At 64.6% G+C, this 111,830-nt stretch carries 112 protein-coding genes, 8 tRNA genes and 1 pseudogene (1 of these 121 running past the window's edge); 41 read left to right on the top strand and 80 right to left on the bottom strand.

Annotated elements, in window-relative coordinates; all coding sequences use genetic code 11:
- The 7 genes from HBF25_RS12295 to HBF25_RS12265 form a co-directional block, all read left to right on the top strand.
- Positions 1-328: the final stretch of an NAD-dependent epimerase/dehydratase family protein gene (locus tag HBF25_RS12295; RefSeq protein WP_166948815.1), read on the top strand. It extends 347 nt beyond the left edge of the window; 328 of the gene's 675 nt are visible here — the last part of the coding sequence; its start codon lies beyond the left edge, outside the window; its stop codon occupies positions 326-328.
- A gap of 107 nt (positions 329-435) precedes the next feature.
- Positions 436-1,929 carry a diguanylate cyclase gene (locus tag HBF25_RS22550; RefSeq protein WP_166948813.1) on the top strand — a complete coding sequence of 498 codons (1,494 nt, stop codon included), beginning with the start codon at positions 436-438 and terminating at the stop codon, positions 1,927-1,929.
- A gap of 167 nt (positions 1,930-2,096) precedes the next feature.
- Positions 2,097-3,821 carry a vWA domain-containing protein gene (locus HBF25_RS12285; RefSeq protein WP_166948811.1) on the top strand — a complete coding sequence of 575 codons (1,725 nt, stop codon included), beginning with the start codon at positions 2,097-2,099 and terminating at the stop codon, positions 3,819-3,821.
- A 140-nt stretch (positions 3,822-3,961) separates the two neighbouring features.
- Positions 3,962-4,516 carry an RNA polymerase sigma factor gene (locus tag HBF25_RS12280; RefSeq protein ID WP_166948809.1) on the top strand — a complete coding sequence of 185 codons (555 nt, stop codon included), beginning with the start codon at positions 3,962-3,964 and terminating at the stop codon, positions 4,514-4,516.
- Position 4,517: 1 nt separating this feature from the next.
- Positions 4,518-5,288, top strand: a complete 771-nt coding sequence (locus HBF25_RS12275) for a hypothetical protein (RefSeq protein WP_166948807.1) — start codon at positions 4,518-4,520, stop codon at positions 5,286-5,288.
- Positions 5,285-5,878 (top strand): IMPACT family protein, encoded by a 594-nt coding sequence (locus tag HBF25_RS12270; protein ID WP_250877529.1) that lies wholly within the window; start codon positions 5,285-5,287, stop codon positions 5,876-5,878. Before HBF25_RS12275 ends, HBF25_RS12270 begins: the two co-directional genes overlap by 4 nt.
- Before the next feature lie 73 nt (positions 5,879-5,951).
- Entirely contained in the window at positions 5,952-7,715 is a 1,764-nt protein-coding gene (locus tag HBF25_RS12265) for an ABC transporter transmembrane domain-containing protein (RefSeq protein ID WP_166948804.1), read from the top strand.
- A gap of 783 nt (positions 7,716-8,498) precedes the next feature.
- Here HBF25_RS12265 and HBF25_RS12260 read toward each other — a convergent pair.
- From HBF25_RS12260 to HBF25_RS12185, 16 genes are all read right to left on the bottom strand, one after another.
- Positions 8,499-8,798, bottom strand: coding sequence for a hypothetical protein (locus tag HBF25_RS12260; protein ID WP_166948802.1), 300 nt, complete (start codon positions 8,796-8,798; stop codon positions 8,499-8,501).
- Complete coding sequence (locus tag HBF25_RS12255) at positions 8,788-9,078, bottom strand: hypothetical protein (protein ID WP_166948800.1); 291 nt, start codon at positions 9,076-9,078, stop codon at positions 8,788-8,790. Before HBF25_RS12255 ends, HBF25_RS12260 begins: the two co-directional genes overlap by 11 nt.
- 1,257 nt (positions 9,079-10,335) lie before the next feature.
- Positions 10,336-10,842 (bottom strand): molybdopterin-dependent oxidoreductase, encoded by a 507-nt coding sequence (locus HBF25_RS12250; protein ID WP_166948798.1) that lies wholly within the window; start codon positions 10,840-10,842, stop codon positions 10,336-10,338.
- Positions 10,843-10,855: 13 nt separating this feature from the next.
- Positions 10,856-11,575: a copper homeostasis protein CutC gene (locus HBF25_RS12245; protein ID WP_166948796.1), complete on the bottom strand. Its 720-nt coding sequence runs from the start codon at positions 11,573-11,575 to the stop codon at positions 10,856-10,858.
- Between the two features lie 2 nt (positions 11,576-11,577).
- Positions 11,578-12,606 (bottom strand): glycosylasparaginase, encoded by a 1,029-nt coding sequence (locus HBF25_RS12240; protein ID WP_166948794.1) that lies wholly within the window; start codon positions 12,604-12,606, stop codon positions 11,578-11,580.
- Positions 12,545-12,829, bottom strand: coding sequence for a hypothetical protein (locus tag HBF25_RS12235; RefSeq protein WP_166948792.1), 285 nt, complete (start codon positions 12,827-12,829; stop codon positions 12,545-12,547). Before HBF25_RS12235 ends, HBF25_RS12240 begins: the two co-directional genes overlap by 62 nt.
- The gene (locus HBF25_RS12230; protein ID WP_166948790.1) at positions 12,826-13,263 is read right to left on the bottom strand and encodes a PulJ/GspJ family protein; all 438 of its coding nucleotides are present in this window, start codon (positions 13,261-13,263) and stop codon (positions 12,826-12,828) included. Before HBF25_RS12230 ends, HBF25_RS12235 begins: the two co-directional genes overlap by 4 nt.
- Positions 13,236-13,658: a PilV family protein gene (locus HBF25_RS12225; protein WP_166948788.1), complete on the bottom strand. Its 423-nt coding sequence runs from the start codon at positions 13,656-13,658 to the stop codon at positions 13,236-13,238. The genes HBF25_RS12230 and HBF25_RS12225 overlap by 28 nt, the downstream gene beginning before the upstream one ends.
- A 224-nt stretch (positions 13,659-13,882) precedes the next feature.
- The gene (locus HBF25_RS12220; protein ID WP_045829421.1) at positions 13,883-14,089 is read right to left on the bottom strand and encodes a cold-shock protein; all 207 of its coding nucleotides are present in this window, start codon (positions 14,087-14,089) and stop codon (positions 13,883-13,885) included.
- A 132-nt stretch (positions 14,090-14,221) separates the two neighbouring features.
- Positions 14,222-14,971, bottom strand: a complete 750-nt coding sequence (locus HBF25_RS12215; RefSeq protein WP_166948786.1) for an S-methyl-5'-thioinosine phosphorylase — start codon at positions 14,969-14,971, stop codon at positions 14,222-14,224.
- A 4-nt stretch (positions 14,972-14,975) separates the two neighbouring features.
- Positions 14,976-15,524: a hypoxanthine-guanine phosphoribosyltransferase gene (locus HBF25_RS12210; protein ID WP_166948784.1), complete on the bottom strand. Its 549-nt coding sequence runs from the start codon at positions 15,522-15,524 to the stop codon at positions 14,976-14,978.
- Between the two features lie 5 nt (positions 15,525-15,529).
- The gene (gene nagZ, locus HBF25_RS12205; RefSeq protein ID WP_166948783.1) at positions 15,530-16,531 is read right to left on the bottom strand and encodes a beta-N-acetylhexosaminidase; all 1,002 of its coding nucleotides are present in this window, start codon (positions 16,529-16,531) and stop codon (positions 15,530-15,532) included.
- Positions 16,525-17,046, bottom strand: a complete 522-nt coding sequence (locus HBF25_RS12200; RefSeq protein ID WP_166948781.1) for a CYTH domain-containing protein — start codon at positions 17,044-17,046, stop codon at positions 16,525-16,527. The genes nagZ and HBF25_RS12200 overlap by 7 nt, the downstream gene beginning before the upstream one ends.
- Positions 17,047-17,057: 11 nt before the next feature.
- Entirely contained in the window at positions 17,058-18,359 is a 1,302-nt protein-coding gene (gene rlmD / locus HBF25_RS12195) for a 23S rRNA (uracil(1939)-C(5))-methyltransferase RlmD (protein ID WP_166948780.1), read from the bottom strand.
- A gap of 90 nt (positions 18,360-18,449) precedes the next feature.
- Positions 18,450-19,046, bottom strand: coding sequence for a YdbL family probable chaperone protein (locus HBF25_RS12190; protein WP_166948778.1), 597 nt, complete (start codon positions 19,044-19,046; stop codon positions 18,450-18,452).
- 127 nt (positions 19,047-19,173) lie between these two features.
- Complete coding sequence (locus HBF25_RS12185) at positions 19,174-21,201, bottom strand: hypothetical protein (RefSeq protein ID WP_166948776.1); 2,028 nt, start codon at positions 21,199-21,201, stop codon at positions 19,174-19,176.
- A gap of 84 nt (positions 21,202-21,285) precedes the next feature.
- Here HBF25_RS12185 and HBF25_RS12180 point away from each other — a divergent pair, with 84 nt between their 5' ends.
- A complete protein-coding gene (locus HBF25_RS12180) occupies positions 21,286-21,996 on the top strand; it encodes a response regulator (RefSeq protein WP_166948774.1) in 711 nt (236 codons plus the stop codon).
- 3 nt (positions 21,997-21,999) lie between these two features.
- On the opposite strand, the gene recO is transcribed toward HBF25_RS12180, so the two are convergent.
- From recO to HBF25_RS12125, 11 genes are all read right to left on the bottom strand, one after another.
- Positions 22,000-22,692, bottom strand: a complete 693-nt coding sequence (gene recO / locus HBF25_RS12175) for a DNA repair protein RecO (RefSeq protein ID WP_166948772.1) — start codon at positions 22,690-22,692, stop codon at positions 22,000-22,002.
- A gap of 16 nt (positions 22,693-22,708) precedes the next feature.
- The gene (gene era / locus HBF25_RS12170) at positions 22,709-23,635 is read right to left on the bottom strand and encodes a GTPase Era (protein WP_166948771.1); all 927 of its coding nucleotides are present in this window, start codon (positions 23,633-23,635) and stop codon (positions 22,709-22,711) included.
- Positions 23,632-24,288 carry a ribonuclease III gene (gene rnc, locus HBF25_RS12165; protein ID WP_166948769.1) on the bottom strand — a complete coding sequence of 219 codons (657 nt, stop codon included), beginning with the start codon at positions 24,286-24,288 and terminating at the stop codon, positions 23,632-23,634. Before rnc ends, era begins: the two co-directional genes overlap by 4 nt.
- A gap of 9 nt (positions 24,289-24,297) precedes the next feature.
- Complete coding sequence (locus tag HBF25_RS12160) at positions 24,298-24,672, bottom strand: DUF4845 domain-containing protein (RefSeq protein WP_166948768.1); 375 nt, start codon at positions 24,670-24,672, stop codon at positions 24,298-24,300.
- A 137-nt stretch (positions 24,673-24,809) separates the two neighbouring features.
- Complete coding sequence (lepB, locus tag HBF25_RS12155; protein ID WP_166948767.1) at positions 24,810-25,712, bottom strand: signal peptidase I; 903 nt, start codon at positions 25,710-25,712, stop codon at positions 24,810-24,812.
- A 97-nt stretch (positions 25,713-25,809) separates the two neighbouring features.
- Positions 25,810-27,600 carry a translation elongation factor 4 gene (gene lepA / locus HBF25_RS12150; protein WP_166948765.1) on the bottom strand — a complete coding sequence of 597 codons (1,791 nt, stop codon included), beginning with the start codon at positions 27,598-27,600 and terminating at the stop codon, positions 25,810-25,812.
- Between the two features lie 129 nt (positions 27,601-27,729).
- Entirely contained in the window at positions 27,730-29,166 is a 1,437-nt protein-coding gene (locus HBF25_RS12145) for a Do family serine endopeptidase (RefSeq protein ID WP_166948764.1), read from the bottom strand.
- A 113-nt stretch (positions 29,167-29,279) separates the two neighbouring features.
- Positions 29,280-29,933: a sigma-E factor negative regulatory protein gene (locus tag HBF25_RS12140; protein ID WP_166948762.1), complete on the bottom strand. Its 654-nt coding sequence runs from the start codon at positions 29,931-29,933 to the stop codon at positions 29,280-29,282.
- Positions 29,930-30,526 (bottom strand): RNA polymerase sigma factor RpoE, encoded by a 597-nt coding sequence (rpoE, locus tag HBF25_RS12135; RefSeq protein WP_166948760.1) that lies wholly within the window; start codon positions 30,524-30,526, stop codon positions 29,930-29,932. Before rpoE ends, HBF25_RS12140 begins: the two co-directional genes overlap by 4 nt.
- Positions 30,527-30,646: 120 nt before the next feature.
- Positions 30,647-33,172 carry a putative bifunctional diguanylate cyclase/phosphodiesterase gene (locus HBF25_RS12130; protein ID WP_166948759.1) on the bottom strand — a complete coding sequence of 842 codons (2,526 nt, stop codon included), beginning with the start codon at positions 33,170-33,172 and terminating at the stop codon, positions 30,647-30,649.
- Between the two features lie 8 nt (positions 33,173-33,180).
- A complete protein-coding gene (locus tag HBF25_RS12125) occupies positions 33,181-33,663 on the bottom strand; it encodes a hypothetical protein (RefSeq protein ID WP_166948758.1) in 483 nt (160 codons plus the stop codon).
- A 161-nt stretch (positions 33,664-33,824) separates the two neighbouring features.
- On the opposite strand from HBF25_RS12125, the gene HBF25_RS12120 reads away from it, so the two are divergent.
- Entirely contained in the window at positions 33,825-35,882 is a 2,058-nt protein-coding gene (locus HBF25_RS12120) for a 3-hydroxyacyl-CoA dehydrogenase NAD-binding domain-containing protein (protein ID WP_166948756.1), read from the top strand.
- Between the two features lie 135 nt (positions 35,883-36,017).
- On the opposite strand, the gene HBF25_RS12115 is transcribed toward HBF25_RS12120, so the two are convergent.
- From HBF25_RS12115 to HBF25_RS12095, 5 genes are all read right to left on the bottom strand, one after another.
- Entirely contained in the window at positions 36,018-36,662 is a 645-nt protein-coding gene (locus HBF25_RS12115; RefSeq protein WP_166948755.1) for a DUF2058 family protein, read from the bottom strand.
- Positions 36,663-36,685: 23 nt separating this feature from the next.
- Complete coding sequence (locus HBF25_RS12110; protein ID WP_166948753.1) at positions 36,686-36,898, bottom strand: SlyX family protein; 213 nt, start codon at positions 36,896-36,898, stop codon at positions 36,686-36,688.
- On the bottom strand, positions 36,891-38,240 hold the full coding sequence (locus tag HBF25_RS12105; protein WP_166948751.1) for a UDP-glucose dehydrogenase family protein: 1,350 nt from the start codon (positions 38,238-38,240) through the stop codon (positions 36,891-36,893). Before HBF25_RS12105 ends, HBF25_RS12110 begins: the two co-directional genes overlap by 8 nt.
- Positions 38,241-38,364: 124 nt before the next feature.
- Positions 38,365-39,144 (bottom strand): FKBP-type peptidyl-prolyl cis-trans isomerase, encoded by a 780-nt coding sequence (locus HBF25_RS12100; RefSeq protein WP_166948749.1) that lies wholly within the window; start codon positions 39,142-39,144, stop codon positions 38,365-38,367.
- Between the two features lie 166 nt (positions 39,145-39,310).
- The gene (locus HBF25_RS12095) at positions 39,311-41,071 is read right to left on the bottom strand and encodes a cation:proton antiporter (protein WP_166948748.1); all 1,761 of its coding nucleotides are present in this window, start codon (positions 41,069-41,071) and stop codon (positions 39,311-39,313) included.
- A gap of 207 nt (positions 41,072-41,278) precedes the next feature.
- Between HBF25_RS12095 and HBF25_RS12090 the strand changes: the two genes are divergently transcribed.
- The 6 genes from HBF25_RS12090 (at position 41,279) to HBF25_RS12065 (ending at position 41,948) form a co-directional block, all read left to right on the top strand.
- Positions 41,279-41,354 (top strand) — tRNA-Ala (locus HBF25_RS12090).
- An 11-nt stretch (positions 41,355-41,365) separates the two neighbouring features.
- A tRNA-Glu gene (locus tag HBF25_RS12085) sits at positions 41,366-41,441 on the top strand.
- Positions 41,442-41,512: 71 nt separating this feature from the next.
- Positions 41,513-41,589, top strand: a tRNA-Asp gene (locus tag HBF25_RS12080).
- Positions 41,590-41,639: 50 nt separating this feature from the next.
- A tRNA-Ala gene (locus tag HBF25_RS12075) sits at positions 41,640-41,715 on the top strand.
- Positions 41,716-41,726: 11 nt separating this feature from the next.
- Positions 41,727-41,802 (top strand) — tRNA-Glu (locus HBF25_RS12070).
- 69 nt (positions 41,803-41,871) lie between these two features.
- A tRNA-Asp gene (locus tag HBF25_RS12065) sits at positions 41,872-41,948 on the top strand.
- 245 nt (positions 41,949-42,193) lie between these two features.
- On the opposite strand, the gene HBF25_RS12060 is transcribed toward HBF25_RS12065, so the two are convergent.
- Positions 42,194-42,670 carry a DUF1249 domain-containing protein gene (locus tag HBF25_RS12060; RefSeq protein ID WP_166948746.1) on the bottom strand — a complete coding sequence of 159 codons (477 nt, stop codon included), beginning with the start codon at positions 42,668-42,670 and terminating at the stop codon, positions 42,194-42,196.
- A 16-nt stretch (positions 42,671-42,686) separates the two neighbouring features.
- A complete protein-coding gene (ppsR, locus tag HBF25_RS12055) occupies positions 42,687-43,502 on the bottom strand; it encodes a posphoenolpyruvate synthetase regulatory kinase/phosphorylase PpsR (RefSeq protein WP_166948744.1) in 816 nt (271 codons plus the stop codon).
- A gap of 184 nt (positions 43,503-43,686) precedes the next feature.
- Between ppsR and ppsA the strand changes: the two genes are divergently transcribed.
- The gene (gene ppsA, locus HBF25_RS12050; RefSeq protein WP_166948742.1) at positions 43,687-46,059 is read left to right on the top strand and encodes a phosphoenolpyruvate synthase; all 2,373 of its coding nucleotides are present in this window, start codon (positions 43,687-43,689) and stop codon (positions 46,057-46,059) included.
- 120 nt (positions 46,060-46,179) lie between these two features.
- On the opposite strand, the gene HBF25_RS12045 is transcribed toward ppsA, so the two are convergent.
- The 3 genes from HBF25_RS12045 to HBF25_RS12035 are packed head-to-tail and all read right to left on the bottom strand — an operon-like array spanning position 46,180 to position 48,701.
- Complete coding sequence (locus tag HBF25_RS12045; RefSeq protein ID WP_166948740.1) at positions 46,180-46,947, bottom strand: DeoR/GlpR family DNA-binding transcription regulator; 768 nt, start codon at positions 46,945-46,947, stop codon at positions 46,180-46,182.
- A complete protein-coding gene (locus HBF25_RS12040; RefSeq protein WP_166948738.1) occupies positions 46,944-47,564 on the bottom strand; it encodes an HAD family hydrolase in 621 nt (206 codons plus the stop codon). Before HBF25_RS12040 ends, HBF25_RS12045 begins: the two co-directional genes overlap by 4 nt.
- Positions 47,565-47,579: 15 nt before the next feature.
- Positions 47,580-48,701, bottom strand: a complete 1,122-nt coding sequence (locus HBF25_RS12035) for an MFS transporter (RefSeq protein ID WP_166948736.1) — start codon at positions 48,699-48,701, stop codon at positions 47,580-47,582.
- A 135-nt stretch (positions 48,702-48,836) separates the two neighbouring features.
- Between HBF25_RS12035 and lexA the strand changes: the two genes are divergently transcribed.
- The 3 genes from lexA (at position 48,837) to HBF25_RS12020 (ending at position 51,427) form a co-directional block, all read left to right on the top strand.
- The gene (lexA, locus tag HBF25_RS12030; protein WP_166948734.1) at positions 48,837-49,457 is read left to right on the top strand and encodes a transcriptional repressor LexA; all 621 of its coding nucleotides are present in this window, start codon (positions 48,837-48,839) and stop codon (positions 49,455-49,457) included.
- A gap of 4 nt (positions 49,458-49,461) precedes the next feature.
- Positions 49,462-50,091, top strand: coding sequence for a translesion DNA synthesis-associated protein ImuA (imuA, locus tag HBF25_RS12025; RefSeq protein WP_166948732.1), 630 nt, complete (start codon positions 49,462-49,464; stop codon positions 50,089-50,091).
- Positions 50,092-50,356: 265 nt separating this feature from the next.
- On the top strand, positions 50,357-51,427 hold the full coding sequence (locus HBF25_RS12020; RefSeq protein ID WP_166948730.1) for an alginate lyase family protein: 1,071 nt from the start codon (positions 50,357-50,359) through the stop codon (positions 51,425-51,427).
- Positions 51,428-51,483: 56 nt separating this feature from the next.
- On the opposite strand, the gene HBF25_RS12015 is transcribed toward HBF25_RS12020, so the two are convergent.
- The 9 genes from HBF25_RS12015 to HBF25_RS11975 form a co-directional block, all read right to left on the bottom strand.
- On the bottom strand, positions 51,484-52,467 hold the full coding sequence (locus tag HBF25_RS12015) for a DUF535 family protein (RefSeq protein WP_166948728.1): 984 nt from the start codon (positions 52,465-52,467) through the stop codon (positions 51,484-51,486).
- 105 nt (positions 52,468-52,572) lie between these two features.
- Positions 52,573-53,322 (bottom strand): ZIP family metal transporter, encoded by a 750-nt coding sequence (locus HBF25_RS12010; protein WP_166948726.1) that lies wholly within the window; start codon positions 53,320-53,322, stop codon positions 52,573-52,575.
- Positions 53,322-54,035, bottom strand: coding sequence for a DUF3299 domain-containing protein (locus HBF25_RS22545; protein WP_166948725.1), 714 nt, complete (start codon positions 54,033-54,035; stop codon positions 53,322-53,324). The genes HBF25_RS12010 and HBF25_RS22545 overlap by 1 nt, the downstream gene beginning before the upstream one ends.
- Entirely contained in the window at positions 54,032-55,288 is a 1,257-nt protein-coding gene (locus HBF25_RS12000) for an ABC transporter permease (RefSeq protein WP_166948723.1), read from the bottom strand. Before HBF25_RS12000 ends, HBF25_RS22545 begins: the two co-directional genes overlap by 4 nt.
- Complete coding sequence (locus tag HBF25_RS11995; protein ID WP_166948721.1) at positions 55,288-55,998, bottom strand: ABC transporter ATP-binding protein; 711 nt, start codon at positions 55,996-55,998, stop codon at positions 55,288-55,290. Before HBF25_RS11995 ends, HBF25_RS12000 begins: the two co-directional genes overlap by 1 nt.
- Positions 55,995-56,519 (bottom strand): ZrgA family zinc uptake protein, encoded by a 525-nt coding sequence (locus HBF25_RS11990; RefSeq protein WP_166948719.1) that lies wholly within the window; start codon positions 56,517-56,519, stop codon positions 55,995-55,997. The genes HBF25_RS11995 and HBF25_RS11990 overlap by 4 nt, the downstream gene beginning before the upstream one ends.
- 487 nt (positions 56,520-57,006) lie before the next feature.
- Complete coding sequence (locus HBF25_RS11985; RefSeq protein ID WP_166948717.1) at positions 57,007-57,333, bottom strand: hypothetical protein; 327 nt, start codon at positions 57,331-57,333, stop codon at positions 57,007-57,009.
- A 175-nt stretch (positions 57,334-57,508) separates the two neighbouring features.
- Positions 57,509-59,101, bottom strand: coding sequence for a Na+/H+ antiporter (locus tag HBF25_RS11980; RefSeq protein WP_166948715.1), 1,593 nt, complete (start codon positions 59,099-59,101; stop codon positions 57,509-57,511).
- A gap of 112 nt (positions 59,102-59,213) precedes the next feature.
- Positions 59,214-59,933 (bottom strand): VOC family protein, encoded by a 720-nt coding sequence (locus HBF25_RS11975; RefSeq protein ID WP_166948713.1) that lies wholly within the window; start codon positions 59,931-59,933, stop codon positions 59,214-59,216.
- A 151-nt stretch (positions 59,934-60,084) separates the two neighbouring features.
- On the opposite strand from HBF25_RS11975, the gene HBF25_RS11970 reads away from it, so the two are divergent.
- Entirely contained in the window at positions 60,085-62,067 is a 1,983-nt protein-coding gene (locus HBF25_RS11970; protein ID WP_166948711.1) for a CocE/NonD family hydrolase, read from the top strand.
- Between the two features lie 129 nt (positions 62,068-62,196).
- A complete protein-coding gene (locus tag HBF25_RS11965) occupies positions 62,197-62,583 on the top strand; it encodes a hypothetical protein (RefSeq protein WP_166948703.1) in 387 nt (128 codons plus the stop codon).
- Between the two features lie 45 nt (positions 62,584-62,628).
- Here HBF25_RS11965 and HBF25_RS11960 read toward each other — a convergent pair whose 3' ends face one another.
- Genes HBF25_RS11960 through HBF25_RS11950 form a run of 3 tightly spaced genes read right to left on the bottom strand, consistent with a single transcriptional unit; the run spans position 62,629 to position 64,977 of the window.
- On the bottom strand, positions 62,629-62,958 hold the full coding sequence (locus HBF25_RS11960; protein WP_166948701.1) for a hypothetical protein: 330 nt from the start codon (positions 62,956-62,958) through the stop codon (positions 62,629-62,631).
- Between the two features lie 14 nt (positions 62,959-62,972).
- Entirely contained in the window at positions 62,973-63,740 is a 768-nt protein-coding gene (locus HBF25_RS11955) for a LytR/AlgR family response regulator transcription factor (RefSeq protein WP_166948699.1), read from the bottom strand.
- Complete coding sequence (locus HBF25_RS11950; protein ID WP_166948697.1) at positions 63,733-64,977, bottom strand: sensor histidine kinase; 1,245 nt, start codon at positions 64,975-64,977, stop codon at positions 63,733-63,735. Before HBF25_RS11950 ends, HBF25_RS11955 begins: the two co-directional genes overlap by 8 nt.
- A 216-nt stretch (positions 64,978-65,193) precedes the next feature.
- Here HBF25_RS11950 and HBF25_RS11945 point away from each other — a divergent pair, with 216 nt between their 5' ends.
- The gene (locus HBF25_RS11945) at positions 65,194-65,535 is read left to right on the top strand and encodes a hypothetical protein (RefSeq protein ID WP_166948695.1); all 342 of its coding nucleotides are present in this window, start codon (positions 65,194-65,196) and stop codon (positions 65,533-65,535) included.
- A 92-nt stretch (positions 65,536-65,627) separates the two neighbouring features.
- Here the strand turns inward: HBF25_RS11945 and HBF25_RS11940 are convergent, their stop codons facing one another.
- Positions 65,628-65,879: an RNA-binding S4 domain-containing protein gene (locus HBF25_RS11940; RefSeq protein WP_341778077.1), complete on the bottom strand. Its 252-nt coding sequence runs from the start codon at positions 65,877-65,879 to the stop codon at positions 65,628-65,630.
- 37 nt (positions 65,880-65,916) lie between these two features.
- The gene (locus HBF25_RS11935; RefSeq protein WP_166948693.1) at positions 65,917-66,858 is read right to left on the bottom strand and encodes an alpha/beta fold hydrolase; all 942 of its coding nucleotides are present in this window, start codon (positions 66,856-66,858) and stop codon (positions 65,917-65,919) included.
- A 119-nt stretch (positions 66,859-66,977) separates the two neighbouring features.
- Between HBF25_RS11935 and HBF25_RS11930 the strand changes: the two genes are divergently transcribed.
- Positions 66,978-67,553 (top strand): CGNR zinc finger domain-containing protein, encoded by a 576-nt coding sequence (locus HBF25_RS11930; RefSeq protein WP_166948691.1) that lies wholly within the window; start codon positions 66,978-66,980, stop codon positions 67,551-67,553.
- 1 nt (position 67,554) lies between these two features.
- On the opposite strand, the gene HBF25_RS11925 is transcribed toward HBF25_RS11930, so the two are convergent.
- The 3 genes from HBF25_RS11925 to HBF25_RS11915 form a co-directional block, all read right to left on the bottom strand.
- Positions 67,555-68,541, bottom strand: a complete 987-nt coding sequence (locus HBF25_RS11925) for an MBL fold metallo-hydrolase (RefSeq protein ID WP_166948689.1) — start codon at positions 68,539-68,541, stop codon at positions 67,555-67,557.
- A 66-nt stretch (positions 68,542-68,607) separates the two neighbouring features.
- A complete protein-coding gene (locus HBF25_RS11920) occupies positions 68,608-69,024 on the bottom strand; it encodes a ketosteroid isomerase-related protein (RefSeq protein WP_166948687.1) in 417 nt (138 codons plus the stop codon).
- 9 nt (positions 69,025-69,033) lie between these two features.
- Positions 69,034-70,146 (bottom strand): S-(hydroxymethyl)glutathione dehydrogenase/class III alcohol dehydrogenase, encoded by a 1,113-nt coding sequence (locus HBF25_RS11915; RefSeq protein WP_166948686.1) that lies wholly within the window; start codon positions 70,144-70,146, stop codon positions 69,034-69,036.
- A 130-nt stretch (positions 70,147-70,276) separates the two neighbouring features.
- Here HBF25_RS11915 and HBF25_RS11910 point away from each other — a divergent pair, with 130 nt between their 5' ends.
- Together HBF25_RS11910 and HBF25_RS11905 are read left to right on the top strand one after the other, a co-directional pair.
- On the top strand, positions 70,277-71,173 hold the full coding sequence (locus HBF25_RS11910) for a LysR family transcriptional regulator (RefSeq protein ID WP_166948684.1): 897 nt from the start codon (positions 70,277-70,279) through the stop codon (positions 71,171-71,173).
- A 389-nt stretch (positions 71,174-71,562) separates the two neighbouring features.
- Entirely contained in the window at positions 71,563-71,724 is a 162-nt protein-coding gene (locus HBF25_RS11905; protein ID WP_166948682.1) for a hypothetical protein, read from the top strand.
- A gap of 61 nt (positions 71,725-71,785) precedes the next feature.
- Here the strand turns inward: HBF25_RS11905 and HBF25_RS11900 are convergent, their stop codons facing one another.
- The 3 genes from HBF25_RS11900 to HBF25_RS11890 all read right to left on the bottom strand — a co-directional run bounded on the left by HBF25_RS11900 (position 71,786) and on the right by HBF25_RS11890 (position 73,951).
- Positions 71,786-72,334: a hypothetical protein gene (locus HBF25_RS11900; RefSeq protein ID WP_166948680.1), complete on the bottom strand. Its 549-nt coding sequence runs from the start codon at positions 72,332-72,334 to the stop codon at positions 71,786-71,788.
- 21 nt (positions 72,335-72,355) lie between these two features.
- Positions 72,356-72,559 carry a hypothetical protein gene (locus HBF25_RS11895; protein WP_166948678.1) on the bottom strand — a complete coding sequence of 68 codons (204 nt, stop codon included), beginning with the start codon at positions 72,557-72,559 and terminating at the stop codon, positions 72,356-72,358.
- 72 nt (positions 72,560-72,631) lie between these two features.
- Complete coding sequence (locus HBF25_RS11890) at positions 72,632-73,951, bottom strand: Nramp family divalent metal transporter (protein ID WP_166948676.1); 1,320 nt, start codon at positions 73,949-73,951, stop codon at positions 72,632-72,634.
- Between the two features lie 123 nt (positions 73,952-74,074).
- On the opposite strand from HBF25_RS11890, the gene HBF25_RS22190 reads away from it, so the two are divergent.
- A complete protein-coding gene (locus HBF25_RS22190) occupies positions 74,075-74,260 on the top strand; it encodes a CsbD family protein (RefSeq protein ID WP_166948674.1) in 186 nt (61 codons plus the stop codon).
- 42 nt (positions 74,261-74,302) lie between these two features.
- Positions 74,303-75,184: a YihY/virulence factor BrkB family protein gene (locus HBF25_RS11880; RefSeq protein WP_166948672.1), complete on the top strand. Its 882-nt coding sequence runs from the start codon at positions 74,303-74,305 to the stop codon at positions 75,182-75,184.
- Positions 75,185-75,191: 7 nt separating this feature from the next.
- Here the strand turns inward: HBF25_RS11880 and HBF25_RS22415 are convergent, their stop codons facing one another.
- Positions 75,192-75,317: a hypothetical protein gene (locus tag HBF25_RS22415; protein ID WP_279588204.1), complete on the bottom strand. Its 126-nt coding sequence runs from the start codon at positions 75,315-75,317 to the stop codon at positions 75,192-75,194.
- A gap of 213 nt (positions 75,318-75,530) precedes the next feature.
- On the opposite strand from HBF25_RS22415, the gene HBF25_RS11875 reads away from it, so the two are divergent.
- Both HBF25_RS11875 and HBF25_RS11870 read left to right on the top strand, forming a co-directional pair.
- Positions 75,531-77,543: a hybrid sensor histidine kinase/response regulator gene (locus HBF25_RS11875; RefSeq protein WP_166948670.1), complete on the top strand. Its 2,013-nt coding sequence runs from the start codon at positions 75,531-75,533 to the stop codon at positions 77,541-77,543.
- Positions 77,544-77,606: 63 nt separating this feature from the next.
- Entirely contained in the window at positions 77,607-77,765 is a 159-nt protein-coding gene (locus HBF25_RS11870; RefSeq protein ID WP_166948662.1) for a hypothetical protein, read from the top strand.
- On the opposite strand, the gene HBF25_RS11865 is transcribed toward HBF25_RS11870, so the two are convergent.
- Positions 77,762-77,929, bottom strand: a complete 168-nt coding sequence (locus tag HBF25_RS11865; RefSeq protein WP_166948660.1) for a hypothetical protein — start codon at positions 77,927-77,929, stop codon at positions 77,762-77,764. The two genes, HBF25_RS11870 and HBF25_RS11865, sit on opposite strands and share 4 nt — an antisense overlap.
- Positions 77,930-78,210: 281 nt before the next feature.
- On the opposite strand from HBF25_RS11865, the gene HBF25_RS11860 reads away from it, so the two are divergent.
- Entirely contained in the window at positions 78,211-78,915 is a 705-nt protein-coding gene (locus HBF25_RS11860; protein WP_166948658.1) for a helix-turn-helix domain-containing protein, read from the top strand.
- 6 nt (positions 78,916-78,921) lie between these two features.
- Here the strand turns inward: HBF25_RS11860 and HBF25_RS11855 are convergent, their stop codons facing one another.
- The 4 genes from HBF25_RS11855 to HBF25_RS11840 form a co-directional block, all read right to left on the bottom strand.
- Positions 78,922-79,155, bottom strand: a complete 234-nt coding sequence (locus tag HBF25_RS11855) for a DUF3820 family protein (protein WP_166948656.1) — start codon at positions 79,153-79,155, stop codon at positions 78,922-78,924.
- 23 nt (positions 79,156-79,178) lie between these two features.
- Positions 79,179-79,415: a hypothetical protein gene (locus tag HBF25_RS11850; RefSeq protein WP_166948655.1), complete on the bottom strand. Its 237-nt coding sequence runs from the start codon at positions 79,413-79,415 to the stop codon at positions 79,179-79,181.
- Positions 79,416-79,478: 63 nt separating this feature from the next.
- Complete coding sequence (locus HBF25_RS11845; RefSeq protein ID WP_166948654.1) at positions 79,479-79,802, bottom strand: DUF2188 domain-containing protein; 324 nt, start codon at positions 79,800-79,802, stop codon at positions 79,479-79,481.
- Between the two features lie 73 nt (positions 79,803-79,875).
- Positions 79,876-80,571, bottom strand: coding sequence for an NADPH-dependent F420 reductase (locus tag HBF25_RS11840; protein WP_166948653.1), 696 nt, complete (start codon positions 80,569-80,571; stop codon positions 79,876-79,878).
- A gap of 114 nt (positions 80,572-80,685) precedes the next feature.
- On the opposite strand from HBF25_RS11840, the gene HBF25_RS11835 reads away from it, so the two are divergent.
- A complete protein-coding gene (locus HBF25_RS11835; RefSeq protein WP_166948652.1) occupies positions 80,686-81,723 on the top strand; it encodes a TraB/GumN family protein in 1,038 nt (345 codons plus the stop codon).
- 91 nt (positions 81,724-81,814) lie between these two features.
- Here the strand turns inward: HBF25_RS11835 and HBF25_RS11830 are convergent, their stop codons facing one another.
- The 5 genes from HBF25_RS11830 to HBF25_RS11810 form a co-directional block, all read right to left on the bottom strand.
- A complete protein-coding gene (locus HBF25_RS11830; RefSeq protein WP_166948651.1) occupies positions 81,815-82,819 on the bottom strand; it encodes an Lnb N-terminal periplasmic domain-containing protein in 1,005 nt (334 codons plus the stop codon).
- 55 nt (positions 82,820-82,874) lie between these two features.
- On the bottom strand, positions 82,875-83,252 hold the full coding sequence (locus HBF25_RS11825; RefSeq protein ID WP_166948650.1) for a response regulator: 378 nt from the start codon (positions 83,250-83,252) through the stop codon (positions 82,875-82,877).
- 173 nt (positions 83,253-83,425) lie between these two features.
- Entirely contained in the window at positions 83,426-85,375 is a 1,950-nt protein-coding gene (locus HBF25_RS11820; RefSeq protein WP_166948649.1) for a tetratricopeptide repeat protein, read from the bottom strand.
- Between the two features lie 73 nt (positions 85,376-85,448).
- Positions 85,449-86,501: a ribosome small subunit-dependent GTPase A gene (gene rsgA / locus HBF25_RS11815; RefSeq protein ID WP_166948648.1), complete on the bottom strand. Its 1,053-nt coding sequence runs from the start codon at positions 86,499-86,501 to the stop codon at positions 85,449-85,451.
- 229 nt (positions 86,502-86,730) lie between these two features.
- On the bottom strand, positions 86,731-88,443 hold the full coding sequence (locus HBF25_RS11810) for a patatin-like phospholipase family protein (protein WP_166948646.1): 1,713 nt from the start codon (positions 88,441-88,443) through the stop codon (positions 86,731-86,733).
- A 55-nt stretch (positions 88,444-88,498) separates the two neighbouring features.
- Here HBF25_RS11810 and HBF25_RS11805 point away from each other — a divergent pair, with 55 nt between their 5' ends.
- Entirely contained in the window at positions 88,499-88,663 is a 165-nt protein-coding gene (locus HBF25_RS11805) for a hypothetical protein (protein WP_166948645.1), read from the top strand.
- A gap of 13 nt (positions 88,664-88,676) precedes the next feature.
- On the opposite strand, the gene HBF25_RS11800 is transcribed toward HBF25_RS11805, so the two are convergent.
- Positions 88,677-89,036, bottom strand: a complete 360-nt coding sequence (locus HBF25_RS11800) for a DUF1304 domain-containing protein (protein ID WP_166948643.1) — start codon at positions 89,034-89,036, stop codon at positions 88,677-88,679.
- A 176-nt stretch (positions 89,037-89,212) separates the two neighbouring features.
- Between HBF25_RS11800 and HBF25_RS11795 the strand changes: the two genes are divergently transcribed.
- The 3 genes from HBF25_RS11795 (at position 89,213) to HBF25_RS11785 (ending at position 90,762) form a co-directional block, all read left to right on the top strand.
- Positions 89,213-89,779 (top strand): DUF924 family protein, encoded by a 567-nt coding sequence (locus HBF25_RS11795; protein ID WP_166948642.1) that lies wholly within the window; start codon positions 89,213-89,215, stop codon positions 89,777-89,779.
- 128 nt (positions 89,780-89,907) lie between these two features.
- Positions 89,908-90,243 carry a tRNA-binding protein gene (locus tag HBF25_RS11790; protein ID WP_166948641.1) on the top strand — a complete coding sequence of 112 codons (336 nt, stop codon included), beginning with the start codon at positions 89,908-89,910 and terminating at the stop codon, positions 90,241-90,243.
- A gap of 171 nt (positions 90,244-90,414) precedes the next feature.
- Complete coding sequence (locus tag HBF25_RS11785) at positions 90,415-90,762, top strand: hypothetical protein (RefSeq protein ID WP_166948639.1); 348 nt, start codon at positions 90,415-90,417, stop codon at positions 90,760-90,762.
- 19 nt (positions 90,763-90,781) lie between these two features.
- Here HBF25_RS11785 and HBF25_RS11780 read toward each other — a convergent pair whose 3' ends face one another.
- A complete protein-coding gene (locus HBF25_RS11780; RefSeq protein ID WP_166948638.1) occupies positions 90,782-92,878 on the bottom strand; it encodes a putative bifunctional diguanylate cyclase/phosphodiesterase in 2,097 nt (698 codons plus the stop codon).
- Positions 92,879-93,119: 241 nt separating this feature from the next.
- Here HBF25_RS11780 and HBF25_RS11775 point away from each other — a divergent pair, with 241 nt between their 5' ends.
- Complete coding sequence (locus HBF25_RS11775) at positions 93,120-93,704, top strand: NADPH-dependent FMN reductase (protein ID WP_166948636.1); 585 nt, start codon at positions 93,120-93,122, stop codon at positions 93,702-93,704.
- Between the two features lie 333 nt (positions 93,705-94,037).
- On the opposite strand, the gene HBF25_RS11770 is transcribed toward HBF25_RS11775, so the two are convergent.
- The 4 genes from HBF25_RS11770 to tpiA form a co-directional block, all read right to left on the bottom strand.
- Positions 94,038-94,122: transfer RNA gene (locus tag HBF25_RS11770), tRNA-Leu, on the bottom strand.
- Positions 94,123-94,240: 118 nt separating this feature from the next.
- A tRNA-Leu gene (locus HBF25_RS11765) sits at positions 94,241-94,325 on the bottom strand.
- 28 nt (positions 94,326-94,353) lie between these two features.
- Positions 94,354-94,809: a preprotein translocase subunit SecG gene (gene secG, locus HBF25_RS11760; protein WP_166948635.1), complete on the bottom strand. Its 456-nt coding sequence runs from the start codon at positions 94,807-94,809 to the stop codon at positions 94,354-94,356.
- 24 nt (positions 94,810-94,833) lie between these two features.
- Complete coding sequence (tpiA, locus tag HBF25_RS11755; protein WP_166948633.1) at positions 94,834-95,586, bottom strand: triose-phosphate isomerase; 753 nt, start codon at positions 95,584-95,586, stop codon at positions 94,834-94,836.
- A gap of 160 nt (positions 95,587-95,746) precedes the next feature.
- Between tpiA and HBF25_RS11750 the strand changes: the two genes are divergently transcribed.
- A complete protein-coding gene (locus HBF25_RS11750) occupies positions 95,747-98,176 on the top strand; it encodes a DUF3772 domain-containing protein (RefSeq protein WP_166948632.1) in 2,430 nt (809 codons plus the stop codon).
- 19 nt (positions 98,177-98,195) lie between these two features.
- A complete protein-coding gene (locus HBF25_RS11745) occupies positions 98,196-98,624 on the top strand; it encodes a hypothetical protein (RefSeq protein WP_166948630.1) in 429 nt (142 codons plus the stop codon).
- Here the strand turns inward: HBF25_RS11745 and HBF25_RS11740 are convergent.
- Positions 98,588-99,943, bottom strand: a complete 1,356-nt coding sequence (locus HBF25_RS11740) for a formimidoylglutamate deiminase (protein ID WP_166948629.1) — start codon at positions 99,941-99,943, stop codon at positions 98,588-98,590. The two genes, HBF25_RS11745 and HBF25_RS11740, sit on opposite strands and share 37 nt — an antisense overlap.
- Positions 99,944-100,096: 153 nt before the next feature.
- Between HBF25_RS11740 and HBF25_RS11735 the strand changes: the two genes are divergently transcribed.
- From HBF25_RS11735 to hutI, 3 genes are read left to right on the top strand one after another with little or no spacing between them, the layout of a single operon-like run.
- Complete coding sequence (locus HBF25_RS11735) at positions 100,097-101,668, top strand: bifunctional GNAT family N-acetyltransferase/carbon-nitrogen hydrolase family protein (protein ID WP_166948627.1); 1,572 nt, start codon at positions 100,097-100,099, stop codon at positions 101,666-101,668.
- Positions 101,665-103,050, top strand: a complete 1,386-nt coding sequence (locus HBF25_RS11730) for a chloride channel protein (protein ID WP_166948626.1) — start codon at positions 101,665-101,667, stop codon at positions 103,048-103,050. Before HBF25_RS11735 ends, HBF25_RS11730 begins: the two co-directional genes overlap by 4 nt.
- Positions 103,047-104,276, top strand: a complete 1,230-nt coding sequence (hutI, locus tag HBF25_RS11725; protein ID WP_166948625.1) for an imidazolonepropionase — start codon at positions 103,047-103,049, stop codon at positions 104,274-104,276. Before HBF25_RS11730 ends, hutI begins: the two co-directional genes overlap by 4 nt.
- A 206-nt stretch (positions 104,277-104,482) precedes the next feature.
- On the opposite strand, the gene HBF25_RS11720 is transcribed toward hutI, so the two are convergent.
- From HBF25_RS11720 to HBF25_RS22680, 5 genes and pseudogenes are all read right to left on the bottom strand, one after another.
- Positions 104,483-105,289 (bottom strand): hypothetical protein, encoded by an 807-nt coding sequence (locus tag HBF25_RS11720; protein ID WP_166948623.1) that lies wholly within the window; start codon positions 105,287-105,289, stop codon positions 104,483-104,485.
- Between the two features lie 125 nt (positions 105,290-105,414).
- Positions 105,415-106,698, bottom strand: coding sequence for a hypothetical protein (locus tag HBF25_RS11715; RefSeq protein ID WP_166948621.1), 1,284 nt, complete (start codon positions 106,696-106,698; stop codon positions 105,415-105,417).
- The gene (locus HBF25_RS11710) at positions 106,695-109,190 is read right to left on the bottom strand and encodes a type IV secretory system conjugative DNA transfer family protein (RefSeq protein WP_166948619.1); all 2,496 of its coding nucleotides are present in this window, start codon (positions 109,188-109,190) and stop codon (positions 106,695-106,697) included. Before HBF25_RS11710 ends, HBF25_RS11715 begins: the two co-directional genes overlap by 4 nt.
- Positions 109,191-109,306: 116 nt before the next feature.
- Entirely contained in the window at positions 109,307-111,193 is a 1,887-nt protein-coding gene (locus HBF25_RS11705) for a M13 family metallopeptidase (RefSeq protein WP_208392551.1), read from the bottom strand.
- 523 nt (positions 111,194-111,716) lie between these two features.
- A pseudogene (locus HBF25_RS22680) lies at positions 111,717-111,830 on the bottom strand (IS30 family transposase); the annotation flags it as partial.

The following is a 111,830-nucleotide window of genomic DNA, read 5'->3' as shown; positions in this document are numbered from 1 at the left end:
GGATTCCACCGAGCACGGCAAGACGATGTGGGCACGCGTACGCGGCCGCACCGAGAATGCCCTGGCGCGGCTTCCTTTCCGGCGCGTGCATGCGATCCGGCCCGGCATCATCCGCCCGATGCATGGCGTCACTTCGCGCACGCGGGCCTATCGGATGCTGTATCCCATCTTCGCCCCCCTGCTGCCGCTATTGCGCGCATGGCTCCCCCACCTCGTGGCGACAACCGAGTCGATCGGCCAGGCCCTACTTGGACTGGCGCGCAACGGCTACGGCAAGACCATCCTTGAGATGGCAGATATCGAAGAAGTCGCACAGCGAAAGGGCTAAACCTCACCATTGGGCGCTTGTGGGCCGTACCATGTCGGCATGACCACCGTAATGACCGTCTCCCGGGCCGTGACTGCCCTCGGGGCGCTGCCAAGGAACATCGCGACGTGAAGCCCATCGTCATCGCGACGATGCTGGCATTCGCGCACGCCGCCCTGCTCATCGCTTTCCCTGTCCAGGGCATGACGGTGTCCTATGTGGCGTTCTTCTCCGTCGCCGCGATCGCCATGATCTCCACGCTTCGCGCGTGGTATCGCTCCGGTACGCCGCGAGACGATCGCTGGTGGCTGCTGCTGGGCAGCCTGTCGCTCTGGGCCGTGGGCATGGGGCTTGCGGCACGCGAAAGCTATGTCTTCGACAACGACAATCCGGCGCCGGGCTACAGCATGTTCCTTTACGTGCTGTACGTGCTTCCGGTGCTGGTCGCCGTGTCGTCGGCCCCCGTGGCAGCGCGTAAACAGTGGGCCATCGCCATCGACCTGTGCCTCGCCGCGCTGCTTGGCGTGCTGTTCTATGTGCGCACCTTTTCCATCGTCAGCGTGCAGGGTGCTCCGGGCATGGCGCAAGCGCTGGACGTCGCCTGGATGCTGGACTTCGAGAACTGCTGCCTTGCCATCGCCGCCCTGCTGCGTTTTCTTGCCACCGACCGACCCAACGATCACTACTTCTTCCGCGCGGTGATGGCCTTCTTCGTCACCTATGCCATTTCGGGATTCTTCTACAACCACTACGTCGCGCTGGGTGGTCATCCCGAATTCGGTACGTCGCCATGGGATGCAGTGCTCGACCTGCCGTTCCTGGTGCTCTTCGTGACGACAGCCTGGCGTAACCCCCAGAGGCATTGGCATCCGCCGGTCTACCTGGTGCGCTTCGTGCAGGGTGCCAGTCCTACCTTTCTCGCCATCAGCGTGCTGGGTTTCGGGTTGATGGTGATTCCCGATTACCCCACGCTTGGCATCATCGGCGCCATCGCCGCAGTGCTCGGTATCGGCCTGCGCGGCACGGTGGCCCAGGTCGATCTGGTCGAAGAGGAATACCGCCTTTCGCGCAGTCGCGATGAACTGGAAGGCCTGGTCTTCATCGACAGCCTGACCAGCCTGGCGAATCGTCGGGCGCTGGACGAGCGGCTCTGGCGCGAATGGCATCGCCCTGCACAACGCGAACCCATTGCCCTGCTCATGATCGACGTCGACTTCTTCAAGGAATACAACGACCGCTATGGTCACCTTGCCGGCGACGACTGCCTGCGCGCCCTCGCCAGCACCCTGCTCGCGCGCGGACTACGCGCAGGCGATTTCATCGCCCGCTTCGGCGGCGAGGAATTCGCCGTGGTGGCGCCAGCCACGCGCCTGCAGGAAGCCGTGGCGCTCGCCGAAGACCTGCGCTCGCACGTCGAAGGACAGGCGCTCGCCCACCCGCTGAGCCCCTTCGGCGTGCTGACCATCACCATCGGCGTGGCGACCCTGCATGCCAGTGCTTCCGGTAGCCCGCTCGACCTGCTGAACGCAGCGGATCGTGCGCTCTACCGTGCCAAGCAGTCGGGCCGCAACCGGGTAGGCACCATGAGCGAAAGCATCCCGGAGGCCCCCCGCCCCGTGTAGGAGCGCGCCTTGCGCGCGACCGGCATGGCGTGCGCCCCCACGATTCCTGTAGCTGGCCGCCATGAACGGTCGCGCGCAAGGCGCGCTCCTACACGAGCCGGGGTTTTAACCCCGTTTGCCCTGCTGCTTCGTTTCACCTTCATGTCCCCCAAGCGAGGCCATGCAAGATGAATACGCTACGCGTCACCCTGCCCCTGCTTTTCGCCGGCCTTGTCGCCACGGCTGGCGCCGCAGCCGGCCAGCCGCCCGCGACGCCCCGGATCGGCGTGCCCGTTGCCACGGACGACGGATCCGCGGATTGCGGCCAGGCACAGATCACGCCCCCCATCATGCGGCGGACCACCGCCCGTTATGGCGGGGTGCAGGTCACCGCGGCAGCCGCACCCGCGCCACCCTCTCCGGCGGCGCCGCCGGCCTACGCTGTCGAAGAAGCGTCCGCAGGGCAAGCATCCGTAGCCAGGCTGGCCGTGATGCCAACGGGCATGATGGATACCAGCAATTACCGGCACCGCGATACGAATCCAGTGCATCTGGCGGCGAGCGAACCGGTATCCACCTTCAGCATCGACGTGGACACGGGCTCATACACCAATGTCAGGCACATGCTCCAGCAAGGCCAGCTCCCTCCCGCCGATGCCGTGCGCAGCGAGGAATTCATCAATTACTTCGACTACGGCTACGCACTGCCCAGCGACCGTTCGCAGCCTTTCAGCGTCACTACCGAACTGGCCCATGCGCCGTGGAACGCCGATCGCGAACTGCTGCTGGTGGGCATCCAGGGATACAAGGTCCCTGCAAACCAGATACCTGCGGCGAATCTCGTTTTCCTCGTCGATGTCTCCGGCTCCATGGACGAACCCGACAAGCTGCCGCTGCTGAAGGCTTCGCTACGCCAGATCGTGCCGAAGCTTCGCGCCCAGGATCGCGTGTCGCTGGTGACTTATGCCGGTGCCACCTGCGTGGCCCTGCGCTCTACCGCCGGCAATGAACACGCGAAGATCCTCGCCGCCATCGATGCCTTGCATGCCGGTGGTTCCACCAACGGGGCGGCCGGCATCGACCTGGCGTACGCGCAGGCGGCGAAAGGCTTCATCAAGGGCGGTGTGAACCGCGTCATCCTTGCCACCGATGGCGATTTCAACGTGGGTACGGTAAGCATCGAAGCCTTGAAGACGCGCATCGAGGACAAGCGCAAAAGTGGTATCGCGCTGACGACGCTTGGCTTCGGCGAAGGCAACTACAACGATGCCATGGCCGTGGAGCTGGCCGATGTCGGCAATGGCAGCCACCATTACATCGACAGCCTGGAAGAAGGTCGCCGGGTGCTGGTGGACGAGATGTCCGCCACGCTGATGACCATCGCGAAGGACGTGAAGATCCAGGTGGAATTCAATCCGGCCGTGGTGACCGAGTACCGCCTCATCGGTTACGAAAAACGCATGCTCGCCCGCGAGGATTTCAACAACGATGCGGTGGATGCGGGTGAGATCGGTGCGGGTGCCCATGTCACGGCCATCTATGAAGTCACCTTGAAGGATTCAAAGGCACGACGCATCGACCCGCTGCGCTATGGCTCGTCGACGCCGGCTACCGGCAAGGGCTCGGAACTGGCTTTCCTGCGCCTGCGCTATAAACCGGCCGATGGCGGTGCCAGCAAGCTGATCGAGCAGCCGCTTTCCGCGCAGGTGGCAACCTCGCCGAGCGAGCGGATGCGCTTCGCCGCGGCGGTGGCCGCCTTCGCCGACAACCTGCGCGGAGGGAAGTACAGCGACGGGTTCGGGTATGACAAGGTCGCCACCCTGGCTCGCGATGCACTGGGCGCTGACCCGGGCGGGTATCGCGCGCAGCTGGCGAAGCTGGCCGATATGGCCGGCGGCATGCAGACGCCGTAACCCTCGTTGCAGGAGCGCGCCTTGCGCGCGACCGGGTTGTCGCGATGACCGGTCGCGCGCAAGGCGCGCTCCTACAGGGTATCGACATTATCCACGTGCGGATTTCTCTATCTCCCGAAGATGCCGTAACCTCCCCGGCCATGGACGCACCCCTGGCCGACGATGCCGCCTTGATGCAGGCCTGGACGGGCGGGGACGCGGCTGCCTTCACCACGCTCTATACGCGCCACAAGGGAGCGCTTTACCGCTTCCTGCTACGCACGCTGAAGGATCGCGCGCTGGCCGACGAGTTGTTCCAGGAGACCTGGAGCCGGGTCATCGCCGCACGCGCGCGTTATCGGCCCGAGGCGCGCTTCAGCACCTGGCTGTTGCAGATCGCCCATAACCTGGCCATCGACAGCTTCCGCAAGCAACGACCGCATGCGGGACAGGAAGAAACCGAAGCGGTATTCGCCAGCCAGGCCGCTCCCGAGCGCGAGCAACCGGAGCATGCGTTATCCGATTTCGAGCTGCGCCGACGCATGCAGCTGGCCATGGAAAGCCTGCCCGACGAACAGCGCACCGCCTTCGTGCTACGTATGGAAAACGAACTGTCCATCGAGGAGATCGCCACCGTCACCGGAGTAGGCCGCGAAACGGCGAAGTCGAGGCTTCGCTACGCCATGGCCCGTATCCGCGAACTCGTTGCCGAATGACATGAACCCGAACACGCCAGCGCCCAGCGACGACGACCTGCCCGACGAGCACGACCTCGCCGGCCTGTACGCGCGCCTGCCCCGGACCGAACCCGATCCGGCGCTCGATGCCGCCGTGCTGGCTGCTGCAAAGGCCGCCACGCCACGGCGCCGGCCGCGCTGGCCGCTGGCCCTGGGCTCGGCGGCGGTACTGGTGCTGGCCGCCGGTCTTGCATGGCAGCTGCGCGAGACGCAGCCTGTCTATGCACCGCCTCCGGTTGTCATGGAAAAATCCCCTTCTCGCGAAGAAGCCCCTGCCACGGTCGCGGCCCCGCCACCGGCGGTGGACGAAGTCACCAACACATCCGCTGCACCTGTGGCCCCCACGCGACGTGCCGCGCGCACGCCGGCGCCGGTGGCCCGGAAGTCGGTCCATACAACGGCGCCGGCCATGGAATCCATGGCGCCCTATTCGATAGCCCCGGCGCCGCCTGTGCCTCCAGCGCCGCCAGCGCCCCCCTCCCCAGCGGAGCCGCCCGCTCCCGGTGAAGTGCGCACGTACGTCGCCGCACCGCGCCTCAAGCTGGACAATGCGCCGGCATTGCAAGCCGCAGACACCGCGCAGGTGGCTTCCCGGCCAGCCACCGTGCCGGACCCCGACACCCAGGTGGCCGACATCCGCCGGATGCTCGACGAAGGCCGTCGCGCCGATGCCCTGCATGCCCTGAAGGTCCTGCGTCGTACGTATCCGCATTACGACCTGCCCCAAGACCTGCGCGACCTGGAGCGGTGAGCGCACTGCAAACCCTCACCTCGCCGTGGCTCCACGAGGAAGAGATCAAGAAGAGCCGCTTCATCGCCCGGGCCGCGCCCGTCGCCAGCCCGGACCAGGCGATGGCATGGATGGCCTCCGTCAGCGAAGCCGGTGCCACCCACAATTGCTGGGCCTATCGCATCGGCGATGCCTATCGCTTCCATGATGACGGCGAGCCCGGCGGCACGGCCGGGCGTCCCATCCTGCAGGCCATCGAGGGCCAGGGCTGCGACCGCGTGGCCGTGGTGGTCACGCGCTGGTACGGCGGTATCAAACTGGGCGCAGGCGGTCTGGCACGGGCCTACGGCGGCAGCGCGGCGGAATGCCTGCGCGTGGCCCCGCGCGTGGATATCGTCGAGACCGGCCGCCTGCACATGCATTGCGACTTTCCCGGCCTGGCTCTCGTGTCGGCACGCATCCGCGAGCTGGGTGGCGAAATCGAGCGCGAGGTGTTCGTGGCGGATGGCGCCGAGCTGACCGTGCTGGCACCGAAAGACCGTCTCGACGCCATCGCCGCCCGGGTCACGGACGCCACGCGAGGCCGTGTCGTGCCGCGGGTGGTGGAGTAAACCCGGCAAAACCGATTGAATAGCGAACCGGATGGCCCCATCCGTCCACAAAGCCCACAGGATCGCGCCGCGCATGACTGAAGAACGCAGGGAGAAATCACGCAAGATCGGCGCACTACGCCACCTCTGGCCCTTCCTGCAGCCACACCGGGGCCTCGCGCTGGGCTGGCTATTCTTCCTGGCGCTGTCTTCCGGTGCCTCGCTGGTGCTGCCGGTGGCGGTGCGCCACATCATCGACCGCGGCTTTCTCGCCTCCAACCTGGCGACGATCAACGGCACATTCCTCGCGCTATTCGGCGTGGCCGTGGTCCTGGCGCTGGCCACCGCTGCCCGTTATTACTGCATTGCCCTGTTGGGCGAGCGTTCGCTGGCATCGATGCGCACGGCGCTTTACCGCCATGTGATGGGTCTGGACGTGGGTTTTTACGAGAGCACGCGCGTGGGTGAGCTGACATCGCGCCTGGGCACCGATACCGAAGTGGTGCAGACCCTGGTCGGCTCGGGCATCTCCGTGGCGCTGCGCAGCGCCGTGATGCTGATCGGTGCGGCTGCCGCCATGGCCTGGACCAGCCCCCGTCTCGCCGGTCTCACCGCCCTGGTGATTCCCGCCGTGATGCTGCCCATCCTGGTCTTCGGCCGGCGCGTGCAGAAGCTCTCGCGGCATAGCCAGGATCGCATTGCCGATGCGGCTGCCGTCGCCAACGAGACCCTCAACGCCGTGCAGGCAGTGAAGGCCTACGGACGCGAGCCAATCGAGAGCCGCCGCTATGGCGATGCGATTGCCCGCGCGCTGGCAACGGCGCGTCGTCGCATTGGCATGCGCTCGGTGCTGACGGCGGCCGTGATCGTACTGATCTTCGGTGCCATCACCCTGGTGCTGTGGGCAGGCGCACGCGATGTGATTTCCGGCGAACTGGCACCGGGCGTGCTCAGTCAGTTCGTGTTGTATGCGATCTTCGCCGCCGGGTCGGTGGCAGGCCTGTCCGAAGTGTGGGGCGATGTGCTGCGTGCCGCCGGCGCCATGGAGCGCATCGGCGAGCTGTTCGCCGAGCGGCCGGTCATCAAGACGCCGGAAGCACCGGAGCCACTGCCGCGACCGGTCACCGGATCGCTGCGCTTCGAACATGTGTCGTTCCGCTATCCCACCCGCCCCGATGTGCTGGCACTGGCCGAGTTCGACCTGGACATTGCACCGGGCGAGACGGTTGCCCTTGTCGGCCCATCCGGCGCGGGCAAGAGCACCGTTTTCAGCCTGCTGCTGCGTTTCCACGATCCGGCCACGGGGTCGATCCGTTTCGACGGCGTGGACCTGCGCACGCTCGCGCTACCCGAACTGCGTGGAGCCATTGCGCTGGTGCCGCAGGAAACGATCATCTTCGGCGGCACGGCAGCGGACAACATCCGCTTCGGTCGCGAAGATGCGACGGATGCGGAAGTGCGCGATGCGGCGTTGCTGGCGGAGGCTGACAGCTTCATTTCCGCACTACCCGAGGGATATGAGGCGGCACTGGGCGAACGCGGCGTACGCCTGTCCGGTGGCCAGAAACAGCGTATCGCCATCGCACGCGCAATTCTGCGCGATGCACCGTTGCTGCTGCTCGACGAGGCCACGTCCGCGCTCGACGCGCAGTCGGAAGCCGCCATCCAGCATGCGCTAGAACACCTGGAAAAAGGCCGCACGACGCTGGTCATCGCGCACCGCCTCGCCACGGTACAGCGTGCCGATCGCATCGTGGTCATGGACGGCGGCCGCATCGTGGCGCAAGGCACCCACGTAGAGCTGCTACAACAGGGCGGCCTCTACGCCGAACTGGCCCGCCTCCAGTTCGTAGCATGACCCCAACCCATTGTAGGAGCGCGCCTCGCGCGCGACCGCCTGAAACGTAATGCTCCGTAGCGAAGCAAAGCCCCCCTACCGAAGGTGTGGGAGCCAATCGCCTCGGCGATGTTGCGCTCCGTAGGAACGCAGCCCTTGTGGTGTCTCGCTCCGTAGGAAGGGCTCGCCTATCAGCCTCGCACTCGGCGCTGGAACGTGGCGGAGCAGAGGCGACGGGGGCGGCCCTTGTCGCTCCGGCCTGCGGTGTCCCTCGGGAAAGGAGGAGCCGCTGCGCGGCTCAGTGTCTTATGGCTTACGCCCCTTCGGGCCCGGGGAGCGTGCGGGGTTTCTCGACTCGGCCTCCGTGCCTCGGCGAGAAAGACGGGTCATCCTGACCCGTCCCCTTCGGGCCTTTTCCGCCCGCTCCCCTCACCTCCATCAAGTCGCGCCAAGGACCGCCCCCGCCGCCTCTCCCCATCGTGATCGCAGGCTGTTGTAGGAGCGCGCCTGCGCGCGACCATTCATGGCGCAACCCATCACCACTCCCGTTCCACCGGTCGCGCGCAAGCACGCTCCTACAGGGACACGGGGTCGTGGTGCGAATACCTTGTAGGAGCGCGTCTGCGCGCGACCGTTCATGGCGCGACCCATCACTGCTCCCGTTCCACCGGTCGCGCGCAAGCACGCTCCTACAGGGACACGGGGTCGTGGTGCGAATACCTTGTAGGAGCGCGCCTGCGCGCGACCGTTCATGGCGCGACCCATCATCGCTCCCGCTCCACCGGTCGCGCGCAAGGCGCGCTCCTACACGTTCCAGCGCGATAGTACCCAGAAGGCTACGGCGCCTGATGTTGCCAATCCCATTCCGGTCATCGCGAGGCGAAACAACACAAACGTCGTTTCGTCTTTCGGATGTATCCATACCTGGATCATCAGCTGATCCATGGCCAACAACGCCACAATGGCGCTGCCGAAGGCCGCCACCGCGAATCCGCGCGCACCGCGTGTAGCAAGGCTCATTCCCTCGCGGCGATCCATGAACACCAGCACATTGATCACCATCAACCCCAGCGCCATCGTGATCTGCACGATTTCAATGCCCATGGCTTACCTCGCTGGTGTCGTACCTCGACGGCGCCTCGAACAACACCTGTGTATGCGCCCGCTGCACGCAGTAATGCCCCACCGCCACCAGCGCCGCCACGCCACCGATCGCCAGCGACAGGTCACGGTGATCGGCATCGTCGGCTTCCTCATGCGCCACCTCGGCCAGCAACCGCGCCGTCCCCTGCGCATACGCCAGCCATTCCGTCGCTTCATTGAGCAAGCGTTCGGTGGAGGCATCGTCGTCCTCCAGAATCCAGTGTTCGTTGATGTCCTTCATGTACGACTCCATGGGTCAGCGCCGCCCTCCCATCCCAGGTGTGGCACGCCATGGATTCCATGAACGTGCCACGGGGTAACGCAACGTCAGGTTGACGTTTTGCTGCGCATCGCTCCGGGACGATGAGGCTCTCCGGCGTGTCCGTGAGCGGACGCCGGGCGGCGTGATTGTCGAAGTGGATGCGGCGTCAGCGGGCCATCACCGGGCAGCCGGCAACGCGCCGGGTGTGTACGGCAAGGCCAAAGCGCTAGAGGCGCGGCTCACGCCGCGGTTCGTCAACCGCGTTCGGGCAGGACCGGAACGGCCCGGGCACCGGAGGGTGGGCCACCGCGGAGAAGCGGCGGGCGGACGAGTGACGTAGAATGGCAGATAGCCATGGACGACTCCTTGCTAGTTCACGCTAGTTGAGGATGACTCGGTGGTTAGTGGGATCGGGGTGACTCGTAATCACCCCGGTTCCACGCCTCCACCGCCTTGGAGCGAAGGCTGCCTGCGAGTACGAGTGAACCGACAGCGCAGGCAGCGGTGACAACGTAGCAAAACAACACAGAATTGTCTGTAGGCGCCGCCCGCGTGTTGCCGTCGTGACGCCACCGCGCGACCGGTTATCGCGAACACCATCAACGCCTCGTATTGACCGGTCGCGCGCGAGGCGCGCTCCTACAGGGGATATGTTGTCGTGAAGTTGGTTGCCCATCCGGTAGCAGTGTTGCGTTGTAGGAGCGTGCTTGCGCGCGACCGGTGGAATGGGGGCGATGATGAGTTGCGCCATGAACGGTCGCGCGCAGGCGCGCTCCTACAACACGCTGCGATCACGTGCGGAGAGGCGGCGGGGGCGGCCCTTGGCGCGACTTGATGGAGGTGAGGGGAGTGGGCGGAAAAGGCCCGAAGGGGGCCGGCCAGGAAGGCCGGCCTTTTTCGCCGAGGCAGGAGCCGAGTCGAAAAACCCCGCACGCTCCCCGGGCCCGAAGGGGCGTAAGCCATAAGACACTGAGCCGCGCAGCGGCTCCTCCTTTCCCGAGGGACACCGCAGGCCGGAGCGCCAAGGGCTGCCCCCGTCGCCTCGTGCGCCGCCACGTCTCACGCGCCGATGCGAGGCTGATAGGCGAGCCCTTCCTACGGAGCGAAACACTACAAGGGCTGCGTTCCTACGGAGCGCAACATCGCCGATGCGATCGGCTCCCACACCTTCGGTAGGGGTAGCTTTGCTTCGCTACGGAGCATTACGTTTCAGACGGTCGCGCGCGAGGCGCGCTCCTACATGGATGTGCGGGAGGAGCCGTCTACTAGTTCGATGGTGGTTACGTTGTGGATCCAGCGCGCGGGGCGGACGTCCACCGGCACGATGATGCGGAACGGGCCATCCATGCTGTCGAGGGGGTGACCGTCGCGGCGATTGACCAACAGGACCTTTTCCGCGCCCAGGTCGGCGTCGAGTTCGCCGAGGGTAAAGATCACCTGGTAACCGTCGCTCGCCGTCACTCGTACGAATTTCGCGAGCGCCGCGCCACGCAACGCCTTGTCCACCGGGGCGCCCTGTTCCCGGAGCAGGTCGATAAGGGCAATGCCGTCCCAGGTACTGGGCGTATCGCCATGGGCACCGACATGCGCACTCGCATGAGGCAGTTTTGCCAGAGCGGCCGCATCCAGCGTGACCGGGGGCTTGCCTGGCACGATGTAGCGAATGCTATCGGCGGCGTAGGCGCGTGGTGCCAGCATGATGGCCGCGACGAGCGCGCAGCCCAGTACGATTCGTTGCTTCATTCTTTGATCCTCGTCAGGCCAGCGCTTTGACCAGCGCACGCACCGTTGCCACGTCCGTGCGAGTTTCGCCACCGCCCATGCCCAGCGTATCCGCCGGTACGCGACGCATCGCGGAGGGCAGCCGGCGCTTTGCCGATGCGTGGAATTCGCGTGCCCGCGTCGTTTCACGCAACGCCACGATGTTTTCCGGATCGATGCCCGCGCCGGGCATGACCACGATACGGTGCGCCGCCTGCGCAACGAGCCGGGCAAGCGGGCCCGCACCGGCAACCGCACTGGACATGCCGCCGGAGGTCAGCACGCGTTCGAAACCCAGGTCGATCACCGTCTCCAGTGCCTCGCTGCGATCCGGCAGCAGATCGAAGGCCCGGTGGAAAGTCACGCCCATCGGGCCCGCGGCTTCGATGAAACGCTCGCAGGTATCGACATCGATTTCGCCTTCGGCGGTCAGCGCGCCCACCACGACGCCGGCACAACCCAGTTTGCGGCAATGCTCGATGTCATCGATCATCGCTTCGACTTCGTCGTTTTCGTAGAGAAAATCGCCCGATCTCGGGCGGATCAACACATAGAGCGGTATGCGCAGGCCTTCGCGCGCAAGGCGGATCGTGCCGTGTGACGGCGTGATCCCGCCTTCGTCCAGGCTGGCACACAGTTCCACGCGATGTGCGCCACCCTCCTGAGCAGCGAACGCGGAGGCCACCGAATTGGCGGCAACTTCAAGCAGACCCATGATCAGTACGTGCTCTTGCCCGGGATGAGTGTGTCCTGCTTTGCCGCATCGCAGACCGCGTAGGAGAAGCCCTTCTGGATGGCCCACGCGCCAACGTTGCCCTTCTTGTCCATGGCAAGGAAGCCAACCTGGATATCCCTGGCACCCGGTTTGCGACGCAGGATACGTTCCACGGCTTCCCGGCAGGCATCCTCCGGCGAGCGACCCTGACGCATCAGCTCGACGACGAGGAAACTGCCGACGTTGCGGATGACTTCCTCGCCCACGCCTGTGGAAGTAGCGGCGCCTACTTCGTTATCGACGTAAAGGCCGGCACCGATGATCGGGCTGTCGCCGACGCGACCGTGGAGTTTCCATGCCATGCCACTCGTGGTGCACGCACCGGACAGGTTGCCGTGCGCGTCGATGGCAAGCATGCCGATGGTGTCGTGGTTGCTGGCATCGCCGGGCGTGCCGCCCGGGCCGGCGTTGTAGGTCTTCACTTCACTGTTGGCCACTGGCTTGTACTTCGCCGTCTTCAGCCATTCGTGCCAGGCCTGCTCGGATTCCGGCGTGAGCAGTTCCTCGCGGGGAAAGCCTTGTTCCACTGCGAACTGCAAGGCGCCATCGCCCACGAGCAGCACGTGGGGCGTGCGCTCCATGACGCGACGAGCGACCGAAATGGGATGGGCAATGTGTTCGATGGCAGCCACGGCACCGCAGTTGCCCTGCTCGTCCATGATGCTGGCGTCGAGCGTGACCTTGCCGTCGCGATCGGGATATCCCGCGCGCCCCACGCTGTGGTTGCGCAGATCTGCCTCGGGTACCCGCACGCCCTGCTCCACCGCATCGAGTGCACGGCCGCCATCGGCCAGCACCTTCCAGGCGGCCTGGTTCGCGGCCACGCCGAAATCCCAGGTGGAGCAGACGCGGGGCTTCATCCCGGCACCTCCGGTGGCCTTCGGTTTCAGGTCCACCCGAGCGAGCGCGTCAGCGCCCAGTGCCACGCCGGACGCGAGGGTCGCGCCCTGGAGGAAACGCCTGCGATCCATGAATCACCCCGTTCGACGACGCGCCTGCCGCGCCGTCGCCGATGGTCGCATGGGTACGTCGTGGCTGACCACCTTCCCTGTCACGCTCCAGGGTTTCCCTGCGATAGGCCTGGGCCATCATGAGGCGTGCCGTGGCGTCGCGGGCCATGAAGGCACCCAGCATGGCCATGAGCGTGAGTATGGCCAGGACATAAAGCAGGATGGCACCTCGGCATTGTTTCATGGGCATGCCAGAGCACGCTCAAAGCGGCGGCCGTCATGCACGGTGAGACGTATCGTCACGGTGGATACGTCTTTGCATGCAGCGGCCAGGGGCGCGCGCGTTACACCATCGGGCGTGGTGATGTCGGCGATGAATCCGAGGGAAGCGATGCCTTCTGCAAAAGGTTGCGGATGGCCGTTCGGGGCATATCGCAATGTGTTCCCACGAACGACCTCCCAGCGACCTGCGCATGGCCCCTCGCGACGACAGTCGGCCACGATGGCCCCGAGCACCAGCCATGCGGTGTCTTCGCTGCGCCGCGATGCAAGTACCTGCCTTTGGAAACGCCCTGCCGACACCAACGCAATCAGCGCAATCGCGGCCACCAGCGACGCCACTACGAGCCCCGCAAGCAGTTCAACGAGGGTCATGCCCCTGGCAAGGTGACGGGCCATGCCAGTTCCTCCCTGCCCTTCCATGTAATCCGGATGATGCAATCCGTTGCCGTGCCGCACTCGACATGTCCTTCGGCTGCACGCCCCATGTGGGCGCCCAGGTCACGTTGAAATGCCGCGAGATCGTCCGCGGCGAGTGAGTGCGGATGGCATGTCGAGAGGCATGCCGGCGAACTTGCCGCTTTTGTATAAATGCCTTGTTCCCACGCCTGCGGATTGCGGCGCATGCGTTCGGCGAGTGTCGCGGCCAGCGTGGTTGCGGCCAACGAACGGGAAGCCCGGGCATGCACCGCGAGGGAGTGGCCGACCCAGGTGGCGTGGCATGCCGAGCCGATGGCGAGTACGGCCAGGGCGACGAGGCATTCGACGAGGGAGGAACCGGCGGGCTGGCGCATCGGGTAACGATGCCGCCGTAGCCGCCGCACGGCTATCGGTGCTGCCCGATGCCAGATGTGATCTGTAGGAGCGCGCCTTGCGCGCGGCCGGTTATCGGCAGCACGGCACCTGATATCGACCGGGTTGTCGCGATAACCGGTCGCGCGCAAGGCGCGCTCCTACAAGGGAACAAAAAAAACCCCGCGCGGTGCGCGGGGTTTTCATGGCATCGATGGAGGCGGGATCAGGCCGCCACTTCGACGCCCGACGCCTGGGCACCCTTGGGGCCCGTCGTCACTTCGAACTTCACGCGCTGGCCTTCCTGAAGGCTACGAAACCCCTTCGAATTGATCGCAGAAAAGTGGACGAACACGTCCTCCCCACCGTCCTCGGGCGCGATGAAACCGAAACCCTTGGCATCGTTGAACCACTTGACCGTACCGAAACGCATTGCGGAAACCTCTGGACATGGACTGGAAGCACCCGGAAAGGCGAGGCTACCCCATGGATTCCCTTGGCCTGCCCCCGCGGCGCAGGCAAGTATCAACATGTTTCAGATAAAAGCGCAACTACGATTCTTTCCCTATCCGGCGTCGGCGAGCATCCGGCCGAGGATCGGGGCGACGTTCGCGGTGGCTGCCTTGAGGTGGGCAAAGATTTCCTCGATGCTGATTTCCGCTTCGTCCCCGGCACCGGCGGCGAAGTTGGCGACCAGTGCGAGACAGGCGAATTCGATATCCAGCTCGCGGGCGAGGACAGCCTCGGGCATGCCGGTCATGCCGACCAGGTCGCAGCCGTCGCGCTTCATGCGGGCGATCTCGGCACGGGTCTCCAGGCGCGGCCCCTGGGTGACGCCATGGACGCCGCCATCGATGATGGCCAGCCCCTCGGCCTTCGCGGCGGCGAGGATCGCCTGGCGCAGGCTTTCGGTGTACGGCTCGCTGAAGTCGATGTGACGCACTTCAGCGCCTTCCACGTCGTTGAAGCTCGTGTAGCGGCCGTGGGTGTAGTCGATGACCTGGTCGGGCACCACGAGCACACGCGGGCCCATGTCGTCGCGGATGCCGCCGACGGCATTCACCGCCACCACCCGGCGCGCGCCCAGCGAGTGAAGTGCCCACAGGTTCGCACGGTAATTGACGCGGTGCGGCGGCACGGTGTGGCTTTCGCCATGACGTGCCAGGAAGGCCAGGCGCCTGCCACGGAAATCGCCCAGGACGATGTCTCCGGATGCCGGACCGAACGGGGTATCCACGCTATGGCGTTCGGTGTTTTCCAGCCCCTCGAAAGCATAGAGGCCGCTGCCACCGATGACGGCGAGATCGATGCTCATCGGGTCAGTCCTTCAGTGCGTGGATGGCCGGCAGGTTGCGGGCTTGCTCGTGGTAATCCATGCCGTAGCCGAAGACATAGCGGTCCGGCAGGTCCACGCCGTTGAAGTCGGCTTCGATGCCCTCGGCGCGACGGTCGTGCAGCTTGGTGCAGAGCACGGCAAGCAGCACGCACTTTGCGCCCATGTCCAGGCAGGCATCACGAACGGACTTCAGCGTGTGGCCTTCATCGAGGATGTCGTCCACGAGCAGCACGGTGCGATCCTTCAGGGGCACTTCCGGACGACGCAGCCAGTGCAGGTCGGCGCCACGCGTGGCACCGCGATAGCGGGTGGCGTGGACGTAATCGAATTCGAGGTCGGTGCGGATCGACAGCGCGAGCTGGCTGGCGAAGATCAGTGCGCCGTGCATCACGGTAAGGAACACCGGACGCTCGCCGGCCAGCGCCGTATCGATCTCACCGCCCATGCGGGCGATTTCGGTGTCGAGCTGTTCGCGGGTGAACAGCACATCGGAATGGGCGAGCGCGTGCTCGAGCGAAGCGGATGCGGACATGGTGCTCAGGACTCCAGGACGGTCACGCGGGCAATGAAGCGGTCGCGTTGGGGATTGGCAATGAGACCCGCCCAGGTCGAACCGATCGCGCCACGCAGGGGGGCGATACGGTCGCTGGGCGACAGGGGACGATGGGCGACGGCAGCGATGGCTTCGTCGACCACGTCGGGGAAACAGGCGAGCACGAGATCGCAGCCCGCATCGAGGTTGGCGTTCACCCTCGCCGCAACTCCGCCGACGCTGCCGGCGGCGGCCATGCTGATATCGTCGCCGAACACGCAGCCACGGAAACCCAGTTCGCCACGCAGGATGTCGTCGATCCAGACGTGGGAATATCCCGCCGGCTGGTCATCGATGGCGGTGTACTTCACATGTGCGGCCATGACGGCCTCGGCACGGGCTTCGATGCCAGCGACGAAGGGCAGCAGGTCGGTGGCGAGGATGTCGTCCTTGCTGCGCGGATCGACGGCCACGGAAAGATGGGTATCCTCCGCCACCGAGCCGTGACCAGGGAAATGCTTCAGCACTGCCGCCATGCCGCCCAGATGCATGCCGCGCACATAGGCCTGCACCAGTTCCGCCGTAATCACCGGATCGGCGTGGAAGGCACGGTCGCCGATGGCCTTGCTGCCGCGATCGATATCGGCGACAGGGGCAAAACTGAAATCCACGCCCACGGCGCGCAATTCGCTGGCCATGATCCAGGCGTGCTCTTCCGCGCGATCCACCGCTTCGTGGGCGTGACGATCGTAGAGCTTGCCCAGCGCGCGCAACGGCGGCAGCCGGGTGAATCCCTCGCGGAAACGCTGCACGCGGCCGCCTTCCTGATCCACGCAGATGAGGAAGTCTTCGCCGGCGATTTCCCGGATGGACTCCGTCAGCGCCGCGACCTGTTCGCGCGATTCAAAATTGCGCGAGAAAAGAATGACGCCGGAAACGCCGCGCGCCGTGAGCTGGGCATGCTCATGCGCTTCAAGCCGCGTACCCGACAGACCGATGATCAGCATGCGGTGTCCTCACCCTCGCGCTCGGCAGCCGTCCAGCTCGCATACGGCCGCTCGATGAGATTGACGTTGTAGTAGCGCACCTGGTCGCTGACCTCCCTGCCCAGCCAGCCGGGACGGGGATACGCCGCATCGACCGCGGGCAGTTCGATTTCCGCGACCACGAGGCCTTCGTTGGCACCGTGGAATTCGTCGATCTCGAAGTGTGCGCCATCGACCATGACATGATGACGGTGCTTTTCCAGCACGCCGTCGCACAGCCCCGAAAGAATCTGCAGGGCGTCGTCCAGGGGAATGGGGTATTCGTATTCCTGTCGCTCGATGCCGAGCGTGGCCGACTTGATGTTGAGCCAGGCCTTGTCACCGGAACGTCGTACGCGGACTGAGCTGCGTGCGTGCCCTGCCGCAATCGCCGCGCCGGTCACGAGATAACCCTGCGCAATGGACTCGCTGCGTTCGATATAAGCACGCCAGCCATCGCCGGCCAGCAGGAATTTTCGCTCGATCTCGATACCCATGCCCTAAGCCTTCAGCGCCGTTCGAACAGCGCGATCGATTCGACGTGCGCGGTGTGCGGGAACATGTCCATCACACCGGCACTGACCAGCCGGAAGCCATGCTTCTCGACAAGAATGCCAGCATCCCGGGCCAGCGAGCCCGGATGGCACGATACGTAGACGATACGGTCGGTGCCCTTGCGCGGAAGGTATTCGAACACTTTATCGGCACCGGCACGTGGCGGATCGAGCAGGATGCGGTCCCACTTCTCGCCTGCCCATGGCTCCTTGCGCTGGTCCTCGAAGAGGTTGGCGACCCGGAACGAGGCGTTCGCGATGCCGTTGCGCGCCGCATTGGCGGCCGCGCGTTCGACGAGGCCATGCTCACCTTCCACGCCCACCACTTCCGCCACGTGCCGGGCGATGGGCAACGTAAAGTTGCCCAGGCCGCAGAACAGGTCGAGCACGCGGTGTTCCGGGCGCAGGTCGAGCAGCTCCAGCGTGCGTGCCAGCATCCGCTGGTTCATGCCGGCATTGACCTGCACGAAGTCGAGCGGCAGGAATTCCAGCTCGACGTTGTCGGCGGGAATCGCGAAGGCAAGGCGCGGCGACTCCGGCCACAGCGGATACACGCTGCTGTGATTGCCGGGCTGGAGGTAGATGGCGAAACCATGCTCTTTGGCGAAGACCGTGAGCTTGTCCTTGTCACTGTCGGACATCGGCGAGAGATGGCGGAAGACCAGGGCCACCGTGTCGTCACCCGCCGCGAATTCCACCTGGGGAATGTCGCGGGCCACGTCGAGCGTCTGGATCACCGAGGCAAGCAGGCCCACCTTCGGACCAATGGCCGGGTGGATCACCTCGCACTGCTCGATGTCGGCGACAAAGGCCGGGTTGGACTCCTCGCGGAAGCCCACCAGCACGCGCCCCTTCTTCGTGACGAAGCGCACCGAGAAACGGCCCTTGCGACGGTAGGCCCAGGGTTCGTCGGTGAGCGGCGGCAGCCATGACTCAGGAGCCACCTTGCCGATGCGCTCGAAATTTTCGGCCAGCACGTGCTGCTTGGACGCGATCTGCGCGGCCGGTGCCATGTGCTGCAATGAGCAGCCACTGCACTGGCCGAAGTGACGGCATTTCGGCTCGACGCGATCGGGCGAGGGCTCGATGACGGATACGATCTCGGCATCGTCGTACTTGCGGTGGCGCTTGCGGTACTTCAGCAGCACCCGCTCGCCCGGCAGGGCGCCGGAGACGAAGGTGGCCTTGTTGTCGATGCGGGCGACACCCCTGCCGTCGTGGCTGAGGTCGGTGATGGTGGCTTCGAATTCGGTCATGCGCTCAAAAACTGAAAGCCCGGAACGAGTCCGGGCTGGCTGGGAGGACGCGCCACGCGAGCGACGGTGGCGGGCGTTCCTGGCGAATGCCTACTTGCGCTTCCAGGCGCCGGAGGCATCCCGATAATACCAGCCCGAGGGCGCGCGCTGGACCCAGCCGTCGGCGAAGGTCTTGCGGATCTGCCCTTCCCACTCCGGATGGCCGTTGGCCTTTGCGATCGCGGCATACAGGGCGTTGCGATCGGCGTTCTCCTGGTCGACGAGCGAACGCTGGTCGAGGGGGATGGCGCCCGGGTCGCGGGCGGCGACCAGGCCGTCGGCCGTGAAGCCGACCGCACCGCTGTCGAACAGGCCCTTCAGCGCGCCGCCGAAGCGGTTCTTCATGCGCTCGCGGATGGCGTCGGTTTCAGGGCTGCGCACCTGGATGTCCGGCGATTCAGCGGCATAGGCGGCCGGGATAAGCAGGTCGAGGACGGCCGCCGAGGGCTGCTTGCCGCTGGCCGGCCTGGCCGGGGCCGTGGATGAACCACCGGCCGGACGGGCCACGCCGCTGTCGTCGAGCACGTTGCCGATGAACTGGTCGGCCGCCTTCTGCGCGGCGGCCTCGGGGAAGTAGACGTTGATCGTGACGCAACCGACGAGGGCGATGGCGGCCATGACTATGAGGGAGGTCAGTAGTTTGCGCATGGGTGTTTGGGTCCTTTCGAGGTGGCGTCCGGGTGACCGTGGGGGAGCTTAGCCTGGGTCGTGTGTAGGGGTTATTGTGGCTTGCCTCTTATCCCGGTCGCGCGCAGGCGCGCTCCTACAACGGGCGTCAGCGGACGACGGGGGCGCCGCCTTCGGTGGCGGCCTGGAGCCGGCGCACGAGGGTGGGCCAGTCGACGTCGCGCTGGTGGCCGAGCACCGTGAGGCGCGGCAGGCCGCTGCCTTCGACAATAGTGTAGCCATCCTTCGTCGGGCCCAGCCCGCCCATGCTGCACAGGTCGCCCTTCAGGGTGCACGACAAGCCGATACGCCGATAGCCGAAGGTCTTGAAGATCTTCAGCACCGTGCCCTGGAGTCCGCCGGCGATACCACCGCCGCCGACCGAGGTGAGATTGTTGACCGCCTTCTGGCTGATCCGGCCGCCTTCGTCGGCGAGCAGGTTCGCCTTGAACGCCACCGGCTTCCAGGCCACCAGGCGCAGGTCGTCGATGGCGCCGCTCATGTGGCCGGTGATGCTGCCGAAGTCGAACACGGACGTAAGCAGGCCGAGGTCGAGCTGGCGCAGGGCGATGTCTCCTGTGAGTACCGGAACGTCGCTGAAGGGTTTGGAGACCGTCATGCCGGTGATGTCCACGAAGCCGCCGAACACGTTGACGGAGAGACCGCCGCCCAGCTCCATGCGATCGTCGACGTAGCGCAGGCTGGGAATGGCGCCGCCCAGCGTGCCCTTGAACTCGGGCCAGCCCAGCGCCCGGCAGAAGGCCGCCATGTCGATCTGGGTAAGCGCCAGGGACGTCTGCAGACGCTCGCCGCTGGCCGCCGCGGGCTTCCAGCCAAGCCCGAGCACCCGCAGCTGACCATCGAGCACGGGAATGGCAAAGGGCTTTTCGAGCGAAAGAACGCCGCCCTTGCTGCGCCAGCCGGCTTCGGCGGCGCCGTTGGGAATTTTCAGCATCTGCAACGAGCGCCAGCCCAGCCGGGTCGCCGGACGGTCCTCGGTGGCGCTCCAGTCGAGGGCGCCACGCAGGCCGGTGATGCCCAGCCGGCCGTCCGCAAAGGACAGGTCAAGGCCACCTGCCTGCAAGGTAAATGCCGCAGGTGTTGCGTGCTCCATGTCGAGGCTGCCGGACAGATCACCGGCTGCACGCACGTTGTCGAGTCCGAAATTTCGCAGCAACCCCTTGCCGTAACGATCGTAGGCGGAAGGGAAGCGCGCGGCGAAGCGGTCGATGGTAAGGCGGTCCATATCGCCCTTCGCATCGAAACTGAGTTCGCCCTCCAGTTGCAGGGCATCGGGATCGGTCACCCGCAGGCGCTGCAAGGCAACCGCGCCCTTCTGCGAACGAGCCGAAAGGGAGAGCTGGACGACATGGGCGGGCAGCGCTGCGTACAGGGGCCCCAGCAACAGTTCGCCCCCCTTCAGGGCGCTGTCCAGATCGATCGTCGTCCCGGCTGGCTGGTTGTCGATGCCGAGCCTTCCGCTGCCGGAGAGCTTCGCGCCCGCAAGCCGGCCGCCCGGCCCCTCGAACCCCACGCCATCCAGGGCGAACTGCCCGCCGGCCTGGATGCCCTCGCCGAGAAGATCAAGCGCAAGGTCGGCATCGACCTTGCCCGTGGTGAGCTTGCCGGCCCACACCGTGGAGACCAGCCCCTGCAACCAGCCCACGGGCAGGCCCTTCAGGGTGATCTGGGCGTGCGTCGGCTGGTCCATGGGCAACGCCAGCTGGGCATTCGCCTTGTCCTGGCGGATGACTACTTCAAGCGTATTGGCCGCCTCATCGGCCACGATGCGTACCGAGGCATCACTGAGGGCACCCCCCTGGGCACCCTTGAGGCGAATCCGCCCATCGAATACCCAGCGCCCCAGTTCATCGCGATCGAGGCTGCCATCGAGGCCCATGCCGAGTTTCTTCCAGCCCATGGCCGGCAGGTCGGTGCGGACGGCGGATAGATTCACCGACACCCCCTTGCCCGCATCACCCGGGGCAAGGTCAGCCTTCAACCCGCTGATGCTCAGCCCGGGCAGGTCAAGGCTGTCGGCCCCTACCGAAAGACCCGCACACGCCAGCGCCGGCCAGGCGACGAGGCACCAGGCAAGGGCGAAAATGAACCATGAGCGGGTTGATACCGGAAGCATGCTCGTCCATTCTGCCAAATCCTGATGAACGACATGGAATGTTGAATGCTGAATCCTGCTTCAGAGCGATCCCCACCTCCCGTCATGACAGCTTCGCGCAAGGTCCTGGTAGCCGATGACGACGCGTCCACGCGCGAGTTCCTGACTGCGGCCCTGAAGATGCTCGGCTACACGACGATACCGGCGGTGGATGGCCGGGATGCACTGGAGAGCGCCATCCGGGAGCGTTTCGACATCCTGCTGCTCGACTGCCGGATGCCGGGTGCCGGGGCCATTGAAGTCCTGTCCAGCCTGCGGGCGCACGCCCATGCGGCATCCCGCCAGGCCGTCGCATTCGCCACCAGCGCCGAAATCGCTCCTGCGCAAAGGCAGGCCCTGCTCGCCGCTGGTTTTGCCGGCATCCTTGAGAAGCCTTGCCGGGTCGCCACGCTGGGCCAGGTGCTGGCTTCCGCGATGAACACCGTCGCCGATGCCGATGCGAAAAGACTCGATGACAACGAGGCCATCCAGGCGACGGGCGATGCCCGCACCATGCATGCCCTTCGCGGCCTGTTCCGGCAGGAGCTGGCCCAGCTCGATGGCGAGATCGAGGCACTGCCCCCTGACGCCCTGCTCGACCGCCTGCATCGGCTGCGTTCCGGCTGTGGCTTTTGTGGCGCTACGCGCCTGAATCAACAGGTACGCCTGCTGCAGACGCATATCGAGACACATCCCGAGACCCGGGGCGAAGCCATGACCACGTTCCGGACTGAGCTGAAGGCGACCATGACCGCCCTGGAACTAGCTTCTGCCTGATATTCAGCGCAATACGCGCCAGGCTTTCAGTTCACCGCCCCCCAGGTGAAACGAAATGACCTGGCGCATCATGCGACGCAACGATGCCAGGCCGGCCGTATCGGGAGAGGTATCGCTGGCGAGCGCCAGCAGGTCACCTCCGCGTATCGCATGCGGATCACCGGCACGCCCCGGCGTCGCGCCGGCCTCCGGATCGTAGTAATAGCCACGCGTCGGATCGAGCGGCTCGCCAGTGGCTGCATCGATATCGAGCTGCAACGCATAACCCAGCGAATCGAGCATGTCGCGCTCGAAGCGACGCAGCGTCCAGGCCAGCGGCTCACCCCCGGCCATCCGGGCAAGTGTGCGCTCGTACAGGCCGAACAGCTCCGGATTGGGATCCTGCCGCCCCGTGAGCCTCACGACCAGCTCATTGAGATAGAGGCCCGCCATGCCCGCATCACCGGAGAGCCGCTGGACCGGGCCCACCGGTTCCGCGCCACGCAAGGTGGCCAGCTCTCCCTTGAGCATGAGGTCGAGTTCAAGCCGCTGGAAGGGCTCCAATTGCGCACGCTGCACTTGTGCGCGCTCCCGGCGGACACCTCGTGCAACCACGCCCAGCCGGCCGTGATAGCAACTCAGGCATTCGACCAGCAGCGAGGTTTCGCGATAGGGCCGCGCATGCAGGACGAAGGCAGGTTCTCGTTCGACGCGCATGCCGGCCCGTCCAGGCTCACTCGTAGCCGAAACGCTTCAGGAGGTTCTCGTCGTCGGCCCAGCCTTCGCGCACCTTCACCCAGAGCTTGAGGAAGACCTTGCGCTCGAAGAGATGCTCCATCGCTTTACGGGCCGACGTGCCGATGGCCTTGAGCTGGGCACCGCCGTCACCGATCACGATCGCCTTCTGGCCGTCGCGCTCGACCCAGATCACCGCGTGCACCTCGGCGATGCCGTCGGGACGATCCTGGAATTGCTCGATTTCCACCGTGGTGGCGTACGGAAGCTCCTGGTCCAGGCGCACCATCAGCTGCTCGCGCACCAGCTCCGCTGCAAGGAAACGCTCGCTGCGGTCGGTGATTTCGTCTTCGCCGTAGACGGCCGGTTGCTGGGGCAGGCGCTTGAGGATGCCCTTTTCCAGGCCGTCCAGACCCTTGGACTTCAGCGCACTGACGTAATAGACCTCGTCGAACGGATGCTTCTGCATCAGGTCGGCGACGAAGGGCAGCATGATCGTCTTGTCTTTCTGCAGGTCGACCTTGTTGATCGCCAGCAGCTTCGGCAGGTCTTTCTGCTCGCTGAGGGCGGCATACATCGCGGCGTCTTCGTCCGTCCAGCGACCGGCCTCGATCACCTGCACGGCCAGGTCGACTTCCGTGATGGCCGCCCGCGCCGTGCGGTTGATGCTGCGGTTCATGGCGCGCTTGGCACCACGGTGCATGCCCGGCGTATCGACGTAGAGGATCTGCCCCTCGGGCTTGGTCGAGATGCCCAGGATGCGGTGACGCGTGGTCTGCGGACGGTGGCTGACAATGCTCAGGCGCACGCCGATGAGGGCGTTGAGCAGGGTGGACTTGCCGACGTTGGGTCGCCCCGCGAGGGCGACATAACCACAACGGAAATCGGTGGCGGCTTCGCCTTCGGGGTGTTCGGTTTCGTTCATGACTTCGGTGTTTCCTGTAGACGACGCAACACGGCGTCGGCGGCCTCCTGCTCGGCGGCACGGCGGCTTCCCGCCCTGCCCTCCACGCGGATCGCCGTGGGCTCGTCGATGGAGCAGCTGACGTCGAAGGTCTTCGCGTGATCTTCGCCGTAGCTGTCGATGAGTTCGTAGACGGGCAAGGGCAGGCCCTTGCCCTGCAACCACTCCTGCAGACGCGTCTTGGCGTCCTTGCTGGAGCGCTTGAGTTCGGCGATGCGCGGCGTGAACAACCGGCGCACCACCTGCTGGCAGGCGTCGTAGCCGTCGTCGAGATAGACGGCGGCGATCAGCGCCTCGAACGCGTCGGCGAGAATCGATTCGCGACGAAAGCCGCCGCTTTTCAGTTCGCCCGGGCCCAGCTTCAGCCGGTCGCCCAGCTCAAGCTCGCGGGCGACGACGGCCAGTGCCTGGCCATTGACCAGCTGCGAGCGAAGCCGGGACAGCTCGCCTTCGCTGGCGTTGGGATGCGCGTCGTACAACAGTTCGGCGACCGTCGCGCCTAGCAGCGCGTCGCCAAGGAATTCCAGCCTCTCGTTGTTCGGCCTGCCCGCGCTGCGATGGGTCAGCGCGAGATCCGCGAGGGAGGGATTACGGAAATGATGCGGAAACTCCACGATGACTCGTTACGCCTGGCTGTTTCTCAACGGCACCGCGTTTTCGAAGTGCAGGAGGAAGTCGATGTTGTAGAGGAAATGCACGCGCTTGTCGTAGGAAATGCGCAGGACGCTGGCATTGTTCTGGCGATCGATGGTGATGTCCTTCGGCTGGATCGTGGCGTCGTCCACGTACTGGAAGTTCATCTTGAAGGCCAGGTTGCGGCGCACTTCGTTGATGTCCGAGGTATTGCCATCCGATGCGAGCTGGGACATGGCCTTCTTCACGCCGAAGAACTCGGTGTAGGCCGGCACCAGCTTCATGCCCATGTAGGCAAAGAAACCAAGGACGACTAGCAGCAGCAGGAAGCCGATGAGGGTGATGCCCGATTGCCTGGTCTTCATGTCTCGTGTTCCCCGCCCGTGGTGGGCCCCTGTGATGCTGATAATGCACGCGGGGCGCCAGGCGCCCCGCTGCGGAGATTACCGCGTCCCGGCGTGCCGCGGGACGCCGGCCGGCGTGACACCGGCCTTGGCGTTCGTCAGTGGATGACCCGGCCCATCTTGCCGAAATCGAGCCAGCCGTTGCCCGGGCCGCGCCACGCCAGCCAGACGAAGAAGGCCTTGCCCACCAGGTTCTGCTCCGGCATGCAGCCCCACCAGCGGCTGTCCGTGCTGTTCATCCGGTTGTCGCCCATCACGATGTAGCAGCCCTTGGGCACTTCCGAGGGCACCACGGCGTTCGGGATGTCCATGGGCGTCGTGTAGGCGGGCGTCAGGGCGATGGTGTGGTTCACGCTGCCCAGGTGCTCGGTGTAGAGCTTGGAGCCGTAGGTCATCAGCAGGCGGTCTTCGGGCTCGTTCATGTTGCCCTTGTACGGCCCCAGCTCGTCGGCGCCGATGCGCTCGCCGTTGATGTAAAGATCGCTGCCCCGGGTTTCGATGCGGTCGCCCGGCAGGCCGATGACGCGCTTGATCCAGTTTTCGCTGGGCACGGGGGCATGCGGGTTCTGGCAGGTGACATCACCACCACGGATGGTGTTGCCCTGCTCGTCCTTGCAGAGGTAGCCCGGGAAACGGAACACCACCACGTCGCCGCGGCGGGGTTCACCGTTTTCCACCAGCTTGTTGTTGAAGGCCGGCATGCGCAGGCCGTAGGTGAACTTGTTCACCAGGATGAAATCGCCGACATCCAGCGTGGGCATCATGGAGCCGGACGGGATGCGGAAAGGCTCGGCAACGAAGGAGCGCAGCAGCAGCACCACGAAGATCACCGGAAACAGCGAACGCGCCCAGTCGACCGGCCACGGCTCGGGCTGCTCCTCGCCGGAGGCCTCGGCACGGGCGCGGCGGCCCTTCACCAGGAAAAGGCGATCGAACAGCCAGATCAGTCCGAAAAGGACCGTCAGCCCGAGCAGGATCGCCGAAAAATCGAATGCCGCCATGCCATCTCCGTCAGTCGTATCGAGGGGCCTTCAGGCCCATTCCGGCGCATCCGGCACCGGGTTCCAAGGGTAAAACGTCATGCCACGGTGGAGCGGTTTACTTGTCCACCTTCAGCACGGCAAGGAAGGCTTCCTGGGGAATCTCCACACTACCGACCTGCTTCATGCGCTTCTTGCCTTCCTTCTGCTTCTCGAGCAGCTTCTTCTTGCGCGAAACGTCGCCGCCGTAGCACTTGGCGAGCACGTTCTTGCGCAGCGCCTTGACCGTGGAACGTGCAATGACCGCCGCACCGATGGCCGCCTGGATCGCCACGTCGAACTGCTGGCGGGGAATCAGGTCTTTCATGCGTTCGACCAGCTCGCGACCACGGCGATCGGCATGCGAGCGATGCACGATGAGGCTCAGGGCGTCGACGCGGTCGCCGTTGATGAGGATGTCCACGCGCACGAACGGGCCGGCATCAAAACGCTCGAGCTGGTAATCCATGGAGGCATAACCGCGCGAGACGGACTTCAGGCGATCGAAGAAGTCGAGCACGACCTCGGCCAGCGGCAGCTCATAGGTGACCTGCACCTGGGTGGCGAGGTACTGGATGGAGCGCTGCACACCGCGCTTCTCTTCGCAGAGCTTGATCACGTTGCCCACGTATTCCGCCGGCGTCAGCACGTTGGCGACGATGATCGGTTCGCGGATCTCGGCGATCGTCTGCGGCGGCGGCAGCTTGGCCGGGTTGTCGAGCTCCATCACGGTGCCGTCGGTCTTGGCGACTTCGTAGACCACCGTGGGTGCCGTCGTGATCAGGTCGAGGTCGTATTCGCGCTCCAGGCGCTCCTGCACGATCTCCATGTGCAGCATGCCGAGGAAGCCGCAACGGAAGCCAAAGCCCATGGCCTCGGAGCTTTCCGGCTCGAAGAACATCGCCGCGTCGTTCAGGCGCAGCTTGTCGAGCGCCTCGCGCAAGGCCGGGTAATCGTCGGCCGAGACCGGGAACAGGCCTGCGAACACGCGCGGCTGCATGGTCTGGAAACCCGGCAGCGGCTCTTCGGCCGGCTTGCCGGCCAGGGTGAGCGTGTCGCCCACCGGCGCACCGTGGACGTCCTTGATGGAGGCGTTGATCCAGCCCACCTCGCCCGCCGACAGTTTTTCGAGCTTCTTGCGCTTGGGCGTAAACACGCCCACGTCGTCCACCAGGTGGGTACGGCCGGTGGACATGACCAGGATCTTGTCGCCCGGCTTGATCTCGCCCTGCATCACGCGCACCAGCGACACGACGCCCAGGTAGTTGTCGAACCAGGAATCGATGATGAGCGCCTGGAGCTTGTCCGTGTTGCCCGGCTTCGGTGCGGGAATTCGATGGATGATCGCCTCCAGCACCTCGATGACGTTCAGGCCCGTCTTGGCGCTGACCGCGATGGCGTCGGAAGCATCCAGGCCGATGACGGCCTCGATCTCGGCCTTGGCCTTATCGATGTCGGCCGTGGGCAGGTCGATCTTGTTCAGGACCGGGATGACCTCCAGCCCCTGCTCGATGGCCGTATAGCAATTGGCCACCGACTGGGCTTCCACACCCTGGGCGGCGTCCACCACCAGCAGCGCACCCTCGCAGGCGGAGAGCGAGCGGCTCACTTCATAGGAGAAGTCGACGTGGCCCGGGGTGTCGATGAAATTGAGCTGGTAGGTCTTGCCGTCGCGCGCCTTGTAAGGCAGCGAGACCGACTGGGCCTTGATGGTGATGCCACGCTCGCGCTCGATCGGGTTGTTGTCGAGCACCTGCGCTTCCATTTCGCGCTCGGAGAGACCCCCGCACAGCTGAATGATGCGGTCGGCCAGGGTCGACTTGCCGTGGTCGATGTGGGCAATGATGGAGAAGTTGCGGATGAGTTCCATGGAGCGCCGTGATCAAGTTCACCATCGCTCGCGGCGCGAACGACGCGCACCAGCCTTCATGACCGGTGCGAATCCCACATTATCGCATGGAAGGCCACCCGCCGCCGAACGGCGGGTGGCTACGGTGCTTCAGCGGTCGCTGGGCACGGTGATACCGACGAAACGCGTGGCATCGTCGCGGCGCACAAGGAGCATGGCCGTATCACCCGGCTTGATGCCCTTGGTGGCATCGCGGAAGGCGGCGGCACTGCCGACCCGCTTCTGGTTCACCATAAGCACGATGTCACCCGCCTGGAGACCGGCGGCGGCCGCCCCTCGATCGGACACCTTGCTGACGACTACGCCCTCGCCCGCCTTCAGGCCCAGCTCGGAACGGGTGGCGGCGTCGATATCCTGCACCGCCAGGCCCAGCGCGGCGGCGGAACCGCCTGTTGCGCCCTCGTCGCCCGTGCTGGCCGCCGCCAGGGCCGACTTGTCGCGAGGCAGTTCGCCGACCTTCACGTCTACCGTCTGCTTCTTGCCATCACGAAGGATGTCCACCTTCGCCATGCTACCCGGCTTGGTGATGCCCACCAGCGGCGGCAGGTCCACCGACGAGGTGATCGGCGTGCCATTGAAGGCCAGGATCACATCGCCCTGCTTCAGGCCGGCCTTGTCCGCTCCGCTGCCGGGGGTGACCTGGGCCACCAGCGCACCATTGGCATCGGGCAGGTCGAGGTTCTTCACGAACTGGTCGACCGGCTGCACCGTGACGCCCAGCATGCCGCGGGAGACGTAACCCTTGTCCTTGATCTGCTGGACCACGTTCATGGCCACGTCGATCGGGATGGAGAACGACAGGCCCTGGTAGCCACCCGAGGTGGAGTAGATCTGCGAATTCACGCCGATCACCTGGCCCTGGAGATTGAACAGGGGACCACCGGAGTTGCCGCGATTGATCGGTACGTCGGTCTGGATGAACGAGGTATACGGCTGGTCGCCGCTGCCCAGGTTGCGACCCACCGCGCTGATGATGCCGTGGGTGACGGTGGCATCCAGGCCGAATGGCGAACCGATGGCCAGCGCCCACTGTCCGCGCTTCACGGAGCGCGAATCGCCGATGGCCACCGTGGGCAGCGCCTTGGCATCGACCTTGAGCAGGGCGATGTCGTACTGCGGATCCTTGCCCACCACCTTGGCGGTGAAGGTGCGGCGATCCTGCAGGCGCACCTTCACCTCGTCCGCGTCGTCCACGACGTGGTCATTGGTGAGGATGTAGCCATCGGCGGAAATGATGAAACCCGACCCCAGCGAGGTCTGTTCGCGCGGCTGCTGGGGCATGCCGGGCATGCCGAAGAAGCGGCGCAGCAGTTCATCCTGGTCGTCGGGCGAGATATTCGGCGTGCTTCGTCCCTTGCCTTTGGCAAGGGTGCGGGCACCGCCGTTGCTTTTCGCCTCGACGTGGACGACCGCGGGGGCGTACTTGTCGACGATGCCGGTGAAGTCCGGCAGATTCTGTGCCTGCGCGCCTGACGCTGCGACGACCAGAGCGCCACCCAGGAGCGCGCGTGCATGCCAATGAGCCATTTTTTCCTCCTTTTTACATAGCCACGGCTGACCGTGCGGAGCATGCCGCACGGCTTGTTACGAATGAAGGGAAGACGCGCGCCGGAGGCGACCGGCGCGCGGGCGTCGTGGCGTCAGTGCGCCGTCGACGACGTGACCGGAGCCACGTAGCGGCTGCCGTCCGGACGGACCAGCAGCATGTAGCCGTTCTCCGTGGCCTGGGCGGCACGGGTACGATGAATCTGATACGGCGTGGAGCGCGGGAGGTAGACAGCACCCTCGTCACCCGGGCCTTCGTAGGCCGCCTTCTGGGTGAACTGGGAGGCCATGTTGCCGGTGAGCCACTGCGGGGCCACGGGCGCCGACGCCGGCTCGGAGGCCGCTTCGGCTACCTGCGTGTCGCCGAGCAGGGAGTGCCCCTGAGCTACCTGGGGAACGGCACCGGAACCGCCGTTGCCGGCCGGCTGCGACAGCATGAGCGCGGCCACGGCGACACTGGCAGCGATGGCACCACCGGCCGACCAGTGCAGCCAGCGGCGACGCTGGGGGGCGGCGAGCACGGCGATGGCGGATTCGGCCTCGATGGCAGCCATGACGCGGCTGGCGAAATCGCGGGACACCGGCGGAACGCTCTCGCGGCGCAAGCCGTCACGCGCCACGTGATAGCGCGACCAGGCCTCGTTCAGGCCCTGATCGGCGTCGAGACGACGCAGCAGGAAGCGGATTTCCTCCCGCGACAGCTCTCCGTCCATGCCGGCAGAGAGGAATTCCCGATTGGCTTCGCTCATGGGTTTTTGTCCTCGCGGTCGGAAAGCAGCGGCCGCAGTTTGTCGTCGATGGCTTCACGAGCCCTGAAAATACGCGAACGGACGGTGCCGATGGGGCAGTCCATGATGGCGGCAATCTCCTCGTAGCTCTTGCCGTCCACCTCGCGCAGGGTAATCGCGACCCGAAGCTCCTCGGGCAGGGCTTGGACAGTGGAAAACACGGTTTGTTCCACCTGCTCGCGCATGAGTTCGCGCTCGGGGGTGGCACTTTCGTGCATCCGGGTTGCCCCGGGCACGTACACCGCGTCCTCGATGTCGATGTCACCCGTGGGAGGGCGCCGCCCCATGGCCACGAGGTGGTTCTTCGCCGTGTTGACGGCGATCTTGTACAACCAGGTATAGAAAGCACTCTCGCCGCGGAACGAGCCCAGCGCGCGCCAGGCGCGCACGAAGGCCTCCTGGGCGATGTCCTCGCACTCGGTCCAGTCGTGCACGTAGCGGGAGATCAGCGCGACCACCTTGTGCTGGTACTTGCGGACCAGCAGATCGAATGCGCGCCGGTCACCCTGCTGCACGCGTTCGACAAGTGCTTGATCCAGTTCGTTTTCGCCCATCCGGGCCGTCTCCTTAACTCTTCAGGGGCCAGTCGCGGGCGCAAATGAGACAAATACGACCCGCGCAAGTTCACCTTCGCAGGGCATCACGGAGAAAATATGCGGATGGGCGGGGCCAGCTCAAGCCGGGGCGGCCATCCCCTCCCCCATCAGGCGCAGCCGTTCGGCCAGCAGCTTGTCGAATGTAACCACGGGTAACGGGCGGCAGAACAGGTAACCCTGGAGCTCGTCGCAGCCCTGGGCCCTGAGGAACTGCAGATGTTCCTCTCCCTCGACGCCCTCCGCCACCACCCCGCGCTTGAGACGATGAGCCATCTCGATCGTAGAGCGCACGATGGCCTCGTCATCGGGATCGACTCCGATATTCCTCACAAAGCTCTGGTCGATCTTGATGCGATCCGCCGGCAGGCGGCGCAGATAGTCGAGAGAGGCCGCGCCCGTGCCGAAATCGTCGATGGCGATGCGGCAACCCAGGGCATGCAGCGCCTCCAGCGTGTCCACCAGGTGCGGCACGGTCTTTACGCTGATGCTTTCGGTCACCTCCAGTTCGAGCTGGGCGGCATCGAGACCGGTTTCCTTTAGTACCGACGCCACGGTGACCGCGAGATTCGGCTGCATGAGCTGCACGGCGGACAGGTTCACACCCAGCCGCAGGCCCAGCCGGTAGCGGTCTTCCCATTCACGGGCCTGCGCGCAGGCCGTGCGCAGCACCCATTCGCCGATGGGCACGATCAATCCCGTGGTTTCGGCCAGCGGAATGAAGAAGGCGGGGCTGATCATCCCCAGTTCGGGATGCTCCCAGCGCACCAGCGCCTCCATGCCGACGATGTCTTCGGTGACGGCATCGACCTGGGGCTGATAGAAGACACGCAGCTCGTCATTGCGGACCGCATGGCGCAACCGTGCCTTGAGTTCGATCTGCTGCTGTTGCGATGCATCCAGATTGGCGGCGTAGACCTGGTAGTTGTTGCGCCCCAGGCTCTTGGCGCCGTACATGGCCTCGTCGGCGTGGTGCAGCAGCAATTCGCCGTCGACCGCGTCGTCCGGAAAGAATGCGATGCCGACCGATACGGTGGCCTGCAATTCCGAACCGTCGCCGAGATCCAGCGGCACCTCCATCGCCTGCACCACCTTCTCGGCGATGCGCTGCACATCGTCGCGCTTGATGATGTGGCGCAGGATCATCGTGAATTCGTCACCCGCATAACGCGCGACGGTGTCCGAGCCACGGACGCTGGCTCGCAGCCTGCGCGCTACCGCCGCCAGCACCTGGTCGCCCACCGCATGACCCAGGGTGTCGTTGATGCCCTTGAAGCGATCCAGGTCGACCATCAGCGCGGCGAAACATTCACCCGTGCGCTGGGCTTCGCGAATCGTCGTATCCAGGCGGTCGTTGAACAGAAGGCGGTTCGGCAGGCCCGTCAGCGGATCGATAAGGCCACGAGCACGCCCCTGCTCGCGGCTACGACGCAGTTCGAGCATGGCGGCGAAGCGCGCGCCTACCGCGCGCATTGCCGTTTCCAGCATGCGTCCCGCACCACGATGCGATCGTGTGCCGGCCAGCAGCGCACCAAGCACGGTGTGGCGCTCGTCGAACAACGGGATGAAGGCGAATGCCTCCAGTCCCAGGGCTTCGACGAGGGGATCGGTCCACGGCGTTCCCGCCCCCTCGACCAGGCGCGAGATGTTCTCGCCGCCAAGGCACGTTTTCAGCAGGGAAATATCGGCCGCGTCGCCCCATTCGATGTGTCCGGGGCCGCTCCATACACGGGCCACCAACTCGGGGTCGTGATCGCTTTCGGGGAAGGCCGCCCATACGGCAAGCACGTCCAGCCCCAGCGCCTCGGCCACGCGCCCGGCCATCTCGCCCATGCCCTCGTCGTCGGCAGGAAACGAACCCATCGCGGCAAGCAGGTCGAGGGCGCGGTCTGCCGTATGGCGTACACGCAGGTCGCGAAACGCCAGGGCCACGCGATGGCCCTGGCCATCGACCAGATGGCGTACGTCGACTTCGCCCGGAATACCCGCACCATCCGGCCGGCGCAACACGCAGGGCTGGCCGTCGCCATCGGGTAGCGGCCAGCCCACGCCTGGCGGCAGTTCGAAAAGATCGGCAAGCAGACGCCCCTGCAACGGGCCGTCGCCAGTGCATAGCCGCTCCATCATCTGGCCGCTTTCCAGGATGCGGCCCTGCGGGGTATTCGCTACCACCCACGCCGCACCGGCATCAAAAGCAAAGCGATAGTCACTGCCCGCGACAACCGGCGAGGGCGCGGGCGTGGCAAAGCTCATCGCCGCGCGTATACGGTGTCCCAGTTCCGTGGCGATGGCACTTTCGCGCAGCCAGAACGCATGTCCATCGGGCGGCGTAGCCGCCGGATCGTCACCGACGAGATAGACGATAGGCACCTCGGCATAAGCGGGCATCCCACGCAGAATGCGCAGGCCACGGGCAAGGTCGTCGGTGCCGTCAGCGGCGACGATCGCCACGTGCAAGGGCGGCGAATCGACGAGCAAAGCCGTGAGCTGCTCCGCATCGCGCGCACTAAGCAGCAGCACATCGCCCTCGGTATCCAGCGCATCGAACACCGCGCGACGAATCTCGCGGCGTGGCGTGAAGATCAGAACCCCCTGGTTATCGGACATACGACCGCTCAGACCACCCATCGACCATCACGCAGGCGCGGTGTCGCCGAACGGGCATGACGCTCGGCGTCCACCATGGCAATCTCCTCACCGAGGCCGCCGAGCTGGGCGGGCGTGGCGCCCAGCAGCGCTATCCGTCGCACATGGCCGATACGGGCCTTTGCCAGCTGCCGCAAAAGCGCACTGTCCGTTGCACTCACCGGCCCTGCCGGCACCTCGACCAGATACACGCCGAAATGCAGGCTTTGCAGCACATAGCGCAGGGCATCGCCCAGGCGGGTGCAGCCCGGCACGCGCATCTGCGCATCGCGCAGGCTTACCAGCCCCTCGTTCGGCCGCCACAGGTACACCGCCTGGCCCGTGCGACGGGCGATCAGGCGGAACTGATCGACCAGCTCCACCGCGCTGGCGGACTTGAGGGCCACCAGGGGGCCCGGCGCCGACAGGATGCGGTCGAACAGGTCGGTACCTGCTTGGGAATCGGCGGACATGACCACGCGTTCAGGGGAAAACAGTTGAGAAGTATCGAACCAAACGGGAGGCCACGCCAGCGCCGCGTCCCCCGGCGGACCGTGACCATACGCGGGGGTATCTCGCATTCGACCGGACGTAAAGGTATGGTGGCACGCTCATTCACCACCGCACGACCGCCATGTTCGAAGGACTCCGATTCAAGCACTGGAAGACCAGCGAAGGCGACGACGGCATCGTCGTCCTCACGCTCGACCGCGAGGGAGCCAGCGCCAACGCGCTGTCCCGCGAGGTGCTCGACGAACTGGGCATCCTCGTCGAACGCCTGGGCATCGAGGGCCCGCGCGGCGTGATCATCCACTCCGCGAAGCCGTCGGGCTTTGCCGTGGGTGCCGATATCAAGGAGTTCGTGGAATACGCCCGTGCCGGCGTCGTCCTCGACAACATCGAAAACGGCCAGCGCGTCTTCGAGGACCTGGCACGCCTGCCCTTCCCCACCGTGGCCGCCATTCATGGCGCCTGCCTGGGTGGTGGTGCCGAACTGGCACTGGCCTGCCGCCAGCGCATCGCCGCCGACGATGAGAAAACAAAGATCGGCCTGCCCGAAGTGATGCTCGGCATCCATCCCGGCTGGGGTGGCACGGCACGCCTGCCGCGCCTTATCGGCGCGCCCGATGCGCTGCCGGCCATGCTTACGGGCAAGCCGTTCAACGCGCGCCGCGCGAAGGCCGTGGGCCTCGTCGACCGCCTGGCCCGCCCGGAAGAACTGCTCGCGGAAGCGCGGCACCTGATCAAGCGCCCGCATCAGCGGCCGTTTGCACAGCGCGCCAAGGCCTGGGCCACCAATACGGCACCCGCCCGCGCCATCCTCGCGCCCATGGTCCGTAAGCAGACGGCCGCCAAGGTCCGCAAGGAGCACTACCCGGCGCCGTTCGCGCTGATCGACGTCTGGGCACGTGGTGGCAGCAGCATCCAGCAGCGCCTGAAGCTGGAAGCCAAATCGGTGGCAAAACTGGCTGGCACGCCGACCGCGCGCAACCTGATCCGCATCTTCTTCCTGCAGGAGCGCCTGAAAGGGCTCGGCGGCGGCGTCGAGCACGGTATCGAACATGTACACGTGGTGGGTGCCGGCACGATGGGCGGCGACATCGCGGCCTGGTCGGCACTGAAAGGCTTCAACGTCACCTTGCAGGACCGCGAACTGCGCTTCATCGAGCCTGCCCTCAAGCGCGCCCGCACGCTGTTCGAGAAGAAACTGAAGGCCAGCGCCAAGGTCGAGGCCGCCGTGGGCCGTCTTCGCGCCGACGTCGACGGCAAGGGCGTGGCGGATGCCGATCTCGCCATCGAGGCAATCTTCGAGAATCCCGAAGCCAAGCACGCGCTCTACGCAGTCATCGAGCCGCAGTTCCAGTCCGACGAAATGCTTGCCAGCAATACGTCATCCATTCCGCTGGACGAACTGCGCCAGGGTCTTGCGGCGCCCCAGCGCTTCCTCGGGCTGCACTTCTTCAACCCCGTGGCGCAGATGCCACTGGTGGAAGTGGTGCGCCACGACCAGCTCGACGGTGACATCGAGAAGCGTGCGCTTGCCTTCTGCAAGGCCATCGGCAAGCTGCCCGTTCCCGTGAAGGGCACGCCTGGCTTCCTGGTCAACCGTATCCTCATGCCCTACCTGATGGAGGCCATGCGCCTTTACAACGAAGGTGTCCCCGGGCCGGTGCTCGATCGCGAGGCGAAGAAGTTCGGCATGCCGATGGGACCCATCGAACTGGCCGACACGGTCGGGCTCGATGTCTGCGCGTCGGTCGGCAAGGAGCTGGCTCCCTTCCTGGGCCTGGAGATCCCGCAAGGCCTGGAAGAAAAGCTGGCCGCCAACAAGCGCGGCAAGAAGGATGGCGAAGGCCTTTACGTCTGGAAGGAAGGCAAGCCGCAGAAGCCGGAGGTCGATCCGGATTACGTGGCCCCAGCCGACCTCCAGGACCGCATGATCCTGCCCATGGTCAACGAGGCCATTGCCTGCCTGGCGGAGGGCGTCGTGGACGATGCCGACCTGCTCGATGCGGGCGTCATCTTCGGTACGGGCTTTGCGCCCTTCCGTGGCGGCCCGATCCAGTATGTGCGCACGGAAGGCGTCGCCACGGTGCGCGAGCGCCTGGCGAAGCTGGAGCAGAAGCACGGCGCGCGCTTTGCCAAGAAGGAAGGCTGGGACAATCCCATCCTGACCACCCCCGCCGCCTGACAAAACCTGTAGGAGCGCGCCTTGCGCGCGACCGGTTTTGGCGATTCGTACATTTCGCTAATACCGGTCGCGCGCAAGGCGTGCTCCTGCAGATGTAGCGCTATACCGCGCAGGTGCCCTCAGGGCACGGCCGCATCACCACATCAGGTCGTCCGGTACGCCGTCATCCGACTCGTTTGCAGCATTCGGATCGACCAGCAGTGCGATGAACTCCGGCGCAAGGGCGCGCAGTTCTTCAATGACCGCACTGGCTACCACAAGGTAGCGTCCATTCTGCTGCACGATGCCAAGCTCACCCGCATTGATCGCGGTCAGCTGCGCCGCATCCACATGCACGCGACGGATCTTGTCGCCATAGGGAAAGTGACGCACCTGATCGGCTTCTGCCAGGTTCAGTGCCTTGCCCTTCAGCAATTCTTCAACCTTGCGCTTCTTCTCCTTGCGCAGACGCGCCAGCTCGGCCGCCTCGGCTTCCGCCTTGCGACGATCGGTGGCTTCCGTCTGGGCGCGGATCGCATAGGCCTTGGCGAGATCGATCTCGCCATCTTTTTCCTTGCGCGGCGGACGCTGCGCCTGCTGCCCGTGTGGCTTCGGCTTCTGGCCACCACCCTGTCCCGGCCGGGCACCACCCGGCTTGCCACCGTGCCGGGCGCTTTTCCCCGCATACGGCTGGCCACTCGCACTGCCCTGCTTCGGCGGCGGCGAGGACGTCCTTTTCTCTTCGCGGATCTCCTTGACGAGGCCGCTCTTCAACAACTGGTCGCGCAGGGACTCTGCCATGATCGGTAAGACTCGTTCGATGTTCAGTAGTGCGGCGGCGGCGGTTCGGTAGCGGGGTCGCTACCCAGGCCGGCACGCATATTCACCAGGTCCGAGCGCAGGTCGCGCATGGCCCGTTCCAGCAGATCGAGGCGTCGGGCGATTTCGGCATCCGCCGACGACAGGCCATTGACCGTGTCGTCGATGAAGGCGAGCCTCACCTCCAGCTCCATCATTCGTTCGTCCAGCTCAGTCATGGGCGCGCCCCTTGAGGCTGCGGCCACGGCCGATACCGTAATAAGCGATACCCGCCTCTTCGACCGCCGCGGGATCGTAAAGATTGCGCCCATCAAAGATCACCGGCGTACGCAGCAGCGATTTCACGCGCGCGAAGTCCGGGCTGCGGAAGGCCTTCCATTCCGTGACGATCACCAGCGCATCGGCCCCTTCCAAGGCCTCATAGGGCCGTTCGGCCAGGTGCAGGTCGTTGCGCTCGCCGTAGATACGCTGCGTTTCGTCCGCTGCTTCCGGATCGAATGCACGTACCTTCGCGCCGGCCTCCCACAGCTGCTCCATCAGGCGACGGCTGGATGCCTCGCGCATGTCGTCGGTATTGGGCTTGAAGGCCAGACCCCAGACCGCCACAGTCAGACCCTGCAGCTGGCCGCCGAAATGCCGGGAAAGCAGATCGAACAGACGGGACTTCTGCGAATCGTTGACGGCCTCCACCGCATCGAGCAAGCGAGCTTCATAACCCACGGTGTGCGCCGTGCGAGCGAGCGCCTGGACATCCTTGGGGAAGCACGAGCCACCATACCCGGCGCCCGGGTAGATGAAGTGGTAACCGATGCGCGGATCCGCGCCGATACCCTGGCGGACCAGTTCGACGTCGGCACCCACGTGCTCGGCGATGTTGGCGATCTCGTTCATGAAGCTGATCTTCGTGGCGAGCATCGCATTGGCCGCATACTTCGTGAGCTCCGCCGAGCGTTCGTCCATCACCACCATGCGGTCGTGATTGCGATTGAAGGGCGCGTACAGCTTGCGCAGCACGCCGATGGCCTTCTGACTGGAGGCACCGACGATGATGCGATCGGGGCGCATGCAGTCTTCGACCGCGTCGCCTTCTTTCAGGAATTCGGGGTTCGACACCACGTCGAAAGCCGTATCGGCCCCACGGGCAGCGAGGCGCCCGGCAATGGCCGACTTCACCCGGTCGGCGGTGCCGACGGGAACAGTCGATTTGTTGACCACCACGGTGTAGCGATCGATGTGATCACCGATGGTGTGGGCGACAGCCAGAACATACTGAAGATCGGCGCTGCCATCTTCGTCAGGTGGCGTGCCGACGGCAATGAAGACGACATCGCCATGCGCGATGCCGTGGGCCGCATCCGTGGTGAAATCCAGGCGCCCCTCACCGTGGTTGCGCACCACCATGGGCTCCAGGCCCGGCTCGTAGATGGGGATGTCGCCCTGCTTCAGGCGCTCGACCTTGCCGGCATCCACATCGACGCACACGACATGGTTGCCCATTTCGGCAAGACAGGTACCGGTGACGAGACCGACATAACCGGTGCCGAAGATGGTGACTTTCATGGAACTCCCGGGAGACTTCAGCGTGCGCGCCGTAAGCCGCAAATTGTAAGCCGCACGGGCGGTGGAGCAAAGAAAAAGGCGCGGATTGCTCCGCGCCTTTTCATCTCACGATGGAAACGACGACTTACTTGCCGCCGCCGGCCGCCGGAGCGGCGCCCGGACCCTGACCTGCGGGGGTCGGACCGGTCTTGTTCAGCGTCACGTCGAAGATGATCGTCGCATTCGGCGGGAAGCCGTTTTCCGGCTTGGCGCCGTAAGCGATGTTCGACGGGATGAACAGCTTGTACTTGCCACCGACCTGCATCAGCTGCAGACCTTCGCGGAAGCCCGGGATCACCGCGGCGAGCGGGATCTGGGCGCCACCCGGGGTCGGGTGATCGGCCGAGGAATCGAACTTCTCGCCGTTCACGAACGTACCGGTGTAGTCGATGGTGACGGTGTCGTTCGGACCCGGACGCTGGCCGGTACCGGCCTGGACGACCTGGTACTGCAGACCCGAGGCCGTGACCTTCACGCCCGGAGCGGACTTGTTCTTGGCCAGGAACTCGTCGCCTTCCTTCTTGTTCTGGGAGGCAACCTTGTTGTACTCGGCTTCGGCCTTGGTCTTCAGGTCGGCGACGAAGGCGTCGCGGACCGTCTTGGCTTCGGCTTCCGACATGGTCGGCTTCTGGCCCGAGAGCGCCGCGGTCACTGCCTTGCCCACGGTCGCCGGGTCGACGCCTTCACGAACGAGGGGCGGCAGCTGGCTGGCGATATCCCAACCCACGACGTAGCTGGCCTTCTGCTTATCGACCGCGCCCGAAGCGGCAGCCGGCTTGGCGGCCTGGGCGGATGCGCCCGCAGCCGTACCCAGCGCAACCGCCAGGGCGACGGCCGTCATCGTGGGACGCAAAAAGTGCTTCATTCGGTACTCCCTCTCTGTGAAATGAATTCGGCGACGCCGCCGGTACACCTCCATGTGGAGGCGGAAACGCCATTGTGCTGTGGTTCGCGTGTCGCTTGCAATGACGGGCCAGAGACAGGCTTTCACAGGAAAAGTTCAGAAACCTTTCCGTGATGTGACCGATGCCTCATTCCTCGTGCTCGTGCCCCGGCTTGTCCAGGGTGTCCCGCAGCGCCGCCTGGAGGCGGGCGTGCACCTGGACGAGCACCCGCCAGAGCAGCCAGGTGAGCAGAATTCCTATGAGAATCAGCACGAACGCAACTTCTCGCGGCGGCAGAATCGTGGACGCGAGTGCCGCCACCAGCAGGCCGAGGATGAGCATGGCCACCACGGGAATGATCCTCCCCAGCACGGCGCGAATCCGGTAGGTGCGCTCGCCGAAACGATCCGGGATGCTCAGTTCGGCCAGCAGCATGCCCAGGGCGCCAGCCTTCCGATAGGCCGCAACCACCATCGGCAGCGACAGCAGGGCCGCCACCGACCAGGCCAGGCTGCGCCTCACGGCCGGTTCGTCGCTCAGGATTTCCAGGTGAAGGAAGCCGCGCCGGTAGGCAAAGGCCACGATGATGAAGACGGCAATGACCAGCACCATGTTGATCACCACATGCCAGACCAGGCGCCGGATCATCTTCATGACCATGGCGCCCTGCCCTTGCAGCCCAAGGCTTCCCATCCAGTCGGTATAGGCTCCGAACACGCCCGTGACCCGCGCGGGCAACACCCTGCCCATGACGTTGGCCAGCGGATCGGAAGCCCGGATGAGATAGGGAGTGAGGAAGGTGGTGAGGGCCGATACCGCCACCGCCACCGGATACAGAAAATTGCTGGTGACCTTCAGCGTAAGACCCAGCGAGGCGATCACGAAGGAGAATTCGCCGATCTGCGCCAGGCCCATGCCTACGCGCAGGGAGGTCCGGCCGTCGTTGCCCGCGACGAAACTGCCGAAACTGCATGTAATGACCTTGCCCACCACCACGGCGATGGTGACGATCGTGATCGGCCACGCGTAGTCGAGCAGCAGCGCCGGGTCGATCAGCATGCCGATGGCCACGAAGAAGATCGCACTGAACATGTCGCGCACCGGCATGATGATGCGCTCGATGCGCGCCACGCTCTCCGACTCGGCCACGATGGCGCCGATCATGAAAGCGCCCAGGGCCACGCTGTAGCCCAGCTCGGTCACCAGCAGGCAGAAGCCGAAGCAGATACCCAGCACGGCCACCAGCAGCACGTCATTGCGGCTCACCCTGGCGATGTAATCGACCACGCGCGGCACCAGCAGCAGGCCGACCACCAGCGACACCGCCATGAACAGCCCCAGCCGCCCGATGGCGGCAAAGGCCTGCCCGGCCTCCACGCCGCCGGTGCTGGCGATACCCGTCAGCAGGGCCATCAGCACGATGGCCAGCAGATCCTCGACGATGAGGATGCCGAACATCAGCTGGGCAAAGCGCTCGCGCTTGAGGCCCAGGTCTTCCAGCGCCTTCATGATGATGGTGGTGGAAGAGATGGACAGCATCGCGCCGAGGAACAGCGAGTCCATGGCCGTCCAGCCGAAGAAACGTCCGATCTCGTAGCCGATCCAGACCATCAGCACGATTTCCGCGAAGGCGGCCACCAGCGCCGCACCACCGACGGCACGTAGCTTCTTCAGGCTGAATTCGAGACCGAGTGCGAACAGCAGGAGGATCATGCCCAGCTCGGAGAGCGTGCGGATCGTCTCCTCGTCGTGGATGAAGATCACCGGAAGCGTATGCGGCCCGATGAGCAGGCCGGCGATGATGTAGCCCAGCACGACCGGCTGGCGAAGGCGCTGGAACAGCACCGTGGTGAGGCCGGCCACGAGCATCACCGTGGCGAGATCCTGGATGAAAACGATGCCGTGCATGCCTGTCCCTGTAGGTATGGACAGACAGGTTAACCCGTGTGGTGTGACGGCAGCACGGAATGCACGAAGAAACGCGCAAAATCATGCGACGATGCAAGTGCCCGCAGTTGTTAACGTTTCCCCAAAATGGGGAAAAGATTTCAAAATTTCTGTAACGAATGCTTGACGCAGTACCGGCTCGCCCGTATTCTTTGCGGCTTCCAGCAGGGGGCCATAGCTCAGCTGGGAGAGCGCCTGCATGGCATGCAGGAGGTCGCCGGTTCGATCCCGGCTGGCTCCACCAACTTCTAGTACGTCCCCATCGTCTAGAGGCCTAGGACATCACCCTTTCACGGTGGCGACCGGGGTTCGAATCCCCGTGGGGACGCCACTTCTCTGGTTCGCCAGGGAAGAGAAGGTACCGAAGTTGGTTTGTTGTTGGAACGTTTCAAGAAGTAATTCGGAGCGGTAGTTCAGTCGGTTAGAATGCTGGCCTGTCACGCCGGAGGTCGCGGGTTCGAGTCCCGTCCGCTCCGCCATTACTTTGAACGAAAAAGATTCCGCCCGCGGGGCGGATTTTTTTCAAAGCGGGGCCATAGCTCAGCTGGGAGAGCGCCTGCATGGCATGCAGGAGGTCGGCGGTTCGATCCCGCCTGGCTCCACCAACTTCTAGTACGTCCCCATCGTCTAGAGGCCTAGGACATCACCCTTTCACGGTGGCGACCGGGGTTCGAATCCCCGTGGGGACGCCACTTTCCTGGTTCGCCAGGTAAGGCAGATGTGTAGAAGTTGGCAGGTGCTGAAGGTTTGCAAAGCAGTTCGGAGCGGTAGTTCAGTCGGTTAGAATGCTGGCCTGTCACGCCGGAGGTCGCGGGTTCGAGTCCCGTCCGCTCCGCCATTGCTTTCATGAGAGTCCGCCTTTTTGGGGCGGATTTTTTTTGTCTTGAGTTTGGTGGGGCATCGCCCTGGACGGTCGCGCGCGAGGCGCGCTCCTACAGGGGCGCTGCGCCCTGGACGGTCGCGCGCGGGGCGCGCTCCTGCAGGGGGCGCTAGGCCTTGGATGGGTGCGCTCCTGCAGGGGGCGTGATTGCCTTGTAGGAGCGCGCCTTGCGCGCGACCGGATCGAAGCGAAACGCGCGCCCCTCAAACCCCAGGCACATCCCCCACCCGCTCCAGCGTCCCGATCGAGTGCCCCTGCTCTGCCAGGTACTCCAGCCAGCGGCTGAGAAACCCGTTCATCCGCAGGCGATGCTGGAAAACGGTGTGCGCCGGCGGAAACGGCCCCAGCACCTGCCAGAGCTTCCGCCCCGGATGGCAGTGCATCGCCTCGGCCACGTGGGCGTCGGTATACATGCGCAACTGCGCCGACGGCGAGGGCTGCCCCGTGGCCTCGTCGACGAAGTCGTAGGTGAGCTCCAGTTCGAGCGTGTACGGATGCTTCTCCTGGATGTCGAGCCGTACCTTGAGGCCGTCGTCCACGTCGGACACATAACGCCCGGCCGCCAGCCGCTGGGGCGCGAACAGGCGCGCCAGGCGATGGTAGTTTTCCGAGTAGAGCCCCATCAGGAACTCGAAACGCCCCGGAATGAGCGCGGGTGAGCGGGCGATGGCGGCGGTCATGTGCTGCGCGGGTCTCCTAGTACATGTGTCGTTCGATACCGAGGTATTCGAAGATCTTGCTCGAGATTTCCTCGATGGAAGTATGCGTGGTGTTCAATACAGGGATGTTTTCCCGACGCATCAGCCGATCCGCCTGCTCCAGCTCCCAGCGGCATTGCTTCAGCGTGGCATAGCGACTGCCGGGGCGCCGCTGCTCACGGATCTGCGCCAGGCGCTCCGGATCGATGGTGAGGCCGAACAGGCGGCTCCGGTACGGGCGCAGACGAGCCGGCAGTTCGAACTTGTCGAGGTCGTCGTCCGTGAGCGGGTAGTTGGCGGCGCACACACCGTAATGCAAGGCCATGTACAGGCAGGTGGGCGTCTTGCCCGAGCGCGACACGCCCACCAGCACCACATCGGACTGGTTGTAATCGACGTCCAGGCCATCGTCGTGGGCCAGCGCGTAGTTGGTGGCCTCGATACGGGCCTCGTAGCGCTCGAAGTCCACCATGCCGTGGGAGCGGTTCACCGCGCCCGACTGCTTGGCGCCCAGTTCGTTCTCCAGCGGCTCGATGAAGGGGGCGAACACATCCAGCATCAGCGCCCCGCTGCCGGCCACGATGTCGCACAGGGCGCGCGAGGTCATGGTGTTGACCACGATCGGCCGCTGGCCGTCCTGGGCGTACTTGGTCTTGATGCGCAGGGACGCCGCCTCGGCCTTGGCCGGGTTGTCGATGAAGGGCAGTCGATGGGTATCGAACTGCACCCCGTCGAACTGGGCCAGCATGCTGTTGCCGATGGTTTCGGCCGTGATGCCGGTAGAGTCTGAAATGAAGAATACGGTACGCCGCATCTGGGGTTTTCCTCGGGGCAGTTCCATGACTCCCACCTTAAGACCAATACGCCAACATAACCATCCACCCCCCAAAATGCCGGGACGTTTGTGCATTGCCGCTTGTGCAAAGGGCAATACCACTACGACAATGCGCCGATTTTTCCAGCGCGGCCTGCCGCCCAACCGATGTGAGGATTTTCCTTTGAGCGACCTGGTACTTTGGCTCGACGCGCTACGCATGACCGATCTTGGCAAGGTAGGCGGCAAGAATGCCTCCCTTGGCGAGATGATCGGCAACCTCGCGAAACTGGGCGTCTCCGTTCCGGGTGGCTTCGCCACCACGGCCGATGCCTTCCAGACCTACCTCGAAAAGAGCGGCCTCGCCAAGCGTATCGCCGAGCGACTGGCCACGCTGGACGTGGACAACGTGGACGAACTGACCCGCGGCGGCAAGGAAATCCGCAGCTGGATCGTCGACACCGCCCTGCCCTCCGATCTCGAGCAGGCCATCCGTGACGCCTACATCAAGCTCTGCAAGGATGCCGGCGCCACCGATATCGCCGTTGCCGTACGCTCCTCCGCCACCGCCGAAGACCTGCCGGACGCCTCGTTCGCCGGTCAGCAGGAAACCTTCCTCAACGTCGTCGGCATCGACGACGTGCTGCACAAGGTGAAGGAAGTCTTCGCCTCGCTCTATAACGACCGTGCTATCGCCTACCGTGTCCACCAGGGCTTCAAGCACGAGGACGTCTTCCTGTCCGCCGGCGTGCAGCTCATGGTGCGTTCCGACGTCGGTGCCTCGGGCGTGCTGTTCACGCTGGACACCGAGTCCGGTTTCCGTGATGTCGTCTTCGTCACCGGCTCCTACGGCCTGGGCGAAATGGTGGTCCAGGGTGCCGTGAACCCCGACGAATTCTACGTGTTCAAGCCCACGCTGAAGCAAGGCAAGCCGGCCGTCCTGCGCCGCAGCCTCGGCGCCAAGCAGCAGCGCATGGTCTATTCCGACCAGCCGGGCGAGCGCGTGCGCATCGAGGAAACGCCGGTCGCCGACCGCCACCGCTTCTGCATCAACGACGCGGACGTCGAGGAACTGTCCCGCCAGGCGCTCATCATCGAAAAGCACTACGGCCGCCCCATGGACGTGGAGTGGGCGAAGGATGGCAACACCGGCAAGCTTTACATCGTGCAGGCCCGCCCGGAAACGGTGAAGTCGCGCGCCACGGCCACCACGCTCGAACGTTTCCAGCTCAACGAGCGCGGCAAGGTACTTACCGAGGGCCGTGCCATCGGCCAGAAGATCGGTGCCGGCAAGGCACGGGTCATCCGCTCGCTGTCCGACATGAACAAGGTGCAGCCCGGCGACGTCCTCGTGGCCGACATGACCGATCCCGACTGGGAGCCGGTGATGAAGCGCGCTGCCGCCATCGTCACCAACCGCGGTGGCCGCACCTGCCACGCGGCGATCATCGCCCGTGAGCTCGGCGTGCCGGCCGTGGTCGGCTGCGGCAACGCGCTGGAGAGCATCCCCGACGGTACCGAAGTCACCGTGTCCTGCGCCGAGGGTGACACCGGCACGATCTACGAAGGCACCCTGAAGTTCGACCGCATCACCGCCGACCTCGGTGCGATGCCGGAAGCCCCACTCAAGATCATGATGAACGTGGCCAACCCCGAGCGCGCCTTCGACTTCGGCATGCTGCCGAACGCAGGCATCGGCCTGGCCCGTCTGGAAATGATCATCGCCAGCCACATCGGCGTGCATCCGAAGGCCCTGCTTGAATACGGCAAGCAGGATGCCGAGACCAAGGCCCGCATCGACGCGCGCATTGCGGGCTATAAAGACCCGGTGTCGTTCTACGTCGATCGCCTGGCCGAAGGCATCTCCACCATCGCCGCCTCGGTGTATCCGAAGCCGGTGATCGTGCGCCTGTCCGACTTCAAGTCCAATGAATACGCCGGCCTGCTTGGCGGTTCGCGCTACGAGCCGCACGAAGAAAACCCGATGATCGGCTACCGCGGTGCCAGCCGTTACGTCTCGGCCGATTTCGCCGAGTCGTTCGCACTGGAGTGCAAGGCGGTGAAGTACGTGCGCGAGACCATGGGTCTGGAAAACGTATGGGTGATGATACCGTTCGTGCGCACGCTGGACGAAGGTCGCAAGGTGATCGAGGTGCTGCGCAAGAACGGCCTCGTGCAGGGTGAGAACGACCTGAAGGTCATCATGATGTGCGAAGTGCCGTCGAACGCCCTGCTGGCCGACGAGTTCCTCGACATCTTCGATGGCTTCTCGATCGGCTCCAACGACCTCACCCAGCTCACCCTGGGTCTGGACCGCGATTCGAGCATCGTCGCCAACCTGTTCGACGAACGCGACCCGGCCGTGAAGAAGCTGCTCGCCCTTGCGATCAAGACGGCACGCGAGAAGGGCAAGTACGTGGGCATCTGCGGCCAGGGCCCGTCGGATCACCCGGACCTTGCCGAGTGGCTGATGGAACAGGGCATAGAGTCGGTGTCGCTGAACCCGGACACCGTGGTCGATACCTGGCTCAGGCTGGCGAAGAAGAAGGCCGGCTGAGCACAAGGTGGCTGCGACACACACGCAGCCACCTACCCTTGTAGGAGCGCGCCTTGCGCGCGACCGGTTTTGGCGTAAATGTCGTTCTTCGCGAAAACCGGTCGCGCGCAAGGCGCGCTCCTACAGGTGTACGCAGACGCCTGCGGTGCGGTAGCGTTCTACGATCGATGTATCCGTATCCGCCGCTACCACCAGGTGCGTGATCGCTCCGATGGGCGCCGTGTGATGCGTGGCCGAGGCCACCAGCTTGTCCGGCGTGGCAATCGCCACCGTTTCACCGCTGGCCTCGATGATCGCCTGCTTGAACACGGTTTCCTCTTCGTGGATCGTCCATAGCCCACTCATGGGATCGACGGCACAAACCCCCGGAAAACACAGGTCCGCGCGGATATCCTGCGCCTGGCGCACGGTGCGCGAGCCGATCGCTCCGCCGATGAACGGGTCCAGCTTGCCGCCCAGCAGGATCACCTCGAAACCGGGCCGGCCCAGCACCGCAGACGCTACGTCCGGTGCGTTGGTCACCACCGTCAGCGCGCGATTGTCCGGCAGGGCCTTCGCCAGCGCGGTATTGGTGGAACCCGCGTCAATGAACAGGATCTGCTTCTCACCTACCAGCGATGCCGCCGTGCGGGCGAGAAGCCGCTTCAGTTCGGCGCGCTCGTGATGGCGCTCGCCGATCGGCGGCACGTGGTGGACCAGCAGGGCGCCGCCATAGACACGACGGCACAGGCCGCGCGCCGCAAGATCGCGCAGATCCCGGCGAATGGAGTCTTCCGACACCCGGAACTCCTGGGCCAGATCCGCCGCCACGACTTTGCCGTCGCGATGCAGGCGATCGAGGATCAGATCCTGCCGCTCCCGCGGCAGGGTGGCTTCGAACAGGCTCATTCCGGCAGGAATCCCAGGGCGATCAGTTCGCTGCGCAGCTGTGCGGGCGAGTGGAAATGGATGCCATGGATGCCCAGCGCTTCAGCCGCTTCTACGTTGTGCTTGTTGTCGTCGATGAAGATCGCCCGCTTCGGATCGATGTCGTAGCGCTCGAGCAGGGTCTCGTAGAGTTTCGGATCGGGCTTGATCATGCCCTCCTCGCCTGACACCACGATGCCGTCGAACCAGTCGAAGAACGCATAGCGTTCACGGGCAAAGGGAAAGGTCTCGTGCGACCAGTTGGTGAGGCCGTAGAGCGGGTGCCCTGCCTTCTTGAGGTCGTGCAGGATGGTGACGCTGTCGTCGATGGGGCCTTTCAGGGTTTCCGGCCAGCGCTCGTGGTAAGCCGCAATCAACCCGGCATGCTGGGGATGCTCCTTCGTCAGCAGCGCGACAGCCTCCGACCACGGCCGGCCCTTGTCCTGCTGGAGGTTCCATTCGTTGGTGGTGACCTCGGTCAGGAAGCGCTCCATGCCCTCCTCGTCGTCACCGAAAAGCTTGCGGTAGAGATGCCGCGGATTCCAGTCGACGAGTACGCCGCCGAAATCGAAGATGACTACATTGCGCTTGGAATGCATGAAAGAAACTCCGGATCAGCGGCGCGCAATCGACGCGCAGAGAGACACAATGATCAACAGGCCGGCCACGCCGCACAAGGCCGCAGGCAGGCTGCTGAGATGGGCGATGAAGCCGATGGCCGCAGGGCCGGCGAGCATGCCGGCATAACCCAGTGAGGTAACCGTGGCAATGGCGATGGCCGGGGTCGTCCCCTTCTGGCGACCGGCGGCGCTGAAGAGCACCGGCACGATGTTCGACGCGCCGATACCGACCAGAACGAACCCGACCAGCGCTGCGCCATCCCACGGCACCAGCGTGGCGAGCAGGAAGCCCGCCGCTGCAATGGCACTGCCTGCGCGCACGATGGTGACCGGGCCAAGTGCCGCCGTGATGCGATCCCCCAGCAGGCGACCGAGCGCCATCGCCACCGAGAACGCTGCGTAACCGAGGCCTGCCGTCGAGGCATCGAAGCCGCGCGAGAAACGCAGGAAAACCGCACTCCAGTCGAGCATCGAACCTTCGGCCAGGAAGGTCACCAGGCACAGGAACCCCAGCAGGAATACGGCACCCCCAGGCATACGGAACCCGGCATGGCGAGCCTGCGCATCGTCTTCGTGGCGCACCAGGAAATGCTTCCACTGGGTCAGCACGATCACCAGCAACAACAGCGATACCGCGATGGCACTGCCCGTCAGCGGAGCACCGGCCTTCAGCAGTGCCGCCATGCCGGCGGCACCGGCCAGACCACCAACGCTGAACAGGCCATGGAAGCCCGACATCATCGGCCGGCCTTCGACTTTTTCCACGTCCACGGCGTGGGCATTCATCGCCACGTCGACCAGGCCCAGCGATGCGCCGAAGAACAGCAGGGCCGCACCCAGCCACCAGACATTCGTCGCCAGCGTGAGCAAGGGCAGCGCGACGCAGAGCAGCAGGCCGGATACGCCGATCACGTCGCGATTGCCGAAGCGATGGGTAAGGAATCCAGCCAGTGGCATGGCAGCGGCAGCGCCGCAGCCCATGCAGAGCAACACCAGGCCGAGGACGCCGTCGTCGAGGCCAAGACGGGCCTTCGCATAGGGAACCATGGGCGCCCAACTGGCCATGCCGATGCCAGAGAGAAGGAAGATAAGTCGGGTAGCGCGTACAGGATTCATGGGGAGAAAGGCGCGGCGCAAGGAGGAATGAGCATCAATGTACGAAAACATGCATAAACGTGCAACCAGTAATGCACGATCACGTGGAACAATGGCCTATTGCATCCGGTCACCGCGATGTGTACAAATGTACGCATGCCGACACCGAACCTCAGCGAACGCCAGCAACGCACCCTTGCGTTCCTGCGTGAATACACCCAGGCGCATGGCCTGCCGCCTACCCTGCGGGAAATTGCCGATGCCCTGGGCCTGCCCAGTCACAGCTCGGCGCAGGCCTGCGTGGAATCGCTAGTCCGCAAGGGACTACTCGAACGTTCGCCCCATCATCGTGGACTGCGCCTTGCCGGTCATGTGACCCGGCGCGCACCGTCCGGCTACGAGCTGCCCCTGATCGGCCGGGTGGCCGCAGGCTCTCCGATCCTCGCGGAAGAAAACATCGAATCGCAGATGGAGATCGACCCGGCCCTGTTCCGTCCCCGCGCCGATTACCTGCTGCGCGTGGTAGGCCTGAGCATGCGCGACGTGGGCATCCTCGACGGCGATCTTCTTGCTGTCCACCGTACGAATACCGCCAGCAACGGACAGATCGTCGTGGCACGTCTCGATGACGAAGTCACCGTCAAGCGGTTCCGGCAAGAACGCGATCGCGTTCTCCTGCTTCCCGAAAATCCCGACTTCGATCCGATCGAAGTCAACCCTCGCCGCCACGCCTTCGCCATCGAAGGGCGCTACGTCGGCATCCTGCGCAGGACCTGATCCCATGAATGCCTTCGCCTCTTCGTCGTCCGCCCGTTCGTTCAATCCCGCCAACCTGTGGCATCCCCTGCTCGACCGCCCGGGTCGCGTGCGTACGCTGTCCACGGGTGTGCCGTCGCTGGACGAAAAGCTTCCCGGTCATGGCTGGCCGCTGGGTGCCCTCAGCGAGATTCTTTTCGAACATTCCGGTTTCGGAGAACTCGACCTGGTGCTTCCGGCCCTCGCGGCACTGACCCAGGAACACCGCCGGGTCATCTTCGTTGCGCCGCCCAACGTGGACTACGGCCGCGCGCTGGATGCCGCAGGCGTGGATCGCCGCTTTCTGCACGAGATGCATAGCGGCAGTTCCGAAGCGGCGTGGGCGATGGAGCAATGCCTGCGTTCCGGCTGCTGCGGCGCCGTGGTGGGCTGGTTGCCTGATGCCGACTACCGCAGCCTGCGTCGTATCCAGCAGGCGGCCGAAAGCAGCGATGCCTGCGCCATCGTGTTCCGCCCCGCCATTCACGTGCCCTACAACAGTCCGGCCTCACTCCGGATCAAGGTCAGCAACAGCGACGAAGCCACCTATGTGGACGTACTGAAGTCGCGCAACCTGCTGTCCACCACCGCTCCGCTGCTGGGCATGCGGGCGTGAGGGACGCCCGGCATGACGGTGTCCCTCATCCACCGTCATGTCGGGTACCTCGTTGCTCCATGCCAGCCCTGTTTCAGGCCTGTCTCCGGGAGACCGTCGCGATGTTCTCCGCCATCGCCCGGCCGCCCGCACCCGGAGACAGGCCTGGTTCTACTCCAGGGATAAAGCCCGGCTAAACGTAACTTTCCGCCGATGTTTTCGTGCAAGGACACGCACTTTCCGCATGCCACGATGCCCGCGTCCCCACCTCACGCGGAGCCATGCGATGACCAAGTATTTCGCTTCCTGCCTGACCGCCTGCCTTGCGGTACTGGCCGCCGGAAGTGCCCAGGCCCGCCCACATGACGATGCGCTGCAAAGTCCATGGGATCACCCTGTGGAAGCTCATGGGACCGGCCACGACGAAAGCTGTGGGGAAGTTCCCCGCCTCCCCGCCCGCCTCACGCTCAACGACTACTACAGCGACGCGTCGCACTCGGTGATCGATCCGGCTCGCAAACATGCCTACGACGAACAGATGCAGCCACTGATGAAGGCGCTGCACAACGTCGAACGCATGGCCGACGACTATCGCCATACCGGTGATCGGGCCACCGCGGAATGCGTGGCCCGCTGGCTCGAAGGATTCGCGTCGGACAAGGCCTTCAGCCAGGTCAGCAGCAATCAGGACACCTACGTACAAGGCTGGATGCTCGGCGCGTATGCCATCGCATGGCTCAAGGTCCGCCCCGGTCTTGGGTCATCTTCAGGCGCGTCGGAGCATGTACAGAACTGGCTTGGTGCCCTTGCTGACGCCAACATGTCCTATTACGACGGCCGCACACGCGGAAGCGTTACGGACAGTCGTAATAATCATCGCTACTGGGCCGGCCTCGCTGTCATGGCTACCGGCATTGCCACCAACGACCCGCGTCGTTATCGCTGGGGTGCCGACAGTTACCGGATCGGTGTCAGCCAGATCACGGCCGAAGGCACCTTACCCCTGGAGATGAGTCGCAAATCGCTCGCCCTGCACTACCACCTTTTCGCCGCGGAACCCCTGGTGATCATGGCTGAGCTGGGTGAAGCAAACGGCGGCCATCTCTACGACGAGAAAGGCCATGCACTGGACCGGCTGGTCAAGCGAGCCAGCGACGGCGTGCTGAATCCTGCTTATTTCGCCAAGGCCACCGGGGCCACGCAGAAGGAAGCGGATTACGACCCCAACCTCCTGGCCTGGGTGCTTACCTACGATCAACGCTTCCCGGACGGCACACTCAAGACCATTGTGTCGCGACTTCCTTCGACGTCAGCCATCTACCTGGGAGGCCAGCCTCCCGCCGCCAGCGCCCCCTGATCCTGAGGGCGCCGCCGCATGGCGGGGTACCACGTCTCTCCCGGATGCCCACCCTCTCAGCAGGACTCGAAGACCGAGGAAGACAGCGCCGGCCTGCCCGCTCTTTCAAGGGCCATGCGCAGGCCCTCTTCCCGCTCATAGCCAGGGCGCACCAGGGTGTCGAGGAAATCGCGCGTCATCCGGAATCGCAAGGCCTCCCGGCGCTCATAGGCCGCACGGTGCGTGGTCCTGACCACCTTCGGCCGAAGCATGAAGTCGGCGGCCCGTGCAACGAAAAGGCCATTGTCGCAACGCTCCGCCCCTGCTTCCGTCCAGATGACGTCGTAGGACACCTTGAGCTTGCCCGTGCCGCGGAACGGGTGCATGGCATCGCTCGTGCCGAGGATGCTGGCGAGCCCGTATTGCCGGGCCAGGACGCCCGCCATGGACAGCAGGAGATGACGTGGACGCAGGCCGTGGCAACGCTTCTGTGCCCAGCGCAGGGTATCCAGAGCCTGCGCATCGTCACTACGTGGCCCCTGGACGCATCCGACCCACAGGGCGCCACGCGAAGGCGCGAAGGCCGTGGTCAACGAATAAAGCCTGACGCCATCGATGGACAGCACCATGTCCAGCTCACCTTCGCACGTACGCCGCACCGGAGGCTGCCAGGCGAGTTCCAGAACGCCGCCATCGTCGAGCGCCACGCGCGCAACGACGACCCGGCCATGTCCGTACATGGTCATCAGCAGGCTGGTCGGCAACCGGGACGCGACAAAACGGAAATGGTCATGGACCCGCTCCAGGCGCTCGCCGCGTGAAAACCGCCGGCTCAGGTAACGGTGCTGCCAACGCTCCAGCAGGCGCCTGTCGTACCGCAGCGCCTCGCGAACCACAGGCTCATCGGCCACCAGCGCCAGCCAGCGCAGGTGCGGCCGCAGATGGGGGAGGCAGGACAGTGCGTAGCTGAACGCATACGCCAGCGGATGGCGATGCGTGGATACCGAGGTCCAGTCGTCCCTGTTACGGAAGCTCTGGAGGAACAGCAAGAAAGCACGCATCGGGCCGGATGACTCGCAAGAATTTTCGTAATCTTACGACGTTGCACCAACCGAAAATTGAAATCGCCGCCTCGGAATTTTTCCGGGCGTGACCCCGGACCACCCTCAGTGATGGTGGCCGAATGCAGCCACGCCCCACATGAAAGCCAGCCCCAGGCTGATGCCGCACGCCGGCACCCAGCGCGACGCCCTCCGGGCACGTTGCCAGACGCCAGGGAGGATATCGGCCAGGGCCACATACAGGACCGTACCGCAGGCGATCGCCATCGCGGCACCCGTCGCGTGGTCGTCCAGCCGTGCCCACTGCATCGTCAGGGCGCCGGCCGGAACCGCCGCCGCCATGCCGACCGACCACCGGAACGCATCACGAGGGCTGTAGCCCCCCGCGACCAGGACACTTGCACTGCCGATCTCACGGGGAACCTCATGCAGGGCGACGGCGAGCAGCGTGGCAAGGCCCACGGCCTCCCCGGCGATGAAGCCAGCCGCCAGTACGATCCCATCGACGAAATGGTGGAGAAAGTCCCCCACGAGGTTCATGCGGGCGAAGGTGGCCGGAGCGCCTGCCGGCAGGGCATCTTCGACAGCCGGGCGGAGAAACCCCTCGATGGCCACCATGGCGAGCACCCCCAGGCTGGTAAGGCCCATGATGGCCTGCTCGGACAGGCCGGTGCCCAGCGCATGGGGCAACACGTGCAACAGCGCGTCGCCCAGCAGCAATCCCACGGCGAGGGATTGCAGCCAGGGCAACGCCTTCGTCAGCGCACCGCCGGGTAGCCACACGACGAGCCTTGAGGCGAACGACGTGGCTCCGAGCATCAGCGAAGCCATCAGTAGAGCAATCGGGGAGGTCATTATTCGAAAGCCTGGCGCAGGCGCTCTTCGTCGTCGTTGCGATAGGGTCCCAGCGCGGCACCATCCACCGCATAGGCGGATGCCGCCATCGCGTTGGAGGTCTGCTGGGTATGCAGGACGCCCCGGAGCACCAGGGGATCATAGAGACTGGGCGTGTCGATGCCCTTGGACAGGCGGACGTGCACCAGCATGTTGGGCGGTGGCGGCGGCACGTGAATGCAGGCGCCATAGAAAGGAACGAAGAAGAATTCGGTCATCCGCCCTTCGGCGTCCGACTCCAGCGGAACGACATACCCGGTCAGGCGCACCTTCCGGCCATCGAGCGCGGCCACGGTATGCAGGGTGCCGACCTGCTTCATGCGCTGCGTGCCGACATGCACCACCGGAGGCGCATCCTCAAGCAGCTTGATGTCTTCGGGCGGCATCATGTGGGTCCAGTCCAGGTCCGCGTAGCCGTTTTCGTCGGCCAGGCCGAGCAGGTCGGCACCGGCACCGGCGCCCTTCACCACGCCACGCGATACGGCATAGGCATTGGCGGCGGCCATCCCTTCGGCGCCTGCTGCCGCCAGGCGTGCACGGCCGGCATCCGCTTCGGCCTGTGCCTTCGCGAGCGCGGAGGTGCCCGTCGCGGCAGGCCCGTCGGCGCTATCCGGCGATCCGCAAGCGCAGAGCAGCGCCAGCATCGCCAGAAGAACCATAAGGCGCGCACTCACAGGCGCACCTGCAAGCCGTCGACGAGCGACCGGCGATACGCTACCCACCCCGGTATACATCCCGCCACGACGCCCATGAGGAAGATCGCGCCAAGGATCAGTACTTCCTGCGCCGACGGTGCGATGTTGATCGCCAGGCCTGCCCGCAACAGGAGTTCATCGCGCGCCAGCCAGGACACTCCTGACAACAACACGACGCCAATGAGACAACCGGCCAGCGTCAGCAACGCGCTTTCCATCACCAGCAATCCGAACACCGTTTTCACCGACGCGCCCACGGCGCGCAGCACAGCCATCTCCCGGCGCCGCTCGTCGAGCATGCCCAGCAACGCGGTGAGCATGCCGCACATGCCGACCAGCAACACCATCGCACTCACGATGCGCAGCGCACCTTCGGCCGTGCCAACGATCTGCCAGAGTTCGCCAAGCGCCACGCCAGGCAACACCGCCAGCAAGGGTTCTTCGTCGTATTCGTTGAGCGCCCGCTGCACCGCGAAGACCGACAGGCGCGAATGCAGCCCGACCAGGCAGGCGGTGATCGCATGCGGCGTGAGGTCCATGTGCCGTGCCTGCTCCGCGCTGGTCTGCATGCCCGGCAGGCGCATGCCGGAGCGCCAGTCCACGTGGATGGCCTCGATCGCGGCAAGACTCACGGCAATGGTGGCGTCCACCGGCGTACCGGTGGGCGCGAGGATGCCCTTGATACGGAACGGCTTGTCGGCATGCAATGACGCGCTTGTCGCAGCGACGCCGTGGGCGAGCACGATGCGATCGCCCACGCGGTAACCCAGGCGTCGTGCCACTTCGGCACCGATCACGGCATCGTAGAGATCGTCGAAACGCGCGCCTTGCACGAATTGGAGTGCATGGCCACCGCCGTAACGATAGCGGTCGAAGAAGTCGGTCGTCGTACCGGTCACGCGGAAGCCCCGGTGCGAATCGCCAAGCGACAGCGGCACCGTCCAAGCCACTTCGGGCATCGCACGAATGTCCTCGTACGTTTTCCAGGTGATGTTATTGGTGGCCTCGCCCACATGAAATACGGCGTACAGCAGCAGGTTCACCGGCCCAGAACGGGCGCCCACCAACAGGTCGGTACCCGAGACCGTGCTGGCGAATCCTTCGCGCGCGTCGGTTCGCACGCGTTCGACGCCAAGCACAAGAAAGACACTGAGCGCGATGGTGAGCACGGTAAGCGCCACGCCAGCCCGTCGCTGACGCAGGCTTTTCAGGGTCAACCGGAAAAGATTCATCAGGCCACCATCCGATCCGCCGACGATCCCAGCGTCACCGCGCGATCAAAATGCCGCGCCAGCGCCATGTCGTGACTTACGAAAAGCACGCCGGTGCCATGTCGTGCGCATTCTCCGAGCAGGAGATGAAGAAAGGCATCGCGACTGCGCCCATCCAGCGCAGACGTAGGCTCATCCGCCAGCAGAAGGGCCGGACCACCGATCAGTGCCCGCGCCGCCGCCACTCGCTGCTGCTGGCCGACACTGAGTGCGCTGGTGCGGGTCCGCTGGATGGCGTCGCCGTCCAGCTCGAGTGCCTGGAGCAACCGCACGGCCTCCATGCGCAACGAGGAAGGCAGGCCGCCTGCACGCTGCCGGCGTTCCCGCGACCAGGCGCAGCCCATCAGCACGTTCTCGACAGGATCAAGAAACGGCAGCAGATTGAACTGCTGAAAGACATAGCCGATGTGATCCGCACGAAAGCGATCGCGTTCGGGCGCGCGAAGCAACGAGAGCTGCTGCCCCAGTACGCTGACCTGCCCCGTCGATGGCTGCAACACGCCGGAAAGCAGGCCGAGCAAGGTGCTTTTGCCACTGCCACTGGGGCCACAGAGGAAAAGGCGCTCTCCTTTCGCGAGGGTGAAATCATCGAGCGTCAATGCAAGGGTGGATCCGGGCCATGCATAGCCCACGCCCTGGCACGCGATCAGGGGTGCAGGCGCATCGTTCATGGGGCGATATCGACCCGTACGACACCTTGCTCCAGTACCTGCTCGGCACTGCCCTGCGCGGATATCACATCGGCAACGATACGCTGCACGGAAGGAAATGCCTCGACCAGACGCAAATCCACGGCCGCGAGCTTCACCGCGTTCGCACAGTCGAAATCGTAAGTCGCCTGCATATCCGCATGGCCACCCGTGGCTTCGCCTTCCAGCCCGGGTGCCGAGACATCGGCCTTGCGCAGCCGGCAGCTGGCCTCACGCGAAGGCTCGATCCAGCGCCCCGCCTTCAGTACCGCCATCGCATGATCAAACGCCTTGCGCTGGGCCGCGCTGGCTGGTGGATGCTCGAAACCGACGGCATCGTGGCCGGGCAAATGCAGGCCCACCTGGAGGTGGCTCTGGTCGACGGCAATGTCTACCGTCGCCTGCCCGTGTACATGGGCGCCCAGGTGCCGGACCGCTGCGGTGGATGCGCCGCTGGCCAACACCAGGGCGACAAGGACGAACGAGGGGTTGCGACGTGACATGGATGACCTCCAGCTATTGTTACAATATAACAATGCTGTCGCAGCAACAACCCGTAAGTTCATGAGCTTTCGCGAGCGTGTGTCAGCGATTTCGGCCGCTGTCCGCACGCCTGTGGGCGACATATGCGGTGATCGCCATGGCCAGCACCATGACGGCTGGCAGCACTGCCAGCCATTCCATGCAACACCAGAGCAGGGGGCGTGCTTGACCGGGTATCGCCAGCGCCAACGTGGCATGCCCCCATAGGACGCCAGCCAAACCGATACGCCATCCCCTGCATGGGAAAGGCGCCTTCCACGTCAATCGCATGCGCGGCACCTGCAAAAACCGGTCGAATCACTATTGTTATAGTATAACAATAGTGATTCGACCTCAACCGGAAGACGCCTTTACAGGAATCATCCGGACTGTCGGCAATCGTCAGGTAAGGGCTCGATGATCACGCGGACATGTGGCGGAAAAGCCATCCGCATCACGAACATGACGTCAGGGCGACGCCTCGCTTTCGTCACCGCCCACAGCGGCAACGACGGCCTGATGCATGGCGCGGCTGACATCTTCGATCATGAGCGCAGCGGCAAGCAGCCGGCCTCGCGGAACCTCGGATTCACGCCAGCCGGAAAGCGCCTCGACAAGACGCGCGGCGATACCCTGCAGATCATCCAGCCCCATGTCGCGGGCATGCAGGCAGACCAGGTGACCGCGAAAGGCAGCCTCCTCGAAATCGGCGTCGCGGAACGCATCGACAAGGCCACGCGTGTCGTCGTGCAGCCGCTCAAGTTGTCGATGCGAAACGTCCACCGGTGTCGTCATGAATACCTGTCCCTTTCCTTGTGTCGGATATCGGTGCAGCTTGCCGGGCTTTGCCTGCCGAATATGCCGACCGGCGCACATTTGGCATATTTGATCGCACGCAGGTGTAGAGGGCGTGTGAAACCCCTTACCCCGTCCAAACGGGCAACACCACCCTGCTCGCCCGGTTCTGTCCTCAGGGACTCTGACGATCGTTTTCCGCGGATATCTGCTGCAGATCGAGATCCCGCTCGATGTAGTGAAGCAATTCGTCGTGGATGCGCCCCGATCGATGCAACCGCAGCAATTCCGCACGCCCCGCCGCGATGGCGGCAAGTACGACGTCGTAATGGGATTCCCGGCCACCGGTGTAGTTCTGTGGTGCTGCTGCATAGCGCTCTGCAATCCCCGCGCGATACGCATACTGCTCCAGCAGGCGCGGATGAATGAGGTTTCCGCCTTCGTCGTAGGCCCGCGCTTTCACTGCCTCCAGCTGCGCCGCATCGATCAGCACGGATGCCTGCGCCTCGTTGAGATGATGCGAATCCTCCTGCACGGAACGGTCCAGGCCCAGCAGGCGGATCAGGGGTGCCATCGTGCCGCCCTGCACCACTACCGTGACAAGGATCACGGCGAAGGCAGCCGCCAGCGTCAGGTCGCGACCGGGCATGGCCTCGGGAAGCGACAGTGCGATAGCCAGCGTGACTACACCGCGCATGCCCGCCCAGCTGAGCAGGAATGAAGCGCGCGGCGATGGAGGCAATGGCTTGCGGCCCACCAGCCGACCCAGTGGCACACGCAGGTAATCGGTGGCGTAGACCCAGAGGAACCGGGACAGGATCACCGCCGCCAGCACGGCAAGAATAGGCACGCCCAGTTCATGCAAGGTGGCATCCAGGCCGCCCAGTCGCTCCACGACGCCGCGCAGGGAGAAGCCGATCAGGATGAACACCAGGGCTTCCAGCAGGAAGATCATCACACCCCAGAAGGCGGTGCCGCGGATACGCTCGTTGGCCGAGAACACATCATGCTGGTACCAGCCGAAGATGATGCCGGTGGTCACCGTCGACATCACCCCCGATACATGGAGGCTTTCTCCGCCGATGTAGGCAGCCCACGGTGACAGGCAGGACGCGGTGATGGCGAGGAACATGTGATCGATGCGACGAAGCACGCGTACCAGCACGAAGCCGACCACGGCACCGACAGCAATACCGCCCAGGGCCAGGCCCGCGAAACTCAGCACCGCCCCCTGGAAACTGAAAGCTCCCGTCAGCGCAGCCACCACCGCAAAGCGGAACAGCACCAGGCCCGTGGCATCGTTAAGCAGGCTCTCGCCCTCCAGTAGCACCATGAGCCGGCGTGGCAGGCGCACCTTGCCCAGTACGGCCTTGGCGGCCACGGCATCCGGTGGCGACACCACGGCGCCCAATGCAAAGCATGCCGCCCATGGCAACGACGGCAGCACCCAGTGCACCACCGCGCCGACGACGAAGGTGGTGAAGATCACCGCGCCCACGGCCAGCCAGAGGATGCCGCCCAGGTAGCGGCGGAAATCCGACCACACGGTATAGAACGCGCCATCCTGGAGCAGCGGTGGCAGGAACACGATAAGCACCAGCTCCGGATCGAAACTCACCGCCGGTACGCCGGGCAGAAACGCAATGCCGATTCCGCCAGCCAGCAACGCGGCCGCCGTGGGCAGGCGCAGGCGCCGGGCAATCAGCTCCAGTGCGAGGATCGCAACGAGCAGGATAAGAATGAACTTGAAGGTTTCGGTCGAAGACATGGCCGCCCAAGGGTGCAATCAGCGCAGCCCAAGCATAGGCGAACATCCATGGCGTATGGTCTATCCCCGTGGCATCGGTGCCCGCCGGAGCACCCTGTCGATCGACCGGACCCTAGTAGGCCACCATGCGTTGCGAGCGGGCCAGCCACGCCATGTCCACCGGGATGGCCCCCGTAAGACTCCATCCTTCGGCATCCACCACCCGGCTTTCCGGCAACACCCCCTCCAGGGTTGCGGATACGCCGTAGGCGCCCGGCTTCTGGCGCATCTGCGGGAACCACAATCGATCGCGGTCGACCACGATGAGCAGGCCTTCGTGGTCGCCCATGGGTGCAAAACCATCGGTGATCTCACCGAAGGGCCGCATACCCATGCGCAAGACCAGCGAGCGCACCAGCGACGGCACGTCCGAGGTGGGCAATCCCAGTTCGCTCACGCAGGCAATCTCGTGCCCATGGAAGGCACCTTCCGCAGCGCCGTCAAACGCCAGCGGATGCCGTGCGATCAGTTCCAGCACGGAGCCATGGGGGCCGGCAAAGTACACCGAGTCCGATTGCCAGACACCGTCGAGATGGAACCGCTCCTCGCCCATGGGATCACCCAGCACCATGGCCCGTTCTTGCACCCATGCACATGCGGCCGCGAAACGGTTGCGTGGAATATTGAATGCCAGGTGGACGCTACCGGTATCGCTGTGGGCCGGAACCACATCGATGCGCGTCCAACCTGCCTGGATGGTGTGTCCGAGTGTCCTCAACTGCATCACGTCACGATAGAACGCGAGACAGGCATCGACATCGACGGAGGGGAGCGTGATCCGTGTGATACGCATGGGGGAGGCTCCGTGAATCCTTGGGGGGAGCTTCATTGAACAACCTCAACCAAAGTTGAGGTCAAGCCCCCTGCCCTGCCAGAAGTCACGATTTACCCGCCATGGCGGCTTTGCCAGACTCGATGGTCCGTTCAGCCCAGGGGTTTCTTCCATGCGCGTCCCTTCCCGCAGCCTCCGCACCACCCTGTCGGTGGCGGCAGGCGCCTTCTGCCTTGCCGCCATCTCGGCACCTGTTGCCGCCCAGGCCGTACTCACGCCCGAACAGAAAGCGCTCGTCGCCAAACGCAACGACCTGGAAAAACAACTCGAGGACGTTGCCGTCATCGACCGCAAGGTGATGGTGAAGATGCGCGACGGCAAACGCATGGCCGCCGACGTCTACCGACCCAAGGGAGCCAGTGGCAAGGTGCCCACGATCTTCGTGCGCACACCCTACAACTTCAATTTCTGGGATGTGAAGAATGGCGCGCCGAGAGACATGAGCCGCGAGCTGGCTGCCGTCAAACGCGGCTACGCCTACGTCACCATGAACGAGCGCGGTCATTATTTCTCCGAGGGCAATTACGACATCCTCGGCGCCCCGCTATCCGATGGCGTGGATGCCGTGCGCTGGCTCACCTCGCAGCCCTGGTCGAATGGCAAGGTGGGCACCACGGGTTGTTCGTCCACTGCCGAATGGCAGATGGCCGTCGTCGCCGAGGGCGAACCCGGTCTTGCGACGTTCAACGTACAGGGCTTTGGCGCCGGCGTCGGTCGCGTGGGGCCCTATTACGAGCAGGGCAACTGGTATCGCGGCGGCGCGGTGCAGATGCTTTTCATCGACTGGCTCTACGAAGAACAGAACCAGGTGCGCCCGATGTTCCCGGCCAATACGACACAGGCGGATCTCATTCGTGCGTCGAAGGCGTTCGATCTCGACCCGCAGATGCCGCCCGCCGACTGGGACAAGGCATTCTGGCATCTGCCCGAAAAGGACATCATGAAGTCCATTGACGGGCCGAAGGGCATCTTTGCCGATGCCATGGACAACCCCACCGGCGGCAACATGATTGCGCGCACGCCCAACAGCCCCGCCTGGTACAAGGGAGGCCTGTGGCACGACAACATGAAGATCGACAAGCCGGGCCTGTGGTTCATGAGCTGGTTCGACGTATCCGTCTCGCCCAATCTGGCCGCGTACAACCAGGTGCGCGCGACGGCGTCGAAGGCCATTGCCGACCAGCAATACGCCGTGATCGCCCCGGTGCTGCATTGCGCCTATACCCGGGCCACCGAACACACCATGATCGGCGACCTCGATGTCGGCGACGCACGCTTCGATTACGACGGCCTTGTCTACGGTTGGTTCGACAAATACCTGAAGGGCGTCGACAGCCCCGCCGTCGATAAACAGCCCAAGGTGATGTACTACGTCATGGGCGAAAACAAATGGCACGATTCGCCGACCTGGCCGCCAGCCGGTTCGCAGACGCGCACGCTCTACTTCACCAGTGCCGGCAAGGCCAACACGCTCTATGGCGATGGACACCTGGCAGACAGCCCTCAAGCCACCGACCAGCCGGATCGTTTCATCTACGACCCCATGAACCCCGTCACGACGCTGGGCGGCGGTGGCTGCTGCCAGGGTACGGCCGTGAAGTTCGGTTCCTACGACCAGAACCCCCAGCTCACCCGTAACGACATCCTCGTATACGACTCCGAGCCCTTCAAGGAAGGCACGGAAGTAAGCGGCCCCATCACGGTGACCCTGTACGTCTCGTCGGATGCCAAGGACACCGACTTCACCTTCAAGGTGATGGACGTGTATCCCGACGGCAAGGCCTACAACCTCACCGAGAACATCCAGCGCATGCGTTATCGCGATGGCTATGACAAGCCTCCGGTGTGGATGAAGGACGGGGAGGTCTACAAAGTCACTTTCCAGCCGATCGATACCAGCAACTACTTCTTCCCCGGGCACAAGCTCCGCGTGGCGGTCTCCAGCAGCAACTTCCCCCGCTTCGACCGCAATCTGAATACCGGCGGCAACAACTACGACGAAGACAACGGCGTGATCGCGCATAATGCGCTGCACCATGACACGACGCATCCTTCCGGCATCACCTACACCATCGTGCCCCGCAAGCAACCCTGACAAGGGAAGCGAAAGTCTGTAGGCGCATACCTACGTGCCTCTACGGCATGCGCCTACAGACTTTACGGAACAAGGTACCTACCGTCCTCTTCGCAGGAATCACCTGCGATCCAGTAAGGGGAAGGTTGGATGAAATTGATGCTCAAGGGTTTCATGATCGCTATCGTGGCCTCCGCATGTTTCGCTGGTGCGGCCGAAGCACGTCCACCCAATTCACAGTCGGTGAAGTATTTCGATGAAGGCGGCAACGTTGTCGGCCAGCAGTATCTGCTGTGCGATGGACGCGCAAGGCACGGTGGCAACATCCATACGGCGTACACGATCACCGAAGTGGTGGTGTGCAGCAATCCGAATGAAGACCCGGGCTGGATCGTTCCGGGCAACATCGTTACCGCCTACACGTTGCCGTCCAACGTGACCATCCAGAGTGCCTGCCTCACGGCCAGCTGCGAAGGCCGTGGCGTTCCCGAAGTGCAGAACCTCGGTCGCTGGCCTTACTCGGTCGGCTGGCAGTAAGTGTCACGGGGCTGGAGGCGCGGGGGCGCCTTCAGCCCATCCTGCTCACAGGGGCTTGCACTGCGCATCGACGCGCCCTGCCTCCGTGGCAACGCATTGTCCGAAGTCTGCCGGCAGGCCATCGGCACGGTGGCGACCCGCCACGGCAAGCGTGAAATCGGCGACCATCTCGCCCTTGTCGAATACCACATAGTGGCATTTGCCCGTGCGGCTCGCACGGCACTGGAATTCCGCGCGTCCGCGCTCCACCTGGGTCACGCTATCCAGGGTGACGACGCCGTTCTCCTTCGACGACACCACGATGCTGCGGTTCTGGGCGTCGGTGCAACCGACGAGATTCATGAGACTGTAGATGATGGCGAGCAAGGTGCGCATGGGAATCTCCTTCGTCACATGGCGCGGAAGATGGACATGAAGGGCTGGCTGACACTGAGGGTCTCCGGGCGTCCGCGCAGGCGCAGGCATCCCTTTCCCGTGTCGTCCCGTTCTACCGAAGCGACCTGCCGCAGGTTCACGATCGTGGAGCGATGCACCTGCCTGAAGATGCGCGGGTCCAGCTGCCTCAGCAGGTCGCGAATCGGCCGGCTCAGCAATGCGTCCCCGTCGGCCGTTGCCACCAGCGTGTACTTGTTGTCGGCCCGGAAATACAGCACGTCTTCCACGAGGATCAGGCGCGTCGCCCGCCCCGTACTGGCGGTAATCCAGGTCAGGGGTTCATCGGGCTGCTCGTCGTAGCGCTCAAGCATGTCCCGCGCGACCCTGGCCCCGCGTTGCGCATGATGCGCCGCGTCCGCCAGGCGGCTGCGCAACCGGGTCACCGTCTGCGCCAGACGATCCGCCGTGACAGGCTTCAGCAGGTAATCGATGGCGCCCCGTTCGAAAGCGTCCACGGCGTACTGGTCGTAAGCGGTGATGAAGACGACCAGCGTGTGCGGACTGACATCGGCGGCGGCAGCGGCGACCTCCATGCCCGTGAGCCCCGGCATGCGGATATCAAGGAAAGCGACGTCAGGCTGGTGCGTGGCGATGGCATCGAGGGCCGAACCGCCGTCTTCCGTCACTTCGGCGATATCCAGGTCGGGCCACGCGAGAGCGAGTTCACGTTGAAGCGCGGCACTCAGCAGCTTTTCGTCCTCGGCGATGATGCAATTAGCCATGGGGACCTCCGCCATGGATCGGCAGGACAATGGTGGCGGCAACGCCACTGGGGAAGTTGTTGCCGATGGTGAAAGCGGCGGCACTGCCATAGGTCAGGCGCAGTCTTTCCCTCAGGTTCTTCAGGCCGATGCCGGTACCTGCACCGTCGCTGCGAAACCCCACGCCGTCGTCGGCGACGGTGAGTGACAACACGGCCATGTCGGCACCCGCACGGATCCAGATACCTCCACCGCCCGGCTTCGGTTCGAGGCCATGTTTAATGGCGTTTTCCACCAGGGTCTGCAACATCATCGACGGCATCGGCATGCCCATGACCTGCTCGGGCACATCGACGTGTACGGCAAGCCGCTCCCCCATGCGAAGGCGCATGATCTCCAGCCAGGAGGTGGAACGTTCAAGCTCCTGCCCCACCGTGGAAAGCGAGCCGTCGGTGCGGGGCAGTGAACGACGCAGGTAATCGATGAGATGCCCGAGCATGCGATCCGCCCTGGCAGGATCGGTCCGCACCAGTTCCTGGGCGCTGGCCAGCGTGTTGTAGAGAAAGTGTGGCTCGACCTGGGCCTGAAGCAAACCCAGCTGGGCTGCCGTCAGTTCCTTCTCCATGGCGGTCTGGCGCGCATCGGAACGCTCGCGGTTGCGACGCTCGCTCATGCGTTGCGTCGTGGCCCTTACCAGGGTTTCCACATATTCCAGCGACGTACCCATGTCGGGATTGAACCAGTCGGTCCATGCGCCGCTGTCGGGCTCGCATACGAACATCACGCTGGAGGACCCGTCCGACGGGGTGATGGTGGCGAAAACCTTTGTATTGCGATCAAACGTTGCACGCGGTGCGCGAATGCGCCGTGGCGCAGGTTCGGTCGCCTGGGGCAGCCGGATAATCGCCTGCACCTGAAGACCGCTGCGCGACGCGCGCAGGTCGTGCACATTCGGCAACTCACGCATCACGGCATCGACGATCTCGAACGCCTCGTCGGCGGCGAAAGGCACCTCGACGCGACGACGCTGTCGGTTGGAGACGGTTTCCGCGTCGATACGCCCTGCGATGACACGCACACGGTAAAGATGGGTCACGCCGCGCGCCAGCGCGATCAGCAGTCCGATAAACCAGGCCAGCGTGAAAATCCACGGCAGCTCGCCGCGATTCCAACCCAATGCGCCCCAGGCGACCAGCAAGATGCACCAGGCGGCGAACCACGCCACCACGATACGTCCCAGGAACTTGATACTTGCCATGTCACCCCTCCCTTCAATGCGGGGCGAGCATACGATGCGCCGCCTTCGTTAAGGGGCCGAATCCGACGAAACAGGGCCTGGCCCGACGAAAGATGCCCACGGCAAGCCCGGACAGCCTTGCGCGGCGCAGCATGACCTGACCTGCGTCATAGTCCATGCTCGGTGGAACGACTCTCGCGGTGGGGACCGCACCAGTCACGACAAAGGGGTTATTGCATGGCCTTGCTGCTCGTCGTTTTTGCTGTCGTCGTTCTTGCCATTTATCTCGGCATCCAGCTTCTTCCGAAACATCATCCGGCCAACTGGCTATTGGGCATCGTCGGTGGTGCCTGCCTGGTGCTGGCCTGGTATGCCATCTTCCGACCCATGCTGCTGGCTTCCGGCGGCGGCGATCCGTCCCTTCTGGCCCTGGGCCTGACGTCGGCCGGCATCGTCTCGTGCGTGCTGGGCGTGGTGTGCCTGGGTGTCTGCGTATGGCGCGACCCGGCCCGCTTCTGGATGCTGTCGGTGGTGTTCATCGGCGTGATCGGCGCAACGCAGCTCACCGCCCTGTCCTGACGAAATCATGCAGGAGCCGACCTTGTCGGCGACCCGCGGTAGCGGCCAGACAGCCGCCATGCCGGTCGCCGACAAGGTCGGCTCCTGCATGATCAGGCTACGACGCGTATGACTTCATCGCCGATCGTCACCACCTGGCCCGCTCGCACCTTGCAGGTCTTGCGCAATTCCTGCACGCCATCGACCTCGACGAGGCCTTCGGCGACAAGATGCTTGCCTTCACCGCCGCTGCCGGCAATACCGGTGAGCTTGAGCAGGATATGGAGTTCGACGTAGTCGCCCTCTAGCTGGAATTCGTACAACGACGTGGCCTGACGCGTGATGGGGGCGCCATTAGAACGCACACGGGCCCGTTCGTGAACAGGCCCGTGTGGTCACCGTTCACTGGCGTGGTACGACCCGATCGAGGAAACGGTGGATTTCACCGCCGATCTCGTTCGCGTGAGTCTCCAACGCAAAGTGACCCGTGTCGTAGAAGCGCACCTCGGCCCTGGGCAGGTCACGCTTGAACGCCTCGGCCCCTGGCGGCAGGAAGAACGGATCGTTCTTGCCCCACGCGGCAAGCAGCGGCGGCTGGTATTTGCGGAAATACGCCTGGAATTCCGGATAGCGTTTCACATTGTTCGCGTAATCCAGGAACAGATCCAACTGTATGTCGGCGTTGCCCGGGCGCGACACCTGCGAGTAATCCAGTGCCCAGGTCTCAGGCGCCACCCGCGACACATCCGGCACGCCATGCGTGTACTGCCAGCGGATGGCGTCTTCGGTGAGGAATTCGCGCAACGCCTGCCGGTTCGCATCGGTCGGCTCCTTCCAGTACTTCTGGATGGGATTCCAACCGTCGCTGAGGCCTTCCACGTAGGCATTGCCGTTCTGCGACACGATGGCCGTGATCCGCTCCGGATGAGCCACCGCCAGTCGCCAGCCCACCGGGGCGCCGTAATCGAACACTTCGATGGCATAGCGCTTCAGGCCCAACTGCTCGGTGAAGGCATCGATCGTGTGTGCCAGCCGGTCGAACGTATAGCTGTAGTGGGCCCGGTCCGGCGCTTCCGTGAGGCCAAAGCCCGGCAGGTCAGGAGCGATCACGTGATAACGGTCGGCCAGGATCGGAATCAGGTTGCGGTACATGAACGACGAGGTGGGAAACCCGTGCAGCAGCAGCACGGTCGGAGCGGTGGGGTCGCCCGCTTCCCGGTAGAACACCTTCACTCCGTCGGCTTCGACGTAGTGATAGCTCACCGGGGGCGGGTTCGCTCCGGCATGGGCGCCAACGGCGGTGGCGGACAGCAGCGTGCCCACGAGCAGATGTTTGAACGACATGAGGATTCCCTCTTGAGGATGGCGGATGGGCGTCGCCGTAACCGGTGAAGCGACAAAACAATGGTTACACCGCGCTGTGTAACTGGTCAACTAAATTTTTATCGGTTACATTTGCGCCCATGAACACCGTAGATATCCCTGCCCCGCTTTTCCTGGGAGATGACCTGGCCCTGGATTTCATCAACAGCGCCTACGGAGTCGGCGAGGCCTATCGCGACCATTTCGACAGCAGCCAGGGCGTCATCCGCTGGCTCGAAGCCGCAGGCCTGCCGGTCAGGACACTCGCCCCCGAAGCGGGCGCGGCGCTCCAGCGCGCGGCACTCGACCTGCGCACTTGCGCGCTGTCTCTGGTGGAAAAACGCAAACGCGATGAACGCGGGAACCCCGAAACGCTCAATCGCGTGTTGTCCCTCGGACAGGCCTGGCATGAGCTGGTCTGGGAGCGCGATGAAGCGCCCTCGCTGGTGTTACGCCAGGGAGCGCACTCGCCCGAAGCCTTGTTGTTGCCCGTGGCCGAAGCGCTGGCTGCCCTGCTCGCCAACGCGGATTTTCATCTGGTGCGCCAGTGCGAGGGCGATGCCTGCACCCTCTGGTTCCACGATCGCACCAAGGCCCATCACCGACGCTGGTGCAGCCAGGCCACCTGCGGCAATCGCATGAAGGTGGCTGCCTACAGGGCGCGGAAACGCGGCTGAATCACACCGCGATACGGCCGCCGATCTTCAGCAGCAGGAAATCGTCCGCCGTCATGCCCGCATCCGCGAGTGCATCGCCCAGCAGACGCGGCGGCTCGTCGAGCTGATCGTCGGCCAGTTCGAACACGCCCCAGTGGATGGCGATGGATCGCCCGCACCCCACCTCGCGATGCAACTGCACGGCCTGCGCCGGATCAACATGCTGGCCCTGCATGAACCAGCGCGGCGCATACGCGCCGATGGGGATCGCCGCAAGATCGATGGCGCCCAGGCGCCGCCCGATCTCGGCCAGCTTGTCGGAGTAACCGGTATCGCCGGCGAACCAGAAACGGAAATCACCCTGGGTCATCACCCAGCCACCCCACAGGGAACGGTTGCGATCCCAAAGAGTGCGTGCGCTCCAGTGACGGGCGGGCACGAAGGTGAACGTGCTGCCACGAACCTCGGTGGAGGCCCACCAGTCAAGCTCGCGCACGTTACCGATGCGCTCCTTGTCGAACCAGCGCTTCAGGCCCAGAGGCACCAGGAACACGGCCTCGGGGAAGCGCCGCGCCAGCGCATGCACGCTGGCCCGGTCCAGATGGTCGTAATGGTTGTGGGAAATGACCACGACATCGATCCGCGGCAACCCGGCGATGCCCACCGGAGTCGGGGTGCGCCGGGCGGGGCCCGCAAACGAGAGGGGGGACGCACGCTGCCCGAGCACGGGATCGGTCAGCACGTTGAGCCCACCGCGCCTGACCAGGACCGTCGCATGCCCCAGCCACCATGCGGCATCGTCCACACCGCTGAATTCGGCTGGCTGGAACCAGCGCCGAGTGAATGCGTCGTAGCCCTCGGCGGGCGGCTTCGGCACACCCTGTTCCTTCCGTTCCCGGCGCCAGCGCTTCAGGCCACCAGGCTCACGGGTCTCCGGTTCGAGGTTGCGGAAACCTTCCGGTGTGTGGTGCGCCAGGGCGGCGTCGTAAAACGGGTTGATCCAGGGCATGCGATACCTGACGCGGGGCAAGGGGTCGCTTGATGACGTGCGGCCCGTTGCCCGCGCTTCAAGTCGTCAGTCGACCTCGACCCGACGCACCTGGGCCTGCCAGTCTTCCAGGTTGTAGTAGTTGCTGACGCGGGTGATGCGGCCGTTCGTCACGTCGAAGAACGCCCCTCCCGGAAGCACGTAGGCCTGTCCCTGCGCCAGCGGCAGGCCCTCGTCGGTGGCCTTGTAGACCCCGTGCACCACGTACTCGGCCGCCGCGCGATCACCGGCTTCATTGACCATGACCACGATGTTCTTCAGCTTTTCGCTGTAGCTCACGCTCATGCGGTCGAGAAAGGCGGCGAACCGGGCGCGCCCGGTTTCCCGGCCGCCCTGGTTGACGTCGTGATGGACGTTCTCGTCGAGCAGGTCGAGCATGCCGGCCCAGTCGGCACGATTGAAGGCATCGTAGTAACGGCGGATCAGGTCGATCGTTTCGTTCATCGAGGGCACTCAGTAGAGGATGACGGAGCGGATGGCCTTGCCTTCGTGCATGAGGTCGAAGGCGCGGTTGATCTCATCCAGCCCCATCGTATACGTGATCATCGGGTCGATCTTGATCTCACCACCCATGTAGCGGTCCACGTAACCCGGCAGCTCGCTGCGCCCCTTCACCCCGCCAAAGGCCGAACCGCGCCAGATCCGGCCAGTAACCAGCTGGAACGGGCGCGTGCGGATCTCCTGCCCGGCACCCGCTACGCCGATGATGATCGACTCGCCCCAGCCCTTGTGGCAGCACTCCAGCGCCGCACGCATCACGTCCACGTTGCCGATGCACTCGAACGAATAGTCCACCCCGCCGTCGGTGAGGTCGACGATGACCTGCTGGACCGGAGTATCCGGGAAGTCACGGGGATTCACGCAATCGGTGGCGCCGAGCATCTTGGCCATCTCGAATTTCGACGGATTGGTGTCCACCACGACGATGCGGCTGGCCTTGGCCATGACCGCGCCCTGCACCACCGACAGGCCGATGCCGCCCAGGCCGAACACCGCCACGGTGGCGCCGGGCTCCACCTTGGCCGTGTTGAGCACCGCACCGATGCCCGTGGTGATGCCGCAGCCCAGCAGGCATACCTTCTCCAGCGGCGCCGCCTTGTTGATCTTCGCCAGCGAGATTTCAGGCAGCACGGTGTATTCGCTGAAGGTGCTGGTACCCATGTAATGCAGCAGCTGACGACCGCCCAGCGAGAAACGCGAGGTGCCGTCGGGCATCAGGCCCTGGCCCTGGGTGACGCGGATCTTCTGGCAGAGATTGGTCTTGCCCGAGCGGCAGAACTTGCACTCGCCGCATTCGGGCGTGTAAAGCGGAATGACGTGATCGCCCGGCTTGAGCGACGTGACGCCCTCGCCCACCTCTTCGACGATGCCGCCACCCTCGTGCCCCAGGATCACGGGGAAGGCCCCTTCCGGGTCCGTGCCGGACAGGGTGTACGCGTCGGTGTGGCACACGCCGGTGGCCACGATGCGGACCAGCACCTCGCCCGCGCGAGGCCCCTGGACGTCGATTTCCTCGATGGAGAGCGGCTTTCCTGCTTCCCAGGCAACGGCGGCGCGTGACTTCATGGTCGGGCATTCCTCATACAATGGCGATGAAAACCGGCCGCAGGCCGGTGGATCATGGATTCTAGCCAGCTCCCGCCCCGTCGATTAACGGGCCCACGGGTGAAGCATCTTTACCTGGGAGCAAAGATCGATGCGTGCATGGGACGGGATGGACGCCTTCGTGGAGGTCGTGCGCCTGGGCAGTTTCTCGGCCGCGGCCCGCAGCCTCGATCTTTCCACGGCCTATGTCAGCCGCGCCGTCAGCGCCCTGGAACAGCGGCTGGGCACCCAGCTCCTGCATCGCACGACCCGCAAGCTGCGCCTGACGGACGCCGGGCGTCTTTACTACGAGCATGCCCGGCACCTGCTTGAAGGCTTCGACGCCGCCGAGCAGGCTATCGTCGATTTCCAGGACGGCCTGCGCGGCAACCTGCGGATCAGCCTGGCCACCACCTATGGCGAACGGTACGTGGCGCCCCTGGTCAACGAGTTTCTGGTGCAGCACCCCCAACTGGGCGTGGACATGGATTTCTCCAATCGCAACGTCGACCTCATCGAGGAAGGCTACGATCTCACGGTCCGCACCGGCCTGCTGGCCGATTCCAACCTGATTGCCCGCCGGCTGGGCGAGCGGCGCCTGTTCGTCGTGGCCTCGCCCGACTACCTGGCCGAACATCCGGCTCCGGCGACGCCCGACGAACTGGATGGGCACACCCTTCTGCTGGGCACGGCTCCCCACTGGATCTTCGCCGAGCACGGGCAGCCCCGGCAGCGGACCGTTCGCGGGCGATACCGGGCCAGTTCCGGCCAGGCCCTGCTCGATGCCGTCCAGCGGGGGCTGGGCGTCGCCCAGCTGCCCGACTTCTACGTGGAGCAGGCGCTTGCGGAGGGTGGACTGGTCTCCCTGCTTGATCCATGGCGCTACGAGCACGGCGCGGTCTGGCTGGTTTATCCGCAAAGCAGGCACTTGTCCCCCAAGGTCCGGCAGCTTGCCGACTTCCTGGTTGAACGGTTGCAAACCCCTCCGTGGCGACAAACGACCGTTTGAGTTAAACTAGGGTTAACGGATCACCCCCGTCCTGTGAACGAAAGCTCCAGGGAAGGGAGGTTCCAGATGTCAGAAACGGCATCGGATGCAAATTTCCTTGAACCTTTTGCTTACACCCGCTGTCCAACGTTTTAATACTTGGAGCCCTTGTAAACGCATAGGGTGCCCCTACTAAGGGGTCGTAGGAAAACTCGTTGGTTCAGAAATTCGGCCTATCCGCCGCATGACGAAAGCCTAACGATTCGATTGTTCACCAGATAGAACGGACCACGCCCAAAGCGACTTCCAAGAAGGAAGCCAGGGCGACAAGGGTCCTCCGCCACGCCAGAGACCGGCGACGTGGCGATCGATTCGCAACATCCGGTCCTTTATGACTGGGAGACACCAACATGAACGAACTGCGCAACGACTACGGCATCGCCACTTTCGAATACTCGGCCGGCTACCGCGCCGCCGAAGCCAGCAATGGCCTCGATCTGTTCGGCGGCGAGATGGACGGCTACGACTGGCTGAGCGAAGTCGCCAGCCGCCTGAACGGCGAAGTGCTCTAAGCCACTCGTCCGTTTCATACCGAAGAAGGCCCGCCAAAGCGGGCCTTGTTTCGTCAGGACATCAGGACGCCTTGCGTGCCCTGGTCCTCGCCGCCTTTTTAGCGGCGGTTTTTCGTCCCGCCGCTCCCTTGGTTTGAGCGGCCTTTTTTGCAGCCGCCGAACGGCTGGCTGCCGTACGCTTAGACGCACTCTTTCGAGCCTGCGCCGACAGCGCCTTTTTCGATGCCGCCGATTGGCCTTCGCGCTTTAGCGCCGCCGTCGTGGCGGCCGAGCGCGTTGCAGACGTGCGCGCCGTCTTCGTGGCCGCGCGCTTTCGAGACGCGGTCTTCTTGGTGGCGGTACCCGGCGAACGCCGTTTTGACGCAGCCATATCCTCGGCTGCCTTTTTCTTCGTGGCCTTGCTGGCCGTTTTCGATGCCTTCACGTCCACCCCGGCTCGCCGGGCCTTGGACAGGCCGATGGCGATGGCCTGCTTCGCGGAACGTGCGCCATGCTTGCCCTCGCGCACATGTTCGATTTCCTCGCGTACGAATTCACCGGCCTGTGTCGAAGCGGCCTTTCCTTCGTGACGATCCTTGCGCACCCTGGCAGTGGTTTTCTTCTCGGGCATGTATGCCTCCATCGAAAGTCATCATGGAATGCGGATGGCGAGCGCCTCGGGCGTGGCTGGGGGCGGCAGATGGCCGTCTTCCGGGTCGTCGGGATGTCGCGGGGGAGCCTGCGGTGTCGGGCCGGCCGGGTCGTCGCCGGGCGTTTCCGGAGTAACGGGAACCGGTTTCTCGTCGGGTTCCGGGGACGGCGTGCCCGGTATTTCAGGCGCAGGCGGAACGTGCATCGCGATATAGCCCTCGGTGTCGTCGACGACCGACACTGCGCGGCCACGCGTGATGCACGCGTGGGCAACGCGTCACGCCAGACCGAACACCTGAGCCACCAGCCAAAGATTGGCCGCGGAAATCACCACGAACAGGAACCAGGCAAACCATGACACGAGCCGGGTATTGGCGAACCCCTTCATGAGGCTTCGGTCATCCGTAAAGCGGATCAGCGGATACATCGCGAAAGGCAGCTGGAGGCTCAGCACGACCTGGCTGGCCACCAGCAGCTGGCCGATGGCCTTGTCACCCAGCATCACCACGCCGATGAAGGCCGGCACGATGGCCAGCCCACGGGTGATCAGCCGGCGCTGCCAGCAAGGGATTTTCATCTGCAGGAAGCCATCCATGATGACCTGCCCTGCGATGGTTCCGGTGAAGGTCGAACTTTGTCCCGAGGCGAACAGGCCGATCGCGAATGCCGCCGCCGCGATCGTGGTACCGGCGATAGGCGTCAGTAATTCATAGGCATCGCCGATATCGGCGACGTCAGTACGCCCCGTGCTATGGAAGGCTCCGGCGGCCACGATAAGGATCGCGGCATTGATGAGGAGTGCCAGGCTGAGGGAGACGATGGTATCCAGCCGGGTCAGGCGGATCGCCGCCAGCTTGCCACCTTCGCCGGACACCGCACGGGTCTGCACCACGGAAGAATGCAGGTAGAGGTTGTGCGGCATGATCGTGGCACCGAGGATGCCGATGGCAAGGTAGAGCGGCTCCTTCGACGACAACGCGTGCAGCGAAGGCACAAAGCCCGCGGCTACCGCGGACCAGTCCGGCCCGATCAGGAACAGCTGCACCACGAAACAGATGCCGATGGTGCCCACGAGCCCGAGGATGATCGCTTCCACGCGACGGAAGCCCCTGCCCTGCAGGCCCAGCACCAGGAACGTATCCAGCGCGGTCAACGCGACACCGACCGGTAGCGACACCCCGAACAGCAGCTTGAACGCCAGGGCACTGCCCAGCACCTCCGCCAGGTCGCAGGAAATGATCGATATCTCGGCCAGCACCCACTGGATGCGCCCCAGCGCCTTCGGATAGCGCTCGGCCGACAGCTTCGCAAGATCCTTGCCGGTGGCGATGCCAAGTCGGGCGGCCAGGCATTGCAGGACGATCGCGGCCAGGCTGGAAAGCAGCACGACGAAGAGCAGGCGGTAGCCGAAACGCGAGCCGGCTTCGATGTCGGTGGCCCAGTTGCCCGGGTCCATGTAGCCGACGGATACGAGCAGGCCCGGGCCGGCGAAGCGCAGGGCTTTCTTCCACCAGGGAAGATCCGCCGGGATCACGATCGAGCCAGCCACTTCGGAGGGGCAGAACGGCGCGGTGGCCGTCTTGGGCAAGGGAAACATGACGCCATCCTAACCAAGAATCCGTGTCGCGTATGCATGCACGGGCACTTCACGGTCTGCTTATGCCCCCGCGGGTTACACCGTTCGTGCTGCGAACGACGCAGTGCCATCGAGGACACCATCGTGGACAAGAATCGCACTGAAGGCATGAAGCACGAGATCAAGGGCGCCGTGAAGGAAGCGACCGGCAAGATGACCGGCAACCACGCCAAGCAGGCGGCCGGCAACATCGAGAAAAATGCCGGCAAGGTCCAGAAGGAAGTCGGCAAGGCGGCCGACGAGGCACGCAAACACGACCGCCATCACTGACCTTTCGCGCGGGCGCCTTCGGGCGCCCGCGCCCGTTATCGCATGCACTTTCGCCACTGGTTCGACCTCACCCGCAAATCCATCCGCACGGCCACCGATGGCTTCAGCGACGATGAGCTGATGACCCGCGCGGCGGCACTCGCGTTCTATTCCGCGCTTTCTTTCGCTCCCCTGCTGGTACTGCTGCTCTGGGTGCTCGCTGCCTTGCGACCGTCCTGGCAGGGTCAGCTCGTGGAGAGCCTGACCACGGTCATCGGCGACCAGGGCGCGGGTGCCGTGCGCCTGGTCATCGACAACGCACAAAGGCGCCCGCGCCTGGGTAACGTCGTCGGCATCATCGGCGTGTGCGTCACCCTGTTCAGTGCATCGGCGGTATTCGCCCAGCTGCAGTCCACTTTGAACCGGGTGTGGAAGCTTCGCGCCAAGCCTGGCGAGGCAGTGGTGGGCTGGTTGAAGACTCGGGCCCGGGCGTTCGGACTGCTGGTAGGCGTCGCGTTCCTGCTGATCGTCTCCTTCGTCGTCAGCGGCCTGATCCAGGCCATGATCCCCAACGACACCCAGGCATGGCAGATCGCCGAGGCCGCGGTGTCATTCGCCGTTTTCGTGGTGGCATTCGGCGCGATGTACCGCATTCTTCCTGACGCGGAAATCGCATGGAAAGATGCGACAAGAGGGGGAATCCTGACGGCTGCGTTATTTACAGCGGGCAAGTACGTGATCGGCCTGTACATCGACCACGCGAGCATCGGCGGAGCCTATGGGCCGGCGGGTGCGATCGTGGTGCTGCTGACCTGGGTGTACTACGCCTCGATCATCGTCCTGCTCGGTGCCGAACTGACTCGCGGGCTGGCCGTGGCCCGCGGGGCGACCATCCGCCCCGCAGACCATGCCGAAAGCTTCGCCGATGAAACCACGACGAAGTAGTGCGGCCTCAGGAGCAACCGCGTACCAGCGCAATCAGGATGAGCACAGGAATCGGCACACCGAGAATCCACAACAGTACATAGCCGATGCCACCCTTTTGTTTCGTCGGCACCGGGGCCTGTTCGTCGTTCATCGCCTTCCCTCCTCTGGTGAATGCGACACCAAGCTCCCAAGCCGGACGTGCACCGTATGTGACAGTGGCGCCATGAGAATTTCGCAACGACATCGCCTTCGCGCCTCGTGCATTATCCGGAGCGGGGAAACCGCAGATAAGGACCACCGATGAACCGACTCCGCGCCCGCCTGCCAGCTACCAGTACGGGAAAGGCCCCGGACTGAGCCCATCATGCCTCCCCGTACCGATCCCTTTGCCTTCCTCCCCGACGATTCCGTAGCGGCGGATGAAGTACGCGCCTTTGACTGGAACAGCGTCCCGCTGGGACCGCCCGACGGCTGGCCGCCTGCGCTACGGGCCATGCTTTCCACGGTGTTTCATACTCCCCGGCCGATGTTCGTGGCCGCCGGAACCGGCCGCACGCTGTTGTTCAACGACAGCTTCCGGCCGATGCTCGGCCCCCGCCTGGGCAATGCGTCGGGCAAGACCATCACCGACCTCTGGGTAGACAGCCATCCCGATACCGCCGTGCACGTGGAGCGCGCGTTCGCCGGGCAGAGTTCCGTGCATCGCGACATGCCGCTGCGCCTCAGCCGGCACGGTTTCGCCGAGGAAACCTGGTGGACCATCTCGTACATGCCGCTGCGCGACGAGCACGGCACCATCATCGGTATCAATGGATTTGCGCACGAAACCACCCGCGCCGTACGCTCGTCGCTGGCTCTGCGCGAACTGAACACCTCGCTCGAACGCGAGGTGGACCTGCGCACCCGCGAACGCGACCAGATCTGGGGCATCTCGCGCGACCTGTATGTCATCACCACGCGCGACGGGCACTATCGCAACGCGAATCCCGCATGGCGCGAACTGGGTTACGACACCAGCGAACTGGTCGGGCTGGCCTTCGACGAACTGGTCCATCCCGACGATGTGGATCGCGCACGCGATGCGATCACCCAGTTGTTCGAAGGCGACATCGTGGTGGACCTGGAATTGCGCGTCAGGACGAAAGACGACGAATACCGCTGGTTCGCCTGGACCTGCGTACCGGATGGCGACGTGGTCTATTGCATGGGCCGCGACACCCAGCGCCGCCGCGACATGGAAGACCAGCTGCGCCATGCGCAGAAACTGGAAGCCCTGGGGCGCCTCACGGGAGGCATCGCCCACGATTTCAATAATATCCTCGGCGGCATCGGTGGTGCGATCGAAGTCGTCGGCGATCGCCTGGAAGCCGGTCGCGTGGACGGCACGCGTCGCCTGCTGGACGCCGCGGGTGGCGCGGTCAAGCGTGCAGCCGGACTCACCCATCGCCTGCTGGCGTACTCGCGTCAACAGGCCCTGTCGTTGTCCGACGTGGATACGAACGCCCTCGTCCGGGGACTCGACCTGCTGCTTCGCCCCCTGCTCGGCGAACGGCTGTCGCTCAATCTGCGCATGCAACCCGACCTGTGGCGCACCCTTTCCGACGCGAGCCAGCTGGAAAGCGCCATCCTCAACCTTGCGATCAACGCGCGCGATGCGATGCCCGGTGGCGGGACACTGACCATCCAGACCCGCAACGCACCGGCCAGCGACATCGGCAGTGGCCCCACCGACCACGTCGTCATTGCCGTGACCGACACGGGAACGGGCATGTCGCGCTCGGTCATCGAGAAAGCGTTCGATCCCTTCTTCACGACCAAGGCGATCGGCCAGGGCACCGGCCTTGGCCTGTCGATGGTAGACGGTTTCGCCCGGCAGACCGGCGGCCGCGCCATCATCGACTCCACGCCCGGCGAAGGCACGACCGTCAGCCTGTGGCTGCCCCGCCATCGGGGTGCGGATGACGCCGTGCATGCGCATGTCGTGCAGACGACCCGACGTGGCCGGGGGCAGCATGTCCTGCTGGTCGAAGACGAGCACATGCTGCGCTCGCTCTCCCGCGAAGTGCTCGAAGACGCCGGTTACAGGGTCACCGACTGTGGCAACGGCGATGATGCGCTGGCCCTGGTGAAGACATCGGCAGCCCCTGACATTCTCGTGACCGATATCGGCCTGCCCGGCCTGGACGGCCGCCAGCTCGCGCTGGCCTCACGGCAGACGTTTCCAGAGCTGCCCGTCCTTTTCATCACCGGCTACGCCTGGGAGGCTTTCGCGGACTCCCCGCAGCTGCCCGCCAGGGCCGCCCTGCTGGGCAAGCCCTTTTCCGTGCACGCCCTGGTGGAGGCCGTCGCCGAACTGCTCGATGCCAAGACACGCTGACGCCGCGCATCCATTGCGTTGACGGACATCGCGGAGACTCATCCCATGACCACGGAGCCTGCGATGAACCGGACGCGATATTACGCACTGATCGCACTGATCGCCGCGCTGCTGGTGATCTTCATCGTCGGCGCGATCCACAAGGGCGGCCCGGCGGGTGACGTGCCCGACGAGGGCGGGCGTGCGCCATCAGGCCATTCGGCGGAGGGCGGCAACGGCTAGGCGGGCTCGGTTTCCTCGTGTCGCCCGGCTTCCACAAGACCTGCGCGGCGCATCGCCACGAGGAAGTCGGTGCCATAGCGCATCACGAAAGGTGCCACGTTACCTGGCATGAAGCCTTCGGGCAGGGCCGACGGCGTGGTGTCATGTCGCGGCTCGGTCGTCATCGGACGGACTCCCCGGGCAGCGAGATGGAAATGCGGACTTCGATCGAACGAAAAATCATGAATCGACGAACCATGGCCTTGAAGGCCCCCTTTCGGTATTCCCCCAGCCCTCCTTACTAAGCGAAAAATTCGCCTGCGTCAATCCGCCCGGGCCATCCGGGCGCTGACCAAATGCTTCGCGGCATGCGGCATTTGCGCGCAGAAGGCTGATTTTGCCGAATCGCAAAAAAACGCGGCATTAAAATGGCACCAGCGCGCTACTCCGCGCGGGAGGTTCCATCGTGCCCTACGCCCAAGTCGCCTGCGTTTCCCCTGCCGCCCCGCGGCGGCCCAACGTGTGCTGCAACGCTTCCTGCCGACATGCCTCCGCCTGCGAGGCCACCCGCGGTGGCGATACGCGCCTGCTCGACATGCGCAGTGTCGTCGAACGCGTGGGGCCGTTCTCCGAAGGCGACCGCCTGGTACAGCCGGGCGCACCGCACCGTGCGGCGTTCACCGTGCTCACCGGCTTCGCCAAGACAGTCGGCGACGGCCGCGTGCTGGCGTTCCACCTACCCGGTGAATTGTTCGCACTGGATATCGCCCGTTCGCACACGCACGACGTCTCGGTCGTGGCGGTCGGCAAGACCTGGTTCTGCCGTTTTCCGAAAGACGCCACCGACCAGCTGAGCGACGACAACGCGGACATCGCCCAGCACCTGCGCCACCTGCGTCGCCGCGAACGCCGTTCAGCACCGCATGCGGTCGATGGCAGCGCCCTGCAGCGCGTCGGTGGTTTTCTGCTCGACCTGCTCCGCCGCCGTCGCACCATCGAAGGGCCGGGACAGTTCGTGCCCCTGCCGATGTCGCGGGAAGACATCGGCTCGTACCTGGGCATGAGTTCAGCCACCGTCACCCGCATGCTCGCGAAACTCCGCGCAGGCGGGTCTATCGCCATCCGGTCCGACGGCGTCGAGGTCATCGACGAAATGGCCCTGCTGGCCTGATTCCTTTCAGCGCGGCTTGCGCAGAGGGTCCAGCAGCCGGCGCAGGCCGTTGTGATCGAGTTCAAGCATCAACGCCAGCAACCGGCCCAGCTCGCCCGGGGGAAACCCTTCGCGGGCGAACCATGCCAGGTAATTGCCTGGCAGATCGGCGATAGCGCGTCCCTTGAACTTGCCGAACGGCATGGTCGCCGTGGCAAGCCGGGACAGATCCTGGCGGAAACGTTCTTCGTCGTCGGTCATCCGGGAGATCTTAACCGCACCACCTATTCATCGCCCGGGTCGAATCCCTCGCGCTGGATCATCATGCGCCGCGCCTCCTCGATGCCTGAGCTCAGGCCTTCCGCACAGGCGTCTTCCTCGTTCTCGTGCAACGTGGTGCAGAGCTTTTCCTTCAGCTCGTCGCCGTCCTCGCTGATCACATACTTACCGCGCCAGCGTCCGGGCCTGGCGACGTAACAACTTCCTTCGACATCGAAGTAACCAATCTTTCGGTGGGTCATGAGCGGGGCGTGCCTCCTGTGGCGATCATCGTCGGCGATCGCGGATCAAGGAGATGTGCAGCCTCAGGATAGACCCGACACCGGGCGCTTCGCGTTGGATTCGAACTCGCGCCAGATACCGTCGGCGCCTTCCACCGACACCAGTACCTGAACGTTGTTCTGCGCGCCGATCAGCTTGGATTGCTGCACGGCATACGCCAGCGCAGCCACGCGGGATTCGAAGTTTTCCGTGGGCACGCCATTGACCTGCACGTGCCAGAGGCCCGCGAGATCGGGGTGAAACGCAATGTCGTAGATGACCAGGGCCATGAAACGATGGATAACCTCTGGCGGGCTTGCCGACAGCCCCAGGAGATGGGTGTCACGGCCGCAACGTCGAAGGGCCAAGGTTAGCCCTTCCTCTACGTCGCCACAATGAAAGAAGCATGCCACCCGTGTTCACGTCGGCATCACGAATATCCTAAAGCGGCGCGTCGAATGTGCCAGGGCTGTTCGCCGTAGCCGTCCATTCGGCCTTGCGTTCACGTTGTGCATCGAGCAAGCCCTGGCGCACGCCTTCGAGATCGCGATCGGTGGTGTACACCGGCGAGCCGGGCTGCTGACGCCACGATTCCGCGAGCGTTCCCGCATCCACGCCATCGAAGCCCAGCTCGTTGACCAGCTTCAGCACCTTGGCCTTCGCGTTAGGATCGTCACCGGCCACGGGTAGCGCGATGCGATCGTCTGCCGTGGACGGACGTCCGTGCTTGCCAAGATGCTCGGCGTAAATGTTGTTGAACGCCTTGATCACGGGCCGCCCCAGCCGGTTGGCTACCCACTGGCTTTCCGGGGTACCGTCCTCGATGGCGTCGATGCGTCCGTCACGCTGACGCGGGTAGTAATTGCCTGTGTCCACGACAACCGTGTCCGCCGGCACACCATCGAACAGGTCGTCAGGCAGCTTCGGAACACGCGCCTGCGGAATCGTCACGATCACCACCTCGCCGCCCTGCGCGGCCTCTCTGGGGGTCACCGCCACGGCGCCGGTCTCGTTCGCGATGGCTGAAAGAGTCTGCGGGCCGCGGGAATTCGCGATGAGAACGTCATGGCCCAGCTCACGAAAGCGCCGGGCAAGGGTATGGCCGATATTGCCGGCGCCGATGATGCCGATCTTCATGGGGGAACTCCGCTTGCGGGTAAGCGTCCATCATCACCGAGGGATGTGAATGCAGGGCGAGCGACCAGTGATCGCCACCCCACTTCCTGCGGTCCACTTCGATAGACTTTGCCAATGAATCTGCCCCGCCCCGCCCTTGTCGCTTCCCTTCTCCTGTGCCTGGTCGCAGCGACGCCTGCGCTGGCCCAGACCACGCCGCCCACGGCTCCGTTGCCTGCCTCGGCAGCGAGCGCGCCCACCCTGGAGGCCGTGACGGTCAGCGGCGTGCAGCCGGGCCCGGGCCTGTGGAAGGCCACCCGGGGCGACCATACCCTGCTCATACTGGGCACCTTGTCGCCGATCCCCGGTAACGTCACCTGGAAGAGCACGCAGATCGACGATGCGCTGGCCCATTCAGGTGCGCTGATCCTGCCACCGAAAGTCGAGATCAAACCCAACGTGGGCTTCTTTGGCCGGCTCGCCCTGCTGCCTTCCCTGATTGGTGTGCGTAACGCACCCGATGGCGCCACGCTCAAGGACACCGTACCTGCCGAGGTCTACCAGAAATGGTTGACGGTGAAGGCGCGCTATATCGGCGACGACCGCAAGGTGGAACGCTACCGCCCGATCTTTGCGGTGATCGAGCTCTACAAGCAGGCGATAAAGAAAACCGGCCTACGCAAGTCCGGGGACATCACCCGTACCGTCACCGACCTGGCCACCTCGCACAACGTGAAGCAGGTGCCGGTGCAATACACCCTGCTTGTCGACGATCCACGTGCGGTGGTGAAGGAATTCAAGCGCTCGACGCTCGACGATGTGTCCTGCTTTACGCAGAGCGTCGAGAACATCGATGCCCAGCTGGCCGACATGGCCAATCGCGCCAATGCATGGTCCACGGGTGACATCGGCGGCCTGCGCGACGACCGGCGGGCAAAGCAGCTTCAGGCCTGCCTCGATGCCGTCACCGAAGGCGGCGTCGCGCAACGCGCCGGCATCGCCGACGTGCCGCGCGAAGTGCGCACGCGCTGGCTGGCCACCGTGGACGAGACCCTGGGCACCACGCCCCAGGCCGTTGCCATCGTGCCCATCGACGACCTGCTCGGCGACGACAGCTACCTCAGCGCCCTGAAGGCCAGGGGCTACACCATCGAATCCCCCGACGACGAATAACCCCGGTTTTGTAGGAGCGCGCCTTGCGCGCGACCGGTTGTCGCGAAACCATGGATACCTTCGCCATACCGGTCGCGCGCAAGGCGCGCTCCTACAGGGTTTGGTCGGGTCTGGGCATGCCTTCGCGGATCACCCGCGAAAAATCCGCGCCATCGCCATAGGCCCTTGCCCGTTCGGTGATCCGTCCGCGCTCGCGCCACTGATCCAGCGTGAGCTTCTTGTCGAGCGCGCCGTTCTCCATGAGGTAACCCGGCAGGTAGCCGGTGAGCAGCAAACGGATATCCAGCGGCAATGCCCCGTCGATACGCTTTGCCATGCGATAGACGATGGTCGTGCAGTTCGACGTGATCGTGTTGTAGAACTTCGGCTCATCCACGAGCCCGTTCGCTGCATTCACGTACGACAGGAACAACGAACGCATCGCCTCGCGTGGCATGCGCAGCGGATACAGGTAATCGTCTTCGCCCCGCACATTGGTGCGCACGGCGATGATGTCGCGTTCGTCCGCCGCGATGAGCACCAGCTCGAACTGCTTGAAGAAGCCACCGATTTCCGAGAACGCCTCGCCACGCTCCTTGCGGATCTCCATGGAGAACACGACATGCGTGCCGTCCTCGAAGCCGAAGGAAATCATGGCGTGGGCAATGGCCTTGCTCGACCAGTAAGACAGCACGGCATCGGCGGATACCAGCTTGTCGAGATCGTAGCGGCGAGTTTCCCAGCGCACGTCACGATCGTCCTCGCTGCGCCAGCGGAAATCACGCACGTTATGCAGTGTCACCTCGGAGCCACTGACTTCACCTGACAGCAGGCGGGCGACGTCGTCGGACCAGATGCGGTCGTTGGAGGGGCGGATACTGATCCACCAGACCATCAGCAGCCCCAGCGCCACGATCAGGCCCACCGCAGCCCACCACTGGCGCCAGCCGAAAGCCAGTACCAGCAGGGCCAGATATGCGAGGCTCCACAGGGCAGCGCCTCCCCAGCGGGCCACAGGTGGCCCGGGCAGCTGGTAGAACAGGGCAATGGCGCCCCAGGCGCCCGAGCAGAACAGCAGCAGCCCCGCCAGGACACCGGCGATCGTGCGCGCAATCATGTGGCGTTTCTTCATGCGGGCATGGTGAAGAAAACCCGCGGCGCGGACAAGCTGGTCAGGAGAGGCGCCTGGCCTCGCTGGCCTCGCGGATGGCTTTTTCGAGTTGGTTCGCGCTGTAGGGCTTGTGGACCAGCGGCGCGTGGTAACGCGTGGGAATATCCAGTGGCATGGCGCCCGTGGCCAGCACATAGGGAATGCCGCGCCGCTTGAGTTCGTCCAGCGCCGGATAGGCCATCACGCCCTGCAGGTCGAGATCCACCACCGCGACGTCGCAACGCTCCACGTGGGCGACGCGCAAGGCATCCTCGATGCAGGCCGCGCTCGCAGCCACGTCATAGCCAAGCCGCTCCTTGAGCAGGTCGGCCAGGGCGGAAGACAGCCCCGGATGGTCCTCGAATACGATCGCGCGCGGTACCACGGAGGTGGTGCTCATACGTTCCTCGGCCATCGGCTATACGAAAAAGGAATCCTGGCGCCAAGCTACTACCGAATTTGCATGCCGGATATATACCAACAGGCCGAGTCGCCGGGATGACACCCAGCGTACCTTCACGTATGCGAAGACGACCCTGCGCTCCGTCACGGTTCCACGATGGACGCGGACCTTCAGCCCGGCGGCGGTTCGGGGTCGACAGGAAACGCAGCGGCCACCCTGCCGCACCATGCCGCATAGGCCGGATCCTGCATGGCAGGCGCCACTGCCAGCATGTCCAGGATGGCGTCGTTGGCAGGGAAAACCGCCGCGAGCAACGGCAGCAGGCAGGTTGAATACAGGCCGGCCTGCTGCATCTCGCGCATGCGTTGCACGGCAGGCTCCTCGAATTCGTCGACGATGGGAGAACCGGCGCGCCGGCCCTTGGCCAGTGCCGTGACATACATGAACTGCGCCGGCTCATTGCCCGGCAACGCCAGTGCCAGCGCCTGCATCCACCCGTAGATGTTCCTCTCGCCATGCAGCTCTCGCCGCGCCTCGGGCGTTCGGGCCAGGGTGAGCGCCAGGGTCTGGCCCAGGGCGCTCACATAAGGCGTCGCATGCGCCTCAGGCAGTGCGTAATGCGTAGTGCGTGGCTCGATGAGCCTCCCTGTCTGCATGGCCAGCGACGCAAGCAGCTCACCGGTGAGCGCCACCAGCGCGTCACCCGCGTCATCCGAGGCAAAACGACGGGACGCCGTACTGAGCACGGAGCGATCGGAGAGATGCCTCAAGCGACAGATGATCTCGAAGCCATCATTCGTTTCGCCGATGTCTCCTTCCACGATGTAATCGTGGTCTTCGGCAAGCTGGGCCATTTCGTCGTCGCTCAACGACGAGCCAAACAGGACCAGGTGATGCCCCTCCGCCACCGGCAGGTTCATCGATGCCCGCAGGTCGCTGCAGAAAATCAGCTGCTCCAGCAGAAGCAACGGTAACGCACGCGACAGGCGGCCACGCTCGTCTTCCCTGCCGCTGCGCGCCTCGGCGTTCTTCTCGCCGAGCATGGCTGCCAGCGGCAGGAGCACCACACGGGGAGCGTGCATGTCGCGGGCCGGCGCCGCCCAGGCCATGTCCTGCATGGCAAGCAGCCAGGGCGGCAGGTCGAGGCGCAGCAGTTCGATCCGTGGTTCGGACGTCAGTGGCTGGGGACCTGTGCGCACCAGTTCGTCAAAGGCACTGGCATACCATTGCAGACGCTCGGCATACACAGGGTGGCGCAAGGCGAACATCCGCTCCAGCAGCGCACTGCCCGCCTCCGCATCGCCGAGTTCCAGGTAGGCCTGCAAGAGATTGAAGCCCGCGCGCGGGTCGTCGCGCTTCTCGTCATACAAGGGCGCGACGAGCCCTACCGCATCGGCGATGAAACCATGCTTGCCAAGCTCGCCGCTGATGCCAAGCATGACATCGCTTTCATGTGCTGCACGATCGAGCACCTCGCGAAAGAACGACAGTGCCTCATCGTGCTTGCCGGCATCCAGGGCCCGGCGACCCAGCAGCAGCTGCGGGCGCCATGCATGCGCCATCGAGGCCAGCGTGGCGAGATAGGGCGTGACAGCCTGCTCACCCTCTTTTTCCGTCAGCTCGGCGACACGCCAGCCCAGTCCGTTGTCCTGGTTGGGGTCCAGCGCCAGCGCGCGGTCAAGCGTGGTCATGGCCGCACGATGATCGCCAAGCTCCGAGATCACCTTGGCCTGGTTGGTCAGCAGGATGCCGGTTTCGCCACAGCGGGCTATGGCCGCCTGCAACGTGGACTGCGCCTCCTCGAAACGACCGCGCTTCATCTGCACGATGGAACGCAACACATGGCCGCGTTCCACCATGGGATCGATATCAGCCAGACGGACGCTGGCGTCATCGATGGCATCGTAGAGTTGCTCGCGAACGCCATCCATGACGAGCTCATAAAGCCGACCTGCATCGCTCCATGCACTCTTCACGTTGGGCAACAGGACATCGTCACGCCATTTCGCCAGCGGGATTTCAAGCGAGCGCCCGTAAACATCGACGAAATGCACCGAACGCGACTCGTCCAACGCAGGCACGGCACGTTTTTTCCTGCGCTTCCTCAACCATCCGAACATGCAACGCTCCTCCAGCGGATCGGGGACTCTAACCCGTTCCCGATCCGCCGTCGAAGGCCGGCGTCACGAATTGTCAGCGTCCCTGCCGTTTACGCTTGGATTCCATGGCCTGCTTGCCCATGCTGCCGAACTGCCGGCTGCGTTCGCGCTTTTCCCGCACACTGCGGCCGGCTTCCGCGATCTCCCGCTGCAACTTGCGATAGCTGGCGAAACGACGTTCATCGAGCACGCCGTCGTGCAAGGCCCTGGTGACGGCGCAACCCGCGTCAGCTTCGTGCTGGCAATCGCGGAACCGGCAGTCCATGGCCAGTGCCTCGATATCCGCGAAGACCGCCTCCAGCGCCTGCGCATCGCTCGTGAGTTTCAGTTCGCGCATGCCGGGCGTATCGATGACCCACGCACCGCCGCTGGCTGCGAACATTTCACGGGCCGTCGTCGTGTGCCGCCCACGGGCATCGTCCTCGCGGATACCTCCCGTGAGCTGCACGTCGCCGACCAGGGCGTTGGTGAGGGTCGACTTGCCGACACCCGACGAACCCACGAAAGCCACCGTGCAACCGGGCACGAGCCAGGGGGCGAGGCTCTGCGTCACGTCAGTACCTGTTGCATCGAGCGGGACCACGCCAGCAGCAGGCGCCAGGGCTCTCACCTGCCCCACATATGATCCGACGTCGGGGCAAAGGTCCGCCTTGGTCAGCACCACCACCGGCTGGGCACCGGCATCGAAAGCCAGGGCCAGATAACGCTCAAGACGTGATGCATTGAAATCCGCATTGCACGAGGTCACCACGAACAAGGTATCCACGTTGGCGGCAATCGCCTGGCGACGGTGGTCATCACCTGCGGCGCCGCGCTCGATGAGACTGTGTCTAGGCAACAGACGCAACACACGATCGGCATCATTCTCCAGAAACACCCAGTCGCCGACGGCCAGCGAGGCCTCCGCGTGGATGGACGGTGGTACCACGGCGGGAATCGCCCCCCGGGAAGACAGCGTAACGATACCGCTGCGATGCACGGCAACGATACGGGCGGGAAATCCGCTTTCGAAATCCTCGACGGTCAGCGTACGGGCGAAGTCGGACCGCCAGCCGAGCTGGTCGAGGGAATATCCATGGAATGGCATGCGTGTAACCCTGGGCAGGAAGATACGGCGGATTCCGGAAGGAAACCGCGGCATGAGGCCTGGGTGCGACGCGAAACTGCGGGAGAGCCGGTCAATGGACCGGCGGAAAAATCAGGAACGCGTCGACCCGGCGTAGGCAGGGATGTGAACAATCATCGTTCGATACCTCGCAACAGGGTGGACGGGAGGCAAAGGTTAGCCGCGCCCTACGGCCCTTGCAAGCACTGCATCACCACAGGTCGGCATCACGCAGGGCACGCTCCACGCGGCGACGGGCGATATCCATCAGCTTGCCGCGGGCGTAGAAGCGCCATGCCAGCCAGGTGAGCAGCTTGTCTTTCCACTTGTTGGTACCCGCGCGATACAGGGCCTGGAGACGATTCCGCAGGGGCTTTTGCAGGCTCGCCGGATCGAAGGCTCCCTTGGGCCACGTCGGCAGCGGATCCTGGCGCGCAGCGGGATCGCAGGCTTCGATCAACGGAATGACGGGAGCATAAAGCGCTCCGTCGCGCTCCCGGAGAAAACAATGCATGTCCGGATCGGTCGCCCACGCCGAAACAATCGGATTGGTGACAGGCACCAGGAAATGCTCGGACAAGAATCGTTGCGCATTGCGCCGGCCGAGCAGGAAGTCGTGCTTCCGGTACGCTTCGCTGAAAAAGCCGGAGAAGCCGCCCAGGGCACCGGCGGCGATGGCACGGCTGCCCACGCGTGGCGATCCATCGCGCGGCGAGGGTCGGGTAGGTGCGATGAGGAAGCGGCTGTACACCGTGTCATCCATCGCCAGTGCCACTTCTTCCGGCTTGAAGCGTGCCTGCTGCTTCCACGAGGTAAACAGCGCGGCCATCGACTCCACCACGTTGATCTCGTCGGCGTGCTCGGGGCCCAGGTCGTCCGGCTCGGGAAACGGATCGATCATCACCACGATGCGATTGACTTCATCGCCCCGTCGCGGGTTCCGGCCCAGCGCCCCGGCGAGCTCCACGCGCGCCAGCTCGAAAGGCTCGTTGTCCATCGCGCCACCATCCACGGCGACAAAACGATAGGTCGCGCCCTGCCCCGGCAAACGCGTGGCATCGGGAAGGATGGGCACCATCGACACACGCCCGTTCACATCCGGCACCATCACGGCGCGCTGCATGTAGTCGCTCCAGCGACGCTCGATGCCCCGGTAACACAACCCGGCGGGAAAAGCCGACGAGGCCAGCGATGCGCGCAGGATGGCCGTCCACGAGCGATCCGGGAGCTGCTTGGGATGCGCCACGTAGAGATCGTCCGGATACTCCCAGGTCCGTTCGTAGATGCCCTGCCCCGTATTCACCGCGAAGCGCAGGTAGTCCGAGTGCGCCACCATGCTGTGCGCCTGCTGCGACTTGCTCCCCGCGAACGGTACGCGGTAGGGCATGCCACGCAGGTTGGTGACGGTAAAAATGCATTTGAGCGGACTGGCAATGTAGGGGCGCGCCATGGCTGGCCCCTCGAAGGCAAGTACATGCTCCGCGATGCGGTCGATACAACGCGAATCCAGCAACGACACGATGGGCTGCGTCGGGTCGTCGAGATCCCCCGTTCCCAGCAGCCAGCTGATGTCGATACGTCGTACCCAGGTATCGTAGAAAGGGTTGGCTCCGCCACCTTGCGTATCCGATGCATGGACATGCGCAAACGCATAAGGCAGCGCCACGGCTGAAATGAGCCCGTTGACGCTACCGGCGGAGGCACCCGAGATGACACGAAGCAGCACGTCGTGCGCGGGTACCTTTTCCCCGCGCTCACGGGCCGCGTACCAGCGCTCAAGCGCCTCGTAGAGGAAGTCGAGCACGCCGGCGGCATAGGCGCCTCCGGACACCGCCCCCGCAAGAGCAAGCCCCAGTTCGAACGTTGCCGGGCGGCAAGGCGGCGACCGGTCGGGTCGGGCAAGGGGTATTTCGGTCTCGGCCATGCCGCGTTCCGCCACGAAGAGGCGCAGGGACATACCATGCGAGAACGTGACTGCCATGAAGCCCGGCGGCGTTCAGATGGTGCATCCCTCCGGCAATCCCTCGTTATTACAGGCTTTTACCCGCCTGTTCGACAGAAAGACCAGCGGCATGCCTCGTTTGCCGGTTTTAGGAAAAAACCGGGTTGCATCACGCATTTATGCCGATTACGCGCATACGTGATACGAGATGCCGCTCAGTGAGTCATCCACTGCGCCACGAACGCGAGAGCGGCCGGCAACGCCTGCACATAAAGAATGCGGCGATTCGCCGTCAGCGCTCCCCACAAGCCGGCCACGATGACGCAGCCCAGCCCATAAAAAACAAAGGCCGTGGCAAACGGTTCGCGAAGGACCAGACCCAGCACCAGTGCTACGACGAGAAAGCCGTTGTACAAGCCCTGGTTCGAAGCCAGCGCCTTGGTGTCGCGCGCGAAATCCGCGCTGATGCCGAAGACCCTGGGACCCCGTGAACGCCACAGCACCATTTCGAGCAACACGATGTAGAGGTGGATCAGGATCACCAGCACGGTGAGTACGGTGGCGGCCAGGGCCATGGAGCTTCCTTGTAGGACGGGGTCGGTGGCAAAGCATAACGGCAATGGCTATCGACGGGAGGGCGCGGAAAACACCGTCAGCATGGTGGCTCACCGGGCAGGTCCCCCTCATCAAAGGTGGCTATACCACCAGGCAGGCGGCATCATCGCGGCGTTGCCATCACATGGAATACCGCATGGAACACGCCCTGCCTCCCCTGGCCGTACCGGAAACGCCGGACCGCATCCTGCGGTTCTGGCGTGCGGCCGGCTACGAATACTGGTTTGCGAAAGACGAGAATTTTGATAGCGTCTTCCGGGATCATTTCCTGGGCGCACACCTCGCCGCGGCACGCCGCGAACTGGATCACTGGATGGATACGGCGGACGGCTGCCTCGCCCTGCTGATCCTGCTCGATCAGTTCCCGCGCAATGCCCTGCGCGGCTGCGGCCACATGTACGCCACCGATCCGCTCGCGCGCTTCGTCGCACGGCACACACTGGAACATGGCTTCGACAAGGCACACGATCACGATATGCGATCGTTCTGCTACCTGCCGTTCGAACACTCCGAAAACATGGCCGACCAGGACCTGTCGGTCGCACTGTTCACGGCGCTCGGCGAACCGTTCCTTCCCTATGCCATCGAGCATCGGAAAATCATCGAGGCATTCGGCCGCTTCCCGCACCGTAACGAGCAGCTGGGCCGCATCACCACGTCGGAAGAGCAGGCCTTCCTCGACAACGGCGGATTCTCCGGCTGACGACCGAGGGTGCTCAGTACCTGGAACCGTAAGACGCGAGTCCGGGCCAAGAACGCCCAAGACAGCGCCAAGCGTTTCCGATGGTTTCGCGGCATGCTGAAAGCCTTCCAACGAAGGATTCTCCCGACATGAGCGAAACCATCAGCTGGGCCGATTTCGAGAAAGTGCAGCTCGTCGCCGGCACCGTCGTGCGCGCGGAAGCCTTTCCCGAGGCCCGTCGCCCCGCCTACCGGATATGGGTGGACTTCGGCCCCCACGGCGAACGCAAGACCAGCGCCCAGGTCACCGGCGTGTACGCCCCGGAAGACCTCGTCGGCAGGCAGATCATCGGGGTGATCAATTTCCCCGAGAAACAGATCGGCCCCCTGTTGTCGCAGTTCCTGCTCACCGGCTTCCATACCGACGAGGGCGTGGTGATCGCCACGGTGGAGCGCCCCGTGCCGAACGGCTCGCGCCTGGCCTGATCCCGTCCGGCGAGGTCACCTTCACGAACGGCGGCTAAACCGCAACCTCCCGATGGTCAACGCATCGCCCGGGGGCCGCGTTCGCCGCCTCGTGACCCTCCATGAACGCCATGGCGGGTCCGTCGGACCATCTCCCGGCCCGGCGCCCACCACCTATCAGAGGGAACCACCATGAACCTGACGTCCCGCTTCGCCCCCCTGGGCCTCGCCCTGGCTTTTGCGCTCTCCGCAGGCGCCAGCGTCGCCCAGGACGCCACCCCCGTTCCGGGCCATCCGCGCGTCAACGAAGTGAACCAGCGCCTGGACAACCAGCAGCAGCGCATCGCCAACGGCGAGGCCAACGGCACGATGAACGGCGCCCAGGCGGCGCGCGACGAGAAGCAGGACGCCAACATCGCCCAGCGCGAAAGCCGCGATGAAGCGAAGAACGGTGGACACCTGACGAAGAAGGAACAGGGCAACCTCAACAAGTCGCTCAACCACGACAGCCGCCGTATCCATCGGCAGAAGACGAAGTGAGGTACCGATGCTGCCGTCGTTACGACGACGGCAGCATCGCCGTGACGCTGCGCGACAACTGATCGGCTGGAACGGGACTGCCCAGAAGATACCCTTGCAGGGCATTGCAACCCAGGCGGGTCAGCAGCTCCTGTTGCTCGGCGGTTTCGACGCCTTCGGCCACGATGTTCAGGCCAAGCGTCTTGCCCAGGGCGACGATGGCGGACACGATGGCTTCGTCGTCATTGCCCTGGGCCAGCTCGGTCACGAACCCCCGGTCGATCTTCAGCTCGTCGGCCGGTAGCTGCTTGAGGTAAAGCAGGCTCGAATAGCCCGTGCCGAAATCGTCGATGGATATCCCTACGCCCAGTTCGGCAACCTCGTTGAGAATCGCGAGGCTGGTTTCCGCATCGCGCATGGCCGTGGATTCGGTCACTTCCAGCACCAGGTGGCGGCCTTCCAGGCCGTGACGCGCCAGCGCACTGCGCAGCACGTCCACCAGACCGCTATGGGTAAGCTGCATGGCAGAAAGATTCACTGCCACCGTCCAGCCCTCGTGGCCTTCGTCGAGCCACGTACGCATCTGGCGGCATGCTTCGTCGATCACCCAGTTGCCGATGGGCACGATCAGGCCCGTGCGCTCGGCCACCGGAAGGAAGGTGTCCGGCGGCACCAGTCCTTCTTCGGGTTTTTTCCAGCGCAGCAAGGCTTCCACGCCGATCATCGGTCCGTTCGGCGACACCATCTTCGGCTGGTAATGCAGCACGAACTCCTTGCGATCCAGCGCACGGCGCAGGTCCTGTTGCAGCTTGAGCTGCTGATGGACGTTGGCATTCATGGCGCTTTCGAAGAAGCAGTAGCCGTTACGACCCTGTTCCTTCGCGTGGTACATCGCCGCGTCGGCGTTGACCATGAGGTCATGGATGCCCAGGCCGTTCTCGGGGAATATCGCAATACCCACGCTGGCCGATACATGCATGCTGGTGCCGTGGATGACATACGCGGCATTCAGCACATCCACCACCTGCTGCGCCCGCTCGGCGGCGTCTTCCGGCCGGTCGACATCCATCACCATCACGAACTCGTCGCCGCCCAGGCGGGCCACGGTATCTTCGTCGCGCTTGGTGCCCAGTACGCGTCGCGCGACCTCCTTCAGCAACAGGTCGCCAGCATGGTGGCCATAGACATCGTTCACCGCCTTGAAACCGTCGAGGTCCATGAACAGCACGGCGAACTGGCGTTTTTCCCGCGTCGCCTTGTGGATCGCCTGCTCGATGCGATCGCCCAGCAGCACGCGATTGGGCAACCGGGTGAGGTTGTCGTGCAGGGCCAGTTGCATCAGTTCGCTCTGCGCGCGATCCAGCGAACTGGCGAGCAGTCCGGCGCGAACATCCAGCATCGATACGACCAGCGCGATGGCGAACACGGCAAGGCTGATGACGATCACCACGAGTGCCAGCCACTTCGTGTCGATGCCGTTGAATGCGGCACCACAGTAGCTGCCCACGGGGAAGCGCGCGGCAGCCATGCCCGTGTAGTGCATGCCGACAATGGCGCAGCCCATCACCAGCGAGGCCCCCACGCGGGCGTAGAGCACGCGCTCACCGTCACCGCGCAGGCGGAAAGCGATCCAGAGCGCTGCGCCTGAAGCCAGCACCGCAATCACGACCGACACCGTAAACAGCGTGGCGTCGTAGGTCACGCCGGGCATCATGCGCATGGCGGCCATGCCTGTGTAGTGCATGGCCGCGATGCCGGCACCCATCAGCAGCGCGCCAAGGCACAGCCGCGCCCAGGGCAGTGTCTTCTGGCAGACCAGCCACAGGGCAAAGGCCGACGACACGATAGCGATCACCAGCGACCACAGGGTGAGGTCGACCTCGTATCCCAGTGCGATGGGCAGGCTGAAAGCCAGCATGCCGATGAAGTGCATCGACCAGATGCCGAAGCCCATGGCAAACGAGCCGCCCACCAGCCATAGCAACGACGTCCGCCCTGTCGTCCCCGCCACGCGCCCGGCCATGTTGAGGGCGGTATAGGAGGCCAGGATGGCCACGATCAGCGAAAACGCCACCAGCACGAGGCTGTAGCTCGCAGGAAGCGTTGAAAAAACCGGGTCGAGTGACACGTAGGGCATGAGAAGGGGCCGGTAGGGCCTTTCTCAGGCCAGAGGTGGGAATGCGGGCGACATGCGCATTATCGGCAAATCTGACAACGACTTGAACGCAAGGTACGCCGGTCAGGCCAATCCGTCGATGGATGGGACCATGGCGTCGTGGCTCGCATGACATTGCGATCTTCAGGGCGATCAGGCGACTATCGATGAATTGGCGCACCAGCCCATCCGACCTTGCCCATCCCCGATCAGGAGACCTCCCATGCCACCCAGGATCCTCGCCTTCGCCGGCAGCTCGCGCCGTGAGTCGCTCAATCGCAAACTGCTGACCGAGGCCGTGGACGGCGCCCGCGCCGCGGGTGCGGAAGTCACCGTCCTGCGCCTCGCCGACCTGGCCCTGCCCGTCTACGACGGCGACCATGAGGACGAGCATGGCTTTCCTGCCGGTGCGCTGGAGTTCAAGCGTCAGATCACCGAGCACGACGCCCTGTTGATCGCCTCCCCCGAACACAACGGCGGCTACACCGCCCAGCTGAAGAATGCCCTCGACTGGGCCAGCCGCCCCACCGAAACCGACCGCACCGGACTGGGCGCCTTCAAAGGCAAGTTCGCCGCCGTGATTTCCGCCTCGCCCGGCCTGCTCGGCGGCCTCCGCTCCCAGACGGCCCTGCAGATATCCCTGCACAAGATCGGCCTCACCGTGATCCCGGAAAACATCGCGCTGGGCTCGGCACACCAGGCCTTCGACGACGAGGGACGCATCAAAGACGAGCGCAGCCGACGCTCCACGCACGGCGTAGGCGAGGCCCTGGCCCGAGCAGCGCACACATCACAAAGCAAGGCATAACCCCCTGTAGGAGCGCGCCTTGCGCGCGACCGGTATGGCGAATGATTCCATCTTTTTCGCGACAACCGGTCGCGCGCAGGCGCGCTCCTACAAATTATTCGCACCACGCCCCCGTATCCCTGTAGGAGCGCGCCTCGCGCGCGACCGGTGGAGCGAGAATGGTGATGGGTTGCGCCATGAACGGTCGCGCGCAGGCGCGCTCCTACAACACGCCGCGATCACGTGGGGAGAGGCGGCGCAGCAGGCACCGAGCGCGAGGCCGCAAGGCGAGCCCTGCCTACGAAGCAAGGCAATAAAAAAACCCTCTCCGCATACGGAGAGGGTTTTCAATAATGGTGCCCAAGGGGGGACTCGAACCCCCACGACCGAAGCCGCTACCACCTCAAGGTAGTGCGTCTACCAATTCCGCCACCTGGGCATGTTGCTTAGATTGTCACTTCAAACCTCTCGAACACACTTCACCGAAGAGGTCCGAAACAAAACGACCCGCCTTCGCGGGTCGTCCTGCGATCCGATGGAGGTCATCGGATCTTTGTTGGTGCCCAAGGGGGGACTCGAACCCCCACGACCGAAGCCGCTACCACCTCAAGGTAGTGCGTCTACCAATTCCGCCACCTGGGCATAACTCTGAAACTCTGGTGTACCGCTATTACTTCTTGGCAGGCTCAGCGGGAGCCTTGGCGGCTTCCTGCTTTGCAGCCGGAACATCGTTGGCCGCTGCTGCCGGTGCCGTGGCAGCCGGGGTATCACCATTGGCTGCCGGTGCCTTGGGCACGTCGGACGCCGGGGTGACCGGAGCGGTGTTGGCGGGAGCTGCCGGAGTGGTGGCTCCGGACATCACGCCAAGATCTGCAGCCGGCTGGGCAGCGTTGCCCGAGTGGCTGAGATAAATGCCCATGCCGAGGCTGAGCAGGAAAAACAGACCAGCGAGGATGGCCGTCGCGCGAGTCATGAAGCTCGACGAGCCACGCGCACCGAACACCGTGGCGGATGCACCGCCACCAAAACCAGAACCTGCGTCCGCACCGGCGCCGCGCTGCATGAGAATCAGCACGATCATCGCCGCGGCGATCAGGATATAAAAAACGCTGAAGAGAATGAACATGTCTTCTCGGTCTACCGTGTCGCGCTATCGACGCGCCGCGGCGCATATATCCAGGAAATCGGAAGCCACCAAGGCAGCACCGCCGATCAGCCCACCGTCCACGTCGGGCTGGGCGAAAAGTTCAGCCGCGTTGGCCGGCTTGACGCTTCCACCGTAGAGGACCCGGGTGAGGAGCGAGATATTAGCATCCTTCTTTGCCAATTGGCTACGGATGAATGAATGAATTTTTTGCACCTTGTCCGGGGTGGCGCTGAGGCCCGTACCGATGGCCCAGACGGGTTCATAGGCCACCAGCGCCCGGCGGAAAGCCTCGATGCCGTTGTGGTCGAGCACGGCGGCGAGCTGGCGCCCGATCACCTCTTCGGCACGGCCTGATTCGTGTTCTTCCTGGGTCTCGCCCACGCAGAGGATCGGCGTGAGGCCAGCCTGGAGGGCGGCTTCGAATTTCTTCGCGAGGAGCGCGTCGGATTCATGCTGGTACTGGCGGCGCTCCGAATGGCCCACGAGCACCCAGCGCGCGCCGACGTCATGCAGCATGCCTCCCGAGATCTCGCCCGTATAGGCACCCTGCACATGATGTTCGGAGAGATTCTGCGCACCGAATCCCAGGCCACGGTCGCCGTATTTGCCGGCCAGCTCGGCCAGGTAGACATCCGGCGGGAAGACCAGCACGTCGGTGCCATCGGGAAGATTCTCGACGATCTCGCGCACGAGGGCGTCCGCCATGGCACGCGAGCCATGCATCTTCCAGTTTCCGGCGACCAGCTTCTTGCGCATGGTGAGCATCCAGGCGGTGACAAAGGGGCGGCAGGATAGCGGCCGTCTTGCGGACGGCAAAGCTGCATTGCCGCATCGGGCACGGCGCACATGACGTTCACCGAGGGTAACGCACTATCCGGTATTTGACCTGCCCCGCCCCGGCTTCGATCATCCCGCCATGCGCACCCTCAGAATTTTCCTCATCCTGCTCATCCTGGCCTTCGCGGGGGGCCTCCACGCCCAGAGCGCGGACGACACCACCACCACTGCCACCCCGGCGCAGCAGATCGACGACCTCCGCGGCCAGCTCGACCAGGTCGAGAAGTCGATGAAGGACGAGAAGATCACCGATTCGGCGATCGACGACCTGCGCAGCAACACCTCGGACATCGGCAGCAAGGCACAGAAGGTAGCCAGCTCGCTCCAGCAGGGACGCGAGTCGGCCAAGGCCCGCCTCGACCAGCTCGGCCCCGCGCCCGCCGCCGGTACCCGCGAAGCCCCGGAACTGGCTGCCTCGCGCAAGGACGCCCAGAAAGCCTTCGATGCCGTGGATGCGCAGATCAAGCAGGCCAACGGCATCGCGCTGGAAGCCCAGCAGACCAGTAACCAGCTTTCCGACCTGCGCCGCATCCGTTTCCAGGAAATGATCTCCCGGCGCACGAATTCCCTGTTATCCCGGGCCTTCTGGGCCGAACCCGCCGCCGCCTTCCCTCGCGACATGGCCAATGTCCGCGATTTCGTGGGCACGGTGCGCGACGACGTCTCCAACAGCTGGACCCAGGGCAACCGCACGGCGCTGATCAGCTGCGTGCTGGCGGGGCTGCTGCTCATGAGCGTGGTGCGCCTGTACCTGGAGCACCGCGCCCGCGAACTCACCGCGAACCGCATGCCGCCGGGTCGCCTGCGCCGCTCGGCGCTGATCCTGGGCGTGGCACTGACCTCCACGCTCACGACGGGCCTGGGCACGCAGCTGTTCTACCTGGGCCTCAACTGGAGCGACACCTTCAGCCCGGAAACGGACGAGATCGCCCATACCCTGGTCGCGCTGGTCTTCCTGGGTGCCTTCATCGCCGGCCTGGGCCGTGCCCTGCTTTCCGCCAAGCGTCCCTCCTGGCGCCTGCCCGCCATCCCGGATGAAACAGCGATGCAGCTGCGTCGCTTTCCGATGCTGTTTTCGCTGGCGACGGTGCTGTTCCAGTTCCTGCACAAGCTCAACCACACCGTCGGCAACAGCCTGTCCGCCACGGTGGCCACCAGCAGCCTCGAAGCGGTGGTGCTCACCGTGCTCACTGCCGTGGCGCTCAGTCGCCTCAGCCGCTCGCATCATCACTCGGTAGATGGCACGCCTCCCGCGCCGCGGCCGGTCTGGGCCAGCGTTTTCATTGCCGCGGCGTGGGTATCCATCGTCGCGACGTGGCTGGGCCTGCTGACCGGTTTCATCGCCTTCGCTGCCTTCATGGCCGGGCAGATGGTCTGGACGATCATCGTGGTGGCCGCCACGTATCTCGCCATGCGCCTGGTGGACGATCTCTTCGAAACCCTGCTGTCCGAGAAGGGCCCGATGAGCGCACGCGCGCAGGCCGTGTTCGGGATGGACCCGAAGCTGCTCGACCAGGCCGGCGTCGTGCTGTCGGGCGTGTCGCGCCTGGTCCTGTTCCTGTTTGCCCTGACCGTGGTGGCCACGGGCTTCGGGGCCGGCGCCTCCGACATCGTCGCCTTCAGCGGCAAGCTGCAGTCGATCGAAATCTACGGCATGAAGATGCAGCCCGATCGCATCCTCACCGCCATCGCCATCTTCTTCGTCGGCCTGCTTGCCGTGCGGGTGGTGAAGAACTGGCTGTCCAACCAGTACCTGCCGCGCACCGCCATCGATCCGGGCATGCGCAGCTCGCTCACCACCCTGCTGGGCTATGTGGGCATGGTCCTGGTCGCATCGGTCGCCCTGGTCACGATGGGCCTGTCGTTGCAGAACATCGCCTGGGTGGCCTCGGCGCTTTCGGTGGGCATCGGTTTCGGCCTGCAGGCGATCGTGCAGAACTTCATTTCCGGCCTGATCCTGCTTGCCGAGCGACCGGTAAAGGTCGGCGACTGGGTGGTGCTGGACGATGCCGAGGGCGACATCCGTCGCATTAACGTGCGCGCCACGGAAATCCAGGTGGCGGACCGTTCGACGATCATCGTGCCCAATTCGTCGTTCATCACCAAGCCCGTGCGCAACATGACCATGGCCAATCCGCAAGGGCGGGTGCTGATCAAGCTGCCGATGCCGCTGGACAGCGATCCGGTCGACGTGCGGCAGCACCTGCTCGACGCCATGCATGCGCACAAGTCAGTCACGGAAGCGCCCGCACCGTCGGTCACCCTCGACAGCATCGACCGTACGGCCATGACCTTCGCCACCACCTGCTACGTGGGCGGCCCGCGCGACGTGGGCGGCGTAAAGAGCGACCTGCTGTTCGACTTCATCGCGCGACTGCGCGGTGCCGGCATCCCGCTGCTGCGTCCGCAGGATCTCGTGCTGCGCACCGGCAGTCAGACACCCGACATCGCAGGTCCGACCGGTGCAGGCGCACCGAAGGCCTCGACCGATCCCGACAGCAACGCCTGAGAACGAACCGGAGTACCCGATGCATCCCCTGATCGCCCTCGTCCTGATGTCCTCCGCACAGCCGGCACCGGCCTGGCTGGCCGGCGACTGGGAGCCTTACAGCAATGCGTTCCAGGGCCTGCGCATGCTCAGCATCGACAAGGACACCCTGAGCTGGAAGGGCTGCCAGAACGCCCACTACGACGTGCTCGCGGTGGAAGGCGACAGTGTCACCCTGCGCCTGGCGCAGGACAGCAAGTGCACGCTGGACGACACGCCGCCCACGCGCATGGACACCGTGCGCCTCACCCTTCGCGAAAACCGCTGCGACCTGGGCGTGACCATCTACGCCTCACCCGAGGCCGCGAAAAAGAACGAGCCAGCGGCGGAAGGCCTCTACGGCAAGTCGAAGTGTTCGTCGGGCCCGGTATCTCAGGCCGCGGCCAACCTCTCCACCACCACGCGGTAGGCCTTCGCGGCCGCCTCTTCGGCGGCGTGTGCGTAATCGCGCACGCGCCAGCGGCCACCCACCATCACGTCGCGCACCAGCGGCGTATTGCCAGCAAACAGAAACGTGTCGAGTACGTCGGCCTCGCCTCGCGCGGCCAGCAGGGGCGAGCGCTCGTCGAGTACGAGCAGGTCGGCGCGCGCACCAGGAACCAGGCGCGCGATGTCAGCTGCGGAAGCACGTGCGCCGCCATCGAGCGCCCTCTGCCACAACGTGTTGCCGACACTCTCTTCCGGATGGCGCGCCGCCACGTTGCGATGCCGCGTCACCAGGCGCTGCCCGTACTCCAGCCAGCGCAGTTCTTCCACCGGCGACACGGAGATATGCGAGTCGGAACCGATGCCCAATGTGCCTCCGGCATCGATGAAATCGGCCAGCGGGAACAGTCCGTCGCCGAGGTTGGCCTCGGTGGTGGGACACAGGCCCGCCACGGCACCGCTCTTTGCAATGCGATCGGTTTCCTGACCGGTCAGATGGGTGGCATGGATCAGGGTCCAGCGTGGATCGATGTCGGCATGATCGAGCAACCACTCCACGGGTCGCGCGCCACGCACCGCGAGGCAGTCCTGCACCTCGCCGATCTGCTCGGCGATATGGATATGGATAGGCAGGTCGCGCGAAACACTCGTGGCAAGCAAGGCGCGCATGGCGTCTTCCGGCACCGCGCGCAATGAATGCAGCGCGATACCGATGCGCAGCATGTCGTGCTGCATCGGCACCAGCCGCTCCAGCAGGTTCACGTACTGCCCCACGTCATGGCGAAAGCGCTGCTGCCGCTCGGAAAGCGCGCGACCGTCGAAGCCTCCGGTCATGTAGAGCACCGGCAGCAGGGTCAGGCCAATGCCGGCTTCCTTCGCCGCCTCGATCAATGCCAGCGACATTGTCGCCGGGTCGGCATACGGTACGCCGCGAGGGCCGTGATGCAGGTAGTGGAATTCGCAGACCTGGGTATAGCCTGCCTTCACCATCTCGATATAAAGCTGGGTGGCAATAGCCTTCAGGTCATCCGGATCGATAGCCTCCGCGAAGGCATACATCGTCTCGCGCCAGGTCCAGAAGCTGTCCTCGCCCGGACCACGGCGCTCTGCCAGGCCGGCCATGGCACGCTGGAACGCATGCGAATGCAGGTTCGGCATGCCGGGCAGCACGAAGCGCCCCACCCGCTCGCCACCGTCCCCCGCCCGGACAAAGCGCCCGCCCTCCACCACAAGGCCGGCCTGTCCTGCCTGCCAGGCGGCGTCCTGCCAGAGGAAATCTGCGGAATAGGTGGCGTGTGGCATGGGAGATATCCATCATGGGGATGCGGTGAATGCTAACGCATTGTAGGAGCGCGCCTTGCGCGCGACCGGTATCGGCAAAACGATGAACTGTGAAGTACCCCGGTCGCGCGCAAGGCGCGCTCCTACAAGGGAAAGGGGAGCATAATTGGCCGCATGACCGAGAAAACCGCCGCCCAGACCCCGAAGCTCACGCTTCGACTGGCGCGTCCTTCGGACGTGCCGGCCCTCGTCGCCCTCACCGCCCGTGTCTATACGGCCGAGTGGGGTCATTCCGCCGAGATGCTGCACAGCCAGCAGACCCATTTCCCCGAAGGCCAGTTCGTCGTCGAGTACGAAGGCACCATCGTGGGATTCTGCGCCACCTTCCGCATCAACGAATCCGTGGCGCTCGCTCCGCACACGTGGATGCAGATCACCGGCGGCGGCTTCGCCTCGCGTCACGACCCCAAGGGCGACTGGCTATACGGCATGGAGGTCGTGGTCCACCCGGAATACCGGGGCATGCGCATCGGCCAGCGCCTTTATCACGCGCGCAAGCGGTTGTGCACCGATCTGAAGCTGCGCGGCATCGTCTTCGGCGGCCGCATGCCGGGACTTGCCCGTGCCGTAGCCCGTTATGGCAGCGCCGAAGCCTATGTGCAGGCCGTGGTCGATGGCACCCGTCGCGACCCCACGCTGAGTTTCCAGCTGCGCAACGGCTTCGAGGTGATCGGCCTGCTGCGCGAGTACGTGCCGTCCGACCATGAGTCGCTGGGCTATGCGGCCCATCTGATCTGGCGCAATCCGCAACTACTCAACCACCCCGACACACCCAAGGTCTCGCAGAGCCATCGCCTGCCCGATTCGGTGCGCGTGGCCTCGGTGCAGTACCAGCAGCGGCGCATTTCCTCGTTCGAGGAATTCGCCTCGCACGTGGAATACTTCGTCGATATCGCCGCCGACTACGACGCCGACTTCGTCGCCTTCCCCGAGCTGATCACCCTGCAGCTGCTTTCCATCGAAAATGCAGAGCTGTCGCCGGTGGAATCGATCCGTCGCCTCTCCGAATACACCGACGAGGTCAAGGCGCTGTTCCACCGCCTCGCCGTGCACTACAACATCAACATCATCGGCGGCTCGCACCCCACCCGGCAGCCCAACGGCGACATCCACAACGTCTGCTACGTGTGCCTGCGCGACGGCTCCATCCATGAGCGCGAGAAGCTTCACCCCACGCCCAGCGAACGCAACGTGTGGAACATCACCGGCGGCGATGCAGCGGCCACCATCCAGACCGACTGCGGCCCCATCGGCGTGATGATCTGCTACGACTCGGAGTTTCCCGAAGTGGCCCGCCATCTCACCGACCAGGGTGCGCTGATCCTGTTCGTGCCTTTCTGCACCGATGTGCGCGAGGGCTACCTGCGCGTGCGCTATTGCTCGCAGGCCCGTGCCATCGAAAACCAGTGCTACGTCGTGCTCTCGGGCAACGTCGGCAACCTGCCCGGCGTGAACAACTTCGACATCCAGTACGGCCAGAGCTGCATCCTCACGCCCAGCGATTTCCCGTTCGCGCGTGACGGCATCGCCGCCGACTCCACCCCGAACATCGAAACCGTGCTGTTTGCCGACCTGCGCCTGGAAAACCTCGCCCGCGCCCGCAATTCCGGCGCCGTGCAAAACCTGAAAGACCGTCGCTACGACCTCTACGAGGTGCGCTGGGCCCGGGCACCGGAGGGCAAATGAGCGAACAACCCATCGAAGGCACGCGTGCCTCGCGCCTTCAGCGCCTGAAAGACCTCGGCCAGCATGAATGGCTGTCGCCCACCCAGTGGCGGCGACGCATCCTGTTCTGGACAGGCGCAGTGGTCGTCGGTCTCGCTGCCGTGTTCTTCGCCAAGGCCGCCGACTACGCTTTTGAACTGTTCCATCGCGTGGCCTCGCACGGCTGGTGGGTGCCGCTGCTCATCACACCGGCAATGTTTGCCCTGCTCTCCTGGCTGACCCAGGGCGCACTCAAGGCCACGCGTGGCTCGGGCATTCCGCAGGCCATCGCCGCACTGAAGATCGAAGACGAAGGCTTCCGCTCGCGCCTGCTTTCGCTGAAGGTGGCGCTAGGCAAGATGGCGCTCACCCTTGCCGCCCTGCTCGGCGGCGCCTCGGTCGGCCGCGAGGGCCCCACCGTGCATGTCGGCGCCGGCCTGCTCTATACGATGGGGCGACGCTTCGGCTTCGCCGATCCCACCGCGGCCGGGCGCTTCATCCTCGCCGGTTCCGCCGCAGGCCTGGCCGCAGCATTCAACACACCGCTGGCCGGCGTGGTGTTCGCCATCGAGGAGATGTCCGGCGCCTTCGAGCATCGCATGAGCGGCACACTGCTTACGGCCGTGATCGTGGCCGGCGTCGTCTCACTCGGCATCGTCGGCAACTACGCCTACTTCGGCGACATCACCGCCAGCCTGCCCTTCGGCAAGGCCTGGATCGCCGTACTGCTTACCGGCATCGTCGGCGGTCTGGCCGGCGGCTTGTTCGCCAGGCTCATCGTGCCATCCGCCAACGGCCTGCGCGGCATCGTCGGTCGCCTGCGCGCCCGCCAGCCCGTCGTGTTCGCAGCCGCCTGCGGCCTTGCGCTGGTGCTGCTCAGCCTGCTGAGCGCAAACGGCCTGTATGGCACGGGCTATGCGCAGGCACGCGACATCCTGCAAGGCCACGGCGACACCGGCCCCATCTTCGGCGTGCTCAAGTTCCTCGGCAACATCGCCTCGTCGTGGGCGGGTATTCCGGGCGGCATCTTCTCTCCCGCACTCGCCGTGGGTGCGGGCCTGGGAGACAACATCGCCAACCTGCTTCCCGGCGCCGACACGTCCGCCGTCGTGCTGCTCGGCATGGCGGCGTATCTTTCCGGCGTGACGCAGGCACCGCTGACCGCCGCCGTCATCTCGCTCGAACTCACTGCCAACAGGCAGATGGCGCTGCCGATCATGGCAGCCTGCCTGCTGGCGCGTGCCGTGTCCGCGCTCGTGTGCCGCGTACCGGTGTACAAGGCGCTGGCCGAGAACCTGATCGCGCAGTACGAAGAAGAACGCCTGCGTCGCGAAACCCCGGCAAACGAAGGAGAGAACGCATGACCGACATCCGCTGGGACCACCTCCTGCTCGATGTCGGCCTCGCCACGCTCACCGACAACGGCCAGCCCTACGGTGCCATCGAACAGGGTGCCATCGGCTGGAAGGACGGACGCATCGTCTTCGCCGGCCCTCGTGAGGAATTACCGGGCGAACCTGGAACACTGTCGCATCGCGTCGAATCCCTCCCCGGTCACTGGGTCACGCCAGGACTCGTCGATTGCCACACCCATCTCGTCTTCGGCGGCGATCGCGCACAGGAATTCGAACTGCGCCTGGAAGGCGCCAGCTACGAAGAAATCGCCCGCAAAGGCGGCGGCATCGTCTCCAGCGTGCGCGCTACCCGCGCCGCCGACGAGGATGAACTGCTCGCGCAATCGCTGCCGCGCGCCCGCGCCCTGCTCGCCGACGGCGTGACGACGCTGGAAATCAAATCCGGCTACGGCCTGGAGCCCGACGCGGAACGGCGCATGCTGCGCGTCGCGCGTCGTATCGGCCAGGAACTGGGCATCGATGTGCGCACCAGCTTCCTCGGCATGCACGCCCTGCCGCCGGAATACGCCAACCGCCGCGACGACTACGTCGCACTGGTCTGCGACACCATGCTGCCCGCCCTCGCGGAAGAAGGCCTCGTGGACGCGGTCGACGCCTTCTGCGAAGGCATCGGCTTTACCCTGGCGGAGACCGAACGACTCTTCGCCAAGGCGACCGCGCTGGGCCTTCCCGTGAAGCTGCACGCGGAACAGCTCTCCGACCTCGGCGGCAGCGGACTCGTGGCCCGTTACAAGGGTCTTTCCGCCGACCATCTGGAATGGACCAACGAAGACGACGTGCGCGCCATGGCCGACGCCGGCACCGTCGCCGTGCTGCTGCCGGGCGCGTACTACGCGCTACGCGACACGCGTCCACCACCCATCGATGCCTTCCGTCGCCATGGTGTCGCGATGGCGGTCGCCACCGACCTCAATCCCGGCACATCGCCGCTGCTCTCGCTGCGCCTGGCGATGAGCATGGCCTGCACGCTGTTCCGTCTTACGCCCGAAGAAGCCCTGCGCGGCGCCACGCAACACGCGGCCCGCGCCCTCGGCCTCGACGACCGCGGCACGCTCGCCGTCGGACAGCGTGCGGACGTTGCCGTTTGGGACGTTCGTCACTTGCCGGAACTTTGCTATTGGATCGGTGGCGGACTGCTACGGCAGAGCTGGGTGCATGGGGAGCGCTTGCCTTAACGATAGATGGCAGGTAGGCAATGCCACCCACCGTCGTTCCTGCGAACGTGGATAGACCGGAGACATGGCTGACAGGTGTGCCAGGACATGGTTTACACCTCGAACGACCTGCGGCCTCTTCCTTGCCGCCATATTCGCCCTGCTCGACCTGACGACGCGGGCCTGGATCGATCCTCGGGAGAACCTTGCCTTGGCGATCCTTAAAATCACTCATGCGATGCGCCGTCCAGAAACACTTCGCGCACGCGACTCTCGATCTTCTTCCAGTCCAGAAGATATGCCCTCATATACGTGATGTCGACCGCCAGGCTCAGCGAGGGAATGGCTATCTGATGGTGACAGATGCCACGTGATTCCCCCGGCGGAAGATCTTCCAGGCGGCCGTCTTTGAGCGAGGCGCCCTTGATTTCCCGGCTATCGCATCGAATGAGAGTCGTGATGCGTCCCTCACCGTCGCGCGCCAGGAACCAATCGTCTCCGGCGGCGATCGCGTGTTCCCGATCGACGGGTCTCCCCTCCTCGCCGAGGTAACGGGCAATCGCCGGTATATCGGCGTAATAGGGAGTCAAACCGTACGTGTCCTCACCTTGCAAGCGCAGTGCGATATGCGTGATCGGACTGTCGTGATCGTTCGGAGAAGGCTGGATGTACCGGCCCGGTATCGACTCGATGGAAACCTTGTCGACGAAGGTAGGCTGAAAACGAACGCTTTCGTCCATATAGGCCGTGCTGTACGCGGCATCGTACTTCGCCCCGGGCGCGAAAGGCTGCAAGGTCGGCCATCGAAGCGTGAGGCTGACGCTTCCCTGGAAATCGGGCCCCGTCTGATGGGTGTACAGGTTCATCGGAAAGCCGAACACATGCGGCCCTAGCGTGGCCTCGACCCGTTTATCGCTGTATCCCTCGAAGTGATAGCCCGGGTCCGGTCGCCCCGTTATGCGACGTAGCTCCCGCTCCTGCTCGATCGTCAAGCCGTCTTTCTTCGCCTGCTCGGCGAGTTGAGCTTCGCTCATCTACCACGATGGCGCCGGTGGTGAACAGGCGATCGTGGCACTGGCGACGAGCGCCAGCACCACGACCCTCAGGATTTGACTTGGCATGGCATGGTCTCCAGGCGGCCGACGCTTGCGCCGGGTGCTCAACCCAAGCGAGGACCACCCATGGACGCCCCTTGTTGGGCCTGGGCTTGCTGCTGTGCCTGCGCCTCGACCTGTGCCTGCTGCGCCTGGAACTGCCCCATAGAGCCGGCCTGCTGCTGCGCGTGAGCCTCCGCCATCTGAACGGTCTGACCGACGGTCGGTGGAGGCGTCGACAGATCGACCTGGGCGCGATCCCCGGGACGGGTGCCGTGGATCTGCAATGTCTTGTCGTCCTGGATCGACAGGCCGGCTACCTCGCCTGCACGGATGTCCGCCTGTTTCGCGGCGAGTGTCACCTGCGCCACTCGATCCTCCGACGTCCCTTCAGGCAATCGTTTCTTGAGGTCGTCATAAAGCCCCGGTTCGATGGAGCGACCGCTCGCGAGCTGCGTCTCGGCCGATGCGGGCTTGCCTGCGTCGGAGATCGTGAACGGACTCGGGGCGATCGAGCGATGAGGATCTTCGGGATGGATTTTTTCCGACGCCGCCTGCCGTTCGAGGCGAACGGCGCGCGCGTCGTTCAATTCGTCGATTTTCTTAGGGTCGTCGACGCGGAACGATGGGCTCCTGAAGCCGAACTCCGCGACGTCCGAATCGGCGGAAACACTCCAGCTCTTGTCTCGCCGATTGAACTCGTAATGCATGATGCCTTGATCGATGTGATCGACATCCGTATAGCGCCCGCTCTTCGTGGCCGTGACGGCGGCCGCCGTCAGGGACGCGTAGTAGACACCTGGATTAGGAATCTGCTCCCGATAGTCATGCGCGGTATTTCGCGTCGTGCTCGCCATCCGGTCGGCGCCATAGTGGCTGTTGTCGAGCATCGAATGCCAGACTTTCTCCATCTCGCCATCGCCACCCTTCTTTCGTGCCGCGTCGAGCAGGATGTTCGGCGTCCAGGCATCGGCACCGATATGCCGGCTCTGAAACGTCGCACGGTGGCACTCCTGGATGTCGCTGGCGGGAAGATTGAGCGCCTTGTCCGGATGCCCGGCGTTGAACTGCGCGACCCTTCGACTGAAATCGTCACGGACCAGGTCTCGTCCAAACCCTTCCCACGCGCGTTCGTCAAGTTTCACACCGTTGTGCGATTGCGCATATGCCTGGGCATAGGCGTTGGCGACCGCACCCGGCATGTTGTCGTTACGGACGACACCCAGGGCAAGAAGACCGTAACCATCGTTGCCAGGATGCTGGGCGAGGTAATTCCAATAACGCTCACGGTTACCGTCCTTGGCGTAGGACCCGAGTATCGTCATGTCCTTTTCGTTCAAGCCGCTCATCCCTTGCCTCCTTCGTGACGAGATCCTTCATGGAATATTCGGATTACCCGGTCCTGGATTTTCTTCCAGTCTTCCAGGTAGGCCCGCAGATAGGTGGTCGTGATCCAGAGCCCATATTCAGGCATCACGAACACGTGCTTGCACATGCCCCTGTCGACGCCCACGGGTAGCGACTCCACGTGATGCCCCACCAGGGCGGCGCCCTTCAACTCCCGCGGACTGCATTGGATGAAGGTCGTCACGTGCCCGGCGGCATCCTTGGCTACGTACCAGTCCTTGCCGAGGCTGTTCAGGTCGCTTTCCTCAACCGGCGCGCCCCTATGTTCGAGATAGGCGCGGAGCGCAGCACGATCGATGTAATACGGCGTGAGACCGAAGCGAGGCTCTCCTTCCTTTCGGGTGCGCAAGTGAAGCGAAGGATCCGCGGCGTCGTCCCAGGCATTGGGCTGGATCGACTTGTCGAGCATGTCTTGCGGCGTACGCCCCTCGACAACCAGCGGCTGAATCGCGACGGCATCGTCGAGATAGGCCTCGTTCCATGCCGGATCGGCAATCGCCCCTGGCGGATAGGCCTTCAGGTCGGGCCACCTCAACATGAGTGACACCGAGCCCTGGAAGTCAGGGCCCTGCTGTCGCGCATACATATTTCTGGGAAAGGCGAACACCCTGGATCCCAACGTCGCCTCGACAGGCTTGTCGTCGTATGCATCGGATGCATGACTGCCCGAATGCGCGGGCGCATCGTCATGCATGGCGACGCTCGGCCCGCTGTTCGCCACAGGCTGGCCGGCATACGTCGTGGCGCTGGCGGCAAGCGCCAGCGCGGCAGTCGCGCCCACGGTCTTCAGGGTCTTGCTTGGCATGGCATGGTCTCCAGGCGACGGCATCGTCGGGACGGGCGGTAATCGGCGCGAGGCGAGAAGCGGGTCCTTGTCGTAGCGTAGCGTGTCGCAACGCAGCGCGAACTCGATACCGCGCTGGAGTGCGACCAGGGTCTCGCTTCCCTGGGTGGCGATGTGACCTGCCAGGGCGGGCCAGCGGCGATGATCGAAGCGGGTGCCTTCGCCGGCAGGGAACACGAACAGGTCGTCGGGGTCCGAGGCGCCACCGGACGCGACACCGCCGGCGAACACGCGAAGATCGAAGGCACCCAGCGCGCGCTGGCCTCCCGCCTCACCGTAATGGCGAACCCACTCCCTGCCGCCGCTCGTACGTTGCAGCACGCGGACGCCCCGCATCTTCGCCTCGTACAGCGAGCGCTCGTAGGACGGCAGCGAACCGATCGTGTCGGGTCCGTCGAGCACGCACAGCGCCGTGGCTGGCGCCTGACGTGCCGCCAAGGCGACAAGGGCGCGTTCGAGGATGTAAGACACCAGCCACGTACCGCCATGATCGCGGTCGTCCGGCCAGCCCACGTAAAGGCTTCCTGCCCCCGACGCCCAGGCGGTGAGGTCGATGTCGCTGGCGGAGATCGCTTCCCGTGCCCGCAGGTCGGCGAGGAACCGCAGCGGCTCGGCCGCTCGCGACATCAGGACATCGAGATCGCGACTTGGCATCGCCAGCAGTCGCTCGATGCGATCCCTTGTGACAACGCCGATAAAGGGCTTGTCGGCCAGACGTTTCATCTGTGCCTTGCGCAGGCCGCCGGCCTGGGCGCATAAAGTCCAGATGTCGCCCAGCGTGGCCGCCGACGGTATCAGGCCCTTCTCCAACGCATCCTCGCGATCGTCCAGCACGAAAAGCGCGAGGGCGAGGAACGCCCTCACGACATCGTGCGGAATCGGTCGGTGCCCCTGGTGGTCGGTGTAGATATGACGTGCCATGGCCTGCAAGGCCAGCGAGCGCTCCGGTTCATGCCGGGGAAGATCATCGAGGGGATTCCAGCGTGCCGCCACGTCGCCGTGACCGAAAGGAGCGAAGGCCCGGACTTGGCCCAGCGAAGCCCGGTAACCCGAAGTCTCGCGCCACACCCTCCCTCCACGATCGACCACCAGCGCAGGCCCCTCCCAGGCCAGGAGATTGGGCAGCACAAATGCGTCGTGCCACCGTTCATCTTGTGGCGCCACGACGAGGAGGTGACCCGATGCCGTCAGACGCTTGTCGCGGCGACGGCCCCACAAGGGACGCCCCGGCCCGACCGTCGTGTAACCCGCTTTATCGATCCAGGCGCCAGGCGCGAAGCGCATCGGGGCCGCCTTGCGCTTTGTGGGTTTCATTCGCCGTGCGAATCCCTGGAGCGCCTTGGCGATCACGCCCCAGGCGACCAAGGCGCTGCCGAATCCGAGCAAGCCGGCCACCCGCACCTTGCCGACGAACGGCGCCAGCTCAGGCATGCCCAGCGCGCGGACATACGGCCCGTAACTGTTCCATGGCGGCACACCCTCGACCGGCAAGCCCAGCAGATAGAGGTTGAACACCCCCGCCAGCCACCAGCCCAAGAACAAGGCGAGCAAACTCGCCAGCCACACCACCCAATGATTCAGTCCTTTCATCGTTCCACGCTGTGTCCTTGATCCATGCATGAGCCGGTACGAGCCGACAGCCAAACATCGCCAGTAACCCCGTGAGCGTCAAGCCGCGACGCCGAACGATACCTGGAGGCACCCACCTACCAGATACGCACTCGTGCCGAGGGTTCCAGGTACAACGCCTGTCCAGGGGTCACGCCATAGGCGCCATACCAGGGATCGAGATTCCGCACCGTCCACACGCGCTGTATCGCCGGGGCATGCCCATTGGTCAGCAAGCGACGCCGGAGGTCCGCGTCGCGATAACTCAGGCGCCATAGTTGTGCCCAACCGAGGAAGAAGCGCTGGTCCGGCGTGAAGCCGTCGATCATCTTCGCCGTCTTGCTTTCGGGCGATGCCTTGTAGGCATCATAGGCGACGGTCAAGCCGGCGAGATCGGCGATGTTCTCGCCGAGCGTGAGCTGGCCGTCGATATGCATGCCGGGCAGTGGCTCGTATGCCGAGAATTGCTTCGCGAGCGCATCGGTACTGGCATGAAAAGCATCAAGGTCGGCTTGCGTCCACCACGTGGCCAGCCGCCCCTTCTCGTCGTACTTCGCACCCTGGTCGTCGAACTGATGGCTCATCTCATGGCCGATCACGGCACCGATGCCGCCGTAGTTGATCGCCGCATCGGCATGGGGATCAAAGAACGGCGGTTGCAGGATCGCCGCCGGAAACGTGATGCCGATCGTCGGATAGTTGGCGAACGCATCCACCGTCATGGGCGTGGCCGACCATTCCCAGCGGTAGAGCGACTTGCCGATGCGTTCCATGTCCCAGTCGTGCCGCCAGCGACGCGCACGTATCGCATTGCCCAGCAGGTCGTCGGCACGCATGGTCAGCCCCGTGTAGTCGTGCCAGCGATCGGGATAGCCGATGCGTGGCGTGAACGCGGCCAGCTTGGCATGGGCCCGGGCCTTCGTGGCGGCCGACATCCAGCTCACCGCATCAAGACGCCTGTCCATCGCGGCGATGATGTTTTTCACCATCGCCAGGGCCGCCGCCTTCGTCTCCGGCGTGAACCATCGGGCGACATAGATACGGCTTACATCGTCAGGCACGGCGTCCACGACGAAATCCGCAGCGCGCGCCTTGCGCGGCTCGCGGGCTTCGCTACCATCGAGCACCCTGCCGTAGAACGCAAAATCCGCATCGCCCACGCTATCGGGAAGAAAGGGCGCGAAGGCATGCAGGCTCTGCGCACGCAGGGCATCCTTCAACACATCCATGGGTGTCTTCGCGATGATGACGGCAATCGCCGCAATGGCGTCGGGCTGCATCGCCACCACGGCATCCCCGGCGGGTTCGTGTCCGACGAACCATGCCTTGATGCCGAGGCCGGAGGTCTGTCTTGCCAGCGCATCAAGCGTGGTCCGGTTGTAGGTCTTCGTGGCATCGCGATTCTGCAAGGGTGTCCAGCTGACCTTGGCGATCTCCGTCTCGAACGCCAGCACGGCACGGGCGCGTCGGGCGGCATCGTGCTGCCCCGTTGCTTGCAATGCATGCGTCAGCCACACCACATATGCGTTGCGTACCTCGGGCATGGGCGCATCGGCGGACAGGTAATAGCTGCGATCGGGCATGCCCAGACCGGACTGCGACACGATCGGAATATAGGTGTCCGGATGCGCATCGTCAGGCCCCACCTCGATCCGGATGGGCACGGTGATACCCAGTGCCGCCGCATCCGGCAAAAGCGCACGATAAGCTGCCCTGTCACCCATCGTGTCGATGCGATCCAGCCAGGGCCGCAAAGGCGAAAGCCCGAGCGCCTCCACACGCTTTTCATCGAGATAGCTGGTGTAAGCAGCTCCGATGCGGCTGGAAGGGTCTTTCGCCGCTTCGGTCAAGATGTCGCCGACGCGCTCGGTATTGATGTCGGCCAGTCGGGCGAACTGGCCATAGTTGGCCTTGGATGCCGGTATCGATGTGCTTCGGGTCCAGCCGCCGCTGGCGTAGACATAAAAATCGTTGCCCGGACGCACAGACCGATCCATGCCGGTCGTATCGAATCCAAAGTCGCCGATCACTGGCCGCATTGCGACGGACTGCGCCTGAACGCCGTACGCCATCCCCGACATCAACACACCTACCCATAGGCATCCAGAACGGATCATTCCTGCATCTCCCCAATGCATGAATCGCCGATTCTGCTCGCCTGCAGGACCCGACGCCACCTCACCCCGCTTTCTGTAGGAGCGCGCCTGCGCGCGACCATTTGAAACGGTGCGCTCCGTAGCAAAACCAAGCTGCCTACCGAAGGGGTGGGAGCCGCTCGCATCGGCGATGCGTGTGCTCCGTAGAAACGCCGGCCTTTGTGGGTTTCCGCTCCGTAGCAAGGGCTCGCCTATCGGCCTCGCGCTCGGCGCCTGTGGCGTGGCCCTTGTCGCTCCGGCCTGCGGTGTCCCTCGGGAAAGGAGGAGCCGCTGCGCGGCTCAGTGTCTTATGGCTTACGCCCCTTCGGGCCCGGGGAGCGGGCGGGGTTTCCTGACTCGACATCCGGCGATCTCAACCGGTCGGTGCAACAGTTTGATGAAGTACTTCAGCCGGACACTGGAAGCCCAGTGTCTGCCGAGGTCGCTGGTTTAGTTCTTTGGCCACGGCATTGAGCTGGGCCTGGGT

Origin of the sequence: Luteibacter anthropi (assembly GCF_011759365.1) — a bacterium.
Taxonomy (GTDB): Bacteria; Pseudomonadota; Gammaproteobacteria; order Xanthomonadales; family Rhodanobacteraceae; genus Luteibacter; species Luteibacter anthropi.
The sequence above is the reverse complement of the archived record's forward strand: the minus strand, read 5'-3'. Positions and strand labels throughout refer to the sequence as shown.

Coding starts and splice junctions, on each gene's coding strand:
- HBF25_RS12285 (WP_166948811.1), top strand. CDS start 2,097: ATGAATACGCTACGCGTCACCCTGCCCCTGCTTTTCGCCGGCCTTGTC.
- HBF25_RS12280 (WP_166948809.1), top strand. CDS start 3,962: ATGGACGCACCCCTGGCCGACGATGCCGCCTTGATGCAGGCCTGGACG.
- HBF25_RS12275 (WP_166948807.1), top strand. CDS start 4,518: ATGAACCCGAACACGCCAGCGCCCAGCGACGACGACCTGCCCGACGAG.
- HBF25_RS12265 (WP_166948804.1), top strand. CDS start 5,952: ATGACTGAAGAACGCAGGGAGAAATCACGCAAGATCGGCGCACTACGC.
- HBF25_RS12260 (WP_166948802.1), bottom strand. CDS start 8,798: ATGGGCATTGAAATCGTGCAGATCACGATGGCGCTGGGGTTGATGGTG.
- HBF25_RS12255 (WP_166948800.1), bottom strand. CDS start 9,078: ATGAAGGACATCAACGAACACTGGATTCTGGAGGACGACGATGCCTCC.
- HBF25_RS12250 (WP_166948798.1), bottom strand. CDS start 10,842: ATGAAGCAACGAATCGTACTGGGCTGCGCGCTCGTCGCGGCCATCATG.
- HBF25_RS12245 (WP_166948796.1), bottom strand. CDS start 11,575: ATGGGTCTGCTTGAAGTTGCCGCCAATTCGGTGGCCTCCGCGTTCGCT.
- HBF25_RS12240 (WP_166948794.1), bottom strand. CDS start 12,606: ATGGATCGCAGGCGTTTCCTCCAGGGCGCGACCCTCGCGTCCGGCGTG.
- HBF25_RS12235 (WP_166948792.1), bottom strand. CDS start 12,829: ATGAAACAATGCCGAGGTGCCATCCTGCTTTATGTCCTGGCCATACTC.
- HBF25_RS12230 (WP_166948790.1), bottom strand. CDS start 13,263: ATGGCCCGTCACCTTGCCAGGGGCATGACCCTCGTTGAACTGCTTGCG.
- HBF25_RS12225 (WP_166948788.1), bottom strand. CDS start 13,658: ATGCGCCAGCCCGCCGGTTCCTCCCTCGTCGAATGCCTCGTCGCCCTG.
- HBF25_RS12220 (WP_045829421.1), bottom strand. CDS start 14,089: ATGCGTTTCGGTACGGTCAAGTGGTTCAACGATGCCAAGGGTTTCGGT.
- HBF25_RS12215 (WP_166948786.1), bottom strand. CDS start 14,971: ATGAGCATCGATCTCGCCGTCATCGGTGGCAGCGGCCTCTATGCTTTC.
- HBF25_RS12210 (WP_166948784.1), bottom strand. CDS start 15,524: ATGTCCGCATCCGCTTCGCTCGAGCACGCGCTCGCCCATTCCGATGTG.
- nagZ (WP_166948783.1), bottom strand. CDS start 16,531: ATGCTGATCATCGGTCTGTCGGGTACGCGGCTTGAAGCGCATGAGCAT.
- HBF25_RS12200 (WP_166948781.1), bottom strand. CDS start 17,046: ATGGGTATCGAGATCGAGCGAAAATTCCTGCTGGCCGGCGATGGCTGG.
- rlmD (WP_166948780.1), bottom strand. CDS start 18,359: ATGACCGAATTCGAAGCCACCATCACCGACCTCAGCCACGACGGCAGG.
- HBF25_RS12190 (WP_166948778.1), bottom strand. CDS start 19,046: ATGCGCAAACTACTGACCTCCCTCATAGTCATGGCCGCCATCGCCCTC.
- HBF25_RS12185 (WP_166948776.1), bottom strand. CDS start 21,201: ATGCTTCCGGTATCAACCCGCTCATGGTTCATTTTCGCCCTTGCCTGG.
- HBF25_RS12180 (WP_166948774.1), top strand. CDS start 21,286: ATGACAGCTTCGCGCAAGGTCCTGGTAGCCGATGACGACGCGTCCACG.
- recO (WP_166948772.1), bottom strand. CDS start 22,692: ATGCGCGTCGAACGAGAACCTGCCTTCGTCCTGCATGCGCGGCCCTAT.
- era (WP_166948771.1), bottom strand. CDS start 23,635: ATGAACGAAACCGAACACCCCGAAGGCGAAGCCGCCACCGATTTCCGT.
- HBF25_RS12160 (WP_166948768.1), bottom strand. CDS start 24,672: ATGAAGACCAGGCAATCGGGCATCACCCTCATCGGCTTCCTGCTGCTG.
- lepB (WP_166948767.1), bottom strand. CDS start 25,712: ATGGCGGCATTCGATTTTTCGGCGATCCTGCTCGGGCTGACGGTCCTT.
- lepA (WP_166948765.1), bottom strand. CDS start 27,600: ATGGAACTCATCCGCAACTTCTCCATCATTGCCCACATCGACCACGGC.
- HBF25_RS12145 (WP_166948764.1), bottom strand. CDS start 29,166: ATGGCTCATTGGCATGCACGCGCGCTCCTGGGTGGCGCTCTGGTCGTC.
- HBF25_RS12140 (WP_166948762.1), bottom strand. CDS start 29,933: ATGAGCGAAGCCAATCGGGAATTCCTCTCTGCCGGCATGGACGGAGAG.
- rpoE (WP_166948760.1), bottom strand. CDS start 30,526: ATGGGCGAAAACGAACTGGATCAAGCACTTGTCGAACGCGTGCAGCAG.
- HBF25_RS12130 (WP_166948759.1), bottom strand. CDS start 33,172: ATGTCCGATAACCAGGGGGTTCTGATCTTCACGCCACGCCGCGAGATT.
- HBF25_RS12125 (WP_166948758.1), bottom strand. CDS start 33,663: ATGTCCGCCGATTCCCAAGCAGGTACCGACCTGTTCGACCGCATCCTG.
- HBF25_RS12120 (WP_166948756.1), top strand. CDS start 33,825: ATGTTCGAAGGACTCCGATTCAAGCACTGGAAGACCAGCGAAGGCGAC.
- HBF25_RS12115 (WP_166948755.1), bottom strand. CDS start 36,662: ATGGCAGAGTCCCTGCGCGACCAGTTGTTGAAGAGCGGCCTCGTCAAG.
- HBF25_RS12110 (WP_166948753.1), bottom strand. CDS start 36,898: ATGACTGAGCTGGACGAACGAATGATGGAGCTGGAGGTGAGGCTCGCC.
- HBF25_RS12105 (WP_166948751.1), bottom strand. CDS start 38,240: ATGAAAGTCACCATCTTCGGCACCGGTTATGTCGGTCTCGTCACCGGT.
- HBF25_RS12100 (WP_166948749.1), bottom strand. CDS start 39,144: ATGAAGCACTTTTTGCGTCCCACGATGACGGCCGTCGCCCTGGCGGTT.
- HBF25_RS12095 (WP_166948748.1), bottom strand. CDS start 41,071: ATGCACGGCATCGTTTTCATCCAGGATCTCGCCACGGTGATGCTCGTG.
- HBF25_RS12060 (WP_166948746.1), bottom strand. CDS start 42,670: ATGACCGCCGCCATCGCCCGCTCACCCGCGCTCATTCCGGGGCGTTTC.
- ppsR (WP_166948744.1), bottom strand. CDS start 43,502: ATGCGGCGTACCGTATTCTTCATTTCAGACTCTACCGGCATCACGGCC.
- HBF25_RS12045 (WP_166948740.1), bottom strand. CDS start 46,947: ATGAGCCTGTTCGAAGCCACCCTGCCGCGGGAGCGGCAGGATCTGATC.
- HBF25_RS12040 (WP_166948738.1), bottom strand. CDS start 47,564: ATGCATTCCAAGCGCAATGTAGTCATCTTCGATTTCGGCGGCGTACTC.
- HBF25_RS12035 (WP_166948736.1), bottom strand. CDS start 48,701: ATGAATCCTGTACGCGCTACCCGACTTATCTTCCTTCTCTCTGGCATC.
- lexA (WP_166948734.1), top strand. CDS start 48,837: ATGCCGACACCGAACCTCAGCGAACGCCAGCAACGCACCCTTGCGTTC.
- imuA (WP_166948732.1), top strand. CDS start 49,462: ATGAATGCCTTCGCCTCTTCGTCGTCCGCCCGTTCGTTCAATCCCGCC.
- HBF25_RS12020 (WP_166948730.1), top strand. CDS start 50,357: ATGACCAAGTATTTCGCTTCCTGCCTGACCGCCTGCCTTGCGGTACTG.
- HBF25_RS12015 (WP_166948728.1), bottom strand. CDS start 52,467: ATGCGTGCTTTCTTGCTGTTCCTCCAGAGCTTCCGTAACAGGGACGAC.
- HBF25_RS12010 (WP_166948726.1), bottom strand. CDS start 53,322: ATGACCTCCCCGATTGCTCTACTGATGGCTTCGCTGATGCTCGGAGCC.
- HBF25_RS12000 (WP_166948723.1), bottom strand. CDS start 55,288: ATGAATCTTTTCCGGTTGACCCTGAAAAGCCTGCGTCAGCGACGGGCT.
- HBF25_RS11995 (WP_166948721.1), bottom strand. CDS start 55,998: ATGAACGATGCGCCTGCACCCCTGATCGCGTGCCAGGGCGTGGGCTAT.
- HBF25_RS11990 (WP_166948719.1), bottom strand. CDS start 56,519: ATGTCACGTCGCAACCCCTCGTTCGTCCTTGTCGCCCTGGTGTTGGCC.
- HBF25_RS11985 (WP_166948717.1), bottom strand. CDS start 57,333: ATGACGACACCGGTGGACGTTTCGCATCGACAACTTGAGCGGCTGCAC.
- HBF25_RS11980 (WP_166948715.1), bottom strand. CDS start 59,101: ATGTCTTCGACCGAAACCTTCAAGTTCATTCTTATCCTGCTCGTTGCG.
- HBF25_RS11975 (WP_166948713.1), bottom strand. CDS start 59,933: ATGCGTATCACACGGATCACGCTCCCCTCCGTCGATGTCGATGCCTGT.
- HBF25_RS11970 (WP_166948711.1), top strand. CDS start 60,085: ATGCGCGTCCCTTCCCGCAGCCTCCGCACCACCCTGTCGGTGGCGGCA.
- HBF25_RS11965 (WP_166948703.1), top strand. CDS start 62,197: ATGAAATTGATGCTCAAGGGTTTCATGATCGCTATCGTGGCCTCCGCA.
- HBF25_RS11960 (WP_166948701.1), bottom strand. CDS start 62,958: ATGCGCACCTTGCTCGCCATCATCTACAGTCTCATGAATCTCGTCGGT.
- HBF25_RS11955 (WP_166948699.1), bottom strand. CDS start 63,740: ATGGCTAATTGCATCATCGCCGAGGACGAAAAGCTGCTGAGTGCCGCG.
- HBF25_RS11950 (WP_166948697.1), bottom strand. CDS start 64,977: ATGGCAAGTATCAAGTTCCTGGGACGTATCGTGGTGGCGTGGTTCGCC.
- HBF25_RS11945 (WP_166948695.1), top strand. CDS start 65,194: ATGGCCTTGCTGCTCGTCGTTTTTGCTGTCGTCGTTCTTGCCATTTAT.
- HBF25_RS11935 (WP_166948693.1), bottom strand. CDS start 66,858: ATGTCGTTCAAACATCTGCTCGTGGGCACGCTGCTGTCCGCCACCGCC.
- HBF25_RS11930 (WP_166948691.1), top strand. CDS start 66,978: ATGAACACCGTAGATATCCCTGCCCCGCTTTTCCTGGGAGATGACCTG.
- HBF25_RS11925 (WP_166948689.1), bottom strand. CDS start 68,541: ATGCCCTGGATCAACCCGTTTTACGACGCCGCCCTGGCGCACCACACA.
- HBF25_RS11920 (WP_166948687.1), bottom strand. CDS start 69,024: ATGAACGAAACGATCGACCTGATCCGCCGTTACTACGATGCCTTCAAT.
- HBF25_RS11915 (WP_166948686.1), bottom strand. CDS start 70,146: ATGAAGTCACGCGCCGCCGTTGCCTGGGAAGCAGGAAAGCCGCTCTCC.
- HBF25_RS11910 (WP_166948684.1), top strand. CDS start 70,277: ATGCGTGCATGGGACGGGATGGACGCCTTCGTGGAGGTCGTGCGCCTG.
- HBF25_RS11905 (WP_166948682.1), top strand. CDS start 71,563: ATGAACGAACTGCGCAACGACTACGGCATCGCCACTTTCGAATACTCG.
- HBF25_RS11900 (WP_166948680.1), bottom strand. CDS start 72,334: ATGCCCGAGAAGAAAACCACTGCCAGGGTGCGCAAGGATCGTCACGAA.
- HBF25_RS11895 (WP_166948678.1), bottom strand. CDS start 72,559: ATGCACGTTCCGCCTGCGCCTGAAATACCGGGCACGCCGTCCCCGGAA.
- HBF25_RS11890 (WP_166948676.1), bottom strand. CDS start 73,951: ATGTTTCCCTTGCCCAAGACGGCCACCGCGCCGTTCTGCCCCTCCGAA.
- HBF25_RS11880 (WP_166948672.1), top strand. CDS start 74,303: ATGCACTTTCGCCACTGGTTCGACCTCACCCGCAAATCCATCCGCACG.
- HBF25_RS22415 (WP_279588204.1), bottom strand. CDS start 75,317: ATGAACGACGAACAGGCCCCGGTGCCGACGAAACAAAAGGGTGGCATC.
- HBF25_RS11875 (WP_166948670.1), top strand. CDS start 75,531: ATGCCTCCCCGTACCGATCCCTTTGCCTTCCTCCCCGACGATTCCGTA.
- HBF25_RS11870 (WP_166948662.1), top strand. CDS start 77,607: ATGAACCGGACGCGATATTACGCACTGATCGCACTGATCGCCGCGCTG.
- HBF25_RS11865 (WP_166948660.1), bottom strand. CDS start 77,929: ATGACGACCGAGCCGCGACATGACACCACGCCGTCGGCCCTGCCCGAA.
- HBF25_RS11855 (WP_166948656.1), bottom strand. CDS start 79,155: ATGACCGACGACGAAGAACGTTTCCGCCAGGATCTGTCCCGGCTTGCC.
- HBF25_RS11850 (WP_166948655.1), bottom strand. CDS start 79,415: ATGACCCACCGAAAGATTGGTTACTTCGATGTCGAAGGAAGTTGTTAC.
- HBF25_RS11840 (WP_166948653.1), bottom strand. CDS start 80,571: ATGAAGATCGGCATCATCGGCGCCGGCAATATCGGCCATACCCTTGCC.
- HBF25_RS11835 (WP_166948652.1), top strand. CDS start 80,686: ATGAATCTGCCCCGCCCCGCCCTTGTCGCTTCCCTTCTCCTGTGCCTG.
- HBF25_RS11830 (WP_166948651.1), bottom strand. CDS start 82,819: ATGATTGCGCGCACGATCGCCGGTGTCCTGGCGGGGCTGCTGCTGTTC.
- HBF25_RS11825 (WP_166948650.1), bottom strand. CDS start 83,252: ATGAGCACCACCTCCGTGGTACCGCGCGCGATCGTATTCGAGGACCAT.
- HBF25_RS11820 (WP_166948649.1), bottom strand. CDS start 85,375: ATGTTCGGATGGTTGAGGAAGCGCAGGAAAAAACGTGCCGTGCCTGCG.
- rsgA (WP_166948648.1), bottom strand. CDS start 86,501: ATGCCATTCCATGGATATTCCCTCGACCAGCTCGGCTGGCGGTCCGAC.
- HBF25_RS11810 (WP_166948646.1), bottom strand. CDS start 88,443: ATGGCCGAGACCGAAATACCCCTTGCCCGACCCGACCGGTCGCCGCCT.
- HBF25_RS11805 (WP_166948645.1), top strand. CDS start 88,499: ATGAAGCCCGGCGGCGTTCAGATGGTGCATCCCTCCGGCAATCCCTCG.
- HBF25_RS11800 (WP_166948643.1), bottom strand. CDS start 89,036: ATGGCCCTGGCCGCCACCGTACTCACCGTGCTGGTGATCCTGATCCAC.
- HBF25_RS11795 (WP_166948642.1), top strand. CDS start 89,213: ATGGAACACGCCCTGCCTCCCCTGGCCGTACCGGAAACGCCGGACCGC.
- HBF25_RS11790 (WP_166948641.1), top strand. CDS start 89,908: ATGAGCGAAACCATCAGCTGGGCCGATTTCGAGAAAGTGCAGCTCGTC.
- HBF25_RS11785 (WP_166948639.1), top strand. CDS start 90,415: ATGAACCTGACGTCCCGCTTCGCCCCCCTGGGCCTCGCCCTGGCTTTT.
- HBF25_RS11780 (WP_166948638.1), bottom strand. CDS start 92,878: ATGCCCTACGTGTCACTCGACCCGGTTTTTTCAACGCTTCCTGCGAGC.
- HBF25_RS11775 (WP_166948636.1), top strand. CDS start 93,120: ATGCCACCCAGGATCCTCGCCTTCGCCGGCAGCTCGCGCCGTGAGTCG.
- secG (WP_166948635.1), bottom strand. CDS start 94,809: ATGTTCATTCTCTTCAGCGTTTTTTATATCCTGATCGCCGCGGCGATG.
- tpiA (WP_166948633.1), bottom strand. CDS start 95,586: ATGCGCAAGAAGCTGGTCGCCGGAAACTGGAAGATGCATGGCTCGCGT.
- HBF25_RS11750 (WP_166948632.1), top strand. CDS start 95,747: ATGCGCACCCTCAGAATTTTCCTCATCCTGCTCATCCTGGCCTTCGCG.
- HBF25_RS11745 (WP_166948630.1), top strand. CDS start 98,196: ATGCATCCCCTGATCGCCCTCGTCCTGATGTCCTCCGCACAGCCGGCA.
- HBF25_RS11740 (WP_166948629.1), bottom strand. CDS start 99,943: ATGCCACACGCCACCTATTCCGCAGATTTCCTCTGGCAGGACGCCGCC.
- HBF25_RS11735 (WP_166948627.1), top strand. CDS start 100,097: ATGACCGAGAAAACCGCCGCCCAGACCCCGAAGCTCACGCTTCGACTG.
- HBF25_RS11730 (WP_166948626.1), top strand. CDS start 101,665: ATGAGCGAACAACCCATCGAAGGCACGCGTGCCTCGCGCCTTCAGCGC.
- hutI (WP_166948625.1), top strand. CDS start 103,047: ATGACCGACATCCGCTGGGACCACCTCCTGCTCGATGTCGGCCTCGCC.
- HBF25_RS11720 (WP_166948623.1), bottom strand. CDS start 105,289: ATGAGCGAAGCTCAACTCGCCGAGCAGGCGAAGAAAGACGGCTTGACG.
- HBF25_RS11715 (WP_166948621.1), bottom strand. CDS start 106,698: ATGAGCGGCTTGAACGAAAAGGACATGACGATACTCGGGTCCTACGCC.
- HBF25_RS11710 (WP_166948619.1), bottom strand. CDS start 109,190: ATGAAAGGACTGAATCATTGGGTGGTGTGGCTGGCGAGTTTGCTCGCC.